Consider the following 111186-nt stretch of genomic DNA (forward strand, 5'->3'; position numbering starts at 1 on the left):
ACCCCACGGTAGAGCCGGCCGCTGGCCGGCTGCACGAACCTCCACCGCAAGGTAGCGCCGGCCGCTGGCCGGCTGCACGAATCTCCACCGCAAGGTAGCGCCGGCCGCTAGCCGGCTGCACCAACATCCACCCCACGGTAGCGCCGGCCGCTGGCCGGCTGCACAAACCTCCACCCCACGGTAGAGCCGGCCGCTGGCCGGCTGCACGAACCTCCACCGCAAGGTAGAGCCGGCCGCTGGCCGGCTGCTGCTGGGTCCGCAATGCCGGCCAATGGCCGGCACTGCCCGTGCGTGGTCATGCCGCCGCCGGCAGCCGGCGGCGCCAGCGCGCGAAGCACGCCACCTGCATCACCAGCATCGCCAGCAGGCCCAGCGGCCACGCCCACCACACCCCATGCAGGCCATGCCGCGCCTGCAGCCACATCGCCAACGGCAGCTCCAGCAGCAGCACCGCCGACACGCCCAGCAGCGCCGGCAGCAGCACCGTGCCGCTGCCGCGCATCACCCCGACCAGCACCGTACTGCCGCCCATCGCCAGCACGCCCCATGCCACGGTGCGCAACTGCAGCGTGGCCAGCTCGCGCACCTCCGGCGCCGCCAGGATCAGCCCGGTCAGCCAAGGCGCCAGCACCATCACCAGCACCACCACGGCGGACAACATCGCGGCACCCAGCAGCACGCCGGTGCGGGCGATGGCCGGCAGCCGTGCCGCGCGCCCCGCCCCCATCGCATGCGCAGCAAGGATGGTGGCGGTGATGCCCAGCGACATCGCCGGCAGCTGCACCCAGCTCATCAGCTGGTTGACCGCACCATAGGCTGCCGTGGCCGTGTAGCCATGGCGGTTGATCCATCCCAGCAGCACGATCTCGGCAATTGCCAGGCTGAGCATCTGCAGCGAGGACGGTACGCCGATGCGCAGCATCGAGCGGATCAGCCCCCCGTCGAAGCGGATCGCACGCAACAGGTCATGGCCCGGTGCCAGCGGATGCCCCAGCCGATGCCAGCGCCACAGCAACCAGGCCAGCGCCAGCAGCGCCGCCAACGCCGCCGACACTGCCGCGCTGGCAGCCCCCATCCGTGGCAGCCCGGCCCAACCCACGATCAGCAAGGGGGTGCACAGCAGGCCCACCAGCGTGGCCAACAGCAGCGCGTGCAGGGGTGTCTTCGCATCGCCCACCGCGCGGCTTACCGCGGTCGCCAGCCAGAGCAGGAAGAACGCCGGCGCTCCCAGCAGCAGCACCCGCGCATAGACCGTCGCCTCGCCCAGGATCGGTGCCGGCGTGCCGAGGACGGCCAGCAGCCGCGGCGCGAAGATGACGCCCGCCACCATCACCAGCAACGACAACGTCAGCGCCAGGGCCACGGCACTGCCGGCGACGGCACGTGCCTGCTGCGGACGACCCGCGCCCCAGGCCTGGCCGATCAACACCATCGCGCCGGTTGCCAGGCCCATCACCAGCGCCAGCAACAGGAAGAAGACCGGGAAGAACGCCGCCGCGGCGGCGACGGCCTGGGTGCCGAGCATGTGCCCGAGGTAGATGTTGTCCAGCGTGCCTGCGGCCAGCTGCAGCGCATTGGTCAACAGCATCGGAACCAGCAGGGCCAGGTAAGTGCGCCACAGGGGCGGGGCAACCGGCGGGGCCGGGGTTGCGGGGGGACTCATCGGATTCTCCGGGCAAGGCGCTGCCCTGCCCGGCATTTCAGCCAGCAAAGCAAGCAGGAAGTGTGCGGGCCTCAGCCCGCGGTCAGACGCAGCCGCCAGCGCGGCGGCGCGAAGGTTCAGCGGTCGGTGGCGTCCGCGGCGGGGTCGAAGGCCAGGCGCAGGGCGTGGTCGCGGACATCGTCGGGCCAGCTGCGCAGCGCCGCCTCCAGGCCCGCACGGCCGTGCGCGAACAGCAGCCGGATCGCATCCTCGAAGCCCGGCAGGTTACCGCCGATGGTCTGCAGGAAGTGATAGGCGCGCTCGCTGCCACGGCGCTGCTGCTCCCTGTCCGCACCAGCGCGACTGGCCGCTTCCACCAGCCTGCGCAGCACGACGGACGCGCCGCCGGGCTGTTCGGCCAGCCACGCCCAATGGCGCGGCAGCAGCGTCACCTCACGGGCGACCACGCCCAGCTTTGGCCGGCCACGGCCCCGCGGAGCGACGGCTGCGTCTTCGGATGCCGCCTCGAGGCCCGCATCCACCGCCGTCGGGAACGCCTCGGCCACCCGCGCCAGCACCTGTGCGTCACTGCCGCGGGTATCGAAATCGCGGGTGTGGCCGCTGCTGTTGTCGAACACCAGCAGCGGACCGGCGGCGTTGTCGGCACGCAACTGCTTGAGCGCCAGCGCAGCCACCTCCGGGGTTCCGGACGCGATCAGCCGATGGCCGTCGAAACAGCTGAAGGGAGGAAGTCGGGACACGGGCAGGGCTCTGGCATGGGAGGCGACGGACAATTATTGCCCGGGTAATTTATGGCCGTCAATATTGCCCGGGTATTAATTGCCCAAAGGGCGGATGCCCACCCAGGCGGGCACCTTCCCGATTCTCCGGGTCAGAAGCGGCTGTAGGACCAGCTCTGCATGCGGCCATCCTTGTAGGGCATCACCCCGTGGAACGGGCGCGGGTCGGCGTCGAACACCAGCGGCAGGAAATTGCGGTCGCCCTCCCACATCGGCAGCGTGTCCAGCTTGTCCAGGTCCACCCACTCCAGCGTGCCTTCGTGGTTGCCGCCGTGCGGGGCGCCCTCGAATCCCTCGATGACGAACACGAAGCCCAGCCAGTCCTCGCCATGCTTGCCGAAGCCCGGCCAGCTGATGGTGCCGCGCAGGCGCATGGCGGTGCAGTCGATGCCCGCTTCCTCGGCGATCTCGCGGCGCATGCTGGCCGCCACGTCTTCGTCCGCTTCGATCTTGCCGCCCAGACCGTTGTACTTGCCCAGGTGGTGGTCACCGGGCCGGGTGTTGCGGTGGATCATCAGCACCTGGCGACGATCAGGCGAAAGCACGTAGCCCAGGGTGGCGACGATCGGGGTGTACGGCATGAGGCAGCATCCAGCGGCAGGTCAGCCCCGGATTATGGCCGATCAGCGCACCAGCGACAGGCGACGCTCGGTGGGCACGCCGGCCCCGTCGGGATCGCGGCGCAGGGTCGCCACGCCGTGGCCGCGCTCGGCCAGGTATTCCAGCCACTTGCCGAGGAAGGTGTTCATCCGCATGCGATGGCTGATCAGCTCCGCCGGCGGAGGGTACAGCCCCATGGTGTCCTGCCAGCGGCGGCCGACGTAGCAGTGGGTGGTCTCGGCCTGGCGCGCGTCACGGTACAGGCGCACATAGGCCGACGGATCCGGCTCGCCGGTGACCGGGTCGGCCAGGTCGTAGGTCAGCCGCAGTTCCACCGTGTAGCGGTGGCACTCGATCACGTCCAGGCGCACATCCAGGCCATCGCCGACCGAGGAAATGTAGCTGCCGGCCACCAGTTCGGCCGGTGCGAACAGGCGCACCAGGTGGCGGTAGTTTTCTGCATACAGGCCCATGAGCCAGCTCAGCCGGCTCAGGCGGGGAATGCGGTCGGTGCGGGGCGAGGCTTGGGCCATGGGTCGATCCTACACGTTGGTGCTTCAACGTGGGGGCGGGATCGCCCTGAGCAAAGGGCGCGATATCGACCAACGGTCGATACCCACCGCGGAGGAGCGGCAATGCCCGCCACCCAGGTAGGCCACGACCGTTGGTCGTGGCGCACGGATCAATACAGCTCGCGCTGCAAGCCCAGGGTGGCCAGCACCTTGCTCGAGATTTCCTCGATCGAGGTATGGGTGGTGCTCAGGGTCGGGATCCGTTCCATCTGGAACATGACCTCGGCCGCAGCCACCTCGCGCTTGCAGGTGTCCAGGTTGGCGTAGCGCGAGTTCGGGCGGCGCTCCTGGCGGATCTGCTGCAGGCGGTCGGGGTCGATGGTCAGGCCGAACAGCTTGCGCCGGTAGTTGCGCAGGCGCGGCGGCAGGCGGTCGCTTTCCAGGTCCTCGTCGGTCAGCGGGTAGTTGGCCGCGCGCACCCCGTAATGCAGGGCCAGGTAGATGCAGGTCGGGGTCTTGCCGGCGCGCGACACCGCCACCAGGATCACGTCGGCATCGTCGTAATTGACCGCGATGCCATCGTCATGGGTCAGCGCGAAGTTCATCGCATTGATGCGGCGGTGGTAGGTGTCGAAGTCGACCATGCCGTGGGCCTGGCCGACCCGGGCCAGGCGCGGGCTGGCCAGTTCACGCTCCAGCGGCTCGATGAACGGCGCGAACACATCCAGCATCAAGGCCCCGCTGTCGGCCAGGATCAGGCTCAGGCTCTGGTCCACGCAGGAGTTCACCACGATCGGCCGGACCTGGTAGCGCTCCCCCGCCGCCTGGATCCGGGTACAGGCTTCACGCGCCTTTTCGGGGTCGTCGACAAACGACATGCGGTCGGTAATGAAGCTGAACCCGGAGAACTGGGTCAGCAGGCTATGCCCAATGGTTTCAGCGGTGATACCGGTTCCATCGGAAACGTAGAACACCGGACGGATGGTCGACATGCGCGCTTTTACCCCCTACGAAGCCTAAAAAGGCCGTCAGCACAAGCTTGTGCCGACGGTGGTCTGCCCGGCATCATATCGGCTTCTTCCTACGGACGCGGCCATTACAGCCCGCCTCGGGCGATGGCCAAACGGAGCATCGCGCTTGAACGAGAACATCCTGTGGTTGCACGAACTGCGTCTGGCCGATCTGGCCCGCGTAGGCGGCAAGAATTCGTCGCTGGGCGAGATGATCGGCAACCTGGCCGGTCTGGGCGTCTCGGTGCCGGGCGGTTATGCCACCACCGCTGAAGCCTTCAAGGACTTCATTGCGCACAACGATCTGTCCAAGCGCATCTTCGACAAGCTGGCCACGCTGGACGTCGAAGACGTCACCGCGCTGACCGCGGCCGGCAAGGAAATCCGCGGCTGGGTCATCGATGCTCCGTTGCAGCCGCAGCTGGACCAGGACATCCGTACCGCCTATGCCAAGCTGAGCGCCGACAACGGTGGCGGCGACGTGGCCGTGGCCGTGCGCTCGTCGGCCACCGCCGAGGATCTGCCGGATGCGTCCTTCGCCGGCCAGCAGGAGACCTTCCTCAACGTGACCGGTGCCGACGACGTCGTGCACAAGGTCAAGGAAGTGTTCGCCTCGCTGTACAACGACCGCGCCATCGCCTACCGCGTGCACCACGGCTTCAAGCATGAAGACGTGTTCCTGTCCGCCGGCGTGCAGCTGATGGTGCGTTCGGGCGTCGGTTCCTCCGGCGTGCTGTTCACCCTGGACACCGAGTCCGGCTTCCGCGACGTGGTGTTCGTCACCTCGTCGTTCGGCCTCGGCGAAATGGTCGTGCAGGGCGCGGTCAACCCGGACGAGTACTACGTCTACAAGCCCACCCTGCAGGCCGGCAAGCCGGCGATCCTGCGCCGCTCGCTCGGCAGCAAGGCGATCCGCATGGTGTATTCGGATGTCCCCGGCGAGCGCGTGAAGATCGAGGACACCCCGGCTGAACTGCGCACCACCTTCTCGATCAGCGACGAGGACGTGCAGGAACTGTCCAGGCAGGCGCTGGTCATCGAGAAGCACTACGGCCGCCCGATGGACATCGAGTGGGCCAAGGACGGTGTCAGCGGCAAGCTGTTCATCGTGCAGGCGCGCCCGGAGACCGTGAAGTCGCGCAGCCACGCTACCCAGATCGAGCGTTTCGCGCTGACCGAGAAGGGCGGCAAGGTGCTGGCCGAAGGCCGCGCCGTCGGTGCCAAGATCGGTTCGGGCGTGGCCCGCGTGGTGAAGACGCTGGACGACATGAACCGCGTGCAGCCGGGCGACGTGCTGATCGCCGACATGACCGACCCGGACTGGGAACCGGTGATGAAGCGCGCTTCGGCGATCGTCACCAACCGGGGCGGCCGCACCTGCCACGCCGCGATCATCGCGCGCGAGCTGGGCGTGCCGGCCGTGGTCGGTTCGGGCAATGCCACCAAGGTCATCGAAGATGGCCAGCTGGTCACCGTCAGCTGCGCTGAAGGCGACACCGGCTTCATCTACGAAGGCAAGCTCGGCTTCGAGCGCACCACCACCGATCTGGGCAACATGCCGCCGGCACCGTTGAAGATCATGATGAACGTGGCCAACCCGGAACGTGCCTTCGACTTCGGCCAGCTGCCGAACGCCGGCATCGGCCTGGCGCGCCTGGAAATGATCATCGCCAGCCACATCGGCATCCACCCCAACGCGCTGCTGGAATACGACCGCCAGGATGCCGCGACGAAGAAGAAGATCGACGAGAAGATCGCCGGCTACGGTGATCCGGTCAGCTTCTATGTGGACCGCCTGGCGGAAGGCATCGCCACCCTCACCGCCTCGGTCGCACCGAACGCGGTGATCGTGCGCCTGTCGGACTTCAAGTCCAACGAGTACGCCAACCTGATCGGCGGCAGCAACTACGAGCCGCACGAAGAGAACCCGATGATCGGCTTCCGCGGTGCCAGCCGTTACGTCGACCCGAGCTTCTCGGCCGCCTTCGCGCTGGAGTGCAAGGCCGTGCTGCGCGTGCGCAACGAAATGGGCCTGGACAACCTGTGGGTCATGATTCCGTTCGTGCGCACCCTGGAAGAAGGCCGCAAGGTCATCGAGGTGCTGGAACAGAATGGCCTGAAGCAGGGCGAGAACGGCCTGAAGATCATCATGATGTGCGAAGTGCCGTCCAACGCACTGCTCGCCGATGAGTTCCTGGAGATCTTCGACGGCTTCTCGATCGGCTCCAACGACCTGACCCAGCTCAGCCTGGGCCTGGACCGTGACTCGTCGATCGTCGCGCACCTGTTCGACGAACGTAACCCGGCGGTGAAGAAGCTGCTGTCGATGGCGATCAAGTCGGCACGCGCCAAGGGCAAGTACGTCGGCATCTGCGGCCAGGGCCCGTCCGATCATCCGGACCTGGCCGAGTGGCTGATGCAGGAAGGCATCGAGTCGGTGTCGCTGAACCCGGACACCGTGGTCGATACCTGGCTGCGCCTGGCCAAGCTGAAAGCCAACGGCTGATGCCGTAATGGGCTGACGTCACGTTCATCGGCGTCTGCCCATACTGCTGCTGCATGCAAGCCCCGCCTCTGCGGGGCTTGCTGTTTCTGGCGTCCACACACGCCACGCGCGCTTCGCGCCTGTCCCGCAGCAGCAAAGGAATTCCCGCATGATCGCCGCCGCACCGCCCTCGCCCGCCGCTACGCCCTGGTTCCATTCACTCGACTGGGAGCGCCTGCTGGAAACCTACGGCGTCCCCTTGCTGGCCGCGATCGTGGTCCTGCTGGTCGGCATGTGGGTGGCGCGCCGCCTGTCCAATGCGATGCCGCGCGCCACCGCGCGCATGGGCGTGGATCCGATGCTGGGCAGCTTCCTGCGCAATGTGGTGTACGCCGCGTCGCTGGTGATCGTGGTGGTGTTGGCGATCGGCACGCTGGGCGTGCAGATCACCCCGCTGCTGGCCGTGCTCGGTACCGCCGGCCTGGCCGTCGGCCTGGCGCTGAAGGATTCGCTGTCCAACATCGCCTCGGGCGTGATGCTGGTGACGCTGCGCCCGTTCCGCGTCGGTGACGTGGTGACGGTGGCCGGCCAGACCGGCACGGTGCGCGAGGTCCGCATCTTCCAGACCGTCCTCACCGGTGCCGACAACCAGCACACGACCATTCCCAACACGCTGATCACCGCGGCGCCGATCATCAACCTGACCGCCGAACCGACCCGTCGTGTCGAACTGGTGATCGGCATCGGCTATGAGGACAACATCCAGCTCGCCCGCGACACCGCACTGGCGCTGATGAAGGCCGACCCGCGCGTGCTGCAGTCACCGGCACCGGATGTGGTGGTATACGAACTGGGCGCACATGCGATCAACCTCGGCATCCGCTGCTACGTGAAGTCGGCCGACTGGTTCGCAACCAAGGTCACGCTGCTGGAGCAGCTCAAGCTGGGCTTCGACAAGGCCGGCATCAACATTCCGTATCCGCAGCAGGACATGCACCTGTACCTGCATGGCAAGGATGGTGGCGTGGTCGAGGCCGACGCGCTGGTGCGCGACCGGTAATGCCGACCGCTGGCCGGTAACCTCCACACTGCTGGTTTCCTGACTGTGCCGACCAACGGTCGGCACCCACCGATTGGGGGGCGGCAACCTCCACATTGCTGGCTCCCTGATTGTGCCGACCAACGGTCGGCACCCACCCATTCGGGCACCCACCCATTCGGGGCCCCGCCGATCCGGGGGCCGGTAGTGCCGGCCGCTGGCCGGCAACCGCCGCTCAGGCCGCGACGCTTTGCTCCAGCGCCGGGTAATCGGTGAACCCGGCCGCGCCGCCACCGAAGAAGCTCGCGCGGTCCGGCGGGTTCAGTTCCGCGCCCAGGCGCAGGCGCTCGGGCAGGTCCGGATTGGCGATGAACGGGCGACCGAAGCCGATCAGGTCGGCCCAGCCTTCGGCCAGCGCCTGCCCGGCACGCTCAGCGGTGTATTTGCCAGCGTAGATCAGGGTGCCGGGGTAGACCATGCGCAGCGCCTGCTTGAAGGCCAGCGGCATCAGCGGCGCATCGTCCCAGTCAGCCTCGGCGATATGCAGGTAGCCCACGCCCAGCCCGCCCAGCAGGTGGGCTGCGGCCAGATAGGTGGCCTGCGGCGTGTCGTCCACCGCCCCCTGCAGGGTGGTCAGCGGCGCCAGCCGCACACCCACGCGCTCACCACCGGCCACAGCGACCACCGCCTGCACCACCTCGCGCAGGAAGCGCAGGCGGTTCTGCAGCGAGCCACCATAGCCGTCGCTGCGCTGGTTGGACTGTGAATCGATGAACTGGTTGATCAGGTAGCCATTGGCACCATGCAGCTCGACGCCGTCGAAGCCCGCCGCCAGCGCATTGCGGGCGGCCTGGGCATAGTCGGCGACGATGCCCGGAATCTCGTCCGCCGCCAGCGCGCGTGGCATTGAATGCTGGATCATTTCGCCCACGCCGGCTTCCGGGCCAGCGCCCGAGGGATCAACAAACACCTTCACGCCTTCGGCCAGCAGCGCCGACGACGACACCGGCGCAGCACCGCCCGGCTGCAGCGCCACATGCGAGACCCGGCCCACGTGCCACAGCTGGGCGTAGATGCGGCCGCCCGCGGCGTGCACGGCCTCGGTCACCTGGCGCCAGCCCTGCACCTGCTCCGCGCTGTGGATGCCCGGGGTCCAGGCATAGCCCTGGCCCTGCGCGCTGATCTGGGTGCCTTCGCTGACGATCAGGCCGGCACCGGCCCGCTGCGCGTAGTAGGCGGCCATTTCGGCAGTGGCGACGTTGCCGCGCGCCGCACGTGAGCGGGTCATCGGCGGCATCACGATGCGGTTGGGCAGCGTCAGTGCGCCCAGGCGGTGGGGAGTGAACAACATGGCGGCAATCTCTTGCGGGGGGAGTGCCGGCAAGGATGGGGATGGTCACCGCCGCGCAACAGGCGCGGTGCGGCAAAACAGTTGTGCCCGGCAGGCAAGGATGCCCACCGGGGTCAGATCCCTTTCCGGCGGAAAGGGCTCTGACCCCGGCGTGGATCTACTCCAGCCTTGGCTCGATCCTGACCGCGCCGTGTGCCACCCGGTCATAGCAGGTGCGCACCACATCTTCGCCGTACTTGCGTTCCAGCCGGCGCACGATGAAGTGGCCCCGCGCCATGTCCTGGTAGTAGTCGGTGAACATGGTGTTCAGCGTTGCACCCGCCGCCGCACCGACGATCGGCACCGCCTGCGCGGCGAACTTCTCGGTGACCACCACGCCAAAGCGCGCGGCCACCTTCTCGACCATCTTCGCCAGCAGCTTGCCGGCCTCCTTGGGTGCCACGCCGAGGGTCAGGTCGCGCCCGGTCACCACGCGACCGGCCAGTTCCGCCGACAGGTGGCGCATCACATCGGTGGTGAAGCCACGGGCCAGGTAGTAGCCGGTCTCGCTGGCGTCATCGCGCGGCGAGTTTCCGCCCAGTGCGAACACCTCCAGGCAGGCCTGGCGGGTGCTGAACTCGGACAGGTCGAAACCCTCGCTGCGTGCCACATCGGCCACCGCGCGCATCATGATCGTGGTCGACACCGGCAGTTCAATGAACAGCGCTGCGAAGCCGAATGCCCCACCCACCGCACCGGAGGTCGCCGCCGCCACCTTGTGCCAGCGCGTGGACGCGCCCTTGCCGGGGGTGTTGTCCATGCTCCACAGCGCCGCCTGCGCCGATTTCGACAGCGCGGCCTGTACCGCGCCGTGGATGCGGCTGGAGACCGAGCTGGGCAGCGCCTTCACCGCAAACTCCAGCGGCGTGCCGACCAGGTTGGCCATGCGCGCGGTCAGGGTCGGCGCTTCCAGCAGGGTTACCGCCCGTTGCAGGTCGGACCAGTCGCGGGCGTCGTGGGCGATGTCGCGGGGCAGCAGGATGGGCTCGTTCATGGCGCCGATCTTAGCGCCAGGGAGTTGAACGGTTTGTCGCCGGGATCAGAGTGGGATTGCCGGCCAGCGGCCGGCACCACCGGTCAAGGGGTCGGCAAGCCGGACAGCGCGCCCATGAACTGGCGGTAATGGCGCAGCTCGGCGATCGAATCATGCACGTCGCTGAGCGCGGTGTGGTTGCTGTTCTTGCCGACGCCAGCGGCCACGTTCGGCGCCCAGCGCTTGGCCAGTTCCTTCACCGTGGATACGTCCAGGTTGCGATAGTGGAAGTACTTCTCCAGGCGCGGCATCTGCCGGTGCAGGAAACGCCGGTCCTGGCAGATCGAGTTGCCGCACATCGGCGACAGGCCGGCCGGAATCCACTGCGCCAGGAAATTCACCGTCTGCGCCTCGGCCTGGCCGAGGGTGGTGGTGCTGTCCACCACGCGCTGCCACAGGCCCGAACGGCGATGCTGGTTGCGGTTCCACTCATCCATCGCTTCCAGCGTTTGCAGCGGGTGGTGGATGGCGAATTCCGGGCCTTCGGCCAGCACGTTGAGCTGGGCATCGGTGACCACCGTGGCGATCTCGATGATCGAATCGTTGTCGGTATCCAACCCGGTCATTTCCAGGTCGATCCAGATCAGTCGCTCGTTGGCCGCGCCGTTGTCCGCCATGTGTCGCCTCGTTGCTGGGCAGGCGCGCGGCCTACCGGAGATGGAAAGGGGCGCCCATCATACCCTTTCGCCCCTCAGCCCTCGCCGGCGTGGTCTTCTAGCAGCAGCGGCGGCTTGCCGCGCTTGGCCCGGAAGTAATTGGTCAGGCGCGTGCTGGCCTCCTTGGCCAGCACCCCGCCGTGGATCTCCACGCGGTGATTGTGGCGGGCATCGCCAAGCAGGTCGAACACGCTGCCGCAGGCCCCGGTCTTGGGGTCGCTGGCGCCGTAGACCAGTCGCGACACACGCGCATGCACGATCGCCATCGCGCACATCGCGCAGGGCTCCAGGGTCACGTACAGGGTGCTGCCGAGCAGGCGATGGTTGGCCAGCAGGCGGCCGCCCGCGCGCATCGCCACAATCTCGGCATGCGCGCTGGGGTCGTGCGAGGCGATGTTGAGGTTCCAGCCCTCTCCCAGCAACTGGCCATCGGCCCCGACCAGCACCGCCCCTACCGGAATCTCATCGAACTCGCGCTGCGCGCGCTCGGCCAGCGCCAGCGCGTGGCGCATCCAGCGTTCATCGGCGTCGTGCACCGGTACACCCAAGGCATCGGTCATGGCGGTTCTCGCGTTTCAACTGGGCCAGGATGGCCGCCGGGGACGCATTGTACGCCCCGTACCGTGCAGCTACCGACAACCCGCGTCGAAGCGCTCGCGGGCCGCGTCCAGCACCGGAAAATGGTGCTCGGCCCAGCGGTCCAGTGCCGCCAGCGTGTCCACCAGGCTGCGCGCAACGTCGGTCAGGCGGTATTCCACGTGCAGCGGCTTGCTGCCCAGGTCACAACGCTCGACCAGGCCATTGCGCTCCAGCTGGCGCAGGGTCTGGGTCAGCACCTTCTGCGAGATGCCTTCGATCTTCCGCAGCAGCGCACCGTTGCGCTGCGGGCCGTGCGCCAGCGCCGGCAACAGCAGCATCACCCATTTGCCGGAGATCAGCGCCAGCGCATCGCGTGCCGAGCAATCGGCGGCATAGACATCACCAGGATGGGCCATGGTTACCTCAAGGTGCGTAATTGCCGGGGCATTCCGGCACCGCGAGGATGGTCGCACACTCCACCACCGCCCTGCCCCATGCGCGCACTGATCCTGCTGGCCCATCCCGAACCCCGCTCATTCAATGCCCACCTGGCCGTACAGGCCGCCGCGCAGCTTCAGCACGAAGGCCTGCGCGCAGACGTGGTCGATCTGTACGCGGATGGGTTCGATCCACTCGAAGCCGAGCATCAGCATCCCCAACGCCTGCAACCTGACCGCTTCGACGCCCAGCGCGAGCAGCGCCATGCTGCCGAGCAGGGCCATCTGCCCACCGATGTGCAGCGCCACCTGGGCTTGCTGAAGGCCGCAGACCTGCTGATCCTGCAATTCCCGCTGTGGTGGTTCGCCGCACCGGCCGTGCTCAAGGGCTGGCTGGACCGGGTGCTGGTCTATGGGCCGGTCTACAACAGCCGCCAGCGCCACGAACACGGCGTGATGCAGGGCAAGCGTGCGCTGCTGAGCGTCACCACCGGCTCATCAGCACGCGCATGTGCGGTCGATGGCCGCGAAGGCGATACCCGGCTGCTGCTGTGGCCGCTGATGTACAGCCTGCGCTACATCGGCTTCGAGGTGATGCAACCGCATATCGTGCACGGCGTGCGCTCCGGCCTGCGCGGCGAACACGCGCAGGCGCACGATGCCGCGTTGGCCGCTGCCACCCACGCCTACCGCGAGCGGCTGGCACAGTGGCGGCAGTGGCCGACCATGCCCTTCAACGACAGCGGGGACTTCGAGCAGGGCGTGGCGCTGCGCGCGGAGGCACCGGTCCACAGCCCCTTCATCCGGCATCGCGACGAGGCGTGAATCCACCGCTGCAGGTGCAGCCGCGAAGCCTCATACTGCGCACTGTCCCGAAGCACCTTGGTGAACCCATGACCACCCTGCGCCCCTCGCGCGCCGACGACGGCGCCGCCCTTGTCGATCTCTGGCGACGCGCCGTCGATGCCACCCACGACTTCCTCTCTGCCGAAGACCGCCAGGCCATCGATGCCGAAGTGGTGGGCTTCCTGCCGCAGGCGCCGATGATCGTCGCCGTCGATGCGCACGACCGGCCGCAGGGCTTCATGCTGATCGACGGCACGCACATGGAAGCGCTGTTCATCGACCCCGACGTGCGTGGCACCGGCATCGGCCGGCAGCTGCTGTCGCAGGCGCTGGCCCTGCATCCGCAGCTGAGCACCGACGTCAACGCACAGAACGCGCAGGCGGTAGGTTTCTACCTGCGCATGGGCTTTGTGGAAACCGGGCGCTCCGCCGTGGATTCGCAGGGTCGTCCGTATCCGCTGATCCACCTTCGCCACCCGGGCTGACATCTGCACGCCGCCGCCGCGTGCTAGCGTGGCGGTCTTTGCCAAGGAGTGCCGTGCATGGAAGGTGGTAAAGCCCTGTTGACGCTGTTCGCGCTTGCACTCAGCCTGGCCTGGATCCTGGTGCCGTTCGCCATCTTCGCCGTGCGCAACCTGCTGCGCGAGATACTGCTCGAGCAGCGTCGTACCAACACGCTGCTCGAACACATCGGCGGCTACCGCATTCCCAGGCCGCAACCCGAACCTACGCCCTGGCGCGCGCCCTGAGCTGCGGCGTGCAAGGCCTGGATCAGGCCGTCGCCTCGAACGCCGGCGAGTACTGCACTTCGCCCTGCGCCATCGGAGGATGCAGGCACAGCGCCTGGAAGTATTCCGCCGGCACCCCCGGCAACAGCAGGCCCGGCTCGGCGCGGAAGCCGAAGCGTCCGTAGTAGCCCGGCTCGCCCAGCAGCACGCAACCGCGTGCCCCCTGCTGCCGCAGGGCGTCGAGCGCCGCCTGCATCAATGCCGTACCCACGCCCTGCCCCTGCCACGCGGGCTGCACCGAAATCGGGCCCAGGCCGAACCAGGCGGGGCTGCCATCACTGATCGTCACCGGCGACAGCGCCACGTGGCCAATCACTACGCCGTCGTTCTCGGCGACAAGCGAAACACGCAGCTCGCCCCGCGAACGCAACGCATCGACGATGAACTGCTCGGTGTGGCTGCTGTGCGGGGCCTCACGGAACGCGGCCTCGGTCAGCGCATGGATGGCGGCGTGATCGCCCGGGGATTCGGCACGGAGTCGGAGGGTCATGCTGTTCTTCTACGGTAGGGGTGCCCACGGCGGGGCCGGATGCACGCGGCGCCGCGCCTCGACAAACGCGGATTCACCTTTGTCATCTCCAGGTTAATCCAATAACGCATGTCACAGAATAAGATCGGCATTGACAGGGTACGTCAATTTTTCGCCACTACAGCGCCTGCAACGCTGGAATCACGTCATGGCAGCGCCCCATAATCGGGGTGCCTCTCATCAAGGAATCGAGGCTTGCATGGAACGCCCTCTCCACAACGGCACGCAGGAAGCACTTTGCCACTAGCACCTCGCCACCGCCTCTGCATCGGCCTGGCCTGTGCCGGCGCGCTCTGCGTCGGCCTGCCTGCCCTGACGTGGTCGACGCTGCGCGCCGATCCTGCGCCTGGCCAGCCGCCGGTGCCGCTCTCTGCCAGTCCCGCACACGATCCTGCGACCCTGCGCCTGCGGCTGTTCGGCAGGGACTACGGCAGCGTGCACCTGGACCTGCTCGACGAGAACTACTACCACGGCGGCTTCCGGCACTGGCTCCGCAATGGACTGGGCAACGTGTGGCAAGCCCTGACCACGCGCGAGGACCGTCGTCACCTGCCCTCGTACCGCGAGGAATTCTCCGATGCCCCCGCCGTGGCACCGCCCCCCGAACGGAACGTCCCGCCATGACCGACCGCCCTTCCCCCCTTCATTCCAGGAGGCCGACATTGCGCCCTACATTGATCCCGTGCCTTGCTCTGCTTCTGTTGACCGCTTGCCATCCGGAGACCGCCATGAACCAGGAACGTGCCGCTGCTGAAGCCGATGTCGCCCAGGGTGGGCGCGGCCTCGCCAAGCTCAACCCCAACCCGCGCAAGGCCTATGAACTGGTGCTGCGCCTGAAGGACGCCCCCGGCGATTTCGCGGTGGTCGAGGGCGTCGCCCAGTACGATGTCAGCAACGAAGACCAGTGCGGCCACATCGAGCCGGCCACCGGCACCGCGGCACGCATCACCAGCCAGGAACCGGTGCAGCTGCGCAAGATTACCGACGGCGAGTATCGCGGCACCGTCTATCTCGACCGCATGCTGGATGAGGACTACTACGGCCGCGGCGTCTGCCGGTGGCAGTTCAGCGGTGCCGGCGCGATGCTGAAGGCCACCGGCGCCGAAGGCGAGACCCGCTTCCTGACCTTCGTCGACGCCAAGCCGCTGACCGAAGGCAGCGCGCACACCCTCTACTATCCGGACGCGGCCTATCCGCGCGCGCCGCTGGCAGCCGACTATCCGGCCACCGGCAAATCCAACCCTGCCGACTACGTCGCCGAGCTGCAGGGCAAGCTGTTCACCATGAGCCTCAGCGCCAGTGAGGTCACCCCATGACCATCACCAGCCAGGACTATGCCGCGCTGTCCGATGACGCCTACAAGGATCGCGCGGTCGGTCGGCGCGCGCCGGGCCAGGAAGAGAAAGTCATCCTCAACGGGCACGAGTACAAGGTACTGCAGCACGTCGACAACCGGCTCAATGGCTATCAGGGCACCATCTACCAGCGCACCGATACCAACGAGATCGTCGTCGCCCACCGCGGCACGGAGCAGATCGCCCGTGATGCGATCCTCACCGATGGCGGCATGGTGGTGGCGCGGACCAACGTCCAGGCCCCCGATGCGATCGCCCTGACCCGCAGTGCGCTGGATATCGCCAAGCAGGACGCCGCGTTCGGTGGACGAGCCCCGCAGGTCACCGTCACCGGCCACTCGCTCGGTGGCGCCCTGGCCCAGATCACCTCGCACCACTTCAACGTCAAGGGCGAGACCTTCAACGCCTACGGCGCGGTCAGCCTCAGCTACCGCATTCCGGAAGGCGGCAACACCATGATCAACCATGTCATGGCGTCGGATCCGGTCAGCGCAGCCTCGCCGCACTTCGGCCAGGTGCGTGTCTACGCCAAGCCCGACGAGATCAAGACCCTCGCCGCAAACGGCTTCAGCAACCATCCGCTGCGCGACCTGATTCCGGACCGCCCGATCATCGCCGCCAGCAGCTCCTTCGGCGCGCACAAGCTGGGCAACTTCCTCGGCGACGGCTCGGTGCTGAAGCACCCGGAAACGCAGAAGCTGGCCAAGGACAACGCGAAGATGATCGAGGAGTACCGCGACGATGTCGAATCGCTGCGTCGCGGTGTCACCCGCGCCGCACGCGGCATTCCGGGCGGTGCCATCGACCTGTACGACCACCTCCGCGGCCCGTTGCAACCGGGTGAGCCGGCACGCCGCGAGGCCGACAAGCACGGCCAACACACCAGCATGCTGCGCATGGACGATGCCAACCATCTCGGCAACCCGCTGTTCAACGATGCGATCCGTGGCGTGCACGCGCAGGACGTGCGGGTCGGCCGCGTGCCGGACGTGATGAGCACGCAGCTGGCCGGCAGCCTGGCCGCCGAAATGCACGCCGCCGGCGGCAAGCGCATCGACGAGGTGGTGATGAGCGCCGATGCCTCGCGCAGCTTCGCGGTGCAGGGCCAGGGCGGCGACCCGGCCCACCTGCGCGTGTCGGTGGATACCGCCGTAGCGATGAACACGCCGCTGGAGCAGAGCAGCCAGCGCATCGACCAGCAGGCCGCAGGTCAGCGCCTGGCGCTGGAACGTGACCAGCAGCTGGAACAGCAGCAGAACCAGACCCGCAGCCTGCAGGCCTGATCGGTATCACGGGAGCCGGTCACACCGGCTCCCGCCTCATGCCCGCACCCCCGCTCAGGGGCTGGAGGCTGCGACCGGTGCCGATGCCGCGCTGGTCACGAACAGATCCGGCCCCGAATCCGGGAAGCCGCCACAGGCACGATCGCCCGGCGCGACCGGATCACACGGCCACTGGCTGCGCGACACCTTCTCACGCAGCTCGAAGCGATCGCCGGTCCAGACCACGAAGGCCAGGTGCTCGCGGTTCCAGTCACTGAACGCACGCGGGCCGCTCTTCTGCGCTGCCTCCGGGTACTGCACGAACCAGCGCATCGCCGGGCCGAACTGCAGCTTGCTGTGATCCAGGGTGATCCTGCCCTCGCGCGCCTGCTGCCGCGCACGATCGGCCTCGGCCACCTGCGGCATGGCCGGCAATGCCTCGGCCGAGACATCCCTCGGTGCCGCATCGCCGCGGACCTGGTACACGCGCTGGCTGACGTAGGCTTCGCGGCAATCGCCGGCGGGCACGCGCACTGGCTCCGCTGCGCCCGCGTCCTGCGCAGGCGTGCGGTCACTGCACTGGAACGGCGCCGATACCAGGTAGAAGGTGCTGTCGGCATCACGTCCCTCCAGCGAACGCACCCAGACATCGCCCATGCGCACGAGGAAGTCCGGGCGCTGGCCGTAACCCGGCACGGCCTTGAACCAGACCTTGCGGCGCACCTCGCGTTCGCGCCAGCTGCGTGGCAGCAGGATGTCCTGCTCGGGCAACGCCACCAGCAGGGCCGCCAGGTGGTCCGGCATCTGCCCTTCGCAGGCGCCGATCAACAGATCGGCCTGGGTTGCCAGGCGCCCGGCAAGATCGACCGGGCAACGGGCGCCGAGCGCGCGCTCGGTGGCCTGCTCCGGTGGCAGCGGCACGATCGCCAGCGCCGGCGCTGCGGGAGGCGCCGCCGACACCGGCTCCGGCTCCAGCGCGGGCTCTGCGGATGCGGCAGGCACAGCGGGCGCGACCGGCGCGGCCGATCCAGGTGCCGGTACCGAGGTCGGCACCGGCGCGGCCGGGGGTGCCGGAGACGCTGGCGGCGCCGCCACGGCCACCGGCGCCGGTTCGGCGGCAAGCACCAGCTCAGCCGCCGCGGGTGCGGCGTCCGCCGCCGGCTCCGCGGCAGCGGGTGCCTGCGCGGCAGCGGGTGCAGCGTCCTGCGCCTGCGCCACCGCGGCGGCAAGCGTCAACGACAGCAACCAGATCGGCGGCAGGCCGCGCCTGGCCGCAGTGAGGCGGGCAACGGTGGGCCCGAGCTCCGGGAGAACGATTCGCATGTGGTGTCCTTACGTTGGGTTTCCATGTCGGCGCCCGCAGGCGCCACGCGTCGTGCGTCCAGCACCTGCGGGCCTCCACCCCACAGGCGCGCTCCGGGTCAAAGCGATCGCGAGCGCTGCTCCTGCTCGCGCGCGACCGAAGTCGCCTGATCCTGCTGCGCAGCGCTGGCGGCCAGCTGCTGGCTGCTCTGGGCCAGCGGCTGCTGGGCGGCCTGCTCCCGGTCCACGGCAGCGCGCAGCATGGTGGGGTCGCCCAGCGTGCCCTGCACCGCAAACAGCGTGCGGCCATCGTTGCCGGCCAGCAGATGGTCAATCCGCGCCATGCCAGCCTTGTGCGCGCCCAGCGCCAGTGCGCCAGCGGCATTGTCCAGCGCCTGCGCGCTGCCAAACCCGCCCTGCGGGCCCATCCGCTGCAACTGCCGGCGCGCATCGTTGAACAGCGCATTGCCGGGTTCGCCGGGATGCGACATGTCGCGCGGCGCATTCTGCGCCGGCGCACCGACTTCACCCCGGTCCAGTCGCGCCATCACGTCCGGCGTCAACTTCTGCTGCCAGGCATCGAAACGCTGCTGACGTGCCTCGATGCCATTCATCGCACCATTGATCGCACGCGTCGCTTCACGGACGTTCTCGCGGGCCGCCTCCGGCACGCGCGTCTGCCACTGCCACACCGCAATGCGGCCCGCGTGTTCGGGCTGCGCGGCCAGGTCCGGATGATTCACCAGATCCAGGTCCAGCGCCTTGCCGGCACGCTCGTAATTTTCCTTGCCGACCAGCGGCAGATAGCCGCGGCCGTGATACTTCAGCGCATCGCCCGGCGCATCGTTGCCCATGCGGCCGCCGTACATCAGTTCGGCCAGATTCTCCGGGCGCCCGCGCAGCGCCTCCTGGCGCGCGTTTTCAAGCGCGCCATTGCCATTGCGCCACGCCGCCTCCACCGGGATCTGCGAGATGCCCCGGGTGAAGTTGAAACTCTCATTGAGCCGGCTCAGGCCACGGGACTCATGCCCGGCCTGCGCCATGAAGTTGGCCAGTTCCCGGGACGAGGTGATGCCGGCCTCCGTGGCCTGCCGCAGCAGCTGCGACTCTCTATCCTGCGACACGGTCAAACTCCTGCTCGATCATCGTGGGGTACTCCTGCCTCCTCACCAGCACGGCACTCAGGGCAAGCACACGTCGGCCACCACCGACGGATCGAAATCCTCGAAGCGCACCCGGCCCAGCTCCGCCAGCGAGAAGTCACGCGTATGGGTGGCTTCGGTCTCGGTATCGATCACCCGCCGCTGCACGCCATGCACCCAGCACGCGCGCTCCGCCGGTGCGTAACGGAAGGTATAGGTGCTGCTCCAGCGCTCGCGGCTGCCGCCGTTGGTGATCACGCTGAAAGCGCCATCCTCGATCGTCACATAGGCGAACGGATCGCCGGCGATGCCGCCGCGCGTTGAACACGGCACCAGCTTGTCGTTGCGTGCGGCCAGCTGCCATTGCCCGGCACCGTCGCCCAGCAGCAGCAACAGCACGCGGTTGGGCCCATGCTCCCCCGCCACCAGGCCGTCCGGCGCAGGCTGGTCGATCACCAGCAGCTGGTCCTCAATGCCATTGCCGGTGAGATCGCCGCGCACGGCCTCCAGCAGGTTCGCGCCGGATGGCACGAACGCCAACGCATTGTCCATGTTCGCGCTACTGCCCTTCTCCATGCCCTGCAACTCCTTCAATCCCGTCCTGCCAATACCCGTGCGACGGTGAGGAACCCCTGCGATGCGCTGCAGGCCACCCGGTCCGCCAGCGCGGATGATAGCCCCGGCCCTGCGGCGTCCGCGATAGTCATAAGCGTCACCCGCACGGCGGGTCGTCAGAGTCCTCATGGACGGAAAAGCTCCTGCCTTCGATGGCGACAACGCGTCGGCTTTTTGACGCGCTCGCAGCTTACTTCGAGAAGCCCGGGGCGTCGAAGGGGGCCCGGATTGAAAAGCGCACTTGATCACAGAAAAAGCGCGGTTATCGTGAACGCGTGCCGACTCGATCGCCAAGGCCGCGGTAGCCCCCTGCGCGAGGACGCCGAACCCCACCGTGCCCGATCACCTGACCCGGGGCTGTCGATATCGGCTGGCACGCATTTCGTTTTTGACCTGTTGTGCGGCCACCAGAACGACCGCACGCCCGCAACAGCGGGATGTTGCCGCCGGCACCATCGCACCAATGAAGCAGCACCGGTAGGTTTTCGTCCGCACCGCCCCAGGACCCGGGGCACACCGCGGAACAGGATCTTCGATGCACGCCCCCTACCCAGCCGCCACCGGCGCCCTTCCCCCCACACCCTCAGCCGCACGCCCTGACCGCGCCTGCACGCAGCTGCATGGCGGCCAGCCGTGAACCCGCCGGCCGTGAACGAGCACGACCTCGATGCCCTGGTCGCGCGTACCGCGCTGCTGATGGCGCAGTTCCAACGCATGCAGGCCGACCTGGAGCAACAGCAGTCACAGGCCATTGCCTCGCTGGAGCAGCTGTCGCGCATCCTGCCCGTGCAGCTGCGCTCCAGTGCCGACGCGGCACTGGGTGCCGTCGGCCGCGAAGGCGCCGCCATGGTCCAGGGCGCTCTGCAGCAACCGCTGAAGGCGTATGAGACACAGCTCGCACAGTCGGCCACGCGGCTGGCCGACAGCGCGCAGACGCTGGCAGGCAGTATCGATCAACAGCGGCGGGTGGCGCGCAGCGTGGCCTGGAAAAGCGTCGCCAGCGCGGTTGCGGCGGTGTCACTCGTGCTCGGTGGCGGCGCTTGGCTCGGTACCCGTTACCGCGCCGACCTGGAGCGCGACCGCATCCAGGCGGAACTGATGCGTGCCTACAACCAGGCTGACGTCGTGCTCTGCGGCAAGCCACAACGGCTCTGCGCCAACGTCGACAGCAAGGGGCCGGCCTATGGCGAGGGTCGCCGCTACCGGCCGGTACGACCCCGCCCCTGAGCCACGCTGGCCCCCACGGACCCGGGACCCCGAAACAAGGATGATCGATGCCCCCTATTGCCGCACTGCGGCCAGCCCGGCCCTGGCTGGCCGCCGCTGTTCTTGCCGCCAGCAGTTGCCAGCCACAGCGCCCCGCAGTCTTCGCCGAGAACCCCTCGCCCACACGTGCGCTGCCGATCCGGATCCGGGCAATCGACGCCCCGGTGGCCGTCCCCGTCCCAAAGATCTTCGTACGCTACGACATCGACGCACGCTGCGTGCCACACGCATTGCCGGGCAACAGCGGCAGCGCAGAGACGGCGGTCTTCTGGCTGCAGTACCGGGCGCATCGCATCAGCAGCACCGCGTTCAGCAGCGTGGTGTTCGAGGACGGCATGGCAGACCTCGCTCATGCCGGTGCAGGCCAATGCCGTTGGACCCTTGGCATCGTCCAGGCCGCCTTCCCGTTCGTCAGCGGCCAGCGACTGATACATGCCAGCGCCAGCGCTTCGCTGCAGGAACTGACATCGCCGGAGCCTTCCATCACCTACGTCCGCACAGCGCTTCCGCCACTCAGCGGTCACCGCCGGCCGGCGTGGACCAACACCTGGCCCGCGGCTGCGTTTCTCCGACGACCCGACTTCCAGCGCGAGGCGTTCTTCACCATCGAGATCTCGCGGAACGATGAAGCCGGCCAGAAACCCGCACCCACGCAGCTGCCATGAGGTAGGGCGCTGCGCCGCGTTGGCCACGCCACGCAGCCGCTTGAACGCACCGTTCGGCACTGTCGGATCAGGCACGCTCATCGAGTCGCAACTGCCTCGCTCGCAACGCCGTTGTGTGACCAATTGTGCACAACTGCCCGGGTTTCCAGTCGGAAGGCGAAGCGTCCCGGTGAGTGTCTCTACGCTGTGCTGTGCAGCGGCCAGCGCATTGGCCGTATGGAAACAGGACTCCCGATGCCCCTCACTCCCTCACGTCTGAGCGCACTCATAGCGATTGCGACAACGCTGATGGCCCTCACCGGCTGCAAGGAACGGACCTATCCCACCTATCGGGAGAATCCCACCCCGAAGTCTGCAATCCCGATCAGGATCAAAGTGACTGATGCACCGGTGGATGTACCGGTTCCCTCAGTCTTTGCTCAATTTGAGATCGACCCGCTATGCCTGCCACCGACCAAGAGGTTCACGGGTGCTCAACTCGCCCCGCGCACCCACAAAGTCAGGTACCCCGCGAAGAGAATCAGCGATACCCAGTTCATCAGCACGGTCTTTGAGGACGCGATGGAGATCGCTGATTACCACGGACGTGGGGCATGCACCTGGACGATGAGCTTCATAGAAGCGTCGTTTCCATTTGTGATCGATAATCGAAGAATCGGTGTGTCGGCAGCCACCACCCGCGATGAGTTGGCCTCCCTGACCACTGAAACAATCCGCGTTAGGAAGGTCCTTTCTCCGCTACATCCAGATCAGCTGCCCGCTTGGGCCGGAACATGGAACTCAACCGCATTCAAGAATCGGTCTGATCTCAATCCGGCCGACTTCTTCACCATCGAAATTTCCGTGGAAACCGGAGGATCGAACCAGTGAGATCGAAGCGCCAGGTCGGACCGCTCTACGCTGATCTGAGCACCGCCACAAAGATCGGCTGGGCGAAAACAGGACGTTCGATGAATCTCATCCCCTCACACTTGCCTGCGCTTGTGGCAATTGCGACAACGCTTTTGGTCGCAGCGGGCTGCAAGGAACGAACCTATCCCACCTATCGCGAGAATCCCAGCCCGAAGGCCGCAATTCCGATCAGGATCAAAGTGACTGATGCTCCGGTGGAGGTGCCGATTCCAAAGGTACTTGTCCAATACCAGATAGACCTCCTCTGTCTGCCGCCCATCAGCAACTTTGCAGGCGTGCATCTCGAACCGAAGACCCATTGGATCGAGTATCCCGTGCAACGCGAAAGCGATACCGAGTTCAGAAGTGTGGTCTTCGAGGATGGCATGCAAGTTGCCGACTACTACGGCCACGGGCTATGCAGCTGGACCATGTCACTCGTACAGGCGGCATTTCCCTTTCAAGTAGGTTCTCGACCAATCGTTGCCGCGGCAGGTGGAATGACAAGAGATCTCGCTTCGCAAGGCTTGCAGAGAACCTATGTAGAGAGAGCGCTAACTCCACTGAGCCGTCTACAGCCATCCGGCGCTGCATACACCCTTTCAAGCACCCTCTACGACAAGCTTCCCGAAGCCGAACGAAGCAGGTACTTCGCAGTGGACGTCTTCATTCCGACTGAAGAGGAACATCAATGAGATCCATCGAAAACGCCGCGCTATCCAACGCAATCTACGACACCTCAGATTCAAGAGACCCACGCGGCGTCGAATGGAAGATCGTTGGTGGAACAAGGTACGAGGTAATCGCAAGGCTCAGCTCGAAGAATGGGTACCAAGGAGCGATATATCGCAATGAGACCACCAATGAAGTCATTGTCGCCCATCGAGGTACCGAGCAACCCTTTGTCGACGGTGCCGTCGACGCCATGATGGTCACCACACGATTGAACGCCCAGCTCGATGATGCACTGGCACTTACACGTGAGGCATTGAGAATTGCTGAAGAGCGCAGCATCGGCCCTGTGTACGTCACCGGCCACTCGCTCGGCGGCACCCTGGCCCAGATCAGCGCCCACCACTACAACCTTCCTGGCGACGCCTTCAATCCCTATGGGGCAGCCAGCCTCGGTCACCGTGTACCCGAGGGCTCGCCTGCCAACGCGGCCCCGTTTACCAATCACGTGATGGCCGGTGATGTGGTCAGTGCGGCCAGCCCGCATTATGGGAAGGTGGAAATATACGCGCTGCCCGCAGAACTGCAGACGCTTCGCCACGCCGAGCAGCGCCGAGGCGCTTCTCACTGGATCGCGCCGGGCCTCAGTCTTCGACACCTGCATGCCGGCGCGGTGGCGGTTGAGCTGATGGACTCACACAGCATGGATCACTTCGTTGACCGCATGACGCCACACGGACCGGTTGAATCGGTTCTAGAGGATCCACGCCTGCGCATCATCCACCCCGAGGACCAGCGCCGCGTGGATGACTATCGGCAAAGCGTGCAGCACATCCGTGCCGGCGCCACCCTGCTGATGGGCGGCGTGCCAGGCCTGGCGCGTGATGGCATCAATCACCTCCGCGGCACAGATACCCCAGGTATTCACGCGCATCGCGAGGCGGATGCCGTGCAACGGAGCGCAGAAGCGCTGAAGCCTGGACATCGTTTCTCACCCGAGACCGACCACAGTGCCGGCCCCTTGCAGAGCGATCCGAAGATGCACAAGCGAAGCCCGACCCAGGAACGGGTGCAGTCGCTCTTGGATGCCTTTGAGCGCAACGACGAGCAGAGCGCTCTGCAGATGATCCGGCAACTCGCCGAGCATCCAGCCGCGCAAGCCATGCAGGCGCAAGCCAGCGAGGAAGCGGAGCGGCTGGAGCGGAGAGCTGCGCTGCAGCTTCAACAGGCGCAGCAGGAGAACGAGATCCAGGCTCAGGCGCAGCGTGGTATGCGGCGGTGATGAAATGTAATCGATACACGCCGCACCCTACCCGCAAGCAAATAGCCTTAGCTTCAGCGGGTCATCACAAGGAGCAGCTTGAACGGATGCCAGCGCTCATCTGTGCCTACCCAATTCGAACCAGAAAAGGACCACCATTTCTCCGAACGGGCAAAACGCAGGCCGTGGGAAGCAAGATCCACTGATGGTGTGCAATGCGACTACCCATCACTGTCCAGCCGCGCCTCGGCTGCCAATAGGTTTCAGCAAGAACAGAGAGAGGATCAACCGCGAAGGTACCGCAAGACTCTCCGACATAAATCGTCAGCGAGGCGATTCATTCACTCCAGCATGGCAGGAGCGCCCGCGAATTTTGTTCAGAAGCTGCTGTATACGGGCAAGGAGCACTCAGAGTAGGCGACAGCACAGGCTTCACCTCTCGCGTCCGTACATTTCTCCTTGGCCAACTTGATCGCCGTGGCTTTATCCACTGCAGAGGTGATTGAGCCTTTGCCACGCCCCGAAGAGGGGACCACATAAGCGACGCATTGATTGTAGTAGCTGATCGACACTCTGCAGTCTCTCGCGCCCTCTGCCTGACAGCGCGCAATCGACAGTCGCTCCGCCTCCTGCTTGGTTGCCTGTCCCATACTTGTACCCACAAGCGTGGAGCTGACGGACTCTGCAATTGCACCCCACCGCGTCATCCACTCACCCGCAGGAGCAGAAGGCGAACCTCCGCCTCCACTCCCACCAGGGATAGGAGCACAGCCTTGTACACCCTGACCACCGATGGGATAGAAGCCGGCAGGGCAATTCCCCTCTGCCCAAGCATCACCGGACGAGAGGCCCACCAATCCCAGAAAAATCAAAGCACCTAGAACGCGCATTGCGCCGACTCCAATTCATTTACGCTACGTTGCCCGCATTTCCACGCTGGCCAGGTTGAGTGGGCGAATCGACACCACTGTTGAACCTCGGCATAGCCTGATGCACCGGAACTCCAGAGCGCACCTATCTATTCTCCAGCCGCGATGTCTTTCCTACAGCTTAACCAGTCGAATGCGAACTCAGCGCTGAGTGTTCCGCCAAATAGCTCAGCACGCATTTCCAACGGACTCGCTCCAGAAGACAATTTCCCCACTTCTAAACAGAGCGCCTCACGCCCGATCTGAGCCAATCAAGAAGAACCTTCTCAGCGGAATGATCTGAACTCAGACATACTGCAAGCGGAATAGACCAGCTCACAGGTCAGCCCACGCCCCTGATCTCTACATCCTTGAAGCGCCTTCAACTGCGCCTCTCGCTGTGTTGGCGCTCTAAATGAGTAGGTTTCACCACCACCATTTTCCCTGTATTCCTTTATTCCCGGACCTGCAAGAGCCACACATTGATTATGATAATCAATGAGAACCCTGCAGCTCGCCCCGCCCGCTTCAGCACATGACGCCAGCGCTGCTGAAACTGCCAGAGCCTTTGAATTCTTTGATTCCGAGACACCAATTGCCGTCGGAACTCCTGACTTGCCCGCCGCTCCCTGAGCAATTGCTCCCCATCTATTTACCCATTCGCCAGTCGGCACTGGGGCGCTCGGCTGAGCAGCGCCGCCTTGCCCATGCCCGCCAGGAATTGGCGCACACCCACCGACGCCATGTCGCTCGTCACCGACTGGGACTGACCTGGGGGGCAGCGCCCTTCGGCCATTACGAGATCGGAGGTGAGCAGGAGCATTAACAGCAGTAGTGCCTTCATATATCTATCAACCATCCCGTCAATCAGCGCAAACTCAAGATTCGGCCGTTGGATACCGGCCATAATCCTGCTTCATAGACCCAGCCGGTTCGCCGCCACAACCAGCGACCTATCCAATGTCCAAATTTCATGAAGATGCAGGACTATGCTCCTTGCTCTGCGCCGGCGGGTCGCCTCCTGCCGGCTGCGCCCTTGCATCAGGTGCTTGCGCCACCGGACCGCCGCCAATCTGCCAGGAAGCAAGGGAGCAAGGAAGCAAGGAAGCAAGGAAGCAAGGAAGCTATGCCAGACATGATGAGGATGTCAGCATCAACTCCGCAATAGAAAAATGTCCATCGTGGTCGTCACGCTGTAGAAGGGCCACAAACTGGCTGGAAATCCGTATCAAAGTGCGGACGAAGCGCTAGCTCAGGTCGTCCGTTGCAGGGGCATATGCGACAAGCAGCTCACAACAGGAACAACCTCGGAAGCGAATTCAGCGCCGAGTGTGCCACTGGAGAAGCACATCGCGCCGTTCCGATAACTTCGCCACGGAAAGCAAATGACCTGCTTCCAAGCAGGCCAGTTCAAATTCATTCAAGCTGCGAGATGGAGAATTACCGAGGGAAAACCCTTTCAACTCAACGAAATGACTTGAATTCAGACATACTGCATGCCGAGTATATCAACTGGCAGCTCGTCACTTTGCCACCTGCCCGACACTCACGGATGGAGTTTAACTTTGCCTCCGCCTCCGATGGAGCTCGTGACGAGTATGTAGCCCCACCTCTCAATCTGTACTCGCTTACTTCAGGCCCGGCGAGTGCAACACATTGATTGTGGTACTCCATAAGAATTTTGCAGTTCACTCCCCCGCCCTTACCGCATTGCGACAGCGCGATCGACGCAGCCTCCCCCTTCGAAGCCCTTGACTCGGACACACCAATCGCAAGCATCGCTCCGGGAGCTGGCGAAGCATCTTGTGCAATCGCCCCCCAGCGAGTCTCCCATTCTCCGGTTGGCACTGGAGGAGCGCTCACTTGGCCGCTGCCTTGCCCCGGCCCACCAGGAATTGGAGCACAACCGCCAACCCCTTGACGATCGTCGCCAATCGGGTACTGGCCCGGCGGGCAGCGCCCTTCAGCCCACGCAACTGACGGAGCCATAAACAGAGCAATCAGCAAAAAAATTCTATTCATAGCGACCAACTCCAAGCGATCTTCTCAACTTCCACCGTGCACACCAGCATTCCCGAATTTACCTGTCTGCTGCCCACCTACGCCGGAATTTTGGCTACCCATGACCGCATACCCCGCACCGGCCCCAGAATTTCCACTTGCAGTACTGGCGGCACTAACATCCTTGCTCTGCGCCGGCGTATAGCTTCCCGGCGGCTGCCCGCTTGCGCTGGGTGCTTGCGCCACCGGACTGCCACCAATCTGCGAGTAAGCCATGAAGCTACCCAGTGTGCCCTGGAAGAACATGGCCGCCATCGGCGGAGAGGTCAGGATCAGCGTCGTCAGGATCAGGCCCATGCCGCCCTGCTGCAGCGCCATGCTCGACATGCCTTCAGTGAAGTTGTCTCCCATAAGGCTACCCACCAATGCCGAGCCCCAGAACGCCAAGGCAACTTTGGCCACCAGCTTCATGGCAATGGCCGTCATCGCCGCGAGCACCGCCATCGAGAACATCGTACCTATGCCATACAACAACCATTTCTGGAAAAGTTGCTTGGTCTGATCAAATAGCAGACACAGAATGAACAGTGGCCCAAGGCCAATGAACAACGCCAATGCCACCTCGTACAGGAGCAGCATCGAGCCCGCCGTAACGGCCGGCCCGCCGGTGCCCATTCCGATGAACCACATGGCGCGCGTCTTGGCGTTGTCCAAGGTAACGTCACCCATCACATCCAGGGCATCGACCGAGGACAGCGCCAACTGCATGTAGCCAAGATTCTCATCGATGAGATCCTCCGGCGAATCCTTCTTGCCGGTGATGACATGGGTGATCTCGTTCTTCACGTCCTTGTTGAGGAAGGTGTGCAGATCTCGCCCGAACATCGCCATGGTGGTGGCCACAGAGACGATCAGCGCTGCCTTCGCCATGTTGGTAACCAGCACCATCATTGAGTCCCGGCTGCGTCCGGTCACAATGCGGAAGCCCTGGATAAATACCCAAAGCGTCATCAGCGTCAGCGCGATGGCACCCACCCACTTCATCATTCTTCCCAGCAGATCAACACCGAAATCCGCGATTTCCTTGTGCAGGTAATCGAGGATCAGCCGGAAGAACACGAAGTCGCCAACGGATGACGACACGTGCAGGTTCTGCAGCATATCCAGTGCATTCGTACCGAACATGCCGACTCCCATCCCTAGACCCATAACTTCACCCAATAATTAAGTACAACCGGACCGAAGCGGCCCTCGACTTCAGTTCGAAAGCGCAGCCTTGAGGGCTGCCGCCTTTACAATTGTTCCGACGGGCGACTGGGTTCCCTTCAGGGCGCGCTGGGTCAGCATCTGCTGCATGCGGGTCAGCGCCTGGATCTGCCTGTCGTAGCCGCCGATCTTCTGCTCCCACGCCGCGAAGTCCGCCTGCATGTAGGCATCGGTCACGGCCGTATTCGCGACAGTCTCAGACAACGCACCTTCGGTGTTGAACAGGGAGCGGATGTCCTTGATCCTGTCCAGCACCTTGCGCATGTCCGGCATGGTCTTCTGCACAACCTGCACAGTTTCGTTGTAGCGCTGGTTCTCCAGCATCTGGATCGCTGCGCAGATGTTCCGCTGCTGCGCCGCAATGTCTCCACCCGGATTCATGTCCAACGCGGTCAGGATGCCGGACAGACTCATGATCGAACCGGCACCGCAGCGCTCGGCCACATTCCATTCGGGCAGCACCGGCTTCAATTTGACGCCGGTCGGCATGATCGGCGAGGCAATGATCTGCTTGAACTTGGCCAGCTTCTGCGCCCAATTGTCGGTCGTATCGATGAAACGCTGGGCCTGGGTTCCGTATTCGGCAAGCGCTTCGGCCTGGGCCGACAGCGTGTGGAACTCGGTCAGGGTGCTGTTGACGGTATTAAGACCCACTTCGACAACCGGAATCGTGTACCCCTTTACCGGAAGGCCAAGCATCAGCGCCATCGAGCAGGCAAGCGCTGCGACGCGCACCTTCGATGCGGCGCTCGGCGTTCTGGTTGCGCGGTTAATGGCGTCCATCTTCGTCTCCATCGAATTCAAGGTAATTGCTTTGGTCAGGTTTCGAGTGATCTTCATGCCGCAACCTCACTGTTGTTTGCTGACTTTCCCGAGCCCTTGCGGTTCTTGTAGAAATCTTCCAGCCACTGCTCCGGGGTGAGCTCGTCCACGGTGATCCGGTTGCGGGTGGCTGCGCTCTGCAGCACGCGATGCATGATGTCGATGTTGTCGGTCGAGGCCGAGATCACCGACAGGATGTCGTCCATGCCGCGCAGGTTGAGCTGGCAGACGCTGGAGGCATGCCCCTGCTTGACCAGGAAGCAACGCGAGCGCTCGTCCAGCGCGGTGACCACCTTGAACTCGGCCTCGGTCAGCTTCAGGCCATCCATGTAATCGCTCTTGCTGGCGTTCGGGTTTGGCAGCAGGATCAGCGTGGCGGTCTGCTCGATCAGCGCGGCAGAGATGTCGCTCTTCAGTGCATCTTCCGGGCTCTGGGTGGCGAAGATGCCCAGACCATTCTGCTTACGGATGGTCTTCTGCTTGTTCTTGGCGAATTCCTTCAGCCCGCCCTCGCCGTCCAGGATCTTCCAGAATTCGTCCATCACGTAGATCAGCGGGCGGCCGTCGATCAGCGACTCGAGGCGGTGCAGCAGGTAGTTGATCACCGGCACCCGCACTTCGGGGTTGTCGATGATGTCGGTGTAGTCGAAGCCGATGATGTTGGCCTTGCTCAGGTCCACCGTATCGACCGGGTTGTCGAACACCCAGCCCAGCGAGTTGCCGGAGGTCCAACGGCGCATGCGCGCGTACAGGCCGTCATCGCCCATGTTGGGCAGGCTCTTCTGGAAGTTGGTCATGCTGCGCAGGTGCATCGGCGTATCCAGCATGCTCTCCACCGCGCGGTAGATGTCTTCTTCCTCGCGTGCGCTGTACTCGCGCTTGCCGGCCAGCACCTTGATCAGGTCGGCCAGGAACTGCACGTTGGCTTCATTGTTCTCGCACTGGAACGGATTGAAGCCGGTCGGCGCACCGTTCTCCAGCGCCAGGTAGTTGCCACCGCAGGCGCGCACGAAGATCTCCGCGCCGCGATCCTTGTCGAAGAAGAAGATCGTCGGCGAAGGCTCGTACTTCTGGACCTGGCTGAGCAGGAAGTTGATCAGCGCGGTCTTGCCGGTACCGGACTTGCCGATCACCATCGTGTTGGCGATCGCCTTCTCACCCAGCGAATTCTCCGATGGATGGGTGGCATGGAAATTGAAGTAGTACGGCTGGCCGTTGGTGGTCTGCAGCGTGGTGACACAGTCGCCCCAGGGATTGTTGTGCTGCTTGCCGGTGGCGAAGTTGTGCAGCGGCGACAGGCCCAGGAAGTTCAGCGAACTGACATTGGCCAGGCGCGTGCGGTAGCGCCAGTTGCCCGGCAGCTGTGAGTAGAACGAGGAGGTGACCGCGAGGTCTTCCTTGGTCGATACGAAACCGGCATTGGACAGCTCGGCGCGGGTCGAGGCCACGTTCTGCGACAGCTTGGCCTGGCTGTCGCCATACACTGCCATGATGAAGTGGTACTCGCCCAGCACGAAGTTGCCGGACGACAGCTGGTCCATCGCCTGGTCGAGTTCGACGATCTGGCTGACCGCCTTGTCGCCGGAAGAGATCATCATGCCCTTGGTGCGGTCCAGCACCTTCAAAGCGTCCTGGCGCCCCATCGGGCTGAACGAATGGGTGATGACGTATTCGTAGTCCAGGTACTTCAGGCCATTGAGAATGCCCGGGTAGGTTCCCTCGGCATACTCCTTGATGTTCAGGATGGCGCCGAAGTGGTTGGCACCATTGGGGGTATTGATTGCAAAGTCGCCGGTCTTGGCCGAGAACATGTGGCGGCTGACCGGCAGGTAGTCCTTGATCGGCGCCGACAGCACCGGCACCGGCTCATCGATGCGGTTGATCAGGTAGCCGAACAGTTCCAGTGTTTCCGAGAACACCACGCCGTTCTTGGCTTCATACATGCCGAGGCGATACGGCGCGTAGTCGCGGATCACCGCCTCGACGTTGCCGGCCAGCTCCATCAGCTTCTCGACCGCCTGCTCCTCCGCAGCACGCAGCTTGTCCACGTTCGCGGACTTTTCCACGAAGCGCTTACCCGCCACCACCGGCCGGTAGAGCATGGTCAGGTACAGCTCGTTCTGCATGATGCGCTGCGAGGACAGCATGCCCATGTACTGGTCGGACACGTCCTGGTTGAAGCGCTGCCGATAGTGGCTCTTGCCCTTCAGCGTGCGGCGGCGGCGGATGTCATGCACCCAGAAAGCGACGTTGACGAAGTCGGGGGCGCGCAGCGTCTGCAGCAGGCGATTGAACGTATTGTGCCGATGCTCGAGCTCCCATTCCTCGCGGCCGACAAACGGCAGCCCTTCCAGATGCCAGGTCAGCAGATAGTCGCCGCCCGTGGTCTTGACCACGTTCGGGGCGACATGCGACGACAACGGGATGAACTCACTGATGGAGGTGTCAGGGCTGAACATACGACTGCTTCCAAAGAGGTAGTGCCAAGGAGTCTCGAAGGACCCGGCGGGCGCGGGCGCCCGCCGGGCCGGTTCCGGACCTCAATCCATTCGGGCCGGCTTGTTGCGGTAATGGTTGGGGTTGAATACCCACATGCCATCGTGTTCCGGCACGTTGCGCACCTTCAGCTTGAACATCAGGCGCAGGCCCAGCAGCCGGAAGATCATTTCGTCACGCTTGGCCATCTGCCGCATGATGAAGATCGCCACCGGAATGGTGAGCAGGAACCAGAAGTTCGTGTACACGCTGAGCAGCAGCAGCCCACCCGCCACCATGAAAAATGGCAGGTAGGGCACGCCCAGGAACATCGCCGGGCGCGTGCAACCGCGGAACAGGACGTTCTTATGCACTGTAGTACTGGATCGCGTTGTTGATCAGGTAGTAGGTCGTGCCGCCACCGGTGCACTTGCCATCGCTGCCTTCACCCAGCAGCATGCGCGCGATCTGGCCAGCGGCGCCGATCAGCACGCCGCCGATCAGGATCGGGGCGACGTCGGCAATGCGCTTGTGGGCAAACGCGATCTGGTAGCCGGCAAAGATCACCGCGATGGTCACCACGGCGATGGACGCCATGTTCAGCAGGCCATTGATGTTGGAGAAGAAGCCGCAGACCTTCTTGTCGGTGCCGCCGAAGTCGGTGCCGCTGGCGAACACCTGCGGGGCAAACACGGCGCCAACGAACAGCGTGGCCATCAGCAGGGTCTTCAGCGTGCGCTGGGCCTGGACGAGGTCGAGATTGGATCGCTTCATGGATTGATTTCCTTGTTGATGGACTAACACAACTGAATGGGCCTGGCGGGCGCCGGGCCGAACCACGACTTCGTCAGAACACGAAGGCCGCATCCCCTGCGGGAATCTGCTGGACCGGTGCGGCCTGCACCGGCGCGTTGTATGGATCTCCAGTCCCGGCCACGGGCTGGTTGCGTTCGCTCCAGGGCCGCAGCATCACCGGACCGTCGCTGCTGGCGCCTGCCGCACCGGGCAACTGCTGCGGCATGGCCATCGGCTGCGCGGCCCCCTGTCGTGGCAGTTGCTGAGGGAGACCCGCGGTTTCCTGCTGCGGATAGGCACCGACCTGGGCCGGCTGCGCCTGTGGCTGCATCATCCGGTCCACCGAACCCAGCACCACCTTGGACAGCGCCTGGTCGGCGATGTTCAGCAGGCTGCCGCGGGCCATGGCACCCGCCGACGGATACACCACATAGGCGCGCGCCGGATCTTCCGACGGCACGTAGACCGGGCCACTGGCCTGGGCCACGATGCGCGCCTGCGCCGGCGATGCCAGCTGCGGGTGATGCTCGACCTTCACGCTGCGGCGCTCGCCGCGGCTCACCACGTCGATCGGGGCGACGCCGTTGCTGGCCACCTGCTGCCCGCGACGGATCGAGTCATAGACCTTCTGCACGTAGCCGTGGCGGAAACCGGTCTCGAAATTGCCCGAGTAGTAGCAGCTGAACGATTTGCCCCAGTCGCCGCCGGAGCGCTTGTAGCACTCGGCCAGGATGCGCGAGCCGGCCTGCAGGTTGGGGCACTGCTGGAAGGCCTTCTCGTACGAGTCCAACCCGTACTTGCCAAGGTTGTAGCGGTTGACCTGGGCCAGGCCGATCGAGAAGTTGTAGCCCTTCTCTTCCAGCATGCGCACCGTCGCCAGCGCTTCATCCAGCGCCTTGGGCTGGCGCACCAGCGCGCCCCCCACCACGCCGATGGCGTAGGGATTGCGCGACGATTCGACGTTGATGACGTGCTGCATCACGTCCATCGATACGGCCATCTCCGGGCACGCCATCATTTCCAGTCCTGGCAGCATCCTTCAGCCCTCCTGCCCCTGGGCACGCCCAGGATTGAAGTCGATACCGGTGATATAGCGCGAACCGGCATGCGCCTTGATATGCACGACGATATCGATCGTCATCATCAACAATCGCTTGATCACATTGAACTCCAGGCCCGAGCCCTCGGCCGAGGCCTTCACCATCAGCGCCAGCTGATCCCAGGTCTGTTCCGGGCTGCCGGCATGGCAGCTGGTGATGGAACCGGGGTGACCGGACGCGCAGTTGCGGATGAAGTAGAACGCTTCATCGCCACGCAGCTCGGCGAGGATGATGCGTTCGGGCTTCATGCGCAGGCAGGCTTCCATGCAGCTCTTGGCGCTGACGTTGCTGGTGCTCTGCCCACCCTTGGAGTACAGCAGGTGCACCACGTTGGGTTGGGTCAGAAACAGCTCGCGCGCGTCCTCGATCGTGACCAGACGCTCGCTGTCCGGAATATGATTCACCAACGCCTTCATGAAAGTGGTCTTGCCGCTACCGGTCGCGCCCGACACCACGATGTTCTTGCGGTACATCACCGCGCGCCGGAAGAACTCGGCGTATTCGCGCGAATGGCGCAGCTCCAGCAGCTCGCGGTCCTGCTCGCTGAGGGAACCGTCGCTTTCCAGGATCTGGTTGAAGAAGCCGTCTTCGTGATACTGGCTGAGCGACTTGGTGTGCTTGGACGGCAGGCGGATGGTGATCGACACCTTGCCCGCGTCGCACGCCGGCGGGATCACGAACTGCGCACGCTGGCCCGTGGGGAACGTGAGCGAGACCACCGGATCGGCATCGGTGATGCGCTGGCCGGTGTTGCTCTCGTTCACCACGGCGGTGCAGAACTGCCGGGCCCGCTCGAAGGTCAGGCCCGGCACGTCCACCCGCTGCCACCCTGCCCGGGTTTCCAGGTACAGCTCACCGGGACGGTTGATGCAGATTTCCGTCACTTCCGGCGAGGACATGTACTCGGCGATGCCCAGCACTTCGTACTGATAGCGCAGGAAATCGCTGGAGACGAGGGCGAGGGGTGACACTTCGGCGTCCATGGTCGTTCGTTGGGTTACCGGCGGGGATTGAGCACATTGGTGAAGTCAACGTCCTTGGCGACGTAGACGTTCACGATCGTGCCCTGGTTGATGGTGACGGTCGGCGGACGACGGTTGCTGCTGAGTGCCTCGTTGGCCAGGCGCTCCATCGTGCGCGCGGTGGCACTCTCATACGGCGACTGCACCGTCATGCCGTTATTGGCGATGGTGGTCGTCTCCGGACCGTGTTCGGCGGCCGCGTACTTGAAGGCATCCGAGATCAGGCTGATCATCAGCGCCGAGGCGATGCGGCTGCCCCAGTGCGCGCTGTACTGGCCCGGATGACCGGCGCCGCCCAGCTGGTCCACGCCCGGGCTGGACATCGCCACGTCAATGCCGTTCGGGGTGGTGATCCGATCCCAGATCACTTCCACGCGCTTGCCGATCGGGCCGCCACCATAGGCGCCGTAGATCTTGGAGCCCTTCGGCAGCAGCAGGCTGCGACCGTTGATCGAGTACACCGGCTCGGTCAGCAGGCACGAGGTATAGCCGGCAAGATCGGAAATGATGCGGGTTTCCAGCACGCAGCGCAGATAGGTGCCGCGCACCAGCAGCGCATCGGGGCTGCGGATGTAGGTCGCGCTGGAGACATCGTCCACGTCGGGACCACGACGCACCCGCTGCGATCCCTGCTGGCCCGGCATCATGTTGGCCAACAGCGCCTGCCGGGTCTGTTCGTCGATCGCACTACGCTGGGGCTGCTGACCACGGTTTCCCGCCGCCAGTGCAGCATCCTCGGCGCCCGCCATCCGGCGCTCCAGCAGCGTCGGCCCGCGGGGTTCGACGGCATCCGGACGGGATGCGATCGGAACCAGCTGCGGACCCTCATCCTGCTCCACCGGCGGCAGCATCGGGATGGCTTCCGCGGCGGCCGGCGGCGCCTGCTGCAGCGGCGCAGCATCCGGCAGCAGCGGCGTGCTGGCACGCGCCACATCCGGCGCCTTCTGCGCAGTGTCACTGTCGTCCTGGCCCTTGCGGAACAGCAGGAAGCCCATCGCCACCAACAGCACCACGATGCCGCCGAGGAACAGCAATGCCTTGCGGTTCAGGCGCTGCTCGTCGGCCGAGCGCAGCTGCGGTGCAGCCGCGTCCAGATCCGGTGCAGGCTCGGCCTGGGCGCTGCCGAAGTACGGGTTCGACGGTGCGTCCGGAGTGGCCTGCGCACCGTACGGGCTCTGGCTCTCGTCGCGTCCGTTGTTCGGGTCGTTTCCGGGAGTGTTCTGCTGGCTCATTTCTTCACGTTCCTTCGCAGGCCGACGACGAAGTCGCCGTGGCGGATGACCAGGTACGGGTACGTCCCGTGCACGATCAGCGTATTGCCTTCAACCGTGGTGTTGACCACGAAGTCTTCACCGTATTCCGTTTCGCGGCCGAACACCGCCGGGAAGATGCCGGTCTTGTACTCCGGCGAATTGGGCAGCTTGAGATAGGTGAAACGGCTGTCGTCGTAAGCGTTGACCGGAATCAGCCACCCCATCTTCTTCGCCTTGCTGGTCGAATAGGAGTAGTTGAAGTTGTACTGGCGATCCTTGGCCAGCTCCGAGCTCAGCAACGGCTTGGCTTCCTCCTCCACCGCCTCCTGGGCGACACCGAACACGGTGTCGTTGGGATAGACGAAGGCGATCTTGTACTGCACGCCGGCGCGGCGGGCCTGTTCCAGCTGGCGCCAGTCGGTGGCCACCACCTTCAGTTCGAAGATGTAGGAATGGGTCTCGGTGCGCACCATCATGTTGGTGTCGACGTCGACATTCTTCGGCTTGAGATAGAACACGTTCTCGCGACGGGTCAGTTCCCAGCCGCTGCTGAAGCCGGTGCTGTAGTCGAGGATCTTCTCGTTCGGGCTCAGCTCGATCTGGGTGGTCAGGCCCAGGCCGGTGCGAACCGGATAGATCCGATCCTTCTCGTATTCGTAGTGGTCCACCGCCTGCGCCATCGCCGCTGCGGAGAACAGCAGCGATACCATCGACAGCAGCGCCAGCGCGCTTCCCCTGATCTTTCGACTACTCATCGGTTGCTTGCTCCATCAGCAGTTCCGGTGGAATTGTTCTGCGCCGGCCTCATGGCCGGCTGGCCGGGCATGGCCTGCCCCGGCATGGCTTGCCCCTGCACCGGCTGGCCGGGCATCGGCTGACCCTGCACGGGCTGGCCCGGCATCGGCTGCCCTTGCATCGGCTGACCCTGCATCGGGTGCCCCGGCACCTGGCCATTGGCGGGAACGGCGACCGGCTGGCCGGTGGCCGGGTCGATCATCGTGGCCGCGGCCGGGTTGTTGGGATCGTAGACACCCTGCGCCTGCTGCGCGGCCTGCTGCGCCTGCGCCTGCATGGCACCGTCGTCGGGCACCGGCACGCCGCGCGAATAATCGTTGTCGACGCGGTACTCGGTGACCTGGAAGGCCAGGGGGTTGAGGATGCGGTCCTGTTCGGACAGCGCCAGGTTCTGGTTGTAGCCAAAGCGCATCGTCACCAGCTGGTTGTCCAGGTAGGTGGCAACGCCGGTACGCTTGTCCAGCAGGCTGCGCTGGATGCGCACCGATGCACCGCGGAAGCTGCCGTTCGGCTCGGCGCCCAGCGGCGTGATGCTGAGGATCTTGACCCGGATGGCGCGCTCGCGGCCGTACATCACGAACGGGTTCTGCGGGTTGTTGCCGGCATAGCGCACGCGCATGGACTGCGCCACCGGATCGGTGGACATCACGAACACCAGCTCCCAGTCACGCAGGCCCATCACCGCCGAGTCGTACGACTCACGCGCCAGCACGTACTGGGCGACGTTGCTGCGGTTGATCGCTTCGTTGGTGGTGATCGTCTCGCCCTGGAACGTGCCACTCAGGCGCGCCACGGTGGCGGTGCCCGTATAGGCATCGGCCATCACCAGGAACGGCACCTTCTCCTTCAGCGGCAGCATGTAGTAGTAGCCGCCCGCCAGCGCGAGCGACATCAGCAATGAGCCCGTGGCCACCCACCAGGCACGACGCTCGCTGCGACGCGCCATGTCGGCCACGGTGATCTCGTAGCTGACCGCCTTGGCGACCGACTGCTCGACCTTGGGACTGTTGCCGGGATCCTTCTTGCGGAACATGGATTCTTCCGTACTGCTGAAACATCAATGGGCATGGAGCCCCTGCGACAGGCGCGGGGAGCAGCACGTTCGATGATTTCGAGGTGGACTCAGGTACCGCTGCTGGACTCAGCGCCCTGCGCCGACGCGGTCGGCGTCGAGCCAGCGCTCTGCACAACGATCTGGTTGCCAACGATGGAGACGGAGATGCCCTGCGCCGCGTACGCCGCGGTGAGATCGATCACGGCCTGCTGTGCATTGGTGGTGTCGATGCTTGAGACCGCGCCGTACAGGGTGAAGTCCGAGCTGAGACGGTAGTCGAGCGTGCGTCCGGAATCCTTGGCCCAACGCTCGAGCATGGCCTTGAGCGTGCCATCCATCGGTGAGGCCTGGTAGACGTAGCTGGAGTACAACGGAATCTCGGTCGTGGACGCGGCAAAGCGATTGACCGGCTTCCAGCGCCCTCCGAAATCGGGAGCGGACTTGGTGGCACACCCTGCCACCATCAACGCCGCCGCTGCGGCGAGGGACATTTTTGCGATAAACGCCTGATTCATACGGGCTTCACTTTGACGTACGAAAAAGCAGTTTCGAACGTTGGTTCCCTGGTCGTCCGGCGCTGCATGGCGCACGCCGGAATCGGAGGGACGCGCCGACACGCAGCACACCCACTCCGGCTCCCCTGCAGTCCGAAGACTGCCAACCAGGCCGCATGCGACACGACGGAATTTCCCCGTCACGCACCTGCACACCCATACCAACGTCGAAACCATCCTTGTTTCCATGGCACAAACTCCTGGCCACCCTGCTTCAAATCTTTGACATCCAGCACACATCTCTGGATGTCCGGAACAGGGTTACACAACCGCGCGTCAATTCCATGTCAGGAAACCCTGAAATTCCATCAGCGCGTGCTGTTTTTTTGACGGGGCGCACCAATTCACGTCAGTGAATGCGAATCCGTTTCACTCTTTTATGTTTGTGAAATCAGACCTTCAGCATCGGAACATCGACCTTCGGCAGCAGTCGCGAGGTGAAGTAGCGATCCTTGTAGTAACGGATCTTGTCGCACTTCACGGGATGCGGTATGCCCTCATACAGGAACACTTCCTGGTCCGGCCCCATTGCCTTCAGCTCCTGCGGCAGCATCAGCGCGCGCCGCTCTTCGGTGAAGCTGTGGGTCTTCTCGCGGGCGTGGGTGACGTTCTTCTTGCGGATGGTGGTGTAGCCCAGCATGTCCGAGTAGTCGTTGGCGTCCTGCTGCTCGCGCGGCGCGTACAGGATCTGTAGCGCGTGGTTGGTGATGATCGTGCGCGACACTTCCCTGCCGTAGGTGGCGTCGAGCTGGGACATGCTCTGGATGATCGGCAGCAGGCGGATGTTGTAACCGGCCATGTACGACACCGCCGACGAGATGATCTCGACCTTGCCGATCGAGGTGAACTCATCCATCAGCAGCAGGCACTGGTACTTCAGGTCCGGGTTGGACTTGGGCAGTTCCTTGGTGTTGAGGTTGATCAGCTGGCTGAAGAACAGGTTGATGATCAGCCGGCTCTCGGCCAGCTTGTTCGGCTGGATGCCAATGTAGATGGTCATCTTCTTCTTGCGGACATCGGTCAGCAGGAAGTCGTTGCGGCTGGTGGCCTTGTCCAGCACCGGATTGATCCAGGGATTGAGCGGTTCCTTGAAGGTGCCCAGGATCGAGGCGAAGGTCTCATCGGCCTGCGACAGCATGTTGGCAAACGCCGAACGCGCGTTGGCACTGAGGAACGACCGCTCCGAGAGGGCCTTGAGGTACTTCTTCAGATCGGTGCCGTCGCCCGATGACAAGCGGTAGACAGCGCCCAGCGTGGGCGTACCCATGCCGCCCGGGAAACCACTGCTGCGCTCGTCGTCCCAGTTCTCGAACAGGTACAGGGTGAAGGCCAGGAACGCATTGCGCGCCTGGCTGACCCAGAATTTCTGGTCCTCGGCGCCATCCGGGTACAGCATGGCGGCGATGCTCATCAGGTCCGAGACGCGGAACGCCGGGTCGTCCGAGACGTAGCTGAGCGGGTTCCAGCGATGCGTGCGGCGGTCCTCGGCAAAGGGGTTGAACAGGTAGATTTCCTGGCCCTGGCTGGCGCGCCAGCCACTGGTCAGGTCGAAATTCTCCTGCTTGATGTCCAGCACCACCAGCGATTCACCGTACTCCAGCAGGTTCGGAATCACCACGCCAACGCCCTTGCCCGAACGGGTTGGCGCAGCCAGGATCACGAACTGCTGGCCGTCCAGCCGCACCAGCTTGCCGCTGTGGCTGCCGACCACGATGCTCTGGCCGGTCTTCTTGAACATGCCGTGCTTGGACAGATCGGCGGCGGTGGCGAAGCGCGCATCGCCATGCAGCGAGCGCTTGTCCTTCTTCAGCAGCAGCACCAGGCCGGTCACCAGCAGGAGCAGCACTGGCAGGCCGAAACCGACATAGCCGGCCCACTTGATCTTGCCCACGAAGGGTGCGACCTGGGGCTGGCCGATGGCGTGGTAGTACTGGTAATACGTGTTCCAGGTGAACAGCTTGGTGTCCAGGCCCAGCAACAGCAGGGTCAGATAACCGGAAAGGACAAAACCAAGCAGCAGGGTCGCCAGCGTGATGATGGCGATGAGCGAATACTTCTTACTGGGCAACACCCGAATCCTCCATGATGCGCACAAGGGCGCGACGGCCTAGCGGCGGCGCCAGCGCGACGCCTTCTTCCGCAGGTGGTTTTCGTTCTCCAGCCCGGGCTCTTCGCCCTCTTCACGCACCCGTTGCAGCAGCAGTTGGCGCGCTTCGGCCAGTGATACAAGGTCGGTCAGACGATCCCCATCGTCGGCGACGACCGCATGGCCGACCACATCGCCCGGAGCGTACACCGGCGCGTAGGACACCGCTACCAGCTGAAAGCGACCACGCGTTTCCAGCACATGCCTGAATTCCTGCACCCGCATTCTCCTTGTTCCCGCACATCAGGGCCCCTGCGTCACGCATCATGCCGACGACGATGTCGTCATCACATGCACGGCATCGGCGACAGTGCACCGCCACCCCGGCCCGGCCACGCGCAGGCCCGGGGCGCCGCTACCTCCACCGATCAAACGCTGATTTGCCCAGCGCATGGCTGCTCCTGCTGCGGTGCAGCAGTACAATGGGCGGCTCCCCGCCCCCATCGCGCCCCCGCATGAGCCCCAACTCTTCCCTGGCTGCGCGGCTGACGCCCCGTCAGCGCACCCTGATCATCCTCGCCCTGTCACTGGGCGGCTTTGCCATCGGCACCAGCGAATTCGCCAGCATGGGCCTGATGCTGGAGATCAGCCGCGGCCTGTCGATTTCCGAGACCCAGGTCGGCCACCTGATCAGCGCCTACGCCATCGGCGTGGTGGTCGGTGCACCGATCCTCGCCTTCGTCGGCGCCAGCTTCCCGCGCCGCAAGCTGCTGCTGGCGCTGATGGGCTTCTATGCCATCGGCAACCTGGCCAGTGCGCTGGCACCGAACTACGGCACGATGCTGGTGGCGCGCTTCGTCGCCGGCCTGCCGCATGGCGCCTACTTTGGCGTGGCAATGCTGGTTGCCGCCGCGATCAGCCCGGCCGGCCAGCGCGGCCAGGCAATGTCGCGGGTGCTGCTGGGCCTGTCGATCGCGATCCTGATCGGCAACCCGCTGACCACCTGGCTCGGCCAGCAGCTGAGCTGGCGCACCGCCTTCGCCCTGGTCAGCGTGCTGGCCATCGCCACCGTGGCGATGATCGCGCGCTTCCTGCTGCCGGATCCGGACGAGGTCCGCACCTCGCCGATGCGCGAGCTGCGCGCCTTCAACACCCCCCAGGTGTGGCTGGCGCTGGCGATCGGTGCAGTCGGTTTCGCCGGCATGTTCTGTGTGTTCACCTACCTGGCGCCGACCCTGGTGCAGGTCACCGGCGTGGCGGAATCGTGGATGCCGCTGGCGGTGGGCGTGTTCGGCATCGGCGCCATCATCGGCAACATCGCCGGTGGCTGGCTGGTCGACAAGTTCCACTTCAAGGCCGCCGCGGTGGTGCTGCTGTGGTCGATCGTGATGCTGCTGCTGTATCCGCTGGCCGCCCAGTCGGTGTGGACCATCGGCCCGATGATCATCACCGTCGGCACCATGGGCGCGCTGGCGGCCGTGCTGCAGACCCGCCTGATGGACGTGGCCGGCGAAGCGCAGACGCTGGCCGCTGCCTCCAACCACGCCGCCTTCAATACCGCCAACGCGCTCGGCCCGTGGTTGGGCGGCATGGCGATCAGCGCCGGCTTCAGCCCGGCCAGCACCGGCTACGTGGGCGCGGCCACCGCGATCGGCGGCCTGCTGCTGTGGTGTGTGGCGGTGATGCTGGACAGGAAGCGCAAGGCCACCGTCGCCGGCAGCCACTGAGCAGCATGCCCGGCCGTCAGCCGCTGCCCGTGCGGCGGCGACGGCCCGGACGCAGCATCGCCACATCGCCGGCCGCCAGCGCCGGCCGTGCCAGCTCCCCGCGCTGCACGCGGTCCAGTACCCGCCGCGAATTGGCCGCGCAATCGATCCCCTCCGGCCGTGCCTGGATATCCGCGATCAGCGCCAGCAGGTGCGCGCGGCTCTGCTCCAGGCGCCGCTGCAGCGCCTCGATGTCGGTCACCTTCTGCTGCAGCAGGGCGATCAACGCTTCGTGCTGCCACTGCCCCATGTCCGGCGGCAGCAGCGCGCGGATCTCTTCCAGGCTGAAGCCCGCACGCTGGGCGCCGGTGATCAGCTCCAGCAGCAGCACTGCCTGCTCCGGATAGTCCCGGTAGCCATTGGCCTGCCGCGGCACCACCAGCAGCCCCGCGTCTTCATAGAACCGGATGCGCGACGCCGCCAGGCGCGTACGGCGGGCCAGCTCACCTATCTTCATGCGCCTGAATCCCCGGCATTGGACGGTATTGACCTTCAATCAAACTTGAAGGTTAGCGTAGCGCCATTCCCCTGTCCTGGAGCTGTCCGATGTCGCTGTTCTCGCCCCTGGCACTGCCCTCCGGTGCCGTCATCCGCAACCGCATCGCCAAGGCGGCGATGGAGGAAAACATGGCCGATGCCGACCACGCGCCCTCGGCCGCGCTGCTGGAGCTGTACCGGCGCTGGGCCGAGGGTGGCGCCGGGCTGATCATCACCGGCAACGTAATGGTGGACGGGCGCGCGATGACCGGGCCGGGCGGCGTGGTGCTGGAAGACGACCGCCAGCTGGATCGCTTCATCGCCTGGGCCGACACCGCCCGCGCACACGGCACGCAGCTGTGGATGCAGATCAACCACCCCGGGCGGCAGATGCCGGCCGCGCTCGGCCAGCCGGCGCTGGCACCCTCGGCGGTGCCGCTGGCGATGGGTGCCCTGTCCCGACAGTTCGCACCGCCACGGGCCATGACCGAGTCCGAGATCGAGGATGTCATCGCGCGCTTCATCCGCAGCGCCGAGCTGGCCGAGCGCGCAGGCTTCAGCGGCGTGGAGATCCACGCTGCGCATGGCTACCTGCTCAGCCAGTTCCTGTCGCCACTGTCCAACCGCCGCGATGACCGCTGGGGCGGCAGCCTGCACAACCGCGCGCGCCTGTTGCTGGAGATCGTGCAGGGCGTGCGCGCCACCGTGTCGCCCTCCTTCGCGGTGGCGGTGAAGCTCAACTCCGCCGATTTCCAGCGCGGCGGCTTCTCGCCCGAAGATGCACGCGAGGTGGTGCAGATGCTGGCCCCGCTCGGCGTGGACCTGGTCGAACTGTCCGGCGGCAGCTACGAGGCGCCGGCGATGACCGGCGCCGCGCGCGACCAGCGCAGCCTGGCCCGCGAGGCCTACTTCCTGGAATTCGCGCGCGGCATCGCAACCGTGGCAACGATGCCGCTGATGGTCACCGGCGGCATCCGCCGCCGCGCGGTGGCCGAGCAGGTGCTGGACAGCGGCGTGGCCATGGTGGGTATCGCCACCGCGCTGGCGATTGCGCCTGATCTGCCGCAGCAGTGGCAGCAGGGGCGCGACCAGGTGCCTGTGTTGCGCAACATCGACTGGCGCAGCAAGCCGCTGGCGGCCAGTGCGCACATGGCTGCGGTGAAGTACCAGCTCGGGCGACTGAGCCGGCGCCGCCCCACCGCGCCCGGGGTGTCGCCGGTGTGGGCCTTGCTGCTGGCACAGGCGGCAGCCCGCTGCCGGACCCGCCGCTACAGGCGCTGGATCGGCGCACGCGCGGGGGCGTACTGAGCCGGCAGGCTTCTCATCGCCGCGGCAATGCCCCACCATCTGCAGGATCAGCGACGCCCCGTCGCTGATCGCAGCAGGCAGAAGGACACGACGTGGCAGCCGCCCCCACCAGGAACCGCGAAAAGCTGCTCGACGACCTGCTCTCGCTGGGTCGCAACTGGGCGCTGGCGATTGCCATCGCCGGTGCCGGCGCTGCGGTCCACTACAACGAATCGGTCTACGAAGCCGGCCTGTGGCGCGGCCTGCTGCCCTCGCTCTGCTTCCTGGTCGCGATCATCTGGATCGTGCTCAGCATCATCCGCTTCGACCTGACCATCCAGCAGCATTTCGAGCGCACGCTGTCACGCTGGCTCAGTCGTTTGCTGTATGTCGTGCTGCTCGGCACTGGCATCACCGCGGTGTTCTTCGTCACCGAACTGGCCGAAAACAACCACATTGCACGGATGTGCGACGCAGTAGCCAGCGAGCCGGCCAGCCGCATCCACAGGTCGGCCGAATGCCAACGCCTGTACCAGCACCGGGCGGCATACCGGCAACGGCTGGAGTCTGCCGAAGGCGAGTTCGACTGAGCCACGCCGCGCGCACGCGAAGAACACACGGCGTGGATATGGCTTCGGGCAAAGTGCTGCGGACGTCCCATCAGCCGCTGCTCCCTCACCCGCCATGCTGCTCCCTCGCGCCCCTGCCCGCCACGATGCCATTGCCCTGCAGGCCGGCGTCCTCGGCAGCGTGCTGGGCGTGGCGTTGTTCAAGGCCATCGCACTGTCGGTGCTGACCAATGGCTCGCTGATGGCGACCGGCGCGTGGCTGCTGGCCTGCGTGCTGCTCGCCGCCTGGGCGTTGGCGGCAGGCCTGGCCTGCCTCGCCTTGAGCCGCCGCGTGTTCATGCTGATGCTGGCGCTGTGCGCGGTGCTGATGGTCTGCATTGCCTGAGGGCAGCAAGCGCCGGACTATCCCGCAAATGTTACAGAATAACAAGTGAGGTCGGTTGGATTGTGCGTGCCCGCTGTCACGGATTTGAATGCCTTGGCCAGCCCGGCATCCCCTCGAGACCGTCCATGAACCTGCACGCCCTGCCCCGCATCTCCGTTGCCGTGTTTGCGCTGGCATCACTCGGCGCCTGTGCCACCTATGACGACAGCGCCATGCACCCCGCCTGCCAGGAGTCGCCGCTGCTGAAGGACCTGCCACGCGAGGTGGCCGCCCGCGAGAGCCGCTGCAACAAGGGCATGGACGTGTGGTCGAGCGAGCGCAAGGGCAGCGACACGCCGCTGGACCTGAGCGGCAAGAAGAAGGAGCTGTAACCGCCGCCGGCGCAGCCTGCATCGACGGCGCCGGTGCCCTGCGGCTCAGACCGCGATCGGGGTTGCAAACCAGCGCTGCATCGCTTCAGCCAGCCCGGCGTCGTCGCCACCGGCATCGCAGGCCCAGGCGACGATGCCGTCCGGACGCACCAGGACCGCGCCCAGCCCCAGCGTTTCCTCCGCCGCTTGCCGGATGCAGACCACCCGTCGCGGGCATGCATCGCTGAGCGCGCGCAGCGAGGGCGCCGCGTCGAACACCAGCAGCATGCCCTGGCCTGCGCGCAGCAGCTCGCCCATGCGGCGGCCGTCGACCAGCTGGAAGTCCGGCACGCTGCGGCCGACCAGCGGATGCCCCGGCCCAAGCTCCTGCTGCTGCGAAACGCCCCAGACCCGTTCGGCCAGGTAGGTGGCGCCATCGCGGGTGGCGGCCAGATCGGCCATGACCGCCGCCAGCGCACGCGAGCCTGCGTCCGGGCGCATCAGCGCCACCTGTGCACGCGACCAGTCCAGCACCTTCGCGCCGATCGGATGGCGCTCGGCCTGGTAGCTGTCCAGCAATGCCTCGTCGGCATCGCCGCATACCACCGCGGCCAGCTTCCAGCCGAGATTCATCGCATCGCCGATCCCCAGGTTCAGGCCCTGGCCGCCCAGCGGTGAATGCATGTGCGCCGCATCACCGGCCAGCAGCACGCGGCCGTTGCGATACGCCGTCGCCTGGCGTGCGGCGTCGGTCCACGTGGTGGACAGATGCAACGCGGTGATCGTTGCGTCGCGGCCGGACACGCGTCGCAGCAGCGCTTGTGCTCCCTCCCGGTCGAGCGGTGTGCGATGGCCCGCGCCGCCATCGAAATCGGCCAGCGCCAGCACTCCGGGCGGATTGAAATTGCACATGCCCTGCCCGGTGTACTGCCGGCCCGGCGTGAGCACCGACGGGTCGGCCAGTTCGACCCGCAACGAGTGCCCGGTGAACTCCGGGGCCGTCCCGGCAAAGGTGAACCCCGATTGCTTGCGTACCGTGCTGCGGGCGCCATCGCAGCCGACCAGCCAGCGGCCATGCACCGTGCCGCAGGCGGTCTCGATCACGACCTGATCGTCATCCGCCTGCAGCGCCTGCACCGCGCAACCGCGATCGATGCGCACGCCAAGCCGGGTCGCCCGCTCGCTCAGTACCGCCTCAAGCGCCTGCAGCTCGATCGCCATCTGGGTGGCCGCCGGCGTCGGCAGCCGCCACTGCCAACGGCCATCGTCGACAGTGTCCAGCGCGAACGGAATGCCGGCAAAGTGGCCGCCCAGCGGGCGGGGTTGCGCCAGCCAATGGGCGGTACCGGGCGGCGGGGCGCCCTTGTCCGGCTTCAGCACCTGGTTCGCGGCGACCGCTTCCAGCAGGCCACGCCTGTGCAGCGCCTCCAGGGTGGGCGCGTTCAGGCCGCGCAGGCCAAACGGCAGGCGCTTCAGCGGTGACTCGGCCGACTCCGCCTGTTCCAGCACGCGCACCGAACACCCGGCCTGGGCCAGCTCGCAGGACAGGAACAGGCCCACCGGGCCAGCCCCGGCAATGACGACGTCGTACAGCATGGGAATTCCTTGTGAGCCCCGGGTCGGCGCTCTGGTGGCGGCAATGTTACACTCGGTGTACGTTTCCACAAGTGAACCGCCGATGACACCGCCGCCAGGCCGCCGCGAGCAGCGCAAGGCCGAGACCCGACAAGCGATTTCGGACGTCGCCACCGAGCTGATCATCCGGCGCGGCTTCGAGGCCGTGTCCATGTCGGAAATCGCGGAAGCCGCCGGGGTTTCGCGCAAGACCGTCTTCAACTACTTCGCCAGCAAGGAAGACCTGGTCTTCGACCGCGACGAAGAAGCCCGGGCGCTGCTGCGCGAGGGCATGGCAGCGCGGACCCGCATGCCGCCGCTGGCCGCCTTCCAGTCGCTGGTACGCGACCTGCTGGATGGCGGCCATCCCCTGCTGCGGATCAATGCCGGCGCAGCGGCGTTCTGGGCCACCGTGGCCGCCAGCCCGGTGCTGGTGGCTCATGCGCGGCGGCTGCAGGCCCAGTTGAGCGACGACCTCGCACAGCTGATGGCCGACGCCGCGGGACAACCGGCACAGGATGCCGAGGCACGCATGGGCGCGACCATGCTGCTGGCGTCGATGGTGGCCGCCTATGAGAAAGGCCTGGCGGCCCAGCGAAACGGCGAAGACCCGCGCGAAGCCATGCAGCAGCTGATCGTGCGCGGCGGTACCGGCGTGCTGGTGGCACTGGCAGGTACGCCGTACACGAACCCTGCAAGCCGTTAAAGCCGAAGATCACCGGGGGAGCGCGCCAACAGTTCCCTTTGCCTCACCTGCAAGCACACCTCGCTTTCTGCGAAGCAGCAGGAAGGCAACCCGCCTCAATTCAGGTATTCTTGCGCGCAGTCAGCCAGGGCAGCAGCCGGCGCCGCCCGCCGCGGATTTAGTGCTATGCGAGCGGTGCAGAAGTGCTATGCGAGCGTTGCAGACCCGCACACGATTCACCATGGATGTTCCAACGCAATCACAGGGGAAAATGGATGAAGAAGTTCCTGTTCGCAGCGATCATCGCTGTGTCGCTGGTCGGTTGCACCACCAATCCGCCGCTCAATTTCTCGGTACCGAACGTCGGAGTCAGCAGCAAGAAGATCAATGGAGAACTGAGATCACTGACCGTCACGCTGGCTCGTCCAGATGAGGCAAAGGGCAAGATTCCGGCAGAAGCCCAGCACGAAGTTCCGCAGATGTGGCAGAACGCGCTGACCGAAGCGCTGAACAAGATGGCGATATTCCGCGACGACGCGCCGGTAAAGCTGAGCCTGTCGGTGAAGATCCTGGCCATCGACATCCCGAATTTCGGTGCATCAATGACCACCAAGACGATCGCACGCTACGAGCTGATCGACCGCGCGACCGGCAGCATCGTCTATACGCAGGACGTCAGCGCCTCCGGCGAAGTTCCGTTCAACTACGCTTTCGTCGGCATCATCCGTGCCCGCGAATCGATCAGTCGCTCGGCACAGAACAACATTGCTCAGTTCCTGCAGGCCCTGGAAACTGTGGACGTATCCAAGCCGATGTTCCCCAACAAGCAGGAAGCACCGTGAAGTGCCTGCTACTGACCGCATCGGTTGCCGTGATGCTGACGGCCTGCGCACCCAACGTACGCACGGACAGCTATTCCATCGGTTCGGTGGGACAGGTCAACCGCACTGTAAGCGGCACAGTCATCAGCGTTCGTGCCGTCAGTATTGACGGCTCACAGGGAGGTGGCGCAGTTGCCGGAGCGGCCGCCGGCGGCGTGGCCGGATCCACCATCGGGGGCAGTGACCAGGCAGCGGCCATCGGTGCCATCGGCGGCCTTGTGGCAGGGGCCATTGCTGGCGCCGCTTCCGAACGCGCACTCTCGCAGGCCAAAGGCCTCGAATATGTGGTGCAGACGGACAACGGGAATCTGATGACAGTCGTGCAAGGCCCGGATCCGGTATTCAGTACCGGCATGCGGGTGCTGGTGCTGTATGGGTCACCTTCGCGGATCATTGCCGATCCCCGCCCCCCTAAGGCGGCCCCCTAGGCCCGTGAATGCCCCTTCCGAGGGGCATCTCCTGACACGGAGTGAATTCATCCCACCCTCAACGCAGGATTCCCGCGCTCTTGCATCTCGATCTCCTGCGGAGGCTGCACGACCGCCGGCAGCGAATCCAAGCTCGCCGCCTCCATCTGCTGCAGCGACTGGCCACGGTGCAATCTGGGTGCCCAGAGGGTTGGCAGGAATGCGAAAGGTCGTCGGCCCCAGCTTCACATCCACGGAGGCATCGGTGTAGGTGTGGCCGTTGAGGGTACGGCGGGCCTGCGTCGCGCCGGACATGGTGGATTTCCTTTCGCTTTCGGTGGACGGCGACCTCGCGCGGCCACTTGCACTCCCAGCGACGGCAAGTGCGAGTAGCCGGCACCACCGGAACGAGATCAGCTGCACAGGGCGCGCTGCATTACAGCGTTCGCGGCCACCAGATTCAGATGGACGGCCAGCAGACAGTAAAAAATAAATCGTCCCGATACCGGAAATCCCCTCGCAGTAGCGAGAACAGTACGTGTTGAATGCGTCAGTTTCTCGCGTTAGCCTCCGAGGTGCCCAAGGAGGGCTATCAACGGAGTGAAGCATGAAGATTGGATTCAAGCTGTCTGTTGCTATTGCGGCTGCTGCACTGACCCTGGGAGTCGGCAGTGCCTCCGCGCAGTCCCGCTGTACGCCGTGCTACACCGCCTACGACGCCTGCCTGGCGGCGGGTAATGGCGAGAACGTGTGCTATCCGTCGTTTGCCCGTTGCCTGAGAAACAGCGGCTGCACCATCCCGTAACTCACGCGCTGGCGTGATGTGGGCCAGCCCTCGGTTGAGGGCTGGCACTGCTGCATCGAATACCCTGCAGCAGCGTCAGGCATAGCAGATAATTTCCCGCGCTCCGAGCCACATCGGCAATTTCAGGCCGACCCGGAGTACGGCAACGCGGTACTGTTTCCATGCTGCAGCGAATGGTGAACGCGCCGTGAAACATCGTGGACGGCAGTGACCTTGCCGCGCATCAGCTCGCATACGCTCGGGTTCCCACCGCCCACCTGGATACCCGACATGCCAATGACCGCATTCGCGCTTGCCGCCGCCCTTTCAGGCCTGCCCGACATCGGCTGGGAACGCGATCGCGCCGAGGACGCGCACCAGCTCATGCTGTGCCAGATCCACCGCGATGAACTGATGCAGGACGGCCAGAAAAAGGACAGCTACAAGCGCGCCCAGGCCGTCTGCGATCTGCTGGCGCGGGAATACAAGGAAAAGTGGGACTTCGATGCGCAGGATGCACTGGCAGCATCGGCGATGGATCTGGATGAACGGGTCCGGCGTGGCGACCTTGTCGAGGTTCCTCCCACCGCAGAGGAGCTGAAGAAGTTCGCTTTCGATTGAATTCCCATGACCGGCCACGACAGGTGGCCGGTCAGGCGCGCCTGTTTCGCGGATGAAACGAACCGCCGGTGAGGCGCGTGACGCGATGGATCCTGCCGGTCGCAGGTCATTTCTCCTTCTGGAAATCCAGACCCAGATAGGAGAACACCGTGCCGTCGCCATCCGCTGCAAAGATGATCGAATCCCCCGTCATGCTGGGCCCCAGCACACCTGTTCTCGTCTCATCGGGACCATCGGGAACAAGCGGATAGGTGAAAACACCGGTGCTGCAACCAACCCGAAGTACGGGCAATCCATTCTCCTGCAGCGCCACCTAGAACATGGTATGCCGCCAGAGGAATCGGAGCATGACCCGCCCTTCCGAAGGGCTGCTCGCCCACCACCTGCCAACCGTGGGATTGCGTCCGCGATCAGTGCTCGAACACCATTTTCTGGACCGGAGTGATCGGCGATAATGTCTCCCGCATCGAGCGGATCGCTCGTTTCAGTTGAATGGACATCAGGGGAAAGGGATGGCATTGATTGCATGCGTTGAGTGTGGCCGTCAGATCAGTGACCAGGCCGCGGCCTGCCCAAACTGTGGCCATCCGGTTCCCCCAAGTACACAGGCGACGGCAGCCCCGCCCAGCGAGCAGAAACCTGCAGGAAAGCGCAGGACCGGCTGTGTACTGATCATCCTGATCGTGGTGATCCTGGCCATCGTCGCTGCCTGTCTTCTCATGTCGGTCAGGAGCTCAGCGCCGATCGCCACTGCCGCATCCGGATACCCTACAGAGACCAGGGAGGAGAGGCTCGCCCGTCTGCTCGAAGAAGTGAACGATGAACGTCGCGACGACGATATTCGACTGCTCGCAGCGAAGGACCTGATGGCCTTCCATGGCGATACCGCTGAGGGCAAGGCTGCGGCGGCGCTGGCAGAAACGTTCGAAGAACGCATCCGCAAGGCCAATCGTGGCAAGCAGTGGAGCTATTGGACCAATCGAGACCCAATGACCGGAAAGACGGCGCTGGGCGCCGAGGTCCGCAGCAACAATACGCACAGCTTCGACTTCCCCTACGCCGGCGCCCAGCATGCCACCCTGACCCTGCGCCGCCATCCGCAACACGGAAGCAACGTATTCCTGCAGATCGAGAGAGGCCAGCTGCAGTGCAGCTACTCCGGATGCGATGTCCTTGTCCGCTTTGGCGATGCCCAGCCCAGGACCTACCGCGCAACAGGGCCTTCGGACAGCTCCAGCGAGACCCTCTTCATCCAGGGATTTGCCGACTTCCAGAAAAGAATGGAAGCGGCCGACACGGTCCGGATCCAAGCGAACGTCTACAGGCAGGGCGCACCGACCTGGGAATTCGATGTCAGCGGATTCGACGCCGCGCGCATCAAACGCCAGTGACCGGCAGAGCAACCCTGAGGCCCCGCAATTGCGGGGCCTTTCTGTTTCAGGCCAACCGCAGCATTGCGAGGAGCTCCTGCACAACAGAGTGCCCCGGCCGGGCCAGCGCCCGCGCCTGGACGGTGGCAAGATTGCACATCAAGGAGGAATCACCATGTCAATCCTGGACGTGCTCGCGCTTTGCGCGCTGGTGTTGTGGATCTGCCTCCCGTTCGCCGCGACGGTGATCCAGCTGCTGCGCCTGCTCTGGTTCTGGACGGGCGCGAAGGCGGATCGGGGCAGACGTCCGCGCTTTACCGGACTGGTCCTGGCGATGTTCTTCAGCTCGCTCGCCGCCACCGAGATCCTGCATGTCGAGCCATTTCTCACGCTGCGTTACCTCAACCCCGTGCCACCAGAACACAGGGCAGCGTTCATGATCGGGGTTCTGGTGATTGCGCTGGCGGCGTGGATATGGGGCGGCCTGCTGTGGAGGATCCCGCGCCGCCGGGCCGGCTGCTGAAGTACCCACCCGGTGTGGGTTGCGCAGGCCCCGGGCGGACACCGCATCCCGGGTCCGCCGGCATCGAGCGCAGGGCGTCGCGCCAGAGTCACCGTGATTACGGATGACTCTCCAGACCCTTCACTGATTCGGCAAGAAACGATTCGACGCTCCTGACAAGTGCGAGCGGTGCCTCGTTCATCGGATAGTGACCGGCATTGGCCATGACCTCGATGCTGGATTCAGGATATCGCCGAAGATAGGTCCTTTCCATCAGCCCGGCGTTGAATGTCGGGTCATGCTCCCCCACGATCACCTTGACCGGATGCCGCCCGGAGATTTCATCGCTGAAATCGGTATCGGCCCATGCGCGCAGGTAGGCGGCGAACGCCTCTGGGGAGGAATGCCTTGCCGAATACTCCGATTTCCAATCAATCCAGGAAGCGGGCAACCGCCCGCCGGTGCTGCGGTTGATGATCGCCTTTCGATTTTCCAGGTGCACCGCAGCCTCTTCGAGCAGGTGGCGCGTTGCGGGATCGTATGAAATGCCGCCACAGGGAACGGGTGCGACGGCAACCATTGCCCGTACACGCTCAGGCGCGAGTACTGCGATCCGCTCCATGGCCACCCCTCCCATTGAATGGCCGATCAGGCTGAAGGTATGAAGTCCGAGGGCGTCGGCAAGCGCCAGTGCATCGACGGCGATCTCATCGATCGTGTACTGGCCGCCGACGCTCCTCATGCCCCCGTAGCCGCGATAGTCCATGAATATGTAGCTGAACGTCTGCCTGTCCAGCCATGGCTCAGCGTGCTCGAACGAGCCGGCGTCGCCGAACCAGCCGTGAAGAACCAGGACGGGGTGGGAACCGTTTCCCACGCGATGAAAGGTATTCGGCAAGACGTACTCCAGTGCAGATGAGGGGTCTTCATCCGGCGTGACGCGAACTCCTCTCGGACGCGATCTTCCGCCATGTGAAGGCTCGCCAGATCGTAGGCCCAGCGCCCCCACCCGGCCTTCGACAGCGGGCCATCCACTGTAGAATCCGGGTCATGCGAAACACCTTGCTCGACCCCTTCGAGGACATCCCCCGCAGCGTGGTCGTGACGGCGAACGATTACGCTGCCGGCTCATCGTTTCCAGCGCATATGCACCGGCGCGGTCAGTTCGCGTTCGCCTGCCGCGGCACGATCAGTGTGGATACCCCCCAAGGCCGCTGGCTCGTCCCGCCTCGACGGGCCTGCTGGGTGCCTGCGGGTGTTTCCCACGGAATGACCATGTGCGGGCCAGTCACCATGCTCAACGCGTTCATCTCGCAGGAAGCAGCAGCGGCCGAAGAACTGCCGTCCACGTGCTGCGTCTACGGCGTTTCGGAACTTCTCAGGCAATTGCTTGAGGAGGCCATCGATGTTCCGGCCATGTATGACATTGAGGGCCGCACTGGCAAGCTGATGAGCCTGCTGATCGCCAAGATTGCGTCAATGCCGCCGCTCTCGCTTCATGCACCACTGCCGCGCGACGCTCGTCTCGCACGCGCATGCAGGAAACTGTTCAATCAGCCCTCGATTGCTGTCGGGCTGGACATGATGGCCGCCGAAGCCGGGATGAGCCGGCGAACCTTCACTCGCCTTTTCCGTGAGCAGACGGGCGTGAGCTTTGCAGAGTGGCGACAGCAGGTTTGCCTGCTCATCGCCATCGAGCGCCTGGGTGCGGGCCAGCCCGTCACCCGCGTCGCATTGGATCTGGGCTATGCAAGTGCCAGCGCATTCTCATCGGCATTTCGTCGCGTGCTCGGAGAGACACCCAGCCGGTACCTGGAAGTGCGCCGGGCGACACCAGGCGTTGCCGACTGAACGCCAGATCGGTGTGATGCCCGCGCAATCAACGCCGCTTTCTCGGCTTGTTCTCACAGTCCGGATAGCTCGAGCAGCTCCTGAAAGCTCCATTCCGCCCCATTCGATCGACGAAGACACCGACTTTGCACACAGGACACTGCTCCTCGTTGATCGGCTGGCCACCGAGCGTAGTCAGCTCCACGGCACGTTCCTGCAGCAGCTCCCCCAGGAACGGGGAAACCTTCCCTTGGACGGTGAACATGACGACTGTCCTCCGCGCGCGCGTCAGCGCAACGTAGAACAATCGCCGCTCTTCGCTATCGGGATAGGTGTCGCCTTGCGGCATTACCAATGACAGTACCGAGTCATCCTGCTTGGCGCTGGGGAAGCTGCGCCGGATCATGCCCGGAAGGATGACGTAGTCAGCGGACTTGCCCTTGGACCTGTGGATGGACATGAACTCAACGCTCATGGTCTGTCCAAAGTCCTTCTCCCAATCAGAAGGCACCTTGTCGCTCTCGAAGTTGTAGCGACCCAGTACCAGAACAGACACGCGCCCGTCCTGGCCTCTCGGCAGAACACCCGAAAGGATTTTCTCCTGAAGCTGTGCCAGATACTGCCTCACCCCATCCTGTACCTGCTTCCTGTTGTTGACCTGGAAGGCCTGAAGAACGGCACCTGCGGGGGGCTTCGATGAACGCACGTTCTTCCTGATCTGGCTCGGATTTCGCATGACGAAGCGACCTGACACGTCGCACAGTTCCTGCGGAAACCGGAAGGTCTCTTCCAGCCGCAGAACCTTGCCATGTCCATTCCATCCACAGAAATCGGTCATGACCGAGAGATCCGCGCCGGCGAAGCGATTGATCGCCTGCCAGTCGTCACCCACTGCGTACAGATGCTTGCCAGGAGCGCTGACCAGCGCCGCGCAGAGACGCGCGCGGGCCCGGGATGAATCCTGGAACTCATCGGCCATGACAAGGTCGTACGGCGACGTGTAACGCCCCTGTTCCACAAACAGGGATGCCGTGTTCAACATGTCCTCAAAGTCGATTCCCTGCTCAGCACCCAATGCGTCATCCCATGCCTGGTACACCGGCGTCGCCAGTTCCAGGAAACGGCGAAGGCGTTCCTTGTAGTGGTCTTCAGGCAGGCCCCGCAGGCGCTCGGAGATGTCATCCAGCGAAAGCACGTTGCTCTTGGCATGTGCAATGAACGTGCGCAGGAGACTGATCAGATCATCCTCCGACATTGGCTCTTCAGCTCGTTCCGGCAGCGGTCTGTCCGGATTGGGATCGACCTCGATACCCAGCCCGGGCAGTTGCTCAGCGAGACGCCTGAAGGCCTGGCCGGACCTGAGCTCGACCGACGTCGTTTCGATGAACGCCCTGCCCCTGCATGCGTGATGCTCACGCCGCCAGGCCAGATCGTCCGCATCGCGCGCCTGCTGCGAAGGGGTGGCACCTACGGGCAGCGCTGCATGCTCGTGATAGGCATCGGCATCGGGATAATAGAAGTTCGGCTGATTCTGGCGATGAATATCTCTTACCGAGTCGAACTCATAGGAGCGTTTGTACTCGAAATCCACGCCGTTGTAGAACAGCCAGTCAGCAATGACACGCTCTTCCATGTTTTGAACGCGCGAGCCACTGAGCGTGTTCAGATAGGGCCTTCCATTCGCATCAAATCCGTCGGCCATTGAATCTGCCGCTGAGCAGGGAAGATCTTTGCCAAACACCAGCCGGAACATGTCCCATTGGGTTCGGAAGTGTGTGGAGCGATCCTTGAGCTGGTCGATCAGCTCTCCCAGCTTTTCAATGCCCTTCTCCTTGTGCCGCGCCCATTCCGGGACCTGGAGCTTACGGCCACTCGCACCTCGGATGATGGACAAGCCCAGCGAATGGAAGGTGCAGGCCTGGATCTCCACTCCATTCATCCCAAGGCGATCGAGCGCCTTGTCTGCGCGCTCACGCAGCTCCTTGGCCGCGCCATCATTGAACGCGAGCATCACGATACGCTCCGGCGCCAGGAAACCGCGCTCGACAGCATAGGCGGCCTTGGCCACCATGGTGGAGGTCTTTCCGGACCCGGCGGAGGCGACGACCTGCACGCGGTTATCGAAGCAGATGACGGCCCTGGCCTGCTCTTCGGTCAGTGGATCACTCTCCACCCGATCCATGAAATCCTTCGCGAGTACCAGTTCGCGCCGGGTCATGGATTCGTTCGCCTCCTCCCAGAGGCTGACCCAATCCTGATCCCAGTCCCGCAACTGTCCCAGCGCTCGCTGATGTTCGCAGGAGCCCAGATCCTCGTGGAGATCATCATCCAGGGCGAGCACCTGAAGCTCCTCGCGCGTAAATGCCAACTCTGGGCGAGCAAGAAGCACGGCTTGCTGCTGCTCATGGGTGATCCAGCGGCGGCTGTTGCTGCCTTCTTCGACCAGATCCTTCGCCTTTGCCAACCAGTCACAGATCAGCGTGATCGTGGCTTCGAACATCGCCAGCCGCTCGCGCCTCCTGCGCTCGGCGACACGCGTAGCGATTGCACTTCGTAGATGATGCCCCTGTTCATTGGGCAGGCCATCTCCAACCACCTGCAGGCCGCCTTCTGCCTGGATCTCGACCATCGACCAGAGAAGGCCAGGCGTGACTTGAAGCTGATGCTCGGATTTCAGAACGGCCTGATAGGGTTGACCGCCGATGACAACCTCAACCCTCTCTCCCTCCATGCGAATCGACCAATCGGCGGAGCGGGTGAACAGTTTTCCCCAGGGAGAGGGGCGCCAATCATTTGACATCCGAAATGAACCATTGACAGGTGAATGAACTACGCCGAGCCCAGCGTGCGTGAGCTGATCATAGCGACATCACCGGTTCGATTGCGACGAATCTTGTGCCAGCAATGACCGGCTCGACCCGCGCGCAATCCTGCGTTCCACAGCCTTCCACTCCGCATCGTGCCGTCCTGGCATTGAGGCAGCGGAGCAGTCGACATCCGCATCAGGGCTGACGCGCTCGCCGCGCTGCATCGCGAAGCGATATCTGTTCGAGCCAGCTCAGCGATGACAGCGCGACTCGTCGACTGCATGACGCGCTCGTGGCCATAGAAGTCTCAGACTTCAGACCCGTCGAAGCAGCGGGCGAATCAATCGCTGTCGTACAGGAGAGTCCCTGTGTCCCTGCCATCAGCTTGAACCCGGCTTGCGTATGCAACAACGCTGATGAGCGTGCGTTCTGCCTTGGAGAATGCCCAGGCAGCCGCTCATACTCCGGCGCGCTGCACAAGCCCAAACCGCGATGCGCATTCTTAACTCTTAAGAATTCCTTTTCCCCGCCTTGGCGGCAACGAATCATGATGGGCGCCCAAAAGTTCAGGTTGCCATTCATCTTCATGCGGGACATCGGACAGTTCTACGTAACCAGCGTCGAAGGAGTGACGCGCACGGATGGCACCTTGCTACAGGTCACTCGAATCGACTGCGCCTGCATCAAATGCTCCAGGCAGTTCAGGGCGATTCCCAACCATGGCCTCGTCGACCTTGATGGAGGCGCCTCTCTGAGTTGCCCGACCTGCGGCAACCATCAATCGGTCAGCCGTGCGCGCCTCGAAGAACTCAATGGATCCAACGACAAGTAGTCGTCGCCTCCACTCGTAATCAACGCCCCATCGACGCCGCCGATATTCCAGCGGCTCTAACCTCGTCAGTAGATACTTACCGGCATCCACATGCGTCATACCGGCATATTTCGGATAACCGACCTCACCTTCAGGCCAGGCACGGGCGGAGACATAGCGCGAGCGCTCCAGATTGAAGCAACCTGCACGGCATGCGGCTCCAACGCGGTCTGGAACGAGAGTGAGATGGAACACGTAGCAGGCGGCACCGTCCTTTCCTGCCCTGGTTGCGGCGTTCGCCAGGCGATCAGCAACGCGGGCCTTGCCGGCCGCACACCCGACCACTGCCACGCGCGAAGCTGAACGAGACTCAGTTCACATTTCACCCCTGTTGGAGCAACAATCCGAAATGGGCCTGCCAGGCCCACTCCACTGGGGAGAGCGAGTGTTCAAACGAGGGCAAGAGGCGTTCCTGGTCATGGAGATGCGCCTCAAGGACTGCGAGCGAAAGCTCTCGATGGCAGAGGGCCGGCTGCGTGTGCTGGAAGGGTTTTCAAATGCCCTGATAACAAGCACGAGCAATCCATATGCCACGCGAGCAATCTGGTCTATCGCAATGCCTATTGTTACGGATGAGCAGGCGTTGCGGTGCGAGGGTCGTAGCGACGAATATCGGGACGGCATGGCACAAGCATTGCAGTTCCTGACACAACGGATCGATGCGCTACCCGAGTCTTCATGCGACCCGCTCATCGGGCCGGAGCCACACCTGCGCGCCCTGTAGCGCTCGCCAGCACCCGCATGCTTTCACTCGAAAGTCACAACGGGCTCCAGCTCTGCGAACTGCATCCAGACTAGCGGTACCTGCATCCACGCGCTGCTTCAGCACGTATGTAGGATGCCCGCGTCTTGCGGGCATCCCCTGGAGGAACGCACCGTGAACGCTCTACAGCGCATTACTGCCGCAGTTGGCTTCGCCGTCATCGTATCCGCAAGCTCGGCGGGTTTCGCCGCCACCCCCGTGATGGTCGGCGGTGCGGAGATGTATCCGACCAAGACCATCGTCGAGAACGCCATCAACTCGAAGGACCACACCACGCTGGTCGCTGCGGTCAAGGCAGCCGGCCTGGTTGACACCCTCAACGGAGCCGGCCCCTTCACCGTTTTCGCCCCCACCAACGCAGCGTTCAACAAGCTGCCGGCAGGCACGGTGGATACGCTGGTGAAACCCGAGAACAAGGCTCAGTTGACCAAGATCCTGACCTACCACGTGGTGCCCGGCACCTACAGCTCCGCCCAACTGATGGCGGACGCCCGGAAGCATGGTGGAAAGGCCACCTTGAAGACCGTTCAGGGCGAACCGCTGACCGTTGCGCTTCGCGACGGCAAGCTGTGGGTGGTGGATGCCAAGGGAGGCAAGGCCGGGATCAGCATCGCCGATGTTGGCCAGTCAAACGGCGTCATCCATGTGATCGACACCGTGCTCATGCCGAAGTAGCGATCGATCCGGCACGGGGCATTCCCTGCAATGCCCCTCGCTGCCCCTGAACCGCCAGAGGGCCCAGGCCTCGCCCATCAGGGCTTCGCCCTGGAGGGTGTTCACAGCGAGCATTCCCCCTTGGGGTGCAACAGATCCCGCCCTGTGAGGCGCTCCGGTCAGCGCCAATCTTGATCCCTTGTGCTTGGGCACGATTGAAGCGGATCAACCGTCTCCCCTCGCTCTCCGCCGAGAAGGGATGCAATCAGCCAATGGAAGACGCGACATCACATTGCGATACTTGCATCACCTAAGGGGGGACACATGGGTATCGAACGGGAGTTTCAGAGCTACGGCGCCCAGCTGGTCAATCGTGCGTGGGCGGTTTCCGCGGTCACCGATGATCCGCGAGAGATGGTGGTGAGTCTCTGGCAACACAAAATTGTCGAACGCGACGGACGGTGGATCTACGATGATTCACTCGCGCGGTGGAACGGCGCGGGCAAGAACCTGCTCAAGAAGCACCTGGGCGTGGCCTACCGCGAAGGGTTGCCACTGCGGGCCGTGGTCGCGACCCAACACAACCGCGCCGAGCGCGAACGGAATCCAGACAAGGCCCCGCGCAACACGTTCAAGGCCCGCCCCGACTGGGTGGGCCATGTGGAGTTGCTGGACGGTGACCATTTCGTGTTGGCGTTCGACCACGTCGGCGAGATAGCCACCGACGCCGCAGGAGCGCAGTACTGGCGGGTTGCCGAAGCGGTGGAAGCGATGGGGGGCGGGACGCTGGCCGAGGTGGGCGCATGGATCGAGACCCACTTCCCCTCGGACCCCATCGCCGACTTGCGGGCCAACCTGGAGCAGCTGACGGTCAACTTCCCCCGCCGACCCCACTACAACCATGCCCGATCCGACTGGCGCACCGACCGGGGTCACCCCCACGACCGGTTGTTCGCGATCGTGGACGCTGGTCCTCCCAAACGCACCCGCTATGTGCCGTTCAACCCGGTCATCCACGGTCACCTGGACCTCCAGAGAGGCGGCGACGGGAAATGGGTGGTCGTGCCCCTGCCCCAGGACGACCAAACGCGTGCGGAAGCGCAAGGCCAGGCCGACGCGTTCGACCCTGCATCTGCGATCGACAACGAGCACGACGCCAGGGTGTGGGCCATGCGCGCGGTCGCGCTACGCCGCGGCCAACCCTTGTTTCGCGCCCGCCTGCTTGACGCCTACGATCGCCAGTGCGCCATCACGGGATGCGCTGCCCCGGAGGTACTGGAAGCGGCGCACGTACTGCCCTACAAGGGCGACCACACCAACCGCGTGGACAACGGCCTGCTCCTTCGTGCCGATCTCCACACCCTGTTCGATTGCCGACTGCTCTGGATCACGGCCGAGAACACGGTGGCTCTCGCTCCGGCTCTTCTGGCTACCGACTACGCTTCCCTTCAAGGCAGGCCGCTTCGTCTGCCGGTGTCCAAAGGGGATCACCCCAACCCGGCTCATCTGGCCGAGCACGCGACGGCGTGCAAGGCCCGCCACTCGCTGCAATAGACCCTGGGCTCAGCGAAGCACCTCCCAAACGAACTGGCCGACGCGCCGGTGAAACGAAGCTCCCTTGCGGAGCCTCCGGTCGTCGGCAATTGAGTGGGGATTGCCGCTCTCGTCCCTCGTTGCCGGGTGAGATGGCAGCGACTCGATGGCAGCCGAGGCCTCATTCCCCTGACAGGTATTGGATGCAAGTCAGGTAGGACCATTGCGGGCCACTTCCTCCTGCAAGCACCAGCCCGCGGCATTTTCGTCCAACCGGCCCTCGGGACTGCCCAGTAGTACATGGGCGGCCGCGATGGCCTTGCCTTGGCGAGAGAGCCGGCTCTTACGGGTCGCTTAGGGAACTACTCTCGATCTTCATTACCTCTCGCTCAATAGTTTTGTACTGCCCGCGCGATGGCAGTGACCTGATCCATCCGGGCCAGAACGAACGTGCGCCGAGCCTGCCTCAGGTGGCAATAGCCGATTAAACAAGGTGGCGATGAAGGGCCGGCGCCCAGAGTAGTCAACTGCTGAGGCGTAACGGTGCGCCATTGCGGCGCGCCCCCTTTCTTCGTGTAGAGGAAATGCAGGTCCATGCCCTGCTCTATGGCCTGCCGTATTTCCGTGGAGGCCGGACTGGCAAACGCCTCTCCAGGAGCATGACCTCCCTGACGGAACATTCCACTTCGCCAAGCTGGAACCAGAAAGATCAACGATCCTGCGGCATGCGGCAGAATCAACCGCCACAGAGGAACGAACGTTAGCCCAGACACCACACCCCCGTGGTGGGAACAGGCACCTGTCACCCCTATCGAAGGCGAACGCCACCCGTCCGCACACCTCCTGTGTAGATCCGCCCCATTCAACAACACAAAGAAAAGCCCGCCCACTACCTGGGCGAGTACGAGGTTGCGTATATCGGCATCACGCCAGCGCATGCGCAGTCCCCCTTGCACAACCAGATGCAAACATGGCTACCGAGAAACCCGGAATGTTCAATGCCTGGTCAAGGGTAGTCATGGCCTATCTTGACACCCGCCCCCCTGGGGCGCGATAACTCTCTTGCCGCGAGGGGAAACACCCCCGGCGTATTGCCTGCTTAGCTCAAGGCAACAGGTTCCCGATCCGATCGCGCAAGCGACGACGGGGTGGTTTCACCTGTCTTTTGAGATCTAAGCATGCCCAAACTCCAACGCTTGAGAACCGACGCCTTCCACGCACAGAACGGCCGCTGCTGCTATTGCAGCCTGCCGATGTGGAACGCCTCACCCGATGAACTGAATCCGTTCGGCCTGCCTGCCAATACGGCCTCGCGGCTCCGTTGCACTGCCGAGCACCTGGTGGCCCAGCAAAATGGCGGCAAGGACGTGACCGGCAACATCGCTGCCGCCTGCTGGATCTGCAACTCACGCCGGCACAAACGCAAATCGCCGCCCTCCCCCGAGGCTTACCGCGCCTTCGTGCAGAAACGCATGGCGAAGGGGAAGTGGCACCCGCCGAGCGTGGCCCAGTTGCGCCTCAGAACGTATGGACCGTAACCACCCGCCGGATGAGTTCCGCCACGTTCACACCTGCCGCTGTGCTTCGTAGCGGACGCGGTCGACCAGATCCCAGGAGGCCCGGATGGGTGGCTCTGCTTGCTTCTCCGCATCCCGTGCGCCCTCCTTTGTGGATGAAAGGCGTTGAGGGCTCCGCGGCCTTCTTCGCTCGTGGGCGACCGTGGAAGGCTGCAAGGCAGCAGGAGGCTGGGCTACGATGCGGACATGCCGGTGTCCGACCACATCGCCTTTCCTCTGCTTCGCATCTTTGGCCGTCTGGAGGCCAAGCTGAAGCACCGCCCCCGATTCATCCGCCAGAGGTCACGCGATGCCATGGTGGATTGGTGGGCGGTCAACGCCACCGTTTCCGCATTGCCGCCCGCCGCGTTCGTGGAGCGGCTGGAGGACGACACCCGGCACAGGATTCTTGCCGGGGAGCGCGACCGGCCCAAGGTCCAGGTAGTCGTGGAGGTGGACGGCTTGCGTCGGGCGCGCTTCCGCGAGCGCCCCTTGGATCTACCCAACCACGATCCGTCGGATGCCGTTGCCCTGGTCGAGGCCGCCCGACGCGTGCGCAACAACCTCTTTCACGGCGGCAAGGAAGAGCCGGGTGATCAGCCGTTCGACGGCGATGACGACGAATGGGGGCGCGCCGCCCTGGACGTGGCCAAGATCCTGTTGGATCTGGTGGAACATGACGTGTTTGGGCCAGCCGAGCCTTGAGAACCCGCTGCATGTGGAAGCGCGCCGCAAACGCCCATGAACCTAACGGACCAGGCCAACGCGTTCGGCCACGCCATGATCAGCTGATCAAGATGCGCTGATGCGAACGTTGCGGTAGATTTTGCAGATTGGTAACAGGGGGAAATATGGATATTCAAACCTTCGCCGCAATGGCGGTCGCGGCCGTGCTTGGCGGCACAGTCGTATGGGGCATCACCAGCCGACGCCGCCCTGTGGTGAACGAACCGTTGAAAGGACAGCGGGATGCAGTCTCGCTCGAATCCCAACCGCACGAACCCACCCGGAGTCTTTCCGTGCCCTCGCCCTCACCGGCACCCACGTCGTTGATCGTCGAGAACCAGCAGGGTGAAAGAGCCCTCGCTGTGACGGAGCTACCGTTGGCCTTGTTTGACAAAGTTTCCGGCAAGAGCCACAAGCCCTCCAAAGCGGTGGGCCGCTTGAACGCCCTTCTCCAGGCAGTCCCCGCAAACGCATTGGCTGCCCAAGGCGTCCCTGAGAACGTGTTTGAGGTAGCGATCAACGGTCCTCTGCTCAACGCCAAAGATTCGGCGGGCAATGTCATCGAAGGGACCTATCGAGCGATGACCAACGGCGGGAGCGGTGGCATCAAGGAACATGGGCTGTTGACCAAGCCAGAGAACTTGAGCAGCGCCATGAACGCAGCCGCGATTTGGCAGGTCGCTTCCGTCGTAGTCGCCCAAAAGCACTTGGCCGATATCAGTGAAAAACTGGACGGTATCGTGACCACCATCGGCCGGGTGGAGGGCAAGCTGGATGCTCAGCGCCGTGGTGTTTTGATGGGTGCCATGGATACGCTTAGGGAGGTGTCCGTGCCCATCCTGCAGGGTGAGCACCCCCCTCATAACCGGCAAACCCTTGAAGACCAGTATCAAAAGATGATGGACAAGAAGCACGAGATCCATCAACTGCTAAGCGAGCGCATCCAGGCCCTGACCGACCTTCAGGACACCCAGACGTTCGGCGCCTCAGGCTTCCCCCAGAAAATTCGCGAGGAAATGAGCGAGATCGAAACACTGTTCCAAGAGGCCTTGCTTTGCTCTCGGGTCCGGTTCCAAGCATGGTCACTGATAACCGCGCTTTCTGGGGAAGCGTTGTTGAAGCAGGAACGGTATCGCACTGTCCAGCAGGATTTCGATCAGGCCTTTTCGCCCCAAGGGCTCCGAGAACTGTTCGAACAGAACATCACTGATCTGATCATGCGCGTTGACTCCAAGATGGTCTTCAAGACAACGCTGGCCACCCACCGGACGGAGCTCACCAAGGAGCTCCGCTCGACCCTTCACTCACTGGATCAAGACATCCGGACAGAGCGCTCGATCATTGCTCAAGGGGAAGCGCTATTGAGCGATGCCACCCAGCCCACCCGCGTTCTGATCAAAACCCAGGGCACCCGGGTAATTGCGTTCAAGCACCTGCCTGCCAACGGCACGCCGGAGTTGCTGGAGCACGACATGCAACCGTCGGTCTTCCCGGCACATCTGCTACAGACGAACGCTGACCCCGCGCTCGTTGAAAGGCGCTGATCAGCGATCCGTGGACGTCGGTTTCGCCTCGACCTGCCGATCCCGGCAGGTCTCGGTGACGAAATCCACGAACGCCACAGCAGACGCCACCGCCAAGCGCGCATGCCGGGGCTGCAGCCCACAGTGCTTGCCGTCCTTGCCATGGCCAGTGCCGTAGTGGCGCCACGAACTTCGGTGGGCATCATCGGGGTCACTTCGCCCGCCACCAGGCGGCCTTGGGCGTTGTCCTCGCCCGCCAAGCCATACTGGCACGGCTGCCTAGCCGGGCATGCCCACCACACCGAAGGAATCGGTCAGGCGTAGGAATAACAGGCCTTAGCGTTCCAGCTGGACAGCCCTAGGGGCGCTGCGCCGCTCTCTCGCTCTCACTTCCCCGGGAACATGGCGGTCATCTGCTTCCAGAACTCCCACAGGTAAGCCGTCTGCTGCCCGCTCAGCGACTCATCGCCGCGGCCGAGAAGCTGGAAGAGTGGCTATCGCTCGATCGCGTGTGTCAGATGACCGGCATGGGCACAACCTTCATCTATGGAGAGATCAAGGCTGGCCGCTTCCCGCGCTCTATCCGAATCGGCCGCCGCGCACTCTGCATACAATCCGGGCTGCAAGACCGGGTTCGGCAACAAATCGCGCAGAATCGACCTTTGCAGGTGGATGGGTAAGCGGGCGGGTAGCAAAGGCTGTAGAAACGAAAAAGCCCCTATTGCTAGGAGCTTTCTGCAAAGACTGGCGGAGAGAGTGGGATTCGAACCCACGGAAGGTTTTACCCTTCGCCGGTTTTCAAGACCGGTGCCTTAAACCGCTCGGCCATCTCTCCAATCGGGTCCCGGTCGCCCGGGCAGCGCCGTATTCTCGCACGTGAAGGCCATTTGCCCAAGACCACCCTTGCTCCTGCCGTTCGCATCCGGCACGGTGGACCCTTCACTGCATCCGGAGCCCTCATGGCCCACCTCGACCTGGCCAACCTGCGCACCTGCCTGCTGGACGACACCCAGCTGGCCGCCGTGGCCCTGCACCGCAGCGTTGCCGGCCACCTGCCGGTCAGCAGCGGGCAGCTGGTGGTCTGCGATCCACTGGTCCAGGCCGAGGCCCCCGCCCTGGCCGACTACACCGCGCCAGCCGGGCGACACCCGGTGGAGATCATCGTGCACAGCGGCCGCCCGGCGCTGGCGGTGGCCTGGTTCAGGCCGCGCGAGGCACTCACCGCATCTGCGCTGCACTGGCAGATGGCGCGCTGGACCACCCAGGACCTGACCGGCCTGGATGAGGACAGCTTCATCGGCTACCCGGTCGACGCCGGTATCGGCTGCTTCATGGACACCGATACCCAGCAGGCGCTTCTGGCCCTGATCGAGCAGTCCGAGGGCGACGAGGACAGCAACTGGGCCGATGCGCTGATCGACCACGAAGGCCTGGACCAGGGCGCCGAGTATCGGCCCTGGGGCGAGGACTCGCCGCACGGGCTGGTGGTGTTCACCAGCGGCTGGGGCGATGGCGTCTACCCCAGCTACTGGGCGTTGGATACCTCCGGCGTTCCCGTGGCGCTGGTCACCGACTTCCTGTGCATCCAGGGCGGTGACGGCCGCGATGAGCGCGAAATCGCCGATCAGGCCTATCGCGACAGCCTGCCTGCTGAAGAAGCCGAAGCGCTGGCGCGATTGGTGGCCGCCGTCGAATGCGATGATGCGGACACGCTGCGCGAGCTGTTGAAGGATGCGCCCCAGCGCGCCAACCAGATCGAGCCGGGATGCGGCGGTACCGCGCTGTTTGAAGCGATCCGCCTGGACCGCCCACAGGCGTTGCGAGTGCTGCTGCAGGGCGCTGCACTGCCGGCGCTGCCCGAGCGCCTGCAGATGAGCCGGGTGGCCAGCTATATGGACTACGCGCGCTTCCTGAAGAGGCCGCGTAGCCCGGCGCTGATGGCAGTGCTGGAAGCGCCGCCGATGGCGGCCGAACCGACGCCGGTAGCCGCGCGGCGCCGCAGCTTCTGGGATCGGCTGTTCGGCCGCAACTGACCGGCACGGGAAAACGACAACGCCGGGCATCGCCCGGCGCTCTCGCTTCAATCAACGGTGATGCAGATGGGGGCGCCTGCCTCAGCCGGCGTCCACCGCCAAGGCGCCCAGCGCGCTGGCCTTGATCCGCTCCTTGGCCTTTTCGCAGGCGCCACCGCAATCCAGGCGCGAGGCCTCCAGCTGCGGCGGCAGGTGCTCGGCCAGGAAGTCGATGAACACGCGTACCGCCGGCAACAGGCCGCGGCGCGAGGCGAACACCGCATGGCACACGCCCTGCGGCAATGACCAGTCCGGCAGCACCACTTCCAGTTCACCGTTGCGCACGGCATCGGCGCACACGGTTTCCGGCAGCATGGTGATGCCGAAACCGTCCTTGACCATGCTCTGCAGCAACGGGAAGTCGAAACCGGCTACGCGCGGCTGCAGGTCGACCCGGCGCACCTCGCCTTCCGGTCCATGCAGCTCCCAGCGCTGGCGGGCTTCGTCCTCGCTGATGCTGAGGGTGACATGCTGGGTCAGCTCCTCCGGATCCTTCGGGCGGCCGGCGCGATCCAGGTACTTCGGGCTCGCCACCAGCAGTTCCTGCACCTGGCCGAAGCTGCGCATCACCAGGCTGCCATCGTCATCCAGCCGCGAACGCACGCGCAGGGCGACGTCGTAGCCTTCATTGATGATGTCCACGCGGCGATTGCTGATGTTCAGCTGCAGGCGCACCTTCGGATACTGCTCCAGGAACTTGGGCAGCAGCTTGGGCAGCTGCATCTGCGCCAGCGACACCGGCACGCTGGCGCGCACCACGCCGCGCGGTTCCGCGCTGAGGCGGTCCACCACTTCGCGCGCGGCCTGCGCCTCGGCCAGCATCGTCTGCGCGTGGCGATGCACGCTGGTGCCGACATCGGTCACCGCGAAGCGGCGTGTGGAGCGCTGCAGCAGGCGCACGCCCAGGTCGGTTTCCAGCTGGCTGATGCGGCGGCTCAGGCGCGACTTGGGGATGCCCAGTGCGCGCTCGGCGGCGGCGAATCCGCCGTGGTCGACCACCATCGCGAAGTAGTACAGATCATTCAGGTCATGCATGCCCGAGTTCCATATATAGAACAATACGTGGCATTCAATCACCTTTATTCCGTCTTTGCAACAACCTATCGTTCTCTCCGTCGGCGGGGCCACCCCGCCCCTTCCTCCCAGAACATAGGTGACTGCCATGAAGCTTCTGCATCTCGACGCCAGCGTGCTTGGCGACAACTCCGTGTCCCGCCAGCTGTCGGCTGCCGTGGTCGCCCGCTTCACCGACCAGATCGATGGCTTGCAGGTCGATTATCGCGATCTTGATGCTAATCCGGTACCGCATCTGCGCAGCAGTTCGCTGGCCAAGACCGATGCTGCCGAGGCGACCGATGCTGAACAGGTGATGCAGCAGTTCCTGGACGCCGACATCGTGGTGATCGGCGCGCCGATGTACAACTTCAGCATTCCGTCGACGCTGAAGGCCTGGATCGACCGCGTAGCTGTCGCCGGCCGCACCTTCAAGTACACCGAGAACGGCCCGGTGGGCCTGGCCGGTGGCAAGCGGGTGATCATCGCCAGCAGCCGTGGCGGCATCTACACCGACTCGCCGGCCGACTTCCAGGAGCCGTTCCTGCGCCAGGTGTTCGCCTTCATGGGCATCAACGAGCTTGAGTTCGTGCGTGCCGAGGGCATCGCCTATTCGCCGCAGCACCGCGAAGACGCCATTGCCGGCGCGCTGGCGGCCCTGCCGTCGCATGAAGCGGCCGAGGCCGTGGCGGCGTAACGCGTTCCAGCGTTCGGCGCCGCTCTCTCCTCATCTGGGCGCTGAACGCGGGCCGGGATTCCCTCCCCCATCCCGGCCCACCCTGGCGGCCCCGCAATGCGGGGCCGTTTTCTTTGGGGCCTGGCCCGAGGGCTGCGCGGGCAGCGCACGCTCAACGGCTGGGCATGGCGTGCCAGAGACGGGCGAGTCCGGATGGATACCGTTGGAGAAGCGCGGGTTGCGGGGTGATTGCGGCGGTTCATCCACGCATGGCGTGGATCTACTGGGGGCAGCGGTCAATTCATGCCGGGCGCGTGCAACACCGTCCAGTAGATCCACGCCATGCGTGGATGAGGTGCCATGCACACATGGCCCCCACCCGATCAGGGAATCAGGCGATGGTTTCCAGCCCACCCATGTACGGGCGCAGGGCTTCCGGCACGGTGATGCTGCCGTCGGCGTTCTGGCAGTTCTCCATCACCGCGATCATCGCGCGGCCGACCGCCACGCCCGAGCCGTTCAGGGTGTGCGCCAGCTCCGGCTTGCCGGTGGCCGGGTTGCGCCAGCGGGCCTGCATGCTTGCACGCCTGTCGCCCGTCTTCGATCCTGACTGTTTGCGCTGAGCCATGCTGGCAACGGTCCCCGGCAAAGCGCCGTTTGCAGAGAGCTGGCTGATCTAGCGTAGGGATCTCGACCATACTTGATTGAATCGCGGCAGCGCCGTTGCCCAAAGTTCCGCATTTCTCGACCGTCAATGACATTACTTCCCCGGACCGAGAGACAAAGTATCCGCTAGCAAGATATTCTCGCCGAGAAGTAACATCCGCGTTACTGCAATTACTGCCTGCAAGCCGCAGCGTAGTATTGCAGCCCTATCAACCCCTTTTCTTCAACAGGGACCTTCACGATGACGGCGCAAGCTGCGGCCCTGACCCGCACATGCTGGAGGCATTTATGGCGGGGAGTCGAAACTCCAGGCGAATGAAAGCCTCTCGACACCCGGCAAAAACACTTATAAAGATGACAAACCTCTAACTTCTTCACAAAAAACAGGGATTTTCCGAACTTATGGAAATATGTGGTGTCGGTGACTTTCTCAGGGTCGTCAAAGGACTTTATCCACAGTCTGGCCGTGCTTTTTTTCGAGGGCAACCATCAAGTGAATTCGCTGTCAGCTCGTCTCTATTTCGGTTCATTTCAAGCAGTAAACCGAAATCAGCGGCATGCAATTACGGGTACATGCTGACAAACAAGATTTTCTCCGAGTTCAAGAACAACCTTCCGATATATCAAGAAGCAAGCCACCTCAAAAATTACAGCCTGAATGATTTGGATGTAATTATGACGGCACAGCATTACGGAATGCCCACCAGACTCATCGACTGGACGAGAAATCCACTTGTGGCATTGTATTTTTCCACCGAATCGGAGCCACAGTCCGAGATGGTTTCCGTATACATGCTTCGCGATAAAAACGAAGAAAATATATCCGTACTCAGCGGCAATTGCCTTTTAAACTCCATAACCTCAGAACAAAGAAAATTCTTGCATTTACTCCAAAGTGCTGAACGAAAGCTACTTACTGGAGAAAATGCGAACAACCCAATCGACAACCTTACTGACACTTCAAACCACGATTCATCTTTTGAGACCTGCTTCCCTCCAGTACAGCTTCACCCTGAGCTTGGATGCGTCGATTCGTTTTCACTTGATTTATCTAAAGCCAGAATGAAAACTAAAAACGAGATAAATCCAGGAGAAGTGCTGAGAATTTTGCAGAAGTCTTCGGTGAATTTTCTTGCGCACCCGAGCACCGTCACACTGCATGGGTCCAGGCAGTACATAATTGAACCCCTCCCCATCAACAACAGAATAAAAAACCAACAAGGAGTTTTTCTTTTTTCAAAAAGCATAGAAAAGCCGGCATATGAGGCAAGTGAATTTTTCGGAGAAAATACAATCTCATCACATGACCCCGAAGAGATTAGAAAGGTACCCCTCGATTCCGAGATTGTACGAATTGATATAAAAAGAGAGCACGCGCCCAATATTCATCGAGAACTAAACCGTTACGGATTATCACGGGATTTTATATATCCCGAGCTTTCTTCCTTCGCATCAGAAATGCCGAAGCGCATCGCCCTGAATCTGTCTCCCGAAGAACCCTTGATTTAGCCGACATCAGGATCTGACAGCTCAAAGATTATTGCACCTACTGCTCCGCACTACAGACTTAGTGTTATTCAAGAAAATTGAGTGTCGCTATTAAGCAAACCCAGGCCAACTGTCGAACGTGCAGGTTTTCGCTGTCCGTTCGATGGATGGCTCAGTAACGGACCTCTGCTATCACAGATAAAATCATCACATCCTTGAAAGAACGCGCAAAAAAAGAGCCGAGCATGGCTCGGCTCTCTGGACAGCTGTCGCGCCGGATATCAGGCGATGGTTTCCAGCCCACCCATGTACGGGCGCAGGGCTTCCGGCACGGTGATGCTGCCGTCGGCGTTCTGGCAGTTCTCCATCACCGCGATCATCGCGCGGCCGACCGCCACGCCCGAGCCGTTCAGGGTGTGCGCCAGCTCCGGCTTGCCGGTGGCCGGGTTGCGCCAGCGGGCCTGCATGCGGCGGGCCTGGAAATCACCACAGTTCGAGCACGACGAGATTTCGCGGTAGGTCTCCTGCGACGGCAGCCAGACTTCCAGGTCGTAGGTCTTCACCGCCGAGAAGCCCATGTCGCCAGTGCACAGCAGCACCTTGCGGTACGGCAGGCCCAGCTTTTCCAGCACCACTTCGGCGCAGCGGGTCATGCGCTGATGTTCGGCGTCGCTGTCTTCCGGGCGGCTGATCGAGACCAGCTCGACCTTTTCAAACTGATGCTGGCGGATCATGCCGCGCACGTCACGGCCACCGCTGCCGGCCTCGGCGCGGAAGCACATCGAGTGGGCGGTCATGCGCAGTGGCAGGCGCTCGGCGTCGACGATCTCGTCGCGCACGATGTTGGTCAGCGGCACTTCCGAGGTCGGGATCAGGTAACGCGTGGAGTCGCCGACGGCGGTCTTGAACAGATCGTCCTCGAACTTCGGCAGCTGGCTGGTGCCGCGCAGCGAATCGGCGTTGACCAGCAGCGGCACGTTGGTTTCCTCATAGCCGTGCTCGCCGGTATGCAGGTCGACCATGAACTGGGCCAGCGCGCGGTGCAGGCGCGCGATCGGGCCGCGCAGCACGGTGAAGCGCGAGCCGGACAGCTTGGCTGCGGTCTCGCCGTCCAGCCAGCCGTTGCGAGCGCCCAGCTCGACGTGGTCGAGCACCTTGAAGTCGAACTGGCGCGGGGTACCCCAGCGCGCCTGCTCGACGTTGTCGTTCTCGTCGGCGCCGGCCGGCACATCGTCGGCCGGCAGGTTCGGGATGCCCATCGAGATCGCTTCGATCTTCTCGCGCAGCTCGTCCAGGGCCACTTCCGAAGCCTTCAGTTCGTCGGCAAACGCAGCGACCTCGGCCATGATGGCCGAAACGTCCTCGCCCTTGGCCTTGGCCTGGCCAATGGCCTTGGAGCGGCTGTTACGCAGGCTCTGCAGCTCCTGGGTCCGCACCTGGATGCGCTTGCGATCGGCCTCCAGGGACTCCAGGGCAGACACGTCGAGCTCGAAGCCGCGGCTGGTGCGCAGGCGTTCGGCGAGGTCGGCGGGCTGGTGGCGGAGCAGGGCTGGATCAAGCATGGCAGGTGTCGTGGTGGGTATCAGGGATGGGATTATCGCCTGTTATACGGATTTCTGCCGCCCGGTTCATTCCTGCCGTGGCAGAATCGAGCCATTCCGTACTGGTCCGGTCCATGTCTGCACCCCGCTCGTCGTCCGCCAAGTCGTTCACTGTGCATATCCCGCGCAACGCCCTGAAGATCGCCGGCATCGCCTTCGGCGTGGGCATCCTGCTGTTCGTGCTGGTCTGGCTGACCGGCCGCGACAAGGAGTTCTTCCGCGCCGACCCGGCCGCTCAGACCCCGCAGGAAACGGCCCAGGTGGAGCCCCTGCCGGAACCGCTGGCCGCTGCGGCGGGTTCCAGCGACATGCCCGACGCCAAGCCGGCACCGGTCGCGGAAGAAGCGCCCAAGCTGGTCGAAACCGCCCCGCCCCCGCCGGCTCCGATCGCCGAGCCGGCCCCGGCCGCCCCAGGCGCGGCGCCGGCCACCACCGGCAACAGCCAGCCGATGCCGATTGCCGGCCAGTCGCCGCCGCCTTCCTACCCGGCTGCCGCCCTGCGTGCCGGTGAAACCGGCACCGTGGTGGTGCGCGTGGACGTGGATGCCACCGGCTACCCGAACAACGCCACGGTGATCCAGCGCAGCGGCTCACGCGAGCTCGACCGTGCCGCCACCGACGCCGTGCGCCGCTGGCGCTTCACCCCGGCGCAGAGCAATGGCCAGGCCGTGCCCGGCAGCATTGAAGTGCCGTTCGACTTCAAGACGCAGTAACTGAACGCTTCCCGGCAGGCAAACTGAACCCTGCCGGTCGCGTTGACGCAGCGCTGACACTTCTCATCGATGGCTCGGGCAACACTGCCCACGTCGTCAATTGACGGAAGGAGTTTGCGATGGCTGTCACCACCCACGAAGACCTTCACTCGCCGCATCTGCATCAGGATTCCAGCGAGCAGCACAAACCCACCTCCCCTTGGTTGTGGATCGCGCTGATCGTGGCGATGTTTGCGGCTGCCCTGCTCTGGCTGCGCCATTCCAACCAGGAAGAGGTGGCACCGGCACCGGTAGGCGAACGCATGCTGCCCGCGCCCGAGCAGGCGGCGGTGGCTGACACTGCCGCCCCGGCCGCGCGCCAGGTTGCGCCGGCACCGAGCCAGCGCCAGGCCGCGCCGGTGGTGCGCAACCGTGAAGCGCGCCCGCTGGCCAGCAACCGCATGCCTACCTATCCGGCCGCCGCGCTGCGTAGCGGCGTGCAGGGCAGCGTGATCGCCAGCCTGAATGTCGATACCCGCGGCAATGTCGCCAACGCGGCGATCGTGTCGCGCAGCGGCGAGCGCAGCCGTGACCTGGATCGCGCGGTGCTGAACACGGTCCAGAACTGGAAGTTCCAGCCTGCGGTGCATGAAGGCCGCGCAGTGGCAAGCGTGGTACGGGTCCCGGTGGATTTCCGTACCGAGCAGCGTTGATCGCGGACGAGGGGTTCGTGATGTTTCGACGGAGGCTTCGGCCTCCGTCCTTTTATGCGTTATGCGGAGGATCGTGCCGACCAAGGTCGGCACCTACCTGAGGGTGAGCATCGTGCCGACCGAGGTCGGCAGCTACCCGTCACAAGCGCGTGGACCGCGCCCCGCGGACAACGGGCCGATCAGGCCAGGTTGAACCCGGCGCTGCGGGCCAGGCCGTCAAAGTCCGGGAACGAGGTGGCGACGTTGGCGATGTCGTTGATGCGCACCTCGCCCTCGCTGATCTGGCCGGCAATCGCGAACGCCATGGCGATGCGGTGGTCACCGTGGCTTTCGATGGTGCCACTGCCAAGCCGCACACCGCCATGCAGGGTGGCGCCGTCCTCGGTTTCATCCACCTGCATGCCCAGCGCACGCAGACCGGTGGCCATCGCGGCGAGGCGATCGGATTCCTTGACCCGCAGCTCGGCGGCACCGCTCACCACGGTCTGCCCTTCGGCCGCGGCTGCCGCCACGAACAGCGCCGGGAACTCATCGATCATGTCCGGCACCAGTGCCTCCGGAATGCGTGCGCCCTTCAGCGGTGCATAGCGCACCACCAGATCAGCCACCGGCTCACCACCCTGCTCGGCCGGATTCTCCTCGGTGATGTCGGCGCCCATCAGGCGCAGCGCGTGCAGCAGGCCGGTGCGCCGCGGGTTCAGGCCAACCTGCCTGAGGCGCAGTTCGGAACCGGGAATGATGCTGGCGGCCACCAGGTAGAACGCGGCCGAGGAGAAGTCGGCCGGCACTACGATGTCGGTGGCGCGCAGGCGCTGGCCACCGCGCAGGCGGGCCTTGCCCGGCGAGAATTCGATATCGACGCCGAACGCCGAGAGCATGCGCTCGGTGTAGTCGCGGGTCGGGTGCGGCTCGATCACCTGGGTTTCGCCCTGCGCGTACAGGCCGGCCAGCAGCACGGCCGACTTGATCTGCGCGCTGGCCACCGGCGAAGCGAATTCGATGCCGTGCAGCGCCTGGCCACCATGCACCCGCAGCGGCGGCGTGCCGTCGTCCTGGGTGTCGATCTTCGCGCCCATCTGCGACAGCGGCCCGGTGACACGTCGCATCGGGCGACCGGACAGCGATTCATCGCCGATCAGCGTGCAGTCGAACGCCTGGCCTGCCAGCAGGCCGGCCAGCAGGCGCATGCCGGTGCCCGCATTGCCGCAGTCCAGCGCTGCATCCGGGGCCTGCAGGCCGTCGATGCCGACGCCATGCACGATCCGCTGCGACGGGCTGGGGGTTTCGATGCGCACGCCGAGCTGGCTGAAGATGCGCGCGGTGGCACGGGTGTCTTCGCCCTCCAGGAAGCCCTCGATATGCGAGGTGCCATCGGCCAGCGCGGCGAACATCACCGAGCGGTGCGAGACCGACTTGTCGCCGGGAATGGTCAGGCTGCCCTGCAGCGGCTGGCCCTTGCGGGCGATCCAGTGTTGCGCGTTGCTCATCGTTCGATCATTCCGTAAACGCCGGCAGCACCGGCGATGCATCAGGGAGCGACGGCCGCAGCCGCCGCAGCAGCACTCAGGGCACGGCCACCGGATAGGAGCCAAGCACCTTGATCTGCGCCGAGTGCGCTTCCAGTTCGGCCAGCGCGGCCTGCATCGGCGCGTCGTCGATGTGGCCAGCCAGGTCGATGAAGAAGCCGTATTCCCACTTGCCGTGGTGCGACGGGCGCGACTCGATGCGGTTCATGCTGATGCCATGGCGGGCAAACGGGCTGAGCACGTCGAACAGCGCGCCAGGCTTGTCATGGATGAACACCAGCACCGAGGTGCGGTCATGGCCGGAGGTCGGGAAGATGTTGCGGCCCACCACCAGGAAGCGGGTGGTGTTGTCGGCATCGTTCTGGATCGGCTTGGTGACCACCTTCTTCAGGCCGTACACATGGCCGGCACTCTCGCCGCCAATGGCCGCCGCGTCATCGGCGTTGCGCGCACGGCGCGCGCCCTCGGCATTGCTCGACACCGGAATCTTCTCGGCCTTCGGCAGGTTGGCGCGCAGCCAGGCCGAGGTCTGCATGAACGACTGCGGATGCGCGTAGATGCGCTCGATGTCCTCGATGCGGCCGCTGCGCGACATCAGGTACTGCTGCACGCGCAGTTCCACTTCGCCACAGATCTTCAGGTTGGAGGTCAGGAACATGTCCAGGGTGATCTGGATGGTGCCCTGCCCCGAATTCTCCACCGGCACCACGCCGAAATCGGCGTTGCCCGCTTCCACTTCCTGGAACACTTCTTCGATGCTGGCCATCGGCAGGCCCAGCGCCGAGCGGCCGAAGTGCTTGAGCACCGCCTGCTGGCTGAAGGTGCCTTCCGGGCCGAGGTAGCCGATCTTCAGCGGCTCCTGCTGGGCCAGGCAGGCCGACATGATTTCGCGGTAGACGTGCACCAGCAGCTCATCGCTGAGCGGGCCTTCGTTGCGGTCCACCACCATGCGCAGCACCTGCGCTTCGCGCTCGGGGCGGTAGTAGTCGACGGCGGCGGCGAGCTTGCCCTTGGCCTTGCCGACCTGGTGGGCGAAGCGCGCGCGCTCGGCGATCAGGCTCTGGATGTCGCGGTCGATCTGGTCGATCTTCGAGCGCACATCGGCCAGCGCCAGCGGCGCCAGGGTGGGCGCCGGATTCGACGCGGCCTTGGCCTTGCGGCCGGCCTTGCTGGACGCACTGTCCTTGGCCGGCTCGGCCTTCTTCGGCGTCTTCTTGCTGGATTTGCTGCTTGCCATCGGAATTCCCTGTTGCGGGGCACGCACCCGACGGTGCGCGCCGTTCATTGCTCAGCCGTGACGCTGCTGGAAATCGGCCATGAAGGCGACCAGCGCCTCGGCCCCGGCCAGCGGCATGGCGTTGTACAGCGAGGCCCGGATACCACCGACCACCTTGTGCCCCTTCAGCGCCAGCAGGCCGGCGGCCTTGGCCTCGGCAACGAAGCGGGCGTCGAGCTCGGCATCGGGCAGGAAGAACGGGATGTTCATCCGCGAACGCGCCGCGTGCGCGACCTCGTTGCGGTAGAAGCCGCCGGAGCCATCGATGGCGCCATATACCAGCGCCGCCTTGGCCGCGTTGCGGCGGGCGAACTCGGCCACGCCGCCTTCGGCCAGCATCCACTTGAACACCAGGCCGGCCAGGTACCAGTTCCAGGTCGGCGGGGTGTTCAGCATCGAATCGCGGGCGACATGCGAGCGGTAATCGAAGATGTCCGCACGCGGCTGGCCGCTGCGCTCGAGCAGGTCGCGGCGGATGATCATCACCGCGATGCCGACCGGGCCCAGGTTCTTCTGCGCGCCGGCATAGATCACGCCATAGCGGCGCACATCCAGCGGCTCGCTGGCGATGGACGAACTGAAGTCGGCCACCAGCGGAACATTGCCGGTCTCGGGCACATCACGGAACTCGACGCCGTGGATGGTCTCGTTGGCGGTGATGTGCACGTAGGCGGCATCCGCCGACAGCTGCCAGCCGGCGCGCGGCGGCAGCGTGCGATAGCCGTCGGCCTCGCTGCTGGCGGCGATGTTGACGTCGACATAGACGCCCGCCTGCTTGACCGCCGTCTTGCCCCAGTGGCCGCTGACCACGTAGTCGGCACGCTGGCCGGGGGCGGCGAAGTTGAGCGGGATGAGTGCCTGCTGGGTAGTGGCGCCACCAGACAGGAACAGCACCGCATAGTCTTCGGGGATATCGAGCAGGCGACGCAGGTCGGCCTCGGCCTCGGCGGCCACGGACATGAACTCCGCGCCGCGGTGGCTCATTTCCACAATCGAGGCACCGGTCCCGTGCCAGTCCAGCATTTCCGCCTGCGCCTGGCGCAGGACCGATTCCGGCAAGGTCGCAGGGCCGGCACTGAAGTTGAACGCGCGCGTCATGTCACACCTGTGGGGCAAGACCCCTAGTATGCCGCAGTGCACCAGCCTTGCGGCCTTGTGCGGCAAGGGAAATTTGGTTGCATCCGTATCCATTGGCAACGCGGCCGGGGGTGCCTGCCGACCAGGAAGGTCGTCTGCCGGCCCAGGGGAGCGGCGTCTGCCGGCCAGCGGCCGGCACTACCGACGCTGCACGACCATCAGCGGGCGCCGAACCAGAGCAGCAGGCTGATCAGCGCGGCCAGCAGCAGCGCACTCGCCAGCAGCCACGGCCAGCGCCGCACCTTGCGCGGTGCGGGGGGCAGCACCGGCGCCTGCTCGGCATCCTGGCTGGAATCGTCTTCGGCCGGCAGCGGGCGCCGGCGCGGGTCGTGCGGTACTTCCAGCACGAAACGGTGCTGGCCATCGAACACCACCTGGTCGCCGGCCTGCAGCCAGCAGTGGCGCACGGCCACGCCGTTGACCCGGGTGCCGTCGGCGCTGCCGAGGTCACGCAGCAGCACGCGCTCGCCATGCACTTCCACGCGGGCGTGCTGTTCGGCGAAGGCCGGATCGTTGATGGCGATATCGGCGTCGTTGCCGCTGCCGATCAGGCGGGCCCGCGACAGGGTGAAGCTGCGCCCGTGATGCAGGCCACCGACCCCGCGCAACAGGCGCTGCTGCTCGTCGGTGTCGTCAGTCGGGTTCGGTGCGGGCGCCTGCAACAGGCTCTCGACCTCGCCCTGCAGGACCATTTCCACGCCATCGACGTAAACCGCATCGCCTGCGCGCAGCAGCGCCATCCGGCGTACCGGGCGACCGTTCACATGGATGCCGCGGATCCCGTTGCCGACCTGCAGCCAGAGGCCACGATCATCCATGCAGAACTGCGCCAGCAGCAGTGCGCCGTGGCCGGCATCGCCGAGTCGCACGCTGCCGTTGGCCTGGCGCATGATGCGTTGCACCCCGGGCCGCAGCGGCTGGTCGGGCTGTTGTTGTTGACTGAAGTGAACAAGCAGGTTCTGCACGCGGCGCAGCCTAGCAGGTTGGCCGCCAACGAAGAAGAACCTGCGATGAGTGCTTGGCGCGAAGGCCCTCGATGCGCACAATGCTCGCCCTCATTGATCATCCCCGCCCTGCGCCAGGAGCCTGCATGTCCACCATCGATGTCCGCCACGCCCACGCCCTGCCCGACGCACAGGCGCGCGCCGCGATCGAGCAGGTCGCCGCCAAGCTGTCCGAGCGCTTCGGCCTGAAGTCGTCGTGGAGCGCCGACGTACTGAACTTCTCCGGCAGTGGCGTGGACGGTGCGATCGAACTGCAGCCGGGCGCCGTGCGCGTGACCGCCAAGCTGGGCTTCCTGCTGTCGGCGATGAAGGGCATGGTCGAAGGCGAGATCCAGCGCGTGCTGAAGGAAAAGCTGGGCTGAATCGCGGCGGCGGCCGTCACGGCCGTGCAACGCCGTCGCGCGCTACTCTCGGGACAGGCCAACTCCCCCGGGAAGTGCGATGAACCAGTACGAGAACGACGACCGCCGCAACGACGACGCCTCTTTCGGTGACCAGGCCGAGCGCTTCTCGCGCAAGCTCAGCGACTCGGCCCAGCAGGTCTGGCTGGCCGGCCTGGGCGCGCTGGGCCGTGCCCAGGCCGAGGGGAGCCGCTTCTTCGATGGCCTGGTGAAGGAAGGCGAAGCCTGGGAGGCCCGCCGCCGCGAACGCAACGGCGAACAGGGCCCGGGCTGGCGCGACAACGTGGAATCGTCGCTGGACGAAGCCCGCGAGAAGGCCTCCGGCACCTGGAACAAGGTCGAAAAGGCCTTCGACGACCAGGTGCAGGGCGTGCTCAAGCGCCTGCACGTCCCCACCGCGGACGAGGTGACCGCGCTGGAAGCCCGTATCGATGCCCTGCATGCGCGCCTGGCCAGGCTGGAGACCCGTGCTGCTTCCGGCAGCGATGCTCCGGCAGCAGGCAGCCATCAAGCACCAGACAGCGCGCCCTGAATGGTCATTGTTGCAATGCAATAAATTTTGATTGACAATCGCGAGCAACCCGCCAATCGCTTCGGCTGCCGTTTGTTCCCTCCCCTCACGGCTTCAGGATTGGCGGGTTTTTCGTGCCCGTCGTGTACGGATCTGCGCGCTGCATCACATTTCCTGTCGGGAAGCTCCTGACCCCGCCGGACAGTGCGGCCTTTACACTGTCGTCTTCCGCATTCGCCCCTTCCGCGCACCTCCTGCATGCTCCCTTGGATCCTGGCCCTGCTGTCGGCCCTGCTTACCTGTTCCCTGGCCGTTGTCTATCTGTGGTGGATCAAGCGGCGGCGGAAGGAGATGCAACTGGGGCTGCAGGCGCTGGCCGGCATGCACTGGCGCGAGTTCTCGGTGCTGGTCAAGCGCATGCTGCGCGAGCAGCGCGGCCTGCGTGAACTGAATGACCCGGCCGAGGAATCGCGCGAGCCGAGCAGCGATTTCCTGCTCAGCGATGGCCCCCACACCTGGCTGGTGTCGTGCAAGCATGGCCTGGCCTACCGCATCGGCACTGCCGCCGTGAACGAGCTGGGTGCGGCTGCGCGCCTGGCCGGTGCCAAGGGCGGCGTACTGCTGACCGAAGGTAGGATTGAACGCGACGGCCGCAGTGCCGCCGAGAAGCAGGCGGTCGAGGTGCTCGATGGCCCGCGCCTGTGGCCGCTGCTGCAGCCGTACCTGCCGCCCGATATCGAGACCCGCGTACGTACCAGCGCACGGCACGAGGCGTTGCGCCGCATCGCCATCGCGGCACTGGGTTCGGTCACGCTGGGCCTGCTGGTGGGCCTGGGGCTGCAGGGCCTGCACATGCAGGACGCCCCCAGCGCTGCACAGGTTCCGACCGTGCCAGCCGTTGCCGAGACGGCGCCTTCGCCGGCGCCGGAGCAGGCATCCACGGCGGCGACGGTCGAGGCGGACGTACCGGCCGTGGCGCCACCGGCATCGTTGCCGGCAGCGCCCGCCGACGCGCGCAGCGAGCCCAATCCGGATGCGGCCACGCTGGAGCGCTTCCAGTCGGACCTGGCGCGTGCACTGGCCGGCAAGCCCGGGATTGCCAGCGGCGTCTGGCTGACCCGCCAGACCCTGGCGATCAATCGCACCGGCGAGCTGGAGGCGGTATGGCCGCGGGTCTGCGAGGAAGTGCTGCATTACCCGGCCCTGCGCAACGTGCGCATCCAGCTCAACGCCCGCCCCGGCGTGGATGAGCCAGTGCGCTGGCGGCAGTGCGCGACCTATTGACCGACGTGCTCCCGCAGGAGCAGTAGATCCACGCCACGCGTGGATGCGCCCGTACCACCATCTTGGCGCGGTAGATCCACGCCACGCGTGGATGAACCCGTACCGCCCTACCGGGCGCCAGGCGCGAAACGGGCCACCAGATCCCAGGCATCACCCAGGAACACCTGGCGCACGCGGGTGATCGGCTGTTCGCCGCGCCAGGTCAGGCGCTCGATCACCAGGCAGGCGGTGCCGGGCTTTACCTCCAGCAACCGGGCGCTGGCCGTATCCGCGCCCCAGGCACTGATGCGGTGCTGGGCGCGGGTCCACGACACGTTCTGCAGCAGCCAGCTGCCCGGTGCGGTGGTGCTGAAATCGACGTCCAAAACCTCGGGTACGCCGAGCGGACTGATCAGGCGGTGCTCCAGCGCCAGCGGGCGGCCATCGGCCAGGTGCAGGCAGCGCATCGCCAGCAGCTGCTGCCGGCCGGCCAGCTCGACCTCGCCGGCATTGCCGGGGTCGGCCAGGCGCAGCTCGCGCTGCAGCAGGCGGTACGCATACTGATGACCGCGCGAGCCGACCTCCATCGCGATATCGGGAATCTCCAGCGCCACCTGCTCCAGGTGCGGAGGCTGCCGCGCCACGAAGGAACCGGCGCGGCGGCGGCGCTCGATCATGCCGCTCTCGGCCAGCGCGGTCAGCACCTTGTTCACCGTCATCCGCGAGCAGCCGTACTGTTCCATCAGCTCATGCTCGTACGGAATGCGGAAGCCCGGCGCCCACTCTCCACTGAGAATGCGGCTTTCCAGATCGCTGCGGATACGCTGGTTGAGCGTGGCGGACTTGCTGGCCTTCACGGGGGTGGGATCTCGATGGCGGGGGCGATCAGCCGAGCACGCCGCGCAGGGCGGCGGCGAAGGCGGTGGTGATCGCCTCGCGCTGCAGGTGACGGCCCTCGGCCACGCACTGGCGGCCACGGCGCCAGACCGATCGCAGCGCGCCATTACGTGCGGCGAACACCCAGCTGTCAAGCCACGCGTCACCCTGCCGCGCCTGCAACGCCGGGTGCGCGGCATCCAGTTCGAGCAGATCGGCACTGGCGCCCACCTGTAGGCCGCAGCTCACGCCCAGTGCCTGCGCGCCGCCCTGCAGCGCGCCTTCAAACAGGAAACGACCGCTACTGCGGGTGGCATCCGGAGCCAGCACGTTGCGCCCGCGCAGGGTCAGGCGCTGGCCGTACTCGAGCAGCCGCAGTTCCTCGGCAGCATCGATCAGCACGTTGGAGTCGGACCCCACGCCGAAACGCCCGCCCTCGCGGGCGAACGCCTGCATCGGGAACAGGCCGTCGCCGAGGTTGGCCTCGGTGATCGGGCACAGGCCGGCCACGGCCTGGCTGGCGACGATGGCGGCGCGCTCGCCGTCGGTGATGTGGGTGGCATGCACCAGGCACCAGCGCGCGTCCACCGGCGCATGGTCGTACAGCCACTGCACCGGCCGCTGGCCGCTCCAGGCCAGGCAGGCCTCGACTTCGCGCACCTGCTCGGCAATGTGGATGTGCACCGGACCTTCGGTAAGCGGCAGCAGGGCATCCAGCTCCTCGCCCGTCACCGCGCGCAGGCTGTGGGGCGCGATGCCAAGCACGGCATCGGGCAGTGCGGCCAATGCCGGCTTTGCGGCGTCCAGCAGCTGCGCGAACCCGTCCACGTCATGGATCAGGCGCCGCTGCGCAGGATTCGGCGCAGCACCACCGAAGTCGGCATGGGCGTAGAACACGGGCAGCAGGGTCAGGCCGATGCCGGTCTGGTCGGCCGCTGCGGCGATGCGTGCGCTCATCTCGGCGCGGTCGGCGAAGGGCCGGCCGTCAGCGTCGTGGTGCAGGTAATGGAACTCGCCAACCCGGGTGAAGCCGCTCTCCAGCATTTCCATGTAGGCCTGCGCGGCGATCGCCTGCACGGCGTCCGGGCGCAGGTGGGCCAGGAAGCGGTACATCAGCTCGCGCCAGCTCCAGAAACTGTCGCCGTCGCCGCCGCCGATCTCGGTCAGCCCGGCCATGCCGCGCTGGAACGCGTGGCTGTGCAGGTTGGGCAGGCCCGGCACCAGGATGCCGAGACGCTGGTCGCCCGCCTGTGCGCCCTGCCCCGCGCTGATCGCCGTGATGCGGCCGTCCTGCACCTGCAGGCGTACATCGCGGGCCCAGCCCTCGGCCAGCAGGGCGTGGACGGCATGGAAACAGTGCGGGGAACGCGAATCGGACATGGCTGGACAACCCGAAATGGACGCCTATATTGTATAGACATATAAGCACAGCCGCGTTGTGGATGCCATGCACGTCGATACCCTCTGGTCCAACGTCCACCTGATCACCCTCGATGGCGAGGGGCTGGGTGTCCTCCGCGATGGCGTGCTGGCCTGCGCCGACGGCCGCATCGTCCATGTCGGTCCGGCCGGCAGTGACGCCCACCTGCAGCCGACCACCCGCATCGACGGCGAAGGCCGCTGGATCTCGCCGGGCCTGATCGACTGCCATACCCACCTGGTCTACGCCGGCAACCGCGCCAACGAATTCGAGCAGCGCCTGCAGGGCGTCAGCTATGCCGAGATCGCCCGTGCCGGCGGCGGCATCGTCTCCACCGTGCGCGCCACACGTGCCGCCACGCCGGAACAGCTGGCCAGCGAGAGCCGGCCACGCCTGCTGGCGATGCGCGCCGAGGGCGTGACCACGATCGAGATCAAGTCCGGTTACGGCCTGACCCTGGCCGACGAGCGCAAGCAGCTGCAGGTGGCGCGGGCCCTGGGCCAGGAGTGCCGGGTCGATGTGGTGACCACCTTCCTTGGCGCACATGCGATTCCGCCCGGCCGCCAAGCACAGGAGTACACCGATGAGGTGTGCAACGTGATGATCCCGGCCATCGCCGCCGAGGGCCTGGCCGAAGCGGTGGACGTGTTCTGCGAGAACATCGCCTTCTCGCCCGCACAGGCGCGGCAGGTGTTCGAGGCCGCGCGCGCGAACGGGCTGGCGGTGAAGATCCACGCCGAACAGCTGAGCAACCAGCACGGCGCCGAGCTGGCGGCCGGCTTCGGCGCGTTGTCGGCCGACCATATCGAACACCTGGACGAGGCCGGCATCGCCGCGATGGCAGCCGCCGGCACCGTTGCCGTGCTGCTGCCCGGCGCCTTCTATTTCACCCGCGATACCACCCTGCCACCGATTGCCGCGCTGCGCGCAGCCGGCGTGCCGTTGGCGCTGGCCACCGACAGCAACCCGGGCACCTCGCCACTGACCAGCCCGCTGCTGGCGATGAACATGGGCGCCACCCTGTTCCGCCTGACCGTGGATGAGTGCATCGCCGGCTTCACCCGTGAAGCGGCGCGTGCACTGGGCCATGGCGAGCGCATCGGCCGCCTGGCAGTGGGCATGGACTGCGACCTGGCGATCTGGGACATCGACGCCCCCGCCGACCTGGTCTATCGCATTGGATTCAACCCGCTGCACGCGCGCGTGGTGCGCGGACAGCCCGACCTGCCTGCCTCCTGGAGCAACACATGAGCAACACCCTGGTTCTTCGCCCCGGCCATGTCACTCTCGCCCAGTGGCGGCAGGTCTATCGCGGTGCGCCGCTCGCGCTGGATCCGGCCGCGCTGCCGGTGGTGCGCGCCAGTGCCGCCGCCGTTGCCGCCATCGTCGCCAAGGGCGCGCCGGTCTATGGCATCAACACCGGCTTCGGCAAGCTGGCCAGCGTGCGCATCGAACGCGAGGACCTGGCCACCCTGCAACGCAATATCGTGCTCTCGCATGCTGCAGGCGTTGGTGAGCCGATGCCGGCCAACGTGGTGCGGCTGATGATGGCGCTGAAGCTGGTCAGCCTTGCCCAGGGCGCGTCCGGCATCCGCGAGGAAACCCTGCTGCTGCTGGAAGCCATGCTGGTCAAGCAGGTGCTGCCGGTGGTACCGGCGCAGGGCTCGGTCGGTGCCTCGGGCGACCTGGCCCCGCTCTCGCACCTGGCCAGCGTGATGCTGGGCGTGGGCGAAGCCTTTGTCGGTGGCGAGCGCCTGCCGGCGCAGGAGGCACTGGCGCGTGCCGGGCTGCAGCCAGTCGAACTGGGTGCCAAGGAAGGCCTGGCACTGCTCAATGGCACCCAGTTCTCCACCGCCTACGCGCTGGCTGGACTGTTCGAGATCGAGACCGTGTTCCAGGCCGCGCTGGTCACCGGCGCGCTGTCGGTGGAAGCGGCCAAGGGATCGGATACCCCGTTCGATCCGCGCATCCACGCGATCCGTGGCCAGCGTGGGCAGATCGCCACTGCCGCCACGCTGCGCACGCTGATGCAGGGTTCGGCGATCCGCGAATCGCACCGCGACAACGACGTGCGCGTGCAGGACCCGTACTGCCTGCGCTGCCAGCCGCAGGTCATGGGCGCGGCACTGGACATCCTGCGCCAGGCCGCGACCACATTGGAGATCGAAGCCAACGGCGTGTCCGACAACCCGCTGGTGTTCACCGATACCGGTGAGGCCCTGTCCGGCGGCAACTTCCACGCCGAACCGGTGGCCTTCGCCGCCGACATGCTGGCGATGGCCGTGTGCGAGATCGGCTCGATCAGCGAACGTCGCCTGGCGATGCTGGTCGACCCGGCGCTGTCCGGCCTGCCGGCCTTCCTGACCCCGCGCCCGGGCCTGAACTCCGGCTTCATGATTCCGCAGGTGACCGCCGCCGCACTGGTCTCGGAAAACAAGCAGCGCGCCTACCCGGCCAGCGTCGATTCGATCCCGACCTCGGCCAACCAGGAAGACCACGTCTCGATGGCCGCGCACGGCGCGCGCCGCCTGATGCAGATGGCCGAGAACGCGGCCAACGTGATCGGCATCGAGCTGCTGGCCGCCGCGCAGGGCTGCGACTTCCATGCGCCGCTGCGCTCCAGCGCCGCGCTGGAAAGCGTGCGTGCCACCCTGCGCGCACAGGTGCCGACCCTGCAGGACGATCGCTATTTCCACCCGGACATGGTGACCGCCACCGACCTAGTGCGCAGCGGCGCGCTGGCCCGGGGCCTTGCGGAACTGTTGCCGACCGTGGAACCGCAGGCATGAACGCCCTTCCCGAATGGCTGACGGTGCATGAGGGCGACGCGCCGCTGATCGTCAGCTTCCCGCACACCGGCAGTGAGCTGCCGCATGACCTGATCGGCGACTACCATTCGCCGTGGCTGGCACGCCGTGACACCGACTGGTGGGTGCACGAGCTGTACGACTTCGTGCGCGGCATGGGCGCGACCACCGTGCGCTCGGCGATTTCGCGATCGGTGATCGATCTCAACCGCGACCCCAGCGGCGCCTCGCTGTATCCGGGCCAGAACACTACCGGCCTGTGCCCGCTGACCACCTTCGACAACCAGCCGCTGTACCACGCCGGGCGCGAACCGGACGAGGCCGAAATCGCGCGTCGCCGCGACACGTATTTCCTGCCCTACCACGATGCACTGGCCGCGCAGATCACCCGCCTGCGCGCCACCTCCAGCACCGTGGTGGTGTACGACGCGCATTCGATCCGCTCGCACATCCCGCACCTGTTCGATGGCGAACTGCCGCAGTTCAACCTGGGTACCGCCGGCCCGTCCGGCGCAGCGGACACGTCCTGCGACAACGCTCTGAGCGATGTGGTGGAGAACCTGCTGAAGATCAGCGGCATGAGCCAGGTGCGCAACGGCCGCTTCAAGGGCGGCTGGATCACCCGCCACTACAGCAACGTCGCCGGCGGCGTGCACAGCCTGCAGATGGAACTGGCCTGCCGCGGCTACATGCACGAGCCACTGCCCGACCAGGTGGACGAGCACAGCTGGCCCACCCCGCTCGACCCCGACCACGCCGCACCGCTGCGCCACACCCTGGCGCAGGTGCTCAACGCCTGCCTTGAATTCGCGACCAACCGGAGCGCCGCATGACCCGCAACGACCCGTCCCGCACCATCGCCGCGCCGACCGGCACCACGCTCAACGCCAAGAGCTGGCTGACCGAGGCGCCGCTGCGCATGCTGATGAACAACCTGCACCCGGACGTGGCCGAGCGGCCGCAGGAACTGGTGGTGTACGGCGGCATCGGCCGCGCCGCGCGCGACTGGGAGAGCTTCGATGCGATCGTCGAAACCCTCAAGCGCCTGGACGACGACCAGACCCTGCTGGTGCAGTCGGGCAAGCCGGTGGGCGTGTTCCGCACGCATGCCGATGCGCCGCGCGTGCTGATCGCCAACTCCAACCTGGTGCCGCGCTGGGCCAACTGGGACACATTCAACGAACTGGACCGCAAGGGCCTGGCGATGTACGGCCAGATGACTGCCGGCAGCTGGATCTACATCGGCGCGCAGGGCATCGTGCAGGGCACCTACGAGACCTTCGTGGAGATGGGCCGCCAGCACTTCGGTGGCGACCTGACCGGCAAGTGGTTGTTCACCGGCGGCCTGGGCGGCATGGGCGGCGCGCAGCCGTTGGCCGCGGTGATGGCCGGCGCCTCCTGCCTGGCCGTCGAGTGCCGCAAGAGCAGCATCGACATGCGCCTGCGCACCGGCTACCTGGACACCTGGACCGACAACCTGGACGAAGCGCTGCGGCTGATCGACGAATCGTGCAAGGCCGGCACGCCGCGGTCGGTGGGCCTGCTCGGCAACGTGGCCGATGTGCTGGCCGAACTGCTCAAGCGTGGCGTGAAGCCTGATCTGCTGACCGACCAGACTTCCGCGCACGACCCGGTAAACGGCTACCTGCCACAGGGCTGGACCGTCGAGCAGTGGGACCAGAAGCGCGTGTCGGCGCCGAAGGAGGTGGAGCAGGCCGCACGGGCATCGATGGCCAACCACATCCGCGCGATGCTCGGCTTCCACGCCTTGGGCGTGCCAACCGTGGACTACGGCAACAACCTGCGGCAGATGGCACTGGAAGAAGGCGTGGAGAATGCCTTCGATTTCCCCGGCTTCGTGCCGGCCTACATCCGCCCGCTGTTCTGCCGTGGCATCGGCCCGTTCCGCTGGGCTGCACTGAGTGGCGATCCGGAAGACATCGCCAGGACCGATGCCAAGGTGAAGGAGCTGATTCCGGATAACCCGCACCTGCACCGCTGGCTGGACATGGCCGCCGAGAAGATCAAGTTCCAGGGTCTGCCCGCGCGCATCTGCTGGGTCGGCCTGGGCGACCGCGACCGTCTCGGCCTGGCGTTCAACGAGATGGTCGCCAAGGGTGAACTGAAGGCGCCGGTGGTGATCGGCCGCGACCATCTGGACAGTGGCAGCGTCGCTTCGCCGAACCGCGAAACCGAAGCGATGGCCGACGGCTCCGATGCCGTGTCCGACTGGCCGCTGCTGAATGCCCTGCTCAACACCGCCAGCGGCGCCACCTGGGTGTCGCTGCATCACGGCGGTGGCGTCGGCATGGGCTTTTCGCAGCACGCCGGCATGGTGATCGTCTGCGACGGCAGCGAAGCGGCGGCCAAGCGTATCGGCCGCGTGCTGTGGAACGATCCCGCCACCGGCGTGATGCGCCATGCCGATGCCGGCTATGGGATCGCGATCGACTGCGCGAAGGAAAAGGGGCTGGACCTGCCGGGCATCCTCGGCTGATCCAATCGACAGGCAGCCGGGCAGGGGCCCGGCTGCTGTTGCTCCCCGCCGTGCTGCGCATGATGCGCCGTGCATCGGCCCGGCGCCGCAGGCTTGACCCTGCGCGGGCCGCTGACCAAGATGCGCCATCGCCGCTGATGGATCACCGCGATGTACCGCATCCGTGCTGCCGCATTGCTCTGCACCCTGTGTGCCGTTTCGTTCGCTTCGGCAGGTGAGACCGCTGCCGGGCCTTCACCCCAGCTCGATGCCCAGCTGCAGGCCAACCGCGAACGCTATGGCATCGCCGGCCAGGCCGTACTGGTCGCGCACAACAGCCAGGTCCTCTATCAGGGCGCCAGTGGCGAGCGCGACACGGCCACGCATGCGCCCGCCACCGTCGATTCCATTTTTGTCGCGCAGTCGATGGCCAAGCTGCTGACCAGCACCCTGGTGATGCAGCTGGTGGACCAGGGCAAGGTGGATCTGGACGTGCCGGCCAGTCGCTATGTCCCGGACCTGCCGGCCGCATGGCGCACGATCCCCGTCCGCGACTTCCTCAACCACAGTTCGGGCATCGGCGAATACTACGACCGCGTCGACGACCGCTGGGTGAGCAAGGGCTACACCGGCTTTGCGCCGGACCTGGCCGCCGCATTGAAGGTGGCCGCCGCGGCGCCCATGCAGTTCAGCCCCGGCAGCCGCGTGCAGTACACCCAGGCCAACTACCTGGTCCTGACCGCCTTGCTGGAGGCGCAGTACCGCAGGCCCTACCCGGCGATCGCGCGCGAACGCATCCTGCAACCGCTGGACATGCGCAGCACCTCATGGGGTGTGGCGAGCGTGCCGGTGCAGCGCGTTGCGGTGCCGTACATCGGCAAGGACAACCGTTTGCAGCCGGCCAATGAAGAGCCGTGGCCGACCTACGGCTGGGGCCATGCCGACCTCGAGACCACCGTGGGCGACATGAACCGCTTCCTGCAGGCACTGGCCAGCGGCAGGCTGGTGCGCACATCGACGCTGGAAACACTGTGGCAGCCGCAGAAACTGGCCGGCGGCGGCAGCAACTTCTTCTCCACCGGTTGGGACACCACCCGCCGCGACGGTTACACCCAGGTCGGCCACGATGGCGGCACCCGGGTGCGCGTGCGCCTGGCCTACAAGGACACCCTGGCCAGCGGCTACTGGGTGTTCGTCTACCTGACCAATGGCAGCGCCCGCAATGCCTGGTCGAGCACGCTGGTGGAAAGCACGATGGCGATGGCCGCGCCCGATGCGTTCCCGCATGCGGTGCTGTCCGAGCGCCTGATCGGCTACGCGCTGGATGACCGTGCCGATGCGGCAGCGGCCATGCGCGCTTGGCTGCGCGACGGCAACAAGGTTGCTGCCAGCGAGCTGGAACGCGCGATCAACGCCGACGGTTACGCCATCCGCCAGAATCTCGGTGCACGCCGTGCGCTGAAGGTGTTCTCCCTCAACACCGAGCTGTATCCGGACTCGGCCAATGCCTGGGACAGTCTGGCCGAGTGCCACGCGGCATTGGGAGAAAGCGAAACCGCCGAACGCTTGTATGCGAAATCGAAGGCCCTGGCCAAACCCGGCCTGTAGGACCGGGCCCACGTTCGGCTTCGCTTTGGCTGGAATGGCTTTGGCTGGAATGGGCGCCGGAGCGAAGCGCAGCCGAGCATGGGCTCGGCGCTACTGGATGGCGACGCACCGCGCCCATACGCGGGCGGCGGGTGACGCGGCGCGCTCGACCTGTTAACTTGCGCGCCACTTTTCTGGTTTACAGCCTCCTGCATGTCGCTCTCGCCGTACCGTCCCGCCCCGTCGCTGCTGTTCCTGGCCGTTTCGCTTGGCCTTTCCGCTGACGCCTTCGCTGCCCCGCAGGCCACCACGCTGGACGCGGTACGGGTCACCGCCGCCGATGCCAGCGCGCAGGCGCGCGAGGCGCTGAAACGCGTTCCTGGCGCCGGCAATGTCGTCGACGTGGCCAAGGCCGACAGCCGCCTGTCCAGCAGCGCCGACGTGCTGGCCTACCAGCCGGGCATCAGTGCGCAGTCGCCGGGCAACGAAGGCACCAAGGTCTCGATCCGCGGTTCGGGCATCAATCGTGGGCCGGGCGCACATGCGTCCGGCATTGCCGTATCGATCGATGGCCTGCCGTTGACCGGCCCCGGCGGCACCCCCTACGAACTGCTCGAGCCGTTGTGGTTGTCACGCGTCGAGGTCCTGCGCGGTGCCAACGGCTTCGAGCGCGGCGCGCTGGCGCTGGGCGGGGCCATCGACTACGTCAGCCGCAGTGGCCGTGATTCGGCCGGCGTGCAGCTGCATTACGAAGCCGGCAGCCGTGGTTACCAGAAGCGCGGCATCAGCTGGGGCGGTGTCAGCGGTGACGTCGACTACTTCCTGGCCTACACCGACACCGAATTCGACGGTTACCAGCAGCATGCGCGCGGTGACGGCAGGGGCGCGATGGCCAACATCGGCTGGCAGATCACGCCGGACCTGCAGACGCGCTTCTTCGTGCGCTACCGCGAAACCCACCATGAGACGCCCGGGCGCCTGACCCGCGACCAGATCCGCAACGATCCACGTGCCGCAAACCCGGCCAACCTGGCCATCGATGCGCGCCGCCCGCAGCCGGGCAGTACCTGGGTAGGCAATGTCACCACGCTGCAGATCGATGAGGCGTCCTCGCTGCAGGCCGGGCTGGTCTATCACGCGTATCCGATGGACTTGAACGAGAGCCTGTACCGCCAGCAGCTGGACTACGCCAACCTCAATGCCACGCTGGACTATCACCACCGCCACCGCCTGTTCGGCCTGGACAGCGAAACCACGCTCGGCCTGCGCGTGACCCATGACCTGGACGCCGATGTGCGCGAGTCGCTGCGCTTTGCCAGCAATGGCTATGCCGCCGGCACACGCACCCGCGATTTCCGCCATCACGGTACCGACAGCACGCTGCACGTGAGCAACAGCCTCGCCCTTAACCAGCGCCTGCGCGTGCAGAGCGGGCTGGCCCTGATCAACACCCGCCGCGACGTGCAGGTGACCTGGCCCAGCAGCGGTGGCCGCCTGCGCGACCACGACTGGAACCTGGCGCCACGCCTCGGTTTCACCTGGCAGCACAGCGCGCAGACGCAGTGGTTCGGCAACCTCAGCCGCTCGCTGGAAGCGCCACATCCGTGGTCGATGATCTGGGGCTCGAACCAGTACTTCGGGCCGGGCAATGGCCCGTCCACCGGCCGCCAGCGTGCGCCGGTGCCGATGCAGAACCAGACCGCCACCACGCTTGAACTGGGCGCGCGCGGTGACGCCGCGCTGGGCCGTTGGGAACTGACGGGCTACTACGCACACGTCAACCACGAGCTGCTGAGCGTCGAACTGCAACCGGTGCCGAACCTGTTCATCGCCGAGAACAATGCCAGCCCCACCCTGCATCGCGGCATCGAAGCCGGGTTGGACAGCACGCTGTGGCAGGCCGCAGCAGGCCGCCTGTCGCTGCGCCAGGCCTATACCTTCAGCGACTTCCGCTACCGCCACGATGCGCGCTTCGGCAGCAACCGCCTGCCTGGCCTGCCGCGCCACGCCTACCACGCCGAACTGCGCTTCGACCATGCCTCCGGCCTGTATGCCGCGATCAACACCGAATACGCCTCGCGCATCGCGGTGGACTACGCCAACAGCTACTGGGCCGACAGCCATGTGATCTTCGGCAGCCGCATCGGCTATGACGCCCCCGGCGGTCGCTGGCAGGCCTGGGTAGACGTGCGCAACATCGGCGACCGCCACTATGCGGCGACGGTCACGCCCGGCTACAACGACGCCGGCAAGGATGTGGCGCGCTCGACGCCGGGTGAAGGCCGTGGCGTCTATGCAGGCGTGCGCTTGCGCTTTGATTGAAAGCCGCCGGCGGCGCCGGGTGTCATCCGGCGCCGCCGGCCACGACTCAGCCGATCCGCCAGCGCGGCATGCGCTCAGCCTGGCGCCACAGCGGTCGCGCCAGCCCCCACAGCACCAGCGCCGCAACCCATTTCGGCGAGGTGCCGAGCAGCGTGTCGAGCCAATGCACCTCGCCCACTACGGCCTCGTCCTGCCACGGTTTGTAGCCGAGGTAGATGATGCTGCCGGCCCACCACAGCAGGGCGGTCCCGCCGATGATCATCAGCAGCGCGCCGCTGCGGCAGGTCCAGCACTGCGACGTCGTGCCCCATTCCCGTGACATTGCCAGCAGCACCGCCACCAGTGCCAGCGTGATCAACACCACCAGGGCGATATCGACCCTGGGGCCGATCCGCTGGTAGGTGCAGTCACAAGGCGCCTGCACAGCCGTGCCCTCACTGACCGCCACCACGGCCTCCCGCGGCGGCGGCGGCGGCGCCTGCGCGATGGCGCAGGCGGGCAGCAGTGATGCCCACGCGCAGAACGCCAGCGCCAACCCGCGCCACCACCCCTTGCTCGATTTCACAGCGCAATCCATACGCAACCCCTCCTGATCCAGATGTGATGTTGTCCGACCCGATCCTGCGTCAGACAGATAGCAGAATGCCGCCGACTGCGGCAGCGCTCATCGCGCCCTGAAAACCTTAATCAGGCTCGCAGCCCTTGGTACCAGTACCTGCGCGCCTGCCCCAGGCGCAGTGAAAAAACCCGCACTGCAGGCAGCGGCCAGACCGTATGCGACACACCTGCCCGCCCCCATCCCTGCTCGTGCATGCCCGGCAGGCGCACGCGGGAGACATGTCGGGATCGCTTCATCCGCCACGCGTGCTGCAGTGGGCGAAGCAGTCTGGAAATCGCGGAAGCTGATATTGCATGCGGACATCCTTGCCGGGCACGCGTAGACGGTGACGGGCGGATTCTACCGCGACGGGCCGCCGCTTCCACTCCGCGCACAGGCGGCCCCTGCCAGGTGATTGGGACAGGTGATCGGGATCGGCCGCGCTCAGCTGCGGTCGACGATCCGGGCGATGCGGTCGCCAACGAACAGGAACGCGCTCTGTCCCTGCAACTCCAGCACGGCACCTGCGCGCGGCCCGTCCGGAATGTCCTGCGCAAACACGCCGCGCCAGCCGATCCCCGCCGTGGCCTGGTTGCCGTCGAACACCAGCGACAGCAGGCGCTGCTCGCGTTCACTGAACATCTGCGCCGACTGCCGCGCCAGTTCGCCGAATGCGTCCACGCCTTCGGTGGCCAGCGTCATCCGGCCGCCACTGTGATTCTCGAATCGCACGTTGTGCGCCAGCACGGCCAGCATGCCGTCGATGTCGAAGCGGTTGTAGGCCTGCAGGTAGTGCTCGATCAACCGGCGGCGTTGCGGTTCGTCCATGGGGGGTGTCCACGGCTGGGGTCAGCGCGAGTCTCGCCTGCCCACCGCGGCCGATCAAGGCCGTGCCGCGGCCTTCAGCAGCTGCGCGGCAACCTGGTCGAACGGGGCAATGTCCTGCAGCGCGCGGCACATCGCCACCGCGCCTTCAACACTGGCGATCACCAGGCTGGCCAGCTCGGCGGCCCGGGCCGGTTCATGGCCCTCGTCGATGAACGCCGCGGCCAGATGCCCCTGCCAGCGCGCGAACACCTCGGCCGCTGCCGCGCGGGGTTGGCTGGGCATCGCCTCCACCGGTTCCTCGACGGCAGCAGCCAGCACCGGGCAACCGGCGCGGAAGCCGGAGCGCAGCAGGCGTTCCCGCCACAGTGCCAGGAACTGCCGCAGGCCCTGCATGGCTCCGCCCTTCAGCAGGTCCACCAGCAGTGCCTCCACCTTGTCGCCGGCCCTGTGCGTGGCACGCGCCAGCAGCTCCTGCTTGCCGCCAGGGAAGTGGTGGTAGGTGGAGCCCAACGGTGCCTCGGCCAGCTTCGTCACTTCGCGGATGCTGGTGGCATTGAGGCCGACCCGCGCCAGCATCTGTGCCGCCGCATCAATCACGCGTTGAGGGGCATCAGAGGGGCGTGGGCTCACGGCAGTCTCCTTGCTAAGACAGTCGTCATAGATTAGCGTACCGGCGGCTCTATAACAGTCGTCATAGTCATGAATCTCTGGTTCCGCCTGCTCCACCTGCTGCTGTGCAGCCTGTTCCGGCCGAAGCTGGAGGCCCCGTTCGGGGTCTCGCGGCTGCAGTTCCGGGTGTTGCCCAACGACCTGGACAGCAACCTGCACATGACCAATGGCCGCTACTGGAACATCTTCGACCTGGGCCGGCTGGACCTGATCCTGCGCATGGGCCTGGGCCGGGTGGCGCTGCGCGAGAAGTGGGCGCCGATCGTCGGTGCCGGCACCATCCAGTTCCGCCGCGAACTCAAGCCGTTCCAGCGCTTCACCCTGGAGACGCGGCTGGTTGGCTGGGTCGGCTCGCGCGGCATCATGGAGCAGCGCGTGCTGATCGGCGCAGAACAGAAGATCGCGACCCGCGCATTGCTGGTCACCGGCATCTACGACCGCCGCGCGCGCCAGTTCCTGGGCATGCCGAAGATGATGGAAGCGATCGGCGTGGTCGCCCCGCCGTCGCCGCCGCTCAGCGCGGCGGCCGAAGCCCTGCTGGCCGCCGACGCTGCGCTGAAGCAGGACCACGCCTGATCCGCGTCAGCCGACCCTGGGCATGTTCTTGGTCACGCAGTGGATGCCACCACCGCCGCCGGCGATCGCATCGATATCCACCTGTTCGATCACACGGCCCGGGTACAGGTCCTCAAGCAGCTCACGGCAATAGCCGTCGGCGGCGTCATCGCCGAACTGCGGTGCGACCACCGCGCCATTGATCGGCAGGTAGTTGATGTAGCCCATCGCCAGATCGTCGTTGTCACGGGTATGCACGTTGTCGCGCGCATCCAGTGGCGGCGGCAGCGTGTGCACCTGCAGGCGGCGGCCATCGGCATCGGTGGCCTCGCGCAGGATCCGCAGATGCTCGCGGGTCAGGTCGTGGTCGTAGGATTGCGGATCGTTGTCCAGGTTGGCGATCACCACACCCGGTCGCACGAAGCGCGCGTAGAAGTCCACGTGCGCATCGGTGATGTCCCTGCCGGCGATACCGGGCAGCCAGATCACCTTGCGCAGGCCGAGGTGGTGCTTCAGTTCGGATTCGATGTCCGCGCGCGACCAGCCCGGATTGCGATTGCGGTTGACCCAGCAGCTCTCGGTGAGGATGGCGGTGCCGTGGCCGTCGACTTCAATGCCACCGCCCTCGCCCACCAGATCGCTTTCCAGCAGCGTGGCACCGGTCACCTGCGCCAGCCACGGTGCCACCGCGCCGTCGTCCTGCGCACGCTGCTTGCCACCCCAGCCATTGAAGTTGAAGTCGACCAGGCCCAGCCCGCCCTGGCCATCGGTGACGAAGCAGCCGCCGTAGTCGCGCACCCAGATGTCATCCAGCGGCACCTCGAGGAACTCGATGTTGTCGCGGCCGCAGCGGTCCTGTGCCTGCTTCCGTTGCGCCGGGCGGCACAGCACGCTGACCGGCTGGTGCCCGGCGATGGTGCGCGCCAGCCGGGCCACGGCCGTGTTCACCGCGTCCGCCTGTGCGCCCCACACCCGCGGCTGCGCGGCGAAGGCCAGGAACACCCTTTCCTGCGCGCCATGCTCATCGGGCATGCGCCAGATGCCCGCGCGCGGGCCGGCCGCAGCCAGGCGACCGGACCCGGCCAGGCCCAGTGCGGCCAGGCCGCCAAGACCGGCCGCGCCTGCCAGCTGGGTAAGGAAGTGACGACGGGTGTTCATGCGTGGCTCCAGGGCCGTTCGGGGGTTGAACCATGCTGCGCTTGCCGAGCCATAAGGACAAACGATAGATTCAGCCATCTATTGAACAGTTTTACTTATTGATAATGCTCAAGCACTGGCCGCCACTGAACGCCCTGCGTGGTTTCGAGGCCGCCGCCCGGTTGGGCAGCTTCCATCGCGCCGCCGAAGAACTGCATCTGAGCCAATCGGCAATCAGCCAGCAGATCCGCGGCCTGGAGGACTCACTGCAGCAGCCCCTGTTCTTCCGCCAGGGGCGCAGCGTCACCCTCACCGATGCCGGGGTTGACCTGCTCGAGACCACCCAGTCCCTGCTGCGCCAGCTGGCCAGTGGCATCCGCCGGCTCGATCAGTACCGCAAGCCGAATCAACTGATCGTCAACACCAGCCCGGCCTTTGCCCGCCACTGGCTGGTGCCGCGGCTGGCGGCATTCCATCAGCTGCATCCCGGCGCTGACCTGTGGCTGCTGACCAGCGAAGAAGCGCCGGACATGAGCACGCAGACGCTGGACCTGGCGGTACGCGACGATCTCGACGCACAGGCGCACTGCCAGCACCGCGTGCTGCTGCAGGACCGCCTCTATCCGGCCTGCCATCCGTCACTGCTCGCCACCCCTGTGCACGCACGCCTCACCCTGCATGGCGAGCGCGAGATGGACTGGAGCCAATGGCAGGTGCAGGGCGGTACTGATGTCGGCCAGCGCCGCGAAGGCATGAACTTCTCCGAACCGGGGCAGCTGCTCGATGCCGCCTGCGAAGGGCTGGGCATTGCCCTGGTCAGCGAGTTGCTGGCCGCACGTGCGTGCGCGCAGGGCCTGCTGCAGCCACTGGATGCGCTGCGCGTGCGGGGCCCGCGCTGGAGCTGGCTGGTGCATGAGGACAGCGCGGCCGACCCGCTGGTGGGCAGCTTCTGCGAATGGTTGCTGGCCAGCCTGCCAGCGGCTACTTCGCCAGTGCGCGGCTGACCGCCGCTTCGGCCAACGGCGTCATCAGCGCATAGCCCTTGGCCGTGGGGTGTACGCCGTCGTCGGCCAGTTGCGGGTCCAGCCCGCCCTGTGCATTGGCCATCGGCGTGTAGTAATCCAGGTACACCAGCTGTTGTGCATCGGCATAGCGCTTCAGTGCCGCGTTCAACGCCCGCACCTTGGGGGCAGGCGCGGTGCCCGGCAGCCACGGGTAGTCGCTGACCGGCAGCACCGAAGCCAGCACCACGCCGATACCCTGCGCGCGCGCCAGTGCCACCATCGCGTGCAGGTTGTCCTCGATCATCGCCTGGGTCGACGGACCGGTGTTGCCTGCGATGTCGTTGGTGCCAGCCAGGATCACCACCACCTGGGGATGCAGCGCCAGCACGTCCTGCGAAAAACGCAGCAGCATCTGCGCGGTGGTCTGGCCGCTGATGCCACGGTTGAGCCAACCCTTGCCGGGGAAGAAACCGGCACTGCCTTCCCTGCCCCAGCCTTCGGTGATGGAATCGCCGTAGAACACCACGCGCGGATGGCCCGGCGTGGCCGCAGGCAGGCGCAGGTTGGCGTCACGATAGTGCTGCAGCTGCGGCCAGTCGGCGAGGCGCTGCTGCATGAACTGCACCTCGTCCGGACGCAGCTGTTCGACCGGGGTCTGCAGCAACGGATTGACCGCAGCCGTTTCGGCGGCGCGCAGCGCGTCCGTCATCGCCAGCCCCAGCGCCAGGGTGACCGCAGTGGCCAACACAACCGTTCTACGCATGCACGTTCTCCAGCAGACCTTCGCTGCAGTCTAGCGCCTGGCCGGGCCTTCATCGTGAGGCGGTGCGCGCCGCCACGCCCGTCACCTTGGCCGGCATCCACATGCCCGGCGTCCAGCCACTGGCGGCCAGGATCGTTTTCGGATTGTCCTGCTGGATCAGCGCGCGCACCGCGCCACGCTTGTCCTTGGCCTGCAGGTAGTAGGCCTTCGCGATGCGATAGCCGACCCAGTAGCCCAGATCGTAGGGTTCCTGCGAGCCAGGCTTGTAGTTGTAGGCCCAGGCCGACAGGTTGGTGCTGTCCATGTCCAGCGCGAAGGCGCTTTCGATATGCACTTCGCGGCCACGTGTCCAGGCCGCATGGCGGCCGTTGCCGACGTTGCCGGAGATCAGTTCGGTGATGAACTCGGCGATGCCTTCGCCCAGTGAAACCCGCAGCACGGTGGCGCGCGGATCACCCGGTTCGAAGTCGGTCTGCGTGGTCTGCTGCACATGCACGTACTCGTGCGCGATCACGTGCACGAAGCGGTCCTGCACGTTCGGATTCATGAAATCCGCCGCACACAGCGCCTCCAGCCCGATGATGACGCCGCCCTTCGAGGTGAGCCCGACCGGCCGGCCACGGCCCACCACCACGCTCACCGGCGGGAACGTCGCCTGCGGATAGATCGCCTGCAGGTTGGCGAACACCTGCACCAGGCGTTGCTTCACCGCCGGCAGTTCGGCCAGGCAGCTGCGGCCATGCGCGTACAGCCCGGGATCACTGGCGATGGCATCGGCGATCCGTTCCGGCGTCACCCGGCGCGCCCTGGCCAGCTCGGACAGGCCGGGGCTGGCTTCGGCCAGATAGCCACGCAGCTGGGCAGTGCTGGGCTTGCCGCCGGCACTGTCATAAAGCGCGTAGAAACGACTGGCGTCGCTGCTGAGGATCTGCGGTCCTGGCGGGGGTGCCGCCGTGGCAACGCCGACGGCCCCGGCACAGGCCAGGGCCAGCAGACAGCGCTGGGTCATGAACATCGCTCCGTCCTTGGTGGAGTGCATGCAAGGCGCGCAATTTACCACTCCCATCGATGCGCCGCAGCAGAAGGATGCGGCCGCGGTGGGGCTATGCCAGACTCACCGCGGCACCCAGCCAGGGATGACGGAGTTCGCACGATGATGATGGTTCCCGCTTACTGGGCGGAGGCCCGCCTGCAGGCCCGCTTCCGCGGCCGGCCGGTGGTGGTGCGCCGCTTTGGCTGGTCCGACGAGAGCCCTGCCGAGGCCCAAGCACACGCTGACCGCCGTGCCAACGAGGCGCTCAATGCCATCCTCGCCGGGCAGGTCCTGCCGCGCCGCGAAGTCCGCAGCAACTACGGCGTGGAAGGCGTGCCGATCCGCGAACAGATCGTGCAGCGCGATGGTGACGTCATCATCACCCGCAACAGCTATGGCGCACTCTGCCTCAACACGCCCGACGTGCTGTTCGCCGATATCGACCACGCGCAGCCACCGGCCGGTTGCGTGATGCCGGCCATCATCGCGGCCGTGCTGCTGTTCGCCGGCGCCATCGTCGGCACCCTGCTCTGGCACTGGCTGGTGGGGCTGGTACTGGGCGTGGCCGCGGTGATCCTGGTCAACGCCGCGATGCTGATGCAACGCAAGCGGCGCCTGGCCGCCGCCGGTGGCGCCGAAGGGGTGGCCCTGCAGCGGGTGGCCGACTTCAGCCAGCAGCATCCGGACTGGCACCTGCGCGCCTACCGCACACCGGCCGGGCTGCGCGTGCTGGCGATGCACGCCACCTTCTCTCCGGAAGACGAACAGTTGCAGGCGTTCTTCAAGGCGCTGGGTACCGACCCCCTGTACGCGCGCATGTGCAGGCTGCAGCAGTGCTTTCGTGCACGCTTGACGCCAAAGCCGTGGCGCGTCGGCCTGAAGTACCGCATCCGCCCACCGGTGGCGGCGTGGTCGGCCGAACAGGCCGGCAACCCGGACCGGCTGGCGTGGATTGCCGACTACGAAAAGAGAAGCGCCGGCTTTGCCGCGTGCGCCTACCTGCGCAGCTTCGGCGATAGCGGACGGACCCATGCCAAGGCCGAGCATGTGCGCGACCTGCATGACCGCCTGTCGCACGCGCAGGACAGGCTACCGCTGGCCTGAGCGCAACGGGAGTTCAGTCAGCGCCCTGCACGAACGGCTGCCCTGCCAGGGTAGTGCCCAGGTGCACCGCGAGCTGCTGCCCGCCCTTCTCGAAGGTCGTTGCGCAGTGCTTTCCGCCCTTCTCGCAGCCGACTTCCGGAAAGCCTTCCAGCGATTCAGGCGCCCCCTGCGCGGGCTTCACCTGCCAACCCGCGGCGTCCAGCAGGCGTTTGGCCTTGGCGTAGGGCATGCCGGCGATGATTCCCAGCTGTGCCAGCTCGGCAGGCAGCGGCTGGGCATGGGCCGTAGCGGCCAGGATCAACGACACCGTTGCAGCAAGGAAGATGGCTTTCATTGCACCGATCCGGAACGAACTTCCAGGCTCAGCCTAGCCCATCTGCAGGGCGCGGGAATGTGCCGGTGACACGTCGTTACCGAGTCTCCACAGTTGCTTGCAAAGCACTTGCATCTGTTTACAGGCGAACACGCCGCCGAGCGTGGGCGCGGCTCTACAGGATGCAGGAAGGCCGCCCTGGGGCGGCCTTCCGGTTCGCTTACTTTGCGTTCTTCACGTAGGTGTCGAACCAGTTCAGCATTTCCGACACCAGCTGTTCATTCGACTCCAGCGCGGTGTACCAGTGCGGCTCGTTCGGCAGCATCACCAGGCGGGTGGTACCGCCGTTGCCGCGGATCGCCTGGTACAGCTTGCGCGACTGGAACGGCTCGGTGCCCGGGTTGGCGTCATCCTCGCCGTGGACCAGGAGCAGCGGCAGCTTGATCTTGTCGGCATAGAAGAACGGCGACGCCTTCAGGTACACGTCCTGCGCCTGCCACACCGAGCGACGCTCGTTCTGGAAGCCGAACGGGGTGAAGGTCTTGTTGTACGAACCGCTGGTCGCCACGCCTGCCTTGAACAGCGTGGTGTGCGCGATCAGGTTGGCGGTCATCAGGCCACCATGGCTGTGACCGGTCACGCCGATCCGGTTGCGGTCGACCACGCCCATGTCCACGGCCTTGTCCACCGCCGCCTTGGCATCGGCCTCCAGCTGTTCCAGGTAGGTGTCATAGGCGTTCTTCGGATCGCCCACGATCGGGAACGAGGCGTTGTCGATGATCGCGTAGCCGGCCAGCAGCATCAGGCGGTAGGGCTGCAGGCGGGTGAAGGTCTGCTGCGAACCGGACACCTGGCCGGCCTGTGCGGCATTGGCGAAGTCGGCCGGGTAGGCGTACAGGATCGCCGGCACGCGCTGGCCCACCTTGTAGCCCGGCGGCGTGTACAGGGTGAACGACAGGTCCACGCCGTCGGCACGCTTGTAGGTCACCAGCTGCTTCTTGATCTGGCGTACTTCCGGGGTCGGGTCGACCAGCCGGGTCAGCGCAGTGGCGGCGGAAGTGAACTGCGCCTCGCCGGTCTTCGCATCCGCCACGGCCTCACCCTGCTGGCGGATGAAGGCGTTCGGCGGATCGATCACCGACTGGTGCCAGGTCAGGTAGCGCCCCGGCGTGTTGCTGAAGCCAAGGAACTGTTCATAGGCATCGGCGCTGCTGCGGAACAGGCGCTCGCTCTTCAGCGTGCCCAGGTCCAGCCGGTCCAGGAACGGGCGGTCACCCTGTGGCGAGGCACCACGGCCACTGAGGAACACGTGGTTGCCGTCCTGGCGCACCACCTGCGCGCCATTCGGCAGGCGGGTGTAGACCAGGGTACCGGGATTGCCATACAGCTCGTCGCTGGACATGTCCCACAGCAGGCGGCCTTCCTTCTTCGGCTGGTCCACATCGACGATGCGGGTCTGCATCCAGTGGCGGTTCTCGTCGTTCTCGTACTGGAACGCCACGGCCGGATCCGCCGTCCACGCGAAGCCTTCAAAGCGCTGCGCGGTGCGGGTGATCTCCACCGGCTTGCCGTTGAACGGTGCCTTCAGCATCAGCACGCGGTCGCGGTGCGGCACGCTGACCTTCCAGTCGCCCTTGTCCAGCGCTTCGGCATAGACCAGGGTGGCCGGATCGGTGGCGCGCCAGTCGAAGCCGCGCGGGCCCTCCGGCACGCCATGCACCGGCACGCGATCGGCCAGCGGCAGGCTGGCGATCGGCGTGCTGCGGCCATTGCCAACGTCCAGCACGGCCACGTCATTGGCGAAGCGCTGGTAGGTCACCGCGTGCGAGAACGGCGCCTTGATCGACTCGGTCAGCACATGCACGCCATCGGGCGCGGCGTTGACTTCGTTGAACAGTGCCGGCTGCCCGACCGGGCGCACGCTGCCGTTGGCGGCATCGACCACGGCCAGCTGCGAGGCACCGTAGTAGGCGAACAGCTTTTCGTCATGCGCACTGGTCAGCGTGTCGCGCGCTTCATAGGTGCTGCTCTCGCCGCTGCTGCCCAGCGACTCCTGCGCATCCGGGCCGGTCGGCACGCCGCCGTTGGACGGCGCTGGCCCCTGGTTGGCAGGTACCAGCTTCACCAGCAGGTTCTGGCTTCCGCCCAGCCACTGCACGGTGTAGCCGAAGATCGGGTTCAGCTGCACGTTCGGCACCTGCTTCACCTGGCCGGTGGCGGCGTCGCCCACCCATAGCTGCACGCTGGTATCGACCGCGTTCTGGAAAGCGAAGTGGCTGCCGTCGGCCGACCACAGCGCGCCGCCGGCGCAGCCCTGCGGCAGGTTGACCTTGGTCTCCTTGCCACTGCCGATGTCGACCAGGGTGAAGTCGGCCACGCAGGCCGGGATGCCGTAGCCACCGGGCGTGTCATGGCGGCTGCGGTTCTTCGGCTCCAGGCGCACGCCCGCCAGCTTCAGGTACGGCTGGGCAACGCGGCTGATCGACGGATAGGTCTGCGCCGTGGTCAGCAGCAGGCGCTGTCCGCCCGGCGCCACGTTCGGCGCCGGCGGCGGCGGTGCCTTCAGCACCTTGAGCAGCTGCTCCGGCGGCTTCGCGTAATCGGCAAGCGCCGGGCCAGTGGCCAACAGGCCGACGGTGGCAACGGCAATGGCCGCCGCCAGAGAGGTTCGACGGATGAGCATCCTTATCCCCTGGGGTGTGAATGGGAGCCCGAGGACGGGCAAGGGCCCGAATCTAGCACCGCAGGAGCTGTCGTGAATGGGCCGGAAGGACGACTGGCCGGATGGGGCAAAGTGCGGGAGCTGCCAGGCATGGCCTGGCACTACTGCTGGGCGTGCAGGTCCCAGGTCGCCAGGTAATCCGGATCGACCACGATCATGCCGCTGCTGCGCATGCGGTACTCACCGGGTTCGGCCGGCTGGTACTGGTCGAGCATCGGCGGCAGGTAACGCTCGTGGCCATCGTTCTCATCGGCCAGCACCACGCCTTCGTCGGCACTGATGCGCAGGACCGTGCCCGCGTACTGCTCCAGACCCTGCACCTGGCCATCGCCGCCGTAGCGGGTCACCCCGACCAGCACCACCTTGCCGATCATTTCCTCGGCCTTGGCATCGTCCAAGGGAGGAAGAGCCGCATTCAGTTCGTCGCTCATCCTGTACCTCCGCATCGGGTGGAGACATCGTGGAGCCGGAACCGCACAGCCTGCTGGTCTTGAGCCACATCGTGCCGAAAGCGGAACCCTGCTTGCGGCAATGAAGGAAGAGACACGCACCTCGATCGGGAATCCGTGCGTCTGGATCTTGCCCACCAGCGCAGTACGGCCGCGTGAAGCCGCGCCACGTCCATTGATCGTGAGGCAGGCTACGCGCCGCAGGCGGGACCGTAACGGCGATCGCGCCAGGCACAATACGCATCACACTCCGCCTGCAGCCAATCGAGAAATTCGGTTGCATGTGGACTGCCGGCTGGACCGGTGACCGCCACATAACGTGCCGGTGAAAGCAGGCGTTTGCCGCTGAAATCCACCAGCACGCCACGCTCCAGCTCATCCTGCACCAGTGCCATCCGCCCCATCGCCACCCCCTGGTGGTTGACTGCAGCGGCAATCGCCAGGCTGGCGAGATTGAACTCCGGTCCCGCGATGCGGTCCAGCAGCGCTGGTTGATGCATCGCCGCCCACGAGGACCATTCCACGAACGCCGCTGCCCCTGCCCACGGGCTGCTGTCATGCAGCAGCACGACATCCGTGTCGAAGTCTCCCTGCGCCAGGCCCCGATGGCGCGCAAGGTACTGCGGCGTAGCCACAGGCACCAGGTATTCCTGCATCAACACTCTGCAAGGAAGCTGCGGGTAATCGCCATCGTCATAACGGATGGCGATGTCCAAGCCCTCCTCCGCCATGATCCGCGCATCGATCACATCGAATGTCGCCTTGGTCCTGAGCGACACCTGCGGATGCTGCCGGTGAAGACTGGCCAGGCGAGGCATCAGCCACTGCAGCGCGAACGATGGCAGACAGCTCAACTGGATCTCGCGCGCATCGGTGGCCAGCCGGTCAACGGTGACCTGGATGCCTCGAAGCGCTTCGGACACCGCGTGATACAGCTGTTGGCCCTTCGGGGTCAGCGCCAGTCCGCGCGCCAGGCGCACGAACAACGCATAGCCCAGGCGCTGCTCGAGATTGCGCATCTGTTGGCTCACCGCGCTCTGCGTCAGCTCCAGTGCGTGCGCGGCGCGGGTAAAACTGCCGTGCGTTGCCGCCACTTCGAAGACACGCAATGCCGACAGCATCGACGAATCCAGATTCATGCATAAACCCAGCTGATGGACCCATAAGACCGGCTGCCTACCTCGGCGAACGGGCCTGCTATAGCCTGCCATGAAGCCATTCACTTCGGGAAGCAACAGGCCATGACACTTGATACCGCGCTGGAACGGGCGCTGCGGGAGCAGACTCCGCTGGTATGGATCAACCCGCAACGGGCGCCAGGCATTCCGGCTGCAGGTCCTGCACCGTCGCAGCTGGCCGAGGCCGAATCGCGCATGGGTCGTGCCGGCGAGCTGCTGGCCGACCTGTTTGCCGGCGCAGCGTCCTCCCCTCAGGGAATCGAATCGCCCCTGCAGTCCGCTGATGCACTGGCGTCATGCCACCCGCTCCTGTTCAAGGACAGTGGCCCCTTGTTCCTGAAACGCGATGACATGCTGCCAGTGGCCGGCTCCATCAAGGCACGGGGCGGTTTCCACGAGGTGCTGGCACTGGCCGAGCGCATTGCACAGCAGCAGGGTCTCCGCACTGACCCCGGGCACCTGCTGGGAGCGGAGGCGCGCGCGCTGTTCTCGCGCTACACCGTGGCCGTGGGAAGCACCGGCAACCTCGGCATGAGCATCGGCATCTTCGCTGCGGCACTGGGCTTCAGGCCCGTCATCCACATGTCGGTGGATGCCAAGCAGTGGAAGAAGCAACGACTGCGCGATCACGGTGCCAGGGTGGTCGAGCACACCGGTGACTATGCCTCGGCGGTGGAGGCCGGGCGCCGTGAAGCCGGAGCCGACCCGCTCAGTCATTTTGTCGATGACGAGCGATCGATGATGCTGTTCCTCGGCTATGCCGCAAGTGCCCGCCATGTGGTCCAGCAGCTGCGCGATGCAGGCCGCAGCATCGACGCCGGGCATCCCCTGTTCGTCTACCTGCCGTGTGGCGTAGGCGGTGCGCCCGGCGGCATTGCCTACGGCTTGAAGCAGCTGCTCGGGGACAACGTCCACTGCTTCTTCATCGAGCCGGTCGCCTCGCCCTGCATGCTGGTGCAGCTGGCCAGCGGCAGCGATCACCCGATCAGTGTCCATGCGCTGGGGCTGGACAACCGTACCGAAGCGGACGGCCTGGCTGTCGGCCTCGCCTCGCCGCTGGTCGCTCCCCTGATGCGCACGCTGCTGTCCGGTGTCATGACGATCGCCGATGACGATCTGTTCCGCTGCCTGTTCACCGCCCAGCAGCAGTTGGCGGCAACGCTGGAACCGTCGGCGGCGGCCGCGTTGTCCGGCCCCGGATCATTGCTGGCCAGTGAAGCAGGACGACGCTATATCGATGCACTCGCCGTCGCCCCCTCGGACATCACCCACCTGATGTGGAGCACTGGCGGCTCGATGGTACCGGCACACGAACACGCCGCCTTCCTGGCCAGGGGGCGCGCCCTGCTCGATTCCGAACCGGGCTGGTTCTGGAGAGCCTCCAGCGATGCCGCTGCCCATGGCCGCCTGCCATGATCGATGGCAGCCGGATGCAATCACTGCTGGAGCGGATCGCTCCGGAACAGGTTCCGGGCATCTGGGTAGCGGTTGGTCGCCATGGCCGGATGCTCTGGGAAGGTGCCGCTGGCTGGTCGGATATCCAGCAGCGGCGCCCGGCAGCACCGGGACTCGCATTGGGCATCGGAAGCATCACCAAGACCTGGATCGCAGTGCTGGTCCTGCAACTGGCCGAGGAAGGCCGGCTGTGCCTGCACGATTCCATCGCGCAACATCTTCCCGCGCAATGCCTTGATGGCATCGCCAATGCTGCGCACGCCAGCATCGCTGACCTGCTGGACCACCACAGCGGCATCTTCAGCTGGGAGGATGCACCCGACTGGATCCGCCGGGGCCGTGGCATCGACATTGCACCGGGCAGACCATGGAGCGCCGACGAGCCACTGCAGTATGTGCGCGGCCGGGCGGCAGCGGCGCCTGTGGGCGAAGCATTCCACTACTCCAACAGCAACTTCACCCTGCTGGGCCTGCTGATCGAGCAGGTCAGTGGGCGTTCCCTGGTGGAAGTGCTGCAGCAGCGGATACTGCAGCCCCTTGGGCTGACTGCCACCTGCCTGGAAGGATTCGGGCCATCGGTGCACCAGCTGCGCGCGAAGCGCTACCACTGGCGAACGGCCGAGTACCTCGCCAGCGCAGGCCTCTGCCCGCAGTTCCCTGTCATCGACAGTGATCGCATCGACGTGTCATCCAGCGATCTCTCGGTGGAATGGGCTGCCGGCGGGCTGGTCTGCCCCACCCACGAACTGCTGCGGTTCATGATGGCGCTGGCCGACGGCCGGCTGCTTTCCGCGGCGGGCATGCAGGCCATGCAACGCTGGCGAGCGGCGGGCGAGCGCGGTGAAACCGGGCGTGGCCTGTTCCGCATGGCAACCCCCGAAGGCAACGTGCTGGGTCATGATGGCAATGTCCTCGGCAGCAGTGCGAGTGCCTGGTGGTTCGAGCAGGCAGCGTGCACCGTCGCCATCCAGGTCAATATCGGTTCGATGCACGCCGGCCCTGCGGCATGCAGTGCCGGCAGGTTGTTCCGGACCCTGGGCATTGCCCGCCTGGCGCTGCAGATGTGCAGCGCCGGCTGAGCCCACACGCCTGCCTCGTCGGCGCCCACCGCAGGCACTAGAATGCGCCCATGCGTACCGTACATGCCCTCCGCTACATCACCCCCCTGCGGGAAGGTGGTTCCCTGCCGGCCGTGGTCGAGACCGACGACGACGGCATGGCCGTGCTGAAGTTCCGTGGCGCCGGCCAGGGTCCGAAGGCACTGATTGCCGAGCTGATTGCCGGTGAAATGGCGCGCACGCTGGGCCTGCCGATCCCGGAAATCCTGTTCGTCGAGCTGGACCGCGAGTTCGCCCGCACTGAGCCGGACCCGGAGATCCAGGAGCTGATCCGCGCCAGCGAGGGCCTGAATCTGGGCCTGGACTACCTGCCCGGCGCGATCAACTACGACCCGGCAGCGATGCCGGTGGACGCCGATCTGGCCTCGCGCATCGTCTGGTTCGATGCGTTCACCAGCAACGTCGATCGCACCACGCGCAATCCCAACCTGATGGTGTGGCATCGCAGGCTGTACCTGATCGATCACGGCGCGGCGATGTACTTCCACCACGATTGGGCCAACGCCGGTGACGCCTGCGAGAAGCCCTTCGTGCTGATCCGCGATCATGTACTGCTGTCGTTCGCCAGCCGTATCGCCGAGGTGGATGCCGGACTGGCCGCACGCCTGACCGATGCCGAGATCGAGCGCATCGTCGGCCTGGTGCCGGACAGCTGGCTGGTCAACGAGCCGGCGTTCGACAGCCCGCAGGCCTACCGCCAGGGGTACATCGACTATCTCAAGCATCGCCTGAACGTGCGTGCGGTGTTCGTGCAGGAGGCCATCCGTGCCCACGCTGCACACGTATGACTACGCCGTCATCCGCGTGGTACCGCGGGTGGAACGCGAGGAATTCATCAACGTCGGGGTGATCGTATCCTGTCCCGGTGCGCGTCATCTGGAAGCCGCCATCGAGATCGATCCGGCGCGCCTGCAGGCGTTTGCCCCGGCACTGGACCAGGAGGCATTGCAGCCCTGGCTGGATGCGATCGTGGCGATCTGCCGTGGTGATGCCAGCGCCGGGCCGATCGCGCAGCTGCCAGCGCGCGCGCGCTTCCATTTCCTCACTGCCAAGCGCAGCTCGGTCGTGCAGATGTCGAGCACGCATGTCGGCCGTACTGCCAATCCCGCGGGTGTGGTGGAACATCTGATGACGAAGATGGTGCGGGTGCCGGTGGCGACCGGGTAGAAACGACCTGGAATCAGCCTCCCGTAGCATCCGCGCTAGGGACTCTGCCGAAACACCTCGACCGTCACGTTGAAGGCATCGATCCGATGCCATTCGTTGCGTTCGTACGGCAACGACTCCACGCCCATGCCGATCTGGTACCTCGGCGCCTGCGGACCTTCGCGCCAGGAGTAAGGGGCGCCGTTGCTCCAGCCACAGCAGACATAGCGGAGTGCAGGCATGCCGAAGGTCGCGCGCAGATAGGCTTCGACCTGTGCGGCCTGCGCACCGGCGACCCGATAGCGGGCCTGCACAGGCCGGATGTAGGACGCGTCGTCCTTGCTGCAGCCCACATACTCCAGCCCCGCAGGCTTCCTGTGCATTGCCTGCAGGAAGTCCTGGCATCCACTGTCAGGCCGCGCCAGGCCGTCCGCACGCCCGTGCAGCTCCCACTCGGCCAGCGCCTGCGCTGGATCTCCGGACGCCCGCAATCCGCTGCTGAACAGCAGGGCCGGCAGCATCAGGGGCAGGAAGCGAGCGACACGGTGCGGCCATGCAAGCGACATGAGGGTGCGATCCTTCGCGGGGGATGGAAACCAGATTAACCGATGGCTGCGCTAGCGACGGGCCATCGTCTGCTCACTGAAGCGCGCCACGCAGAAGTCCAGGAAACTGCGCAGCTTGGGCGTCAACTGGCGGTCGCGCGGGTACAGCAGGTTGATCCAGGTCGACACCGGCTCGTACGCGGGCAGCACCTCCACCAGCTCGCCGCGGGCCAGTGCCGCCGCCAGCATTTCGTAGGGCTGCAGGATCAGGCCGAGCCCGCCCACGGCCGCGGTCAGCAACGGTTCGGCCTGGTTGACCATGAACCGGCTGGACACCGGCACGGTCAGCACGCTGCCGTCGAGATCGAGAAAGCTCCAGCGCGTGCGGATGATCGAATGGGCGAATCCCAGGCACTCGTGCCGGCTCAGGTCGGTCGGATGGGCAATGACCGGACGCGCGGCCAGATACGCCGGTGACGCGCACAGCACCAGCGGATACCGCCCCAGCCGCCGCGCCACCAGGCCACTGTCGGCCAGGTCACCGGTACGGAACACCAGGTCGTAGCCCTCTTCAACGATATCCACCAGGCTGTTGGACAGGTTCAGGTCGACCTGCACGTCCGGGTACTGCTGCATGTAGGCCACCACCGCCGGCCCCAACGCGTGCACGCCGAAGGTGACCGGCGCGCTGATGCGCAGGCGCCCCATCGGCCGTCCGCGCGCCACTTCGGCCAGTTGCTCGGCGCCCTCCACTTCTTCCAGGATCACCCGCGCCCGCGCCAGGTAGGCCTGGCCGAAGTCGGTCAGGCTCTGCTTGCGCGTGGTGCGGTTGAGCAGGCGCACGCCCAGGTGTTGCTCGAGCGCCTGGATGTGCTTGCCGGCCACCTGCGGCGACAGGTCCAGGGCCTCGGCAGCGGCGGCGAACGAGCCGACCTCGGCCACTTTTGCGAAGGTCCGCAGGGGAGCGATCAGGTCCATTGCAAACACTATTTATCCAATGAAACGCCAGATTACCCCTTATTCTGGGTGCAGAGTACGCGCACAGTAGCGCTCACCTTTTCGCCGGCCCCTGCCGGCCTCTGCTTGGAGCCCCCCATGAGCCAGGTTGTCCGCATTCACGAGTATGGCAACGCCGATGTACTCCGCATCGACGAAATCGACGTCCCCGCCCCCGCCGCCGACGAGGTCCAGATCCGGGTCAAGGCGATCGGCCTGAACCGCGCCGAGGTGATGTTCCGCAATGGCGCCTACCTGCAGGAAGCGCAGTTCCCCAGCCGCCTGGGCTATGAAGCGGCCGGCGTGGTCGAAGCGGTCGGCAGCGCGGTGAGCGGCTTTGCTGCAGGCGATGCGGTCAGCGTGGTGCCGCCGCTGGATATCGCGCGCTGGGGCACCTACGGCGAACTCGCCAACGTGCCGGCACGACTGGTGGTCAGGCACCCGCAGGCGCTGGGCTTCGAGAAGGCCGCTGCGGTGTGGATGCAGTACGTCACCGCCTGGGGCGCGCTGCTGGAGCAGGCACATCTGTCCGCCGGGGATTTCGTCATCATCACCGCCGCCAGCAGCAGTGTCGGCCTGGCCGCGATCCAGATCGCCAATGCGGTGGGTGCCACGCCGATCGCGGTGACCCGTGGCCCGGGCAAGCGCCAGGCCCTGCTTGAGGCCGGTGCCGCCCACGTCATCGCTACCCAGGAACAGGATCTGGCCGCCGAAGTCGCGCGCATCACCGCCGGTGCCGGCGCCCGCGTGGTGTTCGATCCGATCGGCGGCCCGCAGTTCGTGCCGCTGACCGACGCCATGGCCCGTGGCGGCATCCTGCTGGAGTACGGCGCACTGAGCAGCGAACCCACTCCGTTCCCGCTGTTCAATGTATTGGGCAAGTCGCTGACGCTGAAGGGCTACCTGTACTCGGAGATCGTCTCCGACGATGCCGCGCTGGCCCGCGCCAAGGCCTTCATCGTCGACGGCCTGGACAAGGGCACGCTGGTACCGCAGATCGCCAAGGTGTTCCCGTTCGCGCAGATCCAGGACGCACATCGGTACCTGGAATCGAACGAGCAGATCGGCAAGGTGGTGGTGACGGTGTAAGCCAACGTCGCGCAACGGGGGCGGCCTGCCGCCGCCATTGCCAGTGCG

109 protein-coding genes, 1 tRNA gene and 3 pseudogenes are annotated in these 111186 nt (G+C 65.4%); 56 read left to right on the plus strand and 57 right to left on the minus strand.

Going from position 1 to position 111186, the window contains the following annotated elements:
- Positions 1-295 precede the first annotated feature (295 nt).
- From Q0P60_RS02315 to Q0P60_RS02335, 5 genes are all read right to left on the minus strand, one after another.
- Positions 296-1663, minus strand: coding sequence for an MATE family efflux transporter (locus tag Q0P60_RS02315; RefSeq protein ID WP_294987838.1), 1368 nt, complete (start codon positions 1661-1663; stop codon positions 296-298).
- Between the two features lie 116 nt (positions 1664-1779).
- Entirely contained in the window at positions 1780-2409 is a 630-nt protein-coding gene (locus tag Q0P60_RS02320) for a DUF2239 family protein (protein WP_294988474.1), read from the minus strand.
- A gap of 125 nt (positions 2410-2534) precedes the next feature.
- A complete protein-coding gene (locus Q0P60_RS02325; RefSeq protein WP_294987840.1) occupies positions 2535-3023 on the minus strand; it encodes an 8-oxo-dGTP diphosphatase in 489 nt (162 codons plus the stop codon).
- 42 nt (positions 3024-3065) lie between these two features.
- Positions 3066-3575 (minus strand): DUF1249 domain-containing protein, encoded by a 510-nt coding sequence (locus Q0P60_RS02330; protein WP_294987842.1) that lies wholly within the window; start codon positions 3573-3575, stop codon positions 3066-3068.
- Positions 3576-3724: 149 nt separating this feature from the next.
- Positions 3725-4546: a pyruvate, water dikinase regulatory protein gene (locus Q0P60_RS02335; protein ID WP_294987844.1), complete on the minus strand. Its 822-nt coding sequence runs from the start codon at positions 4544-4546 to the stop codon at positions 3725-3727.
- Between the two features lie 145 nt (positions 4547-4691).
- On the opposite strand from Q0P60_RS02335, the gene ppsA reads away from it, so the two are divergent.
- Both ppsA and Q0P60_RS02345 read left to right on the plus strand, forming a co-directional pair.
- A complete protein-coding gene (gene ppsA / locus Q0P60_RS02340) occupies positions 4692-7070 on the plus strand; it encodes a phosphoenolpyruvate synthase (RefSeq protein ID WP_294987846.1) in 2379 nt (792 codons plus the stop codon).
- Positions 7071-7218: 148 nt separating this feature from the next.
- Positions 7219-8109 carry a mechanosensitive ion channel domain-containing protein gene (locus Q0P60_RS02345; RefSeq protein ID WP_294987848.1) on the plus strand — a complete coding sequence of 297 codons (891 nt, stop codon included), beginning with the start codon at positions 7219-7221 and terminating at the stop codon, positions 8107-8109.
- A 214-nt stretch (positions 8110-8323) separates the two neighbouring features.
- Here the strand turns inward: Q0P60_RS02345 and Q0P60_RS02350 are convergent, their stop codons facing one another.
- The 5 genes from Q0P60_RS02350 to Q0P60_RS02370 all read right to left on the minus strand — a co-directional run bounded on the left by Q0P60_RS02350 (position 8324) and on the right by Q0P60_RS02370 (position 12162).
- On the minus strand, positions 8324-9439 hold the full coding sequence (locus Q0P60_RS02350) for an alkene reductase (protein ID WP_294987850.1): 1116 nt from the start codon (positions 9437-9439) through the stop codon (positions 8324-8326).
- 157 nt (positions 9440-9596) lie between these two features.
- A complete protein-coding gene (locus tag Q0P60_RS02355; RefSeq protein WP_294987852.1) occupies positions 9597-10472 on the minus strand; it encodes an EcsC family protein in 876 nt (291 codons plus the stop codon).
- A gap of 83 nt (positions 10473-10555) precedes the next feature.
- Positions 10556-11128 (minus strand): oligoribonuclease, encoded by a 573-nt coding sequence (gene orn, locus Q0P60_RS02360; RefSeq protein WP_294987854.1) that lies wholly within the window; start codon positions 11126-11128, stop codon positions 10556-10558.
- A gap of 74 nt (positions 11129-11202) precedes the next feature.
- Positions 11203-11727, minus strand: a complete 525-nt coding sequence (gene tadA / locus Q0P60_RS02365; RefSeq protein ID WP_294987856.1) for a tRNA adenosine(34) deaminase TadA — start codon at positions 11725-11727, stop codon at positions 11203-11205.
- A gap of 69 nt (positions 11728-11796) precedes the next feature.
- The gene (locus Q0P60_RS02370; RefSeq protein ID WP_294987858.1) at positions 11797-12162 is read right to left on the minus strand and encodes a helix-turn-helix domain-containing protein; all 366 of its coding nucleotides are present in this window, start codon (positions 12160-12162) and stop codon (positions 11797-11799) included.
- 78 nt (positions 12163-12240) lie between these two features.
- Between Q0P60_RS02370 and Q0P60_RS02375 the strand changes: the two genes are divergently transcribed.
- The 3 genes from Q0P60_RS02375 to Q0P60_RS02385 all read left to right on the plus strand — a co-directional run bounded on the left by Q0P60_RS02375 (position 12241) and on the right by Q0P60_RS02385 (position 13778).
- On the plus strand, positions 12241-13008 hold the full coding sequence (locus Q0P60_RS02375; protein ID WP_294987860.1) for an NAD(P)H-dependent oxidoreductase: 768 nt from the start codon (positions 12241-12243) through the stop codon (positions 13006-13008).
- A gap of 68 nt (positions 13009-13076) precedes the next feature.
- Positions 13077-13514 carry an acetyltransferase gene (locus tag Q0P60_RS02380; RefSeq protein ID WP_294987862.1) on the plus strand — a complete coding sequence of 146 codons (438 nt, stop codon included), beginning with the start codon at positions 13077-13079 and terminating at the stop codon, positions 13512-13514.
- 57 nt (positions 13515-13571) lie between these two features.
- Positions 13572-13778 carry a hypothetical protein gene (locus tag Q0P60_RS02385; protein ID WP_294987864.1) on the plus strand — a complete coding sequence of 69 codons (207 nt, stop codon included), beginning with the start codon at positions 13572-13574 and terminating at the stop codon, positions 13776-13778.
- A gap of 22 nt (positions 13779-13800) precedes the next feature.
- On the opposite strand, the gene Q0P60_RS02390 is transcribed toward Q0P60_RS02385, so the two are convergent.
- The gene (locus tag Q0P60_RS02390) at positions 13801-14307 is read right to left on the minus strand and encodes an N-acetyltransferase (RefSeq protein WP_294987866.1); all 507 of its coding nucleotides are present in this window, start codon (positions 14305-14307) and stop codon (positions 13801-13803) included.
- Between the two features lie 276 nt (positions 14308-14583).
- On the opposite strand from Q0P60_RS02390, the gene Q0P60_RS02395 reads away from it, so the two are divergent.
- Genes Q0P60_RS02395 through Q0P60_RS02405 form a run of 3 tightly spaced genes read left to right on the plus strand, consistent with a single transcriptional unit; the run spans position 14584 to position 16984 of the window.
- The gene (locus tag Q0P60_RS02395; protein ID WP_294987869.1) at positions 14584-14970 is read left to right on the plus strand and encodes a hypothetical protein; all 387 of its coding nucleotides are present in this window, start codon (positions 14584-14586) and stop codon (positions 14968-14970) included.
- A gap of 38 nt (positions 14971-15008) precedes the next feature.
- Positions 15009-15662 carry a hypothetical protein gene (locus tag Q0P60_RS02400; RefSeq protein ID WP_142806254.1) on the plus strand — a complete coding sequence of 218 codons (654 nt, stop codon included), beginning with the start codon at positions 15009-15011 and terminating at the stop codon, positions 15660-15662.
- Complete coding sequence (locus tag Q0P60_RS02405; RefSeq protein WP_294987872.1) at positions 15659-16984, plus strand: XVIPCD domain-containing protein; 1326 nt, start codon at positions 15659-15661, stop codon at positions 16982-16984. Before Q0P60_RS02400 ends, Q0P60_RS02405 begins: the two co-directional genes overlap by 4 nt.
- 54 nt (positions 16985-17038) lie before the next feature.
- Here the strand turns inward: Q0P60_RS02405 and Q0P60_RS02410 are convergent, their stop codons facing one another.
- From Q0P60_RS02410 to Q0P60_RS02420, 3 genes are all read right to left on the minus strand, one after another.
- Positions 17039-18286, minus strand: coding sequence for a hypothetical protein (locus Q0P60_RS02410; RefSeq protein WP_294987874.1), 1248 nt, complete (start codon positions 18284-18286; stop codon positions 17039-17041).
- Positions 18287-18384: 98 nt separating this feature from the next.
- Positions 18385-19389: an XVIPCD domain-containing protein gene (locus tag Q0P60_RS02415; RefSeq protein ID WP_294987876.1), complete on the minus strand. Its 1005-nt coding sequence runs from the start codon at positions 19387-19389 to the stop codon at positions 18385-18387.
- A 57-nt stretch (positions 19390-19446) separates the two neighbouring features.
- Positions 19447-19983 (minus strand): hypothetical protein, encoded by a 537-nt coding sequence (locus Q0P60_RS02420; RefSeq protein ID WP_294987878.1) that lies wholly within the window; start codon positions 19981-19983, stop codon positions 19447-19449.
- 672 nt (positions 19984-20655) lie between these two features.
- Between Q0P60_RS02420 and Q0P60_RS02425 the strand changes: the two genes are divergently transcribed.
- From Q0P60_RS02425 to Q0P60_RS02445, 5 genes are all read left to right on the plus strand, one after another.
- On the plus strand, positions 20656-21249 hold the full coding sequence (locus Q0P60_RS02425; RefSeq protein WP_294987880.1) for a relaxation protein: 594 nt from the start codon (positions 20656-20658) through the stop codon (positions 21247-21249).
- Between the two features lie 47 nt (positions 21250-21296).
- A complete protein-coding gene (locus Q0P60_RS02430) occupies positions 21297-21953 on the plus strand; it encodes a hypothetical protein (protein ID WP_294987882.1) in 657 nt (218 codons plus the stop codon).
- A gap of 234 nt (positions 21954-22187) precedes the next feature.
- Positions 22188-22823, plus strand: a complete 636-nt coding sequence (locus tag Q0P60_RS02435) for a hypothetical protein (RefSeq protein WP_294987884.1) — start codon at positions 22188-22190, stop codon at positions 22821-22823.
- An 80-nt stretch (positions 22824-22903) separates the two neighbouring features.
- Positions 22904-23539 carry a hypothetical protein gene (locus Q0P60_RS02440; RefSeq protein ID WP_294987886.1) on the plus strand — a complete coding sequence of 212 codons (636 nt, stop codon included), beginning with the start codon at positions 22904-22906 and terminating at the stop codon, positions 23537-23539.
- A complete protein-coding gene (locus Q0P60_RS02445) occupies positions 23536-24798 on the plus strand; it encodes a hemolysin (protein WP_294987888.1) in 1263 nt (420 codons plus the stop codon). The genes Q0P60_RS02440 and Q0P60_RS02445 overlap by 4 nt, the downstream gene beginning before the upstream one ends.
- A 2933-nt stretch (positions 24799-27731) precedes the next feature.
- Here Q0P60_RS02445 and Q0P60_RS02450 read toward each other — a convergent pair.
- The 13 genes and pseudogenes from Q0P60_RS02450 to Q0P60_RS02510 all read right to left on the minus strand — a co-directional run bounded on the left by Q0P60_RS02450 (position 27732) and on the right by Q0P60_RS02510 (position 41187).
- Positions 27732-28871, minus strand: coding sequence for a type IV secretion system protein (locus Q0P60_RS02450; protein ID WP_294987890.1), 1140 nt, complete (start codon positions 28869-28871; stop codon positions 27732-27734).
- 72 nt (positions 28872-28943) lie between these two features.
- Positions 28944-29792, minus strand: coding sequence for a hypothetical protein (locus Q0P60_RS02455; RefSeq protein WP_294987891.1), 849 nt, complete (start codon positions 29790-29792; stop codon positions 28944-28946).
- On the minus strand, positions 29789-32233 hold the full coding sequence (locus Q0P60_RS02460; RefSeq protein ID WP_294987893.1) for a VirB4 family type IV secretion/conjugal transfer ATPase: 2445 nt from the start codon (positions 32231-32233) through the stop codon (positions 29789-29791). The genes Q0P60_RS02455 and Q0P60_RS02460 overlap by 4 nt, the downstream gene beginning before the upstream one ends.
- 81 nt (positions 32234-32314) lie before the next feature.
- Complete coding sequence (locus Q0P60_RS02465) at positions 32315-32623, minus strand: VirB3 family type IV secretion system protein (RefSeq protein ID WP_294987895.1); 309 nt, start codon at positions 32621-32623, stop codon at positions 32315-32317.
- Entirely contained in the window at positions 32616-33023 is a 408-nt protein-coding gene (locus Q0P60_RS02470; protein ID WP_294987896.1) for a TrbC/VirB2 family protein, read from the minus strand. Before Q0P60_RS02470 ends, Q0P60_RS02465 begins: the two co-directional genes overlap by 8 nt.
- A gap of 580 nt (positions 33024-33603) precedes the next feature.
- A pseudogene (locus tag Q0P60_RS20605) lies at positions 33604-34068 on the minus strand (lytic transglycosylase domain-containing protein); the annotation flags it as partial.
- Positions 34069-34083: 15 nt separating this feature from the next.
- On the minus strand, positions 34084-35127 hold the full coding sequence (gene virB11 / locus Q0P60_RS02480; protein WP_294987900.1) for a P-type DNA transfer ATPase VirB11: 1044 nt from the start codon (positions 35125-35127) through the stop codon (positions 34084-34086).
- A gap of 14 nt (positions 35128-35141) precedes the next feature.
- Positions 35142-36398 carry a TrbI/VirB10 family protein gene (locus Q0P60_RS02485; protein WP_294987902.1) on the minus strand — a complete coding sequence of 419 codons (1257 nt, stop codon included), beginning with the start codon at positions 36396-36398 and terminating at the stop codon, positions 35142-35144.
- Positions 36395-37174 carry a TrbG/VirB9 family P-type conjugative transfer protein gene (locus tag Q0P60_RS02490; protein WP_294987904.1) on the minus strand — a complete coding sequence of 260 codons (780 nt, stop codon included), beginning with the start codon at positions 37172-37174 and terminating at the stop codon, positions 36395-36397. Before Q0P60_RS02490 ends, Q0P60_RS02485 begins: the two co-directional genes overlap by 4 nt.
- Positions 37171-38247 carry a type IV secretion system protein gene (locus Q0P60_RS02495; protein ID WP_294987906.1) on the minus strand — a complete coding sequence of 359 codons (1077 nt, stop codon included), beginning with the start codon at positions 38245-38247 and terminating at the stop codon, positions 37171-37173. Before Q0P60_RS02495 ends, Q0P60_RS02490 begins: the two co-directional genes overlap by 4 nt.
- An 89-nt stretch (positions 38248-38336) precedes the next feature.
- Positions 38337-38783 carry a hypothetical protein gene (locus Q0P60_RS02500; protein ID WP_294988477.1) on the minus strand — a complete coding sequence of 149 codons (447 nt, stop codon included), beginning with the start codon at positions 38781-38783 and terminating at the stop codon, positions 38337-38339.
- A 430-nt stretch (positions 38784-39213) separates the two neighbouring features.
- Complete coding sequence (locus Q0P60_RS02505) at positions 39214-40893, minus strand: type IV secretory system conjugative DNA transfer family protein (RefSeq protein WP_294987908.1); 1680 nt, start codon at positions 40891-40893, stop codon at positions 39214-39216.
- 36 nt (positions 40894-40929) lie between these two features.
- Positions 40930-41187: a hypothetical protein gene (locus Q0P60_RS02510; protein WP_345780309.1), complete on the minus strand. Its 258-nt coding sequence runs from the start codon at positions 41185-41187 to the stop codon at positions 40930-40932.
- A 236-nt stretch (positions 41188-41423) separates the two neighbouring features.
- Between Q0P60_RS02510 and Q0P60_RS02515 the strand changes: the two genes are divergently transcribed.
- Entirely contained in the window at positions 41424-42635 is a 1212-nt protein-coding gene (locus Q0P60_RS02515; RefSeq protein WP_294987912.1) for an MFS transporter, read from the plus strand.
- 16 nt (positions 42636-42651) lie between these two features.
- Here Q0P60_RS02515 and Q0P60_RS02520 read toward each other — a convergent pair whose 3' ends face one another.
- The gene (locus tag Q0P60_RS02520; protein WP_294987914.1) at positions 42652-43131 is read right to left on the minus strand and encodes a MerR family transcriptional regulator; all 480 of its coding nucleotides are present in this window, start codon (positions 43129-43131) and stop codon (positions 42652-42654) included.
- Positions 43132-43220: 89 nt separating this feature from the next.
- Here Q0P60_RS02520 and Q0P60_RS02525 point away from each other — a divergent pair, with 89 nt between their 5' ends.
- The 4 genes from Q0P60_RS02525 (at position 43221) to Q0P60_RS02540 (ending at position 45763) form a co-directional block, all read left to right on the plus strand.
- A complete protein-coding gene (locus Q0P60_RS02525; protein WP_294987916.1) occupies positions 43221-44459 on the plus strand; it encodes an NADH:flavin oxidoreductase/NADH oxidase family protein in 1239 nt (412 codons plus the stop codon).
- Between the two features lie 92 nt (positions 44460-44551).
- On the plus strand, positions 44552-45028 hold the full coding sequence (locus Q0P60_RS02530; protein ID WP_294987919.1) for a hypothetical protein: 477 nt from the start codon (positions 44552-44554) through the stop codon (positions 45026-45028).
- A gap of 94 nt (positions 45029-45122) precedes the next feature.
- Positions 45123-45392: a hypothetical protein gene (locus Q0P60_RS02535; RefSeq protein WP_294987921.1), complete on the plus strand. Its 270-nt coding sequence runs from the start codon at positions 45123-45125 to the stop codon at positions 45390-45392.
- A 125-nt stretch (positions 45393-45517) separates the two neighbouring features.
- Positions 45518-45763: a hypothetical protein gene (locus Q0P60_RS02540; protein WP_294987923.1), complete on the plus strand. Its 246-nt coding sequence runs from the start codon at positions 45518-45520 to the stop codon at positions 45761-45763.
- Positions 45764-45808: 45 nt separating this feature from the next.
- Here the strand turns inward: Q0P60_RS02540 and Q0P60_RS02545 are convergent, their stop codons facing one another.
- Positions 45809-47338 carry an FAD-dependent monooxygenase gene (locus tag Q0P60_RS02545; protein WP_294987925.1) on the minus strand — a complete coding sequence of 510 codons (1530 nt, stop codon included), beginning with the start codon at positions 47336-47338 and terminating at the stop codon, positions 45809-45811.
- An 82-nt stretch (positions 47339-47420) separates the two neighbouring features.
- Here Q0P60_RS02545 and Q0P60_RS02550 point away from each other — a divergent pair, with 82 nt between their 5' ends.
- The 3 genes from Q0P60_RS02550 (at position 47421) to Q0P60_RS02560 (ending at position 49350) form a co-directional block, all read left to right on the plus strand.
- Positions 47421-48062, plus strand: a complete 642-nt coding sequence (locus Q0P60_RS02550) for a TetR/AcrR family transcriptional regulator (protein WP_294987927.1) — start codon at positions 47421-47423, stop codon at positions 48060-48062.
- Positions 48063-48316: 254 nt separating this feature from the next.
- Positions 48317-48883 carry a UDP-N-acetylglucosamine acyltransferase gene (locus Q0P60_RS02555; protein ID WP_294987929.1) on the plus strand — a complete coding sequence of 189 codons (567 nt, stop codon included), beginning with the start codon at positions 48317-48319 and terminating at the stop codon, positions 48881-48883.
- Positions 48880-49350, plus strand: coding sequence for a hypothetical protein (locus Q0P60_RS02560; protein ID WP_294987931.1), 471 nt, complete (start codon positions 48880-48882; stop codon positions 49348-49350). The genes Q0P60_RS02555 and Q0P60_RS02560 overlap by 4 nt, the downstream gene beginning before the upstream one ends.
- 159 nt (positions 49351-49509) lie before the next feature.
- Here Q0P60_RS02560 and Q0P60_RS02565 read toward each other — a convergent pair.
- Positions 49510-49752 (minus strand): annotated as a pseudogene (locus Q0P60_RS02565) (hypothetical protein); the annotation flags it as partial.
- Positions 49753-49936: 184 nt separating this feature from the next.
- Here Q0P60_RS02565 and Q0P60_RS02570 point away from each other — a divergent pair.
- Positions 49937-50134, plus strand: coding sequence for a hypothetical protein (locus Q0P60_RS02570; protein ID WP_294987933.1), 198 nt, complete (start codon positions 49937-49939; stop codon positions 50132-50134).
- A gap of 276 nt (positions 50135-50410) precedes the next feature.
- Positions 50411-50734, plus strand: coding sequence for a hypothetical protein (locus tag Q0P60_RS02575; RefSeq protein ID WP_294987935.1), 324 nt, complete (start codon positions 50411-50413; stop codon positions 50732-50734).
- Between the two features lie 106 nt (positions 50735-50840).
- Here the strand turns inward: Q0P60_RS02575 and Q0P60_RS02580 are convergent, their stop codons facing one another.
- Positions 50841-51047 carry a hypothetical protein gene (locus tag Q0P60_RS02580; protein WP_294987937.1) on the minus strand — a complete coding sequence of 69 codons (207 nt, stop codon included), beginning with the start codon at positions 51045-51047 and terminating at the stop codon, positions 50841-50843.
- A gap of 199 nt (positions 51048-51246) precedes the next feature.
- Here Q0P60_RS02580 and Q0P60_RS02585 point away from each other — a divergent pair, with 199 nt between their 5' ends.
- Positions 51247-52125: a zinc ribbon domain-containing protein gene (locus tag Q0P60_RS02585; RefSeq protein ID WP_294987939.1), complete on the plus strand. Its 879-nt coding sequence runs from the start codon at positions 51247-51249 to the stop codon at positions 52123-52125.
- Between the two features lie 154 nt (positions 52126-52279).
- Positions 52280-52627 (plus strand): hypothetical protein, encoded by a 348-nt coding sequence (locus Q0P60_RS02590; RefSeq protein ID WP_294987941.1) that lies wholly within the window; start codon positions 52280-52282, stop codon positions 52625-52627.
- Between the two features lie 97 nt (positions 52628-52724).
- On the opposite strand, the gene Q0P60_RS02595 is transcribed toward Q0P60_RS02590, so the two are convergent.
- Positions 52725-53504, minus strand: a complete 780-nt coding sequence (locus Q0P60_RS02595) for an alpha/beta hydrolase (protein WP_294987943.1) — start codon at positions 53502-53504, stop codon at positions 52725-52727.
- A gap of 152 nt (positions 53505-53656) precedes the next feature.
- On the opposite strand from Q0P60_RS02595, the gene Q0P60_RS02600 reads away from it, so the two are divergent.
- Complete coding sequence (locus Q0P60_RS02600; RefSeq protein ID WP_294987945.1) at positions 53657-54457, plus strand: helix-turn-helix transcriptional regulator; 801 nt, start codon at positions 53657-53659, stop codon at positions 54455-54457.
- A gap of 28 nt (positions 54458-54485) precedes the next feature.
- Here the strand turns inward: Q0P60_RS02600 and Q0P60_RS02605 are convergent, their stop codons facing one another.
- Positions 54486-57236, minus strand: a complete 2751-nt coding sequence (locus tag Q0P60_RS02605) for a UvrD-helicase domain-containing protein (protein WP_294987947.1) — start codon at positions 57234-57236, stop codon at positions 54486-54488.
- Positions 57237-57793: 557 nt separating this feature from the next.
- Between Q0P60_RS02605 and Q0P60_RS02610 the strand changes: the two genes are divergently transcribed.
- The 4 genes from Q0P60_RS02610 to Q0P60_RS02625 all read left to right on the plus strand — a co-directional run bounded on the left by Q0P60_RS02610 (position 57794) and on the right by Q0P60_RS02625 (position 61085).
- Positions 57794-58075: a hypothetical protein gene (locus tag Q0P60_RS02610; RefSeq protein WP_294987949.1), complete on the plus strand. Its 282-nt coding sequence runs from the start codon at positions 57794-57796 to the stop codon at positions 58073-58075.
- A gap of 457 nt (positions 58076-58532) precedes the next feature.
- Positions 58533-58838, plus strand: coding sequence for a hypothetical protein (locus Q0P60_RS02615; RefSeq protein WP_294987951.1), 306 nt, complete (start codon positions 58533-58535; stop codon positions 58836-58838).
- 240 nt (positions 58839-59078) lie between these two features.
- Entirely contained in the window at positions 59079-59552 is a 474-nt protein-coding gene (locus Q0P60_RS02620) for a fasciclin domain-containing protein (protein ID WP_294988480.1), read from the plus strand.
- Positions 59553-59855: 303 nt separating this feature from the next.
- Positions 59856-61085: an HNH endonuclease signature motif containing protein gene (locus tag Q0P60_RS02625; protein WP_294987954.1), complete on the plus strand. Its 1230-nt coding sequence runs from the start codon at positions 59856-59858 to the stop codon at positions 61083-61085.
- A gap of 368 nt (positions 61086-61453) precedes the next feature.
- On the opposite strand, the gene Q0P60_RS20610 is transcribed toward Q0P60_RS02625, so the two are convergent.
- Positions 61454-62002 (minus strand): WYL domain-containing protein, encoded by a 549-nt coding sequence (locus Q0P60_RS20610; RefSeq protein WP_345780305.1) that lies wholly within the window; start codon positions 62000-62002, stop codon positions 61454-61456.
- A gap of 240 nt (positions 62003-62242) precedes the next feature.
- Between Q0P60_RS20610 and Q0P60_RS02635 the strand changes: the two genes are divergently transcribed.
- The 3 genes from Q0P60_RS02635 (at position 62243) to Q0P60_RS02645 (ending at position 64890) form a co-directional block, all read left to right on the plus strand.
- Positions 62243-62602: an HNH endonuclease gene (locus Q0P60_RS02635; RefSeq protein ID WP_294987958.1), complete on the plus strand. Its 360-nt coding sequence runs from the start codon at positions 62243-62245 to the stop codon at positions 62600-62602.
- Between the two features lie 225 nt (positions 62603-62827).
- A complete protein-coding gene (locus Q0P60_RS02640; RefSeq protein WP_294987960.1) occupies positions 62828-63325 on the plus strand; it encodes a hypothetical protein in 498 nt (165 codons plus the stop codon).
- Between the two features lie 146 nt (positions 63326-63471).
- Positions 63472-64890 carry a hypothetical protein gene (locus Q0P60_RS02645; RefSeq protein ID WP_294987962.1) on the plus strand — a complete coding sequence of 473 codons (1419 nt, stop codon included), beginning with the start codon at positions 63472-63474 and terminating at the stop codon, positions 64888-64890.
- On the opposite strand, the gene Q0P60_RS02650 is transcribed toward Q0P60_RS02645, so the two are convergent.
- Entirely contained in the window at positions 64891-65142 is a 252-nt protein-coding gene (locus tag Q0P60_RS02650; protein ID WP_294987964.1) for an abortive infection family protein, read from the minus strand.
- A gap of 209 nt (positions 65143-65351) precedes the next feature.
- Here Q0P60_RS02650 and Q0P60_RS02655 point away from each other — a divergent pair, with 209 nt between their 5' ends.
- Positions 65352-65549 carry an AlpA family phage regulatory protein gene (locus tag Q0P60_RS02655; RefSeq protein ID WP_294988483.1) on the plus strand — a complete coding sequence of 66 codons (198 nt, stop codon included), beginning with the start codon at positions 65352-65354 and terminating at the stop codon, positions 65547-65549.
- 65 nt (positions 65550-65614) lie between these two features.
- Here the strand turns inward: Q0P60_RS02655 and Q0P60_RS02660 are convergent.
- A tRNA-Ser gene (locus Q0P60_RS02660) sits at positions 65615-65704 on the minus strand.
- A 124-nt stretch (positions 65705-65828) separates the two neighbouring features.
- Between Q0P60_RS02660 and Q0P60_RS02665 the strand changes: the two genes are divergently transcribed.
- Positions 65829-66902, plus strand: a complete 1074-nt coding sequence (locus tag Q0P60_RS02665) for a DUF4241 domain-containing protein (RefSeq protein WP_294987966.1) — start codon at positions 65829-65831, stop codon at positions 66900-66902.
- 81 nt (positions 66903-66983) lie between these two features.
- Here Q0P60_RS02665 and Q0P60_RS02670 read toward each other — a convergent pair whose 3' ends face one another.
- On the minus strand, positions 66984-67976 hold the full coding sequence (locus tag Q0P60_RS02670; protein ID WP_005410175.1) for a LysR family transcriptional regulator: 993 nt from the start codon (positions 67974-67976) through the stop codon (positions 66984-66986).
- A gap of 127 nt (positions 67977-68103) precedes the next feature.
- Here Q0P60_RS02670 and Q0P60_RS02675 point away from each other — a divergent pair, with 127 nt between their 5' ends.
- A complete protein-coding gene (locus Q0P60_RS02675; RefSeq protein ID WP_294987969.1) occupies positions 68104-68691 on the plus strand; it encodes an NAD(P)H-dependent oxidoreductase in 588 nt (195 codons plus the stop codon).
- Between the two features lie 370 nt (positions 68692-69061).
- Here the strand turns inward: Q0P60_RS02675 and Q0P60_RS02680 are convergent.
- A pseudogene (locus Q0P60_RS02680) lies at positions 69062-69265 on the minus strand (serine--tRNA ligase); the annotation flags it as partial.
- Between the two features lie 473 nt (positions 69266-69738).
- Here Q0P60_RS02680 and Q0P60_RS02685 point away from each other — a divergent pair.
- Entirely contained in the window at positions 69739-70845 is a 1107-nt protein-coding gene (locus tag Q0P60_RS02685) for an FRG domain-containing protein (RefSeq protein WP_294987971.1), read from the plus strand.
- A gap of 260 nt (positions 70846-71105) precedes the next feature.
- On the opposite strand, the gene serS is transcribed toward Q0P60_RS02685, so the two are convergent.
- On the minus strand, positions 71106-72386 hold the full coding sequence (serS, locus tag Q0P60_RS02690; RefSeq protein WP_294987973.1) for a serine--tRNA ligase: 1281 nt from the start codon (positions 72384-72386) through the stop codon (positions 71106-71108).
- A gap of 113 nt (positions 72387-72499) precedes the next feature.
- Between serS and Q0P60_RS02695 the strand changes: the two genes are divergently transcribed.
- Complete coding sequence (locus tag Q0P60_RS02695; protein ID WP_294987975.1) at positions 72500-73138, plus strand: energy transducer TonB; 639 nt, start codon at positions 72500-72502, stop codon at positions 73136-73138.
- Positions 73139-73257: 119 nt separating this feature from the next.
- Positions 73258-73830 carry an energy transducer TonB gene (locus Q0P60_RS02700; protein ID WP_294987977.1) on the plus strand — a complete coding sequence of 191 codons (573 nt, stop codon included), beginning with the start codon at positions 73258-73260 and terminating at the stop codon, positions 73828-73830.
- 179 nt (positions 73831-74009) lie between these two features.
- On the opposite strand, the gene aroA is transcribed toward Q0P60_RS02700, so the two are convergent.
- The 4 genes from aroA to Q0P60_RS02720 all read right to left on the minus strand — a co-directional run bounded on the left by aroA (position 74010) and on the right by Q0P60_RS02720 (position 78734).
- Positions 74010-75317: a 3-phosphoshikimate 1-carboxyvinyltransferase gene (gene aroA, locus Q0P60_RS02705; RefSeq protein WP_294987979.1), complete on the minus strand. Its 1308-nt coding sequence runs from the start codon at positions 75315-75317 to the stop codon at positions 74010-74012.
- Between the two features lie 76 nt (positions 75318-75393).
- Positions 75394-76599: a prephenate dehydratase gene (gene pheA / locus Q0P60_RS02710; RefSeq protein WP_294988486.1), complete on the minus strand. Its 1206-nt coding sequence runs from the start codon at positions 76597-76599 to the stop codon at positions 75394-75396.
- A 45-nt stretch (positions 76600-76644) separates the two neighbouring features.
- Positions 76645-77730, minus strand: a complete 1086-nt coding sequence (gene serC / locus Q0P60_RS02715; RefSeq protein WP_294987981.1) for a 3-phosphoserine/phosphohydroxythreonine transaminase — start codon at positions 77728-77730, stop codon at positions 76645-76647.
- A gap of 197 nt (positions 77731-77927) precedes the next feature.
- On the minus strand, positions 77928-78734 hold the full coding sequence (locus tag Q0P60_RS02720) for an FHA domain-containing protein (RefSeq protein WP_294987983.1): 807 nt from the start codon (positions 78732-78734) through the stop codon (positions 77928-77930).
- A 125-nt stretch (positions 78735-78859) separates the two neighbouring features.
- On the opposite strand from Q0P60_RS02720, the gene Q0P60_RS02725 reads away from it, so the two are divergent.
- The 3 genes from Q0P60_RS02725 to Q0P60_RS02735 all read left to right on the plus strand — a co-directional run bounded on the left by Q0P60_RS02725 (position 78860) and on the right by Q0P60_RS02735 (position 80969).
- A complete protein-coding gene (locus tag Q0P60_RS02725) occupies positions 78860-79135 on the plus strand; it encodes a polyhydroxyalkanoic acid system family protein (RefSeq protein ID WP_294987985.1) in 276 nt (91 codons plus the stop codon).
- A gap of 79 nt (positions 79136-79214) precedes the next feature.
- Positions 79215-79706, plus strand: coding sequence for a phasin family protein (locus tag Q0P60_RS02730; RefSeq protein WP_294987987.1), 492 nt, complete (start codon positions 79215-79217; stop codon positions 79704-79706).
- Between the two features lie 237 nt (positions 79707-79943).
- Positions 79944-80969 carry a restriction endonuclease gene (locus tag Q0P60_RS02735; RefSeq protein WP_294987989.1) on the plus strand — a complete coding sequence of 342 codons (1026 nt, stop codon included), beginning with the start codon at positions 79944-79946 and terminating at the stop codon, positions 80967-80969.
- Between the two features lie 107 nt (positions 80970-81076).
- Here the strand turns inward: Q0P60_RS02735 and hutC are convergent, their stop codons facing one another.
- Complete coding sequence (gene hutC / locus Q0P60_RS02740; protein WP_294987991.1) at positions 81077-81805, minus strand: histidine utilization repressor; 729 nt, start codon at positions 81803-81805, stop codon at positions 81077-81079.
- A 28-nt stretch (positions 81806-81833) separates the two neighbouring features.
- Complete coding sequence (locus tag Q0P60_RS02745; protein WP_294987993.1) at positions 81834-83204, minus strand: formimidoylglutamate deiminase; 1371 nt, start codon at positions 83202-83204, stop codon at positions 81834-81836.
- Between the two features lie 67 nt (positions 83205-83271).
- Between Q0P60_RS02745 and hutI the strand changes: the two genes are divergently transcribed.
- The 6 genes from hutI (at position 83272) to Q0P60_RS02775 (ending at position 92436) form a co-directional block, all read left to right on the plus strand.
- Positions 83272-84495, plus strand: a complete 1224-nt coding sequence (gene hutI / locus Q0P60_RS02750; protein WP_294987995.1) for an imidazolonepropionase — start codon at positions 83272-83274, stop codon at positions 84493-84495.
- Positions 84492-86033: a histidine ammonia-lyase gene (gene hutH, locus Q0P60_RS02755; protein WP_294987996.1), complete on the plus strand. Its 1542-nt coding sequence runs from the start codon at positions 84492-84494 to the stop codon at positions 86031-86033. The genes hutI and hutH overlap by 4 nt, the downstream gene beginning before the upstream one ends.
- Positions 86030-86884, plus strand: a complete 855-nt coding sequence (gene hutG, locus Q0P60_RS02760) for an N-formylglutamate deformylase (RefSeq protein ID WP_294987998.1) — start codon at positions 86030-86032, stop codon at positions 86882-86884. The genes hutH and hutG overlap by 4 nt, the downstream gene beginning before the upstream one ends.
- Positions 86881-88548 (plus strand): urocanate hydratase, encoded by a 1668-nt coding sequence (gene hutU, locus Q0P60_RS02765; RefSeq protein ID WP_294988000.1) that lies wholly within the window; start codon positions 86881-86883, stop codon positions 88546-88548. Before hutG ends, hutU begins: the two co-directional genes overlap by 4 nt.
- A 150-nt stretch (positions 88549-88698) precedes the next feature.
- Entirely contained in the window at positions 88699-90135 is a 1437-nt protein-coding gene (locus Q0P60_RS02770; protein WP_294988001.1) for a serine hydrolase domain-containing protein, read from the plus strand.
- A 192-nt stretch (positions 90136-90327) separates the two neighbouring features.
- On the plus strand, positions 90328-92436 hold the full coding sequence (locus Q0P60_RS02775) for a TonB-dependent receptor (protein WP_294988003.1): 2109 nt from the start codon (positions 90328-90330) through the stop codon (positions 92434-92436).
- Between the two features lie 46 nt (positions 92437-92482).
- Here Q0P60_RS02775 and Q0P60_RS02780 read toward each other — a convergent pair whose 3' ends face one another.
- The 3 genes from Q0P60_RS02780 to Q0P60_RS02790 all read right to left on the minus strand — a co-directional run bounded on the left by Q0P60_RS02780 (position 92483) and on the right by Q0P60_RS02790 (position 94492).
- Positions 92483-93001, minus strand: a complete 519-nt coding sequence (locus tag Q0P60_RS02780; protein WP_294988005.1) for a hypothetical protein — start codon at positions 92999-93001, stop codon at positions 92483-92485.
- A 477-nt stretch (positions 93002-93478) separates the two neighbouring features.
- Positions 93479-93862 carry a nuclear transport factor 2 family protein gene (locus tag Q0P60_RS02785; RefSeq protein WP_294988007.1) on the minus strand — a complete coding sequence of 128 codons (384 nt, stop codon included), beginning with the start codon at positions 93860-93862 and terminating at the stop codon, positions 93479-93481.
- 54 nt (positions 93863-93916) lie between these two features.
- Positions 93917-94492 carry a TetR/AcrR family transcriptional regulator gene (locus Q0P60_RS02790; protein WP_294988009.1) on the minus strand — a complete coding sequence of 192 codons (576 nt, stop codon included), beginning with the start codon at positions 94490-94492 and terminating at the stop codon, positions 93917-93919.
- 69 nt (positions 94493-94561) lie between these two features.
- Here Q0P60_RS02790 and Q0P60_RS02795 point away from each other — a divergent pair, with 69 nt between their 5' ends.
- Positions 94562-95107 (plus strand): thioesterase family protein, encoded by a 546-nt coding sequence (locus Q0P60_RS02795; RefSeq protein ID WP_294988011.1) that lies wholly within the window; start codon positions 94562-94564, stop codon positions 95105-95107.
- A 6-nt stretch (positions 95108-95113) separates the two neighbouring features.
- Here the strand turns inward: Q0P60_RS02795 and Q0P60_RS02800 are convergent, their stop codons facing one another.
- Positions 95114-96244 carry an agmatine deiminase family protein gene (locus Q0P60_RS02800; RefSeq protein WP_294988013.1) on the minus strand — a complete coding sequence of 377 codons (1131 nt, stop codon included), beginning with the start codon at positions 96242-96244 and terminating at the stop codon, positions 95114-95116.
- Between the two features lie 104 nt (positions 96245-96348).
- Between Q0P60_RS02800 and Q0P60_RS02805 the strand changes: the two genes are divergently transcribed.
- Complete coding sequence (locus tag Q0P60_RS02805) at positions 96349-97227, plus strand: LysR family transcriptional regulator (RefSeq protein WP_294988015.1); 879 nt, start codon at positions 96349-96351, stop codon at positions 97225-97227.
- On the opposite strand, the gene Q0P60_RS02810 is transcribed toward Q0P60_RS02805, so the two are convergent.
- Positions 97205-97990 (minus strand): SGNH/GDSL hydrolase family protein, encoded by a 786-nt coding sequence (locus tag Q0P60_RS02810; RefSeq protein WP_294988017.1) that lies wholly within the window; start codon positions 97988-97990, stop codon positions 97205-97207. The genes Q0P60_RS02805 and Q0P60_RS02810 overlap by 23 nt on opposite strands.
- 49 nt (positions 97991-98039) lie before the next feature.
- Complete coding sequence (locus tag Q0P60_RS02815; protein ID WP_294988019.1) at positions 98040-98999, minus strand: DUF2268 domain-containing putative Zn-dependent protease; 960 nt, start codon at positions 98997-98999, stop codon at positions 98040-98042.
- Positions 99000-99143: 144 nt separating this feature from the next.
- Here Q0P60_RS02815 and Q0P60_RS02820 point away from each other — a divergent pair, with 144 nt between their 5' ends.
- On the plus strand, positions 99144-100127 hold the full coding sequence (locus Q0P60_RS02820) for a hypothetical protein (protein ID WP_294988021.1): 984 nt from the start codon (positions 99144-99146) through the stop codon (positions 100125-100127).
- Between the two features lie 13 nt (positions 100128-100140).
- Here the strand turns inward: Q0P60_RS02820 and Q0P60_RS02825 are convergent, their stop codons facing one another.
- The 4 genes from Q0P60_RS02825 to Q0P60_RS02840 form a co-directional block, all read right to left on the minus strand.
- Positions 100141-100461, minus strand: a complete 321-nt coding sequence (locus tag Q0P60_RS02825; RefSeq protein WP_294988023.1) for a hypothetical protein — start codon at positions 100459-100461, stop codon at positions 100141-100143.
- A gap of 199 nt (positions 100462-100660) precedes the next feature.
- On the minus strand, positions 100661-103123 hold the full coding sequence (locus tag Q0P60_RS02830; protein WP_294988025.1) for a prolyl oligopeptidase family serine peptidase: 2463 nt from the start codon (positions 103121-103123) through the stop codon (positions 100661-100663).
- Between the two features lie 140 nt (positions 103124-103263).
- The gene (locus Q0P60_RS02835; RefSeq protein ID WP_294988026.1) at positions 103264-103593 is read right to left on the minus strand and encodes a hypothetical protein; all 330 of its coding nucleotides are present in this window, start codon (positions 103591-103593) and stop codon (positions 103264-103266) included.
- Positions 103594-103802: 209 nt separating this feature from the next.
- The gene (locus tag Q0P60_RS02840; RefSeq protein ID WP_294988028.1) at positions 103803-104732 is read right to left on the minus strand and encodes a LysR substrate-binding domain-containing protein; all 930 of its coding nucleotides are present in this window, start codon (positions 104730-104732) and stop codon (positions 103803-103805) included.
- Between the two features lie 120 nt (positions 104733-104852).
- On the opposite strand from Q0P60_RS02840, the gene Q0P60_RS02845 reads away from it, so the two are divergent.
- From Q0P60_RS02845 to Q0P60_RS02860, 4 genes are read left to right on the plus strand one after another with little or no spacing between them, the layout of a single operon-like run.
- Complete coding sequence (locus tag Q0P60_RS02845) at positions 104853-106205, plus strand: D-serine ammonia-lyase (RefSeq protein ID WP_294988030.1); 1353 nt, start codon at positions 104853-104855, stop codon at positions 106203-106205.
- A 14-nt stretch (positions 106206-106219) separates the two neighbouring features.
- Entirely contained in the window at positions 106220-107323 is a 1104-nt protein-coding gene (locus Q0P60_RS02850) for a serine hydrolase domain-containing protein (RefSeq protein WP_294988033.1), read from the plus strand.
- Positions 107324-107373: 50 nt separating this feature from the next.
- On the plus strand, positions 107374-108150 hold the full coding sequence (locus Q0P60_RS02855; protein ID WP_294988035.1) for a HipA family kinase: 777 nt from the start codon (positions 107374-107376) through the stop codon (positions 108148-108150).
- Entirely contained in the window at positions 108128-108529 is a 402-nt protein-coding gene (locus tag Q0P60_RS02860) for a DUF3037 domain-containing protein (protein ID WP_294988037.1), read from the plus strand. The genes Q0P60_RS02855 and Q0P60_RS02860 overlap by 23 nt, the downstream gene beginning before the upstream one ends.
- Before the next feature lie 35 nt (positions 108530-108564).
- On the opposite strand, the gene Q0P60_RS02865 is transcribed toward Q0P60_RS02860, so the two are convergent.
- Positions 108565-109074 (minus strand): DUF4952 domain-containing protein, encoded by a 510-nt coding sequence (locus Q0P60_RS02865; protein ID WP_294988039.1) that lies wholly within the window; start codon positions 109072-109074, stop codon positions 108565-108567.
- A gap of 51 nt (positions 109075-109125) precedes the next feature.
- Positions 109126-110031 carry a LysR family transcriptional regulator gene (locus tag Q0P60_RS02870; RefSeq protein WP_294988041.1) on the minus strand — a complete coding sequence of 302 codons (906 nt, stop codon included), beginning with the start codon at positions 110029-110031 and terminating at the stop codon, positions 109126-109128.
- A gap of 117 nt (positions 110032-110148) precedes the next feature.
- Between Q0P60_RS02870 and Q0P60_RS02875 the strand changes: the two genes are divergently transcribed.
- The gene (locus Q0P60_RS02875) at positions 110149-111138 is read left to right on the plus strand and encodes a zinc-dependent alcohol dehydrogenase family protein (protein ID WP_294988043.1); all 990 of its coding nucleotides are present in this window, start codon (positions 110149-110151) and stop codon (positions 111136-111138) included.
- Positions 111139-111186: the final 48 nt, after the last annotated feature.

It is taken from the genome of uncultured Stenotrophomonas sp. (assembly GCF_945952405.1).
Taxonomy (GTDB): Bacteria; Pseudomonadota; Gammaproteobacteria; order Xanthomonadales; family Xanthomonadaceae; genus Stenotrophomonas.

What these genes read in the sequence shown, in the direction of transcription:
- Q0P60_RS02315 (WP_294987838.1), bottom strand. Translation starts at nt 1,663, where the DNA reads ATGAGTCCCCCCGCAACCCCGGCCCCGCCGGTTGCCCCGCCCCTGTGG.
- Q0P60_RS02325 (WP_294987840.1), bottom strand. Translation starts at nt 3,023, where the DNA reads ATGCCGTACACCCCGATCGTCGCCACCCTGGGCTACGTGCTTTCGCCT.
- Q0P60_RS02330 (WP_294987842.1), bottom strand. Translation starts at nt 3,575, where the DNA reads ATGGCCCAAGCCTCGCCCCGCACCGACCGCATTCCCCGCCTGAGCCGG.
- Q0P60_RS02335 (WP_294987844.1), bottom strand. Translation starts at nt 4,546, where the DNA reads ATGTCGACCATCCGTCCGGTGTTCTACGTTTCCGATGGAACCGGTATC.
- Q0P60_RS02345 (WP_294987848.1), top strand. Translation starts at nt 7,219, where the DNA reads ATGATCGCCGCCGCACCGCCCTCGCCCGCCGCTACGCCCTGGTTCCAT.
- Q0P60_RS02350 (WP_294987850.1), bottom strand. Translation starts at nt 9,439, where the DNA reads ATGTTGTTCACTCCCCACCGCCTGGGCGCACTGACGCTGCCCAACCGC.
- Q0P60_RS02355 (WP_294987852.1), bottom strand. Translation starts at nt 10,472, where the DNA reads ATGAACGAGCCCATCCTGCTGCCCCGCGACATCGCCCACGACGCCCGC.
- orn (WP_294987854.1), bottom strand. Translation starts at nt 11,128, where the DNA reads ATGGCGGACAACGGCGCGGCCAACGAGCGACTGATCTGGATCGACCTG.
- tadA (WP_294987856.1), bottom strand. Translation starts at nt 11,727, where the DNA reads ATGACCGATGCCTTGGGTGTACCGGTGCACGACGCCGATGAACGCTGG.
- Q0P60_RS02370 (WP_294987858.1), bottom strand. Translation starts at nt 12,162, where the DNA reads ATGGCCCATCCTGGTGATGTCTATGCCGCCGATTGCTCGGCACGCGAT.
- Q0P60_RS02375 (WP_294987860.1), top strand. Translation starts at nt 12,241, where the DNA reads ATGCGCGCACTGATCCTGCTGGCCCATCCCGAACCCCGCTCATTCAAT.
- Q0P60_RS02380 (WP_294987862.1), top strand. Translation starts at nt 13,077, where the DNA reads ATGACCACCCTGCGCCCCTCGCGCGCCGACGACGGCGCCGCCCTTGTC.
- Q0P60_RS02385 (WP_294987864.1), top strand. Translation starts at nt 13,572, where the DNA reads ATGGAAGGTGGTAAAGCCCTGTTGACGCTGTTCGCGCTTGCACTCAGC.
- Q0P60_RS02390 (WP_294987866.1), bottom strand. Translation starts at nt 14,307, where the DNA reads ATGACCCTCCGACTCCGTGCCGAATCCCCGGGCGATCACGCCGCCATC.
- Q0P60_RS02405 (WP_294987872.1), top strand. Translation starts at nt 15,659, where the DNA reads ATGACCATCACCAGCCAGGACTATGCCGCGCTGTCCGATGACGCCTAC.
- Q0P60_RS02410 (WP_294987874.1), bottom strand. Translation starts at nt 18,286, where the DNA reads ATGCGAATCGTTCTCCCGGAGCTCGGGCCCACCGTTGCCCGCCTCACT.
- Q0P60_RS02420 (WP_294987878.1), bottom strand. Translation starts at nt 19,983, where the DNA reads ATGGAGAAGGGCAGTAGCGCGAACATGGACAATGCGTTGGCGTTCGTG.
- Q0P60_RS02430 (WP_294987882.1), top strand. Translation starts at nt 21,297, where the DNA reads ATGCCCCCTATTGCCGCACTGCGGCCAGCCCGGCCCTGGCTGGCCGCC.
- Q0P60_RS02435 (WP_294987884.1), top strand. Translation starts at nt 22,188, where the DNA reads ATGCCCCTCACTCCCTCACGTCTGAGCGCACTCATAGCGATTGCGACA.
- Q0P60_RS02440 (WP_294987886.1), top strand. Translation starts at nt 22,904, where the DNA reads ATGAATCTCATCCCCTCACACTTGCCTGCGCTTGTGGCAATTGCGACA.
- Q0P60_RS02445 (WP_294987888.1), top strand. Translation starts at nt 23,536, where the DNA reads ATGAGATCCATCGAAAACGCCGCGCTATCCAACGCAATCTACGACACC.
- Q0P60_RS02450 (WP_294987890.1), bottom strand. Translation starts at nt 28,871, where the DNA reads ATGTTCGGTACGAATGCACTGGATATGCTGCAGAACCTGCACGTGTCG.
- Q0P60_RS02455 (WP_294987891.1), bottom strand. Translation starts at nt 29,792, where the DNA reads ATGAAGATCACTCGAAACCTGACCAAAGCAATTACCTTGAATTCGATG.
- Q0P60_RS02460 (WP_294987893.1), bottom strand. Translation starts at nt 32,233, where the DNA reads ATGTTCAGCCCTGACACCTCCATCAGTGAGTTCATCCCGTTGTCGTCG.
- Q0P60_RS02470 (WP_294987896.1), bottom strand. Translation starts at nt 33,023, where the DNA reads ATGAAGCGATCCAATCTCGACCTCGTCCAGGCCCAGCGCACGCTGAAG.
- virB11 (WP_294987900.1), bottom strand. Translation starts at nt 35,127, where the DNA reads ATGGACGCCGAAGTGTCACCCCTCGCCCTCGTCTCCAGCGATTTCCTG.
- Q0P60_RS02485 (WP_294987902.1), bottom strand. Translation starts at nt 36,398, where the DNA reads ATGAGCCAGCAGAACACTCCCGGAAACGACCCGAACAACGGACGCGAC.
- Q0P60_RS02490 (WP_294987904.1), bottom strand. Translation starts at nt 37,174, where the DNA reads ATGAGTAGTCGAAAGATCAGGGGAAGCGCGCTGGCGCTGCTGTCGATG.
- Q0P60_RS02495 (WP_294987906.1), bottom strand. Translation starts at nt 38,247, where the DNA reads ATGTTCCGCAAGAAGGATCCCGGCAACAGTCCCAAGGTCGAGCAGTCG.
- Q0P60_RS02500 (WP_294988477.1), bottom strand. Translation starts at nt 38,783, where the DNA reads ATGAATCAGGCGTTTATCGCAAAAATGTCCCTCGCCGCAGCGGCGGCG.
- Q0P60_RS02515 (WP_294987912.1), top strand. Translation starts at nt 41,424, where the DNA reads ATGAGCCCCAACTCTTCCCTGGCTGCGCGGCTGACGCCCCGTCAGCGC.
- Q0P60_RS02520 (WP_294987914.1), bottom strand. Translation starts at nt 43,131, where the DNA reads ATGAAGATAGGTGAGCTGGCCCGCCGTACGCGCCTGGCGGCGTCGCGC.
- Q0P60_RS02525 (WP_294987916.1), top strand. Translation starts at nt 43,221, where the DNA reads ATGTCGCTGTTCTCGCCCCTGGCACTGCCCTCCGGTGCCGTCATCCGC.
- Q0P60_RS02535 (WP_294987921.1), top strand. Translation starts at nt 45,123, where the DNA reads ATGCTGCTCCCTCGCGCCCCTGCCCGCCACGATGCCATTGCCCTGCAG.
- Q0P60_RS02540 (WP_294987923.1), top strand. Translation starts at nt 45,518, where the DNA reads ATGAACCTGCACGCCCTGCCCCGCATCTCCGTTGCCGTGTTTGCGCTG.
- Q0P60_RS02545 (WP_294987925.1), bottom strand. Translation starts at nt 47,338, where the DNA reads ATGCTGTACGACGTCGTCATTGCCGGGGCTGGCCCGGTGGGCCTGTTC.
- Q0P60_RS02550 (WP_294987927.1), top strand. Translation starts at nt 47,421, where the DNA reads ATGACACCGCCGCCAGGCCGCCGCGAGCAGCGCAAGGCCGAGACCCGA.
- Q0P60_RS02555 (WP_294987929.1), top strand. Translation starts at nt 48,317, where the DNA reads ATGAAGAAGTTCCTGTTCGCAGCGATCATCGCTGTGTCGCTGGTCGGT.
- Q0P60_RS02570 (WP_294987933.1), top strand. Translation starts at nt 49,937, where the DNA reads ATGAAGATTGGATTCAAGCTGTCTGTTGCTATTGCGGCTGCTGCACTG.
- Q0P60_RS02575 (WP_294987935.1), top strand. Translation starts at nt 50,411, where the DNA reads ATGACCGCATTCGCGCTTGCCGCCGCCCTTTCAGGCCTGCCCGACATC.
- Q0P60_RS02585 (WP_294987939.1), top strand. Translation starts at nt 51,247, where the DNA reads ATGGCATTGATTGCATGCGTTGAGTGTGGCCGTCAGATCAGTGACCAG.
- Q0P60_RS02590 (WP_294987941.1), top strand. Translation starts at nt 52,280, where the DNA reads ATGTCAATCCTGGACGTGCTCGCGCTTTGCGCGCTGGTGTTGTGGATC.
- Q0P60_RS02600 (WP_294987945.1), top strand. Translation starts at nt 53,657, where the DNA reads ATGCGAAACACCTTGCTCGACCCCTTCGAGGACATCCCCCGCAGCGTG.
- Q0P60_RS02605 (WP_294987947.1), bottom strand. Translation starts at nt 57,236, where the DNA reads ATGTCAAATGATTGGCGCCCCTCTCCCTGGGGAAAACTGTTCACCCGC.
- Q0P60_RS02610 (WP_294987949.1), top strand. Translation starts at nt 57,794, where the DNA reads ATGGGCGCCCAAAAGTTCAGGTTGCCATTCATCTTCATGCGGGACATC.
- Q0P60_RS02615 (WP_294987951.1), top strand. Translation starts at nt 58,533, where the DNA reads ATGGAGATGCGCCTCAAGGACTGCGAGCGAAAGCTCTCGATGGCAGAG.
- Q0P60_RS02620 (WP_294988480.1), top strand. Translation starts at nt 59,079, where the DNA reads ATGGTCGGCGGTGCGGAGATGTATCCGACCAAGACCATCGTCGAGAAC.
- Q0P60_RS02625 (WP_294987954.1), top strand. Translation starts at nt 59,856, where the DNA reads ATGGGTATCGAACGGGAGTTTCAGAGCTACGGCGCCCAGCTGGTCAAT.
- Q0P60_RS20610 (WP_345780305.1), bottom strand. Translation starts at nt 62,002, where the DNA reads ATGCGCTGGCGTGATGCCGATATACGCAACCTCGTACTCGCCCAGGTA.
- Q0P60_RS02635 (WP_294987958.1), top strand. Translation starts at nt 62,243, where the DNA reads ATGCCCAAACTCCAACGCTTGAGAACCGACGCCTTCCACGCACAGAAC.
- Q0P60_RS02640 (WP_294987960.1), top strand. Translation starts at nt 62,828, where the DNA reads ATGCCGGTGTCCGACCACATCGCCTTTCCTCTGCTTCGCATCTTTGGC.
- Q0P60_RS02645 (WP_294987962.1), top strand. Translation starts at nt 63,472, where the DNA reads ATGGATATTCAAACCTTCGCCGCAATGGCGGTCGCGGCCGTGCTTGGC.
- Q0P60_RS02665 (WP_294987966.1), top strand. Translation starts at nt 65,829, where the DNA reads ATGGCCCACCTCGACCTGGCCAACCTGCGCACCTGCCTGCTGGACGAC.
- Q0P60_RS02670 (WP_005410175.1), bottom strand. Translation starts at nt 67,976, where the DNA reads ATGCATGACCTGAATGATCTGTACTACTTCGCGATGGTGGTCGACCAC.
- Q0P60_RS02675 (WP_294987969.1), top strand. Translation starts at nt 68,104, where the DNA reads ATGAAGCTTCTGCATCTCGACGCCAGCGTGCTTGGCGACAACTCCGTG.
- Q0P60_RS02685 (WP_294987971.1), top strand. Translation starts at nt 69,739, where the DNA reads ATGGAAATATGTGGTGTCGGTGACTTTCTCAGGGTCGTCAAAGGACTT.
- serS (WP_294987973.1), bottom strand. Translation starts at nt 72,386, where the DNA reads ATGCTTGATCCAGCCCTGCTCCGCCACCAGCCCGCCGACCTCGCCGAA.
- Q0P60_RS02695 (WP_294987975.1), top strand. Translation starts at nt 72,500, where the DNA reads ATGTCTGCACCCCGCTCGTCGTCCGCCAAGTCGTTCACTGTGCATATC.
- Q0P60_RS02700 (WP_294987977.1), top strand. Translation starts at nt 73,258, where the DNA reads ATGGCTGTCACCACCCACGAAGACCTTCACTCGCCGCATCTGCATCAG.
- aroA (WP_294987979.1), bottom strand. Translation starts at nt 75,317, where the DNA reads ATGAGCAACGCGCAACACTGGATCGCCCGCAAGGGCCAGCCGCTGCAG.
- serC (WP_294987981.1), bottom strand. Translation starts at nt 77,730, where the DNA reads ATGACGCGCGCGTTCAACTTCAGTGCCGGCCCTGCGACCTTGCCGGAA.
- Q0P60_RS02725 (WP_294987985.1), top strand. Translation starts at nt 78,860, where the DNA reads ATGTCCACCATCGATGTCCGCCACGCCCACGCCCTGCCCGACGCACAG.
- Q0P60_RS02730 (WP_294987987.1), top strand. Translation starts at nt 79,215, where the DNA reads ATGAACCAGTACGAGAACGACGACCGCCGCAACGACGACGCCTCTTTC.
- Q0P60_RS02735 (WP_294987989.1), top strand. Translation starts at nt 79,944, where the DNA reads ATGCTCCCTTGGATCCTGGCCCTGCTGTCGGCCCTGCTTACCTGTTCC.
- Q0P60_RS02745 (WP_294987993.1), bottom strand. Translation starts at nt 83,204, where the DNA reads ATGTCCGATTCGCGTTCCCCGCACTGTTTCCATGCCGTCCACGCCCTG.
- hutI (WP_294987995.1), top strand. Translation starts at nt 83,272, where the DNA reads ATGCACGTCGATACCCTCTGGTCCAACGTCCACCTGATCACCCTCGAT.
- hutH (WP_294987996.1), top strand. Translation starts at nt 84,492, where the DNA reads ATGAGCAACACCCTGGTTCTTCGCCCCGGCCATGTCACTCTCGCCCAG.
- hutG (WP_294987998.1), top strand. Translation starts at nt 86,030, where the DNA reads ATGAACGCCCTTCCCGAATGGCTGACGGTGCATGAGGGCGACGCGCCG.
- hutU (WP_294988000.1), top strand. Translation starts at nt 86,881, where the DNA reads ATGACCCGCAACGACCCGTCCCGCACCATCGCCGCGCCGACCGGCACC.
- Q0P60_RS02770 (WP_294988001.1), top strand. Translation starts at nt 88,699, where the DNA reads ATGTACCGCATCCGTGCTGCCGCATTGCTCTGCACCCTGTGTGCCGTT.
- Q0P60_RS02775 (WP_294988003.1), top strand. Translation starts at nt 90,328, where the DNA reads ATGTCGCTCTCGCCGTACCGTCCCGCCCCGTCGCTGCTGTTCCTGGCC.
- Q0P60_RS02785 (WP_294988007.1), bottom strand. Translation starts at nt 93,862, where the DNA reads ATGGACGAACCGCAACGCCGCCGGTTGATCGAGCACTACCTGCAGGCC.
- Q0P60_RS02795 (WP_294988011.1), top strand. Translation starts at nt 94,562, where the DNA reads ATGAATCTCTGGTTCCGCCTGCTCCACCTGCTGCTGTGCAGCCTGTTC.
- Q0P60_RS02800 (WP_294988013.1), bottom strand. Translation starts at nt 96,244, where the DNA reads ATGAACACCCGTCGTCACTTCCTTACCCAGCTGGCAGGCGCGGCCGGT.
- Q0P60_RS02805 (WP_294988015.1), top strand. Translation starts at nt 96,349, where the DNA reads ATGCTCAAGCACTGGCCGCCACTGAACGCCCTGCGTGGTTTCGAGGCC.
- Q0P60_RS02810 (WP_294988017.1), bottom strand. Translation starts at nt 97,990, where the DNA reads ATGCGTAGAACGGTTGTGTTGGCCACTGCGGTCACCCTGGCGCTGGGG.
- Q0P60_RS02815 (WP_294988019.1), bottom strand. Translation starts at nt 98,999, where the DNA reads ATGACCCAGCGCTGTCTGCTGGCCCTGGCCTGTGCCGGGGCCGTCGGC.
- Q0P60_RS02820 (WP_294988021.1), top strand. Translation starts at nt 99,144, where the DNA reads ATGATGATGGTTCCCGCTTACTGGGCGGAGGCCCGCCTGCAGGCCCGC.
- Q0P60_RS02825 (WP_294988023.1), bottom strand. Translation starts at nt 100,461, where the DNA reads ATGAAAGCCATCTTCCTTGCTGCAACGGTGTCGTTGATCCTGGCCGCT.
- Q0P60_RS02830 (WP_294988025.1), bottom strand. Translation starts at nt 103,123, where the DNA reads ATGCTCATCCGTCGAACCTCTCTGGCGGCGGCCATTGCCGTTGCCACC.
- Q0P60_RS02835 (WP_294988026.1), bottom strand. Translation starts at nt 103,593, where the DNA reads ATGAGCGACGAACTGAATGCGGCTCTTCCTCCCTTGGACGATGCCAAG.
- Q0P60_RS02840 (WP_294988028.1), bottom strand. Translation starts at nt 104,732, where the DNA reads ATGCTGTCGGCATTGCGTGTCTTCGAAGTGGCGGCAACGCACGGCAGT.
- Q0P60_RS02845 (WP_294988030.1), top strand. Translation starts at nt 104,853, where the DNA reads ATGACACTTGATACCGCGCTGGAACGGGCGCTGCGGGAGCAGACTCCG.
- Q0P60_RS02850 (WP_294988033.1), top strand. Translation starts at nt 106,220, where the DNA reads ATGCAATCACTGCTGGAGCGGATCGCTCCGGAACAGGTTCCGGGCATC.
- Q0P60_RS02855 (WP_294988035.1), top strand. Translation starts at nt 107,374, where the DNA reads ATGCGTACCGTACATGCCCTCCGCTACATCACCCCCCTGCGGGAAGGT.
- Q0P60_RS02865 (WP_294988039.1), bottom strand. Translation starts at nt 109,074, where the DNA reads ATGTCGCTTGCATGGCCGCACCGTGTCGCTCGCTTCCTGCCCCTGATG.
- Q0P60_RS02870 (WP_294988041.1), bottom strand. Translation starts at nt 110,031, where the DNA reads ATGGACCTGATCGCTCCCCTGCGGACCTTCGCAAAAGTGGCCGAGGTC.
- Q0P60_RS02875 (WP_294988043.1), top strand. Translation starts at nt 110,149, where the DNA reads ATGAGCCAGGTTGTCCGCATTCACGAGTATGGCAACGCCGATGTACTC.